This window comes from Mycobacterium sp. NGS67 (assembly GCF_059812185.1).
Genome location: NZ_JCALCF010000025.1, coordinates 1 through 81910, shown reverse-complemented (window position 1 = coordinate 81910; position 81910 = coordinate 1). Strand labels below are relative to the sequence as shown.

Genomic DNA, 81910 nt, shown 5'->3' with positions numbered 1-81910 from the left:
ATTCGGTAAGAATTGGGTGCTTTTGCGTCTGCTCGCGCAGGGTTAGGTGAGCACATCGGGGTCGGCTTTGATCGTCATGCGTGCTGCTCCCGCCCAGTAGACGACGGCGGCACGTTCGATCAGCGAGGCCTGCATGCCCTTCATGTCCGACCACTTCATCTCCGACGGCGATCTGCCGGTCAGCAGGACGTCGTAGGCCAGCTTGCACACCCGCTCGATCGACGCCGCGCGGTAGACGGCTTCGGGCAGGGTGCGTCCGGTGGCGATGACCCCGTGGTTGGCCAGGATCGTCAGATTCGCCCCGCCGATGTGTGCGGCGAGATCGGCTGCGCGAGAGGGGTTGTCGACTTCCCCGTCGTAATCCTCGACGAGGCACAGATCGTCCAGGAACAACGCACCGGTTTGATGGACGAGTTCGGGCAGCCGGCCCAGAGCCGCCAGCACGCACACGTAGTACGGGTGGTTGTGGATGACGACCCGAGCGTCGTCGCGTACCCGGTGCAGTTCGGTGTGGATGTGGATGGCCGGGGTGACGTCCCAGCGGCCGCGGATCACCCGCGCGTCGGCGTCGACCGTGCAGATGTCGGAGGCGGTGAGTTCCTGCCACCACAACCCCCAGGGGTTGACCAGCATCTCGCTCTGCTCGTCGGGTTGCCAGGTGATGTGACCGGCCATGTTCTCGGCGAACCCGATGGACGCGAGGTGGCGGAAGGCTATCGCCAGCGCCTGTTCGTCGGACAGGTCGACGCCGATCGGCGGCACCACCGAGGGCGCCCACACTTCCAGTCCGCCCCGGCGTGCGTCAGGAGCATTCATCGGCGGCCTCCATCCTGCTTCGGATATCCTCGCGGAGCTGGCCTTTGGCGACCTTACCCCCGGACGAGCGCGGAAGCTCGCCGACTACCACGAGCCGCTCCGGCAGCAATTCCTTCGAGACTCCCAGCGCCAGTAGATGTTCGACGAGGTCGCTCAGTTCGAGGCGACGGCGGCCGACGAGTTCGACGTAGAGACAGACCTTTTCGCCGAACAGCGGATCGGGCATGGCAACCGCCGACGCCCCCGCGAGTGCCGGATGGGTCATGGCGGCGTCTTCGACCTGGGCGGCGCTGATGTTCTTGCCGCCCCGCAGAATGAAGTCCGAGGTTCGTCCGGTGACTGTCAGGTAGCCGTCGGCGTCGATCTCGCAGATGTCGCCCATCCGCATCCAACCGTCGCGGGTGAACAATTCGTCGTGGTCGGTACCGCCTTCCAATCCGCCTTCCAAACCGCCTTCCAACCCGCTGAGGTACCCGAGGCTGGTCGCCGGGCCCCGGCAAGCGGGCTGGCCGCGGCCCGTGTGGGTGACGTCGAGGTCACCGTCGAAAAGACGTACCGACATTTCCGGGATGATCCGGCCGCCGGTTCGCAGGCGTTGTTGCTGCGGGTCGTGCAGCGTGGTCCCGCTGAGCACTCCGGTCTCGTTGGAGCCATAGAACTGCAGGATTTGGGCGCCGCTGAGGTCTTCGAACTCCGCAGCGGGCCGGTACGGCAGCGCCTCGCCGCCGGTGAAGACCACCCGCAGCGAGCTCATGTCGTGCCCCCGGCGATCCGGGTCCGCCATCAGCATCGTCAATTGCGTACTGACACAACATAATACGGTGACACGGTATCGGGCTATCGCTTCGTACACCGCAGCGGTGGTGAACCGCTCCAGGATCACCGTGGTCGCACCCAGGTGAATCGGGGTGGTGTGGCTGGTCCATATTCCGAATCCGAACGGCATCGGGATCACCGGCAGGATTACGTCGTCGGGGGTCAGCAGCCCGTGGGCGACGGCCTTCCGATGAAAGTAATGCCAACGGTTCTGGGTGTGCACCACGCACTTGGGTAGTCCGGTGGTCCCGGAGGTCGAGTTGATCAGAAAGACGTCGTCGGGTCCCAACTGAGCGGCAGCCTCGACGGCACCGGGGCGCACGTCCGGGTCCAGACGCAGGTCGGGGCGCAGGATCAGCACCGGCAGTCCCACCATGGTGGCCGCATCAGTCGCTGCCGCCCCGCGCGGCGGATCGCTGATCAGCAACGTGGGCTGCGTGGCACGCAACAGATGTGCGCCTTCCCGCACGCCGGCGCGCGCGCCGATGCCGACCACGACGGCGCCGCAGCGTTCGACGGCGACGAACAACACGTGGATGGCCGCCGAATCACCGTGCCACACCGCGACCCGGTCGCCGGGCCGGACCCCGCAGGCGACCAGCCGTCCAGCCAAAGCGGTTGCCGCGGCGTCGAATTCGTGCCACGTCAGCGCCGCTGCCGCACGGTCCTGCCGCGAGTCGAGGTACGCCGTGCGCTCCGGCGAGTGCTGTGCGTGACCGCGCACCGCTTCGGACAGCGTCGTATCCGACCACCAGCCCGCCGCGCGGTAGCGGGCCGCGTCTGCAGCCGCGTACGCGGGCGATCGCGCCATCGTCAACGCGCTGGCGTGCATAGCCATGATGATAGGAAACGACGTCCGGGGCTGGTGGTCCCGGAGGCGCATCCAGGTTCAACTTTCTGACCGGTGAATTTATCGGGCTCCAAGGATTTATAGAGAATCCTTTAAGACCGTTGCCGAAGTCTGATGTGGCCCGCCACCAACCGGGAGCGGGCTGACCTCATACAGGAGTTCAGGCACCGTCATGGCCATTGTCGACTCGCCGGCACACCATCACGCCCATTTCCCCGGATCGCACCATGCGCCGCCCGGACCAGCATCGGGCCCAGTCGGCTACCGCGATCAGCCGGTTCGCCACCCGTGGGAGATCGGTCTGCTGGTCCTGGTCATCTTGACCAGCGTGGTTCTCTACCTGATCGCGATTGCCGTAGTGGTATCCGGCAAGACCAGTCTGCTGTGGCTTTCGGTGCTTGCCACGCCGCTGGCGCTGTTCCTGGGCCGAGGATTGAACTACGGCCGGCAACGCACCAACGGCGTCAAAATGTCGCCCACCCAGTTTCCGGAAGGCTACTGGCTGGTCGTCGAAGCGGCACAGCGGTTCGGTCTGACCGAAGTCCCGGACGCCTACGTCGTCTTGGGCAACGGACAGATCAACGCGTTCGCCAGCGGCCACGGCTTCCGCCGGTATGTGGTGGTGTACAGCGACCTGTTCGAGGTCGGCGGCCAGGCTCGCGACCCCGAGGCGCTGGCTTTCGTGATCGGTCACGAGGTCGGACACATCGCGGCTGGGCACGCCTCCTACTGGCGACAGCTCAGCCAGTTGGCCATGAAGGTTCCGTTCCTCGGTCAGGCGCTGTCCCGGTCGATGGAATACACCGCCGACAACTACGGCTACGCGTTCCGCCCGGAGGGCGCCCGCCGCGCCATCGGGGTGCTCAGCGCCGGTAAGTACCTGCTGCGCTGGGTGGACTTCGACGGGATGGCCGACCGGGCCAGCACGGAGACGGGGTTTTTCGTGTGGCTCTCCAACATGATGGCCTCCCACCCGGTCAACACCTGGCGGGCATCGGCCCTGCGCAATCGCTCCGCCGCCGGCTCGCTGTTCCTCCGCCCCAAGCAAGCCGCCCTTCAGCCGACCCACTGGACGGCACCGCAGCACGGCAATTGGGCGCGCTAGCCCGATAACACCAGACCGGGTCGGGTCCGGGCTGCCGAGCGGCGCCACGCGACGGCGTCGCTCGGTAGTCGTCGGGACGCACCGGTCAGCGGAGCGCACCAACGGGTAGACATATCAGCATGACTTCGGACAAGCATGACCTGGCCGTGCGCATGGCCAAGTTGGCGCAGACCATAGCCACGCCGCGCACCATCGAGCAGATTCTGAGCGACGTCACCGCGGCTGCTGTGGAGCTGATACCCGGCGCCGACACGGCCGGAGTGCTGCTGGTCCACCGCGGCGGCACCTTCGAATCGCTCGGCGATGTCACCGAGCTGCCCGAAAAACTCGACGAACTGCAACACCGCTTCCAAGAGGGCCCCTGCTATCAGGCCGCGCTACACGACACGATCGTGCGGACCGACGATTTCCGGACCGAAGAACGCTGGCCGCAGTACTCGCCGGCTGCCCTCGAACTCGGCGTGCTCAGTGGGTTGTCCTTCAAGCTCTACACCGCCGAACGCACCGCGGGCGCGCTGAACCTCTTCGGGTTCGAAGCCGGCGTCTGGGACGCCGAAGCGGAAACCATCGGCACCGTGCTCGCGGCGCATGCCGCCGCGGCGATCCTGGCCGGACGCCAGGACGAGAACATGCAGGCGGCGCTGTCCACCCGAGACCGCATCGGGCAGGCCAAAGGCATCATCATGGAGCGCTACAACGTCGACGAGGTACGTGCGTTCGAGATGCTGCGCGCCCTGTCCCAGGAGAGCAACTCCAAGCTCGTCGACATCGCGCAACGGGTCATCGACACCCGCGGTGGCGGCACCGCCGAGTGATCAGCCGCTCTTCAGCCGGATCTTCCAGCGCACGAAGCCCAGGTAGAAGATGCTCAGCACCACAAGCATCGCCATGTCGAAGATCCAGGCGCCCGCGGTGTGTTTCCAGTGCGAGTCCTTCGGCACCTGCGGCACTGGACACAACGTGGTCAGGTCGATGGTGGAGGCCGACGCCGCGAAGCCCCATCGCGCCGGGGTGACCCACGACATCTGGTCCAGGCCCATCCGGTTGGTCACCGGGATCATGCCGCCGGAGAACACCAGCTGCGACATGACTGCCACCACGAGCAGCGGCATGATCTGCTCGTTGGACTTGGCGACGGCCGACAACACCAATCCGAGCATGGCCGACGCGACCGTGGTTGCCGCGATGTCGACATAGAGCTCCAGCGCGGCACTGCCCAGCACCGAGGCGTCCACCTTGGGTCCGGGCTTGCCGAGGAGCGCGATGATGGTCACGATCGCCGACTGGACCAGCGCCATGACGGTGTACACGCAGACCTTGGCCAGCAGGTAGGCGGTGGTGGACAGGCCCACCGCCTGTTCTCGGAGGAAGATCGCCCGCTCGCCGATCAGGTCGCGGATGGTCAGCGCCGTGCCCATGAACACCGCACCGACATTGAGCAGCACCAAGATCTGAGCCGGCTCGGTGGGAGCGTCACTCGGATTGGGTGGGGCCATGTTCGGGGCATTGAAACCGACGTCACCGGGCACCGACATGGACAGCGCACCCATGATGAACGGCAATATCGCCAGGAAGATGAAATAGCCGCGGTCGGAGATGATCAGCCGCAGCTGACGTCGGGCGATCGTGGAGAACTGCCGGAGCAGGCTGGTATGCGCCGCCTCACCCAACTCGGCGGGTTGCTCGGTGGGCGGCACTGGCGGTGGCGGACCGGTGCGTTCCAGGTACCGGGCCTTGGCCCCGTCCGGGTCGTCGGCGACGGTGCTGAAGATGTCAGCCCAGTTGGTCGTGCCCATCGACGGGCCGATCTGGCTCGGCGGCCCGCAGAACGCGGTCTTGCCGCCCGGCGCCAGCAACAGCACCTGGTCGCAGACGTCGAGGTAGGTCAGCGAGTGGGTGACGACCAGGACCACACGCCCGGCGTCGGCCAGTTGCCGAAGCATCGTCATGACCTGCCGGTCCAAGGCCGGGTCCAGACCCGAGGTCGGCTCGTCGAGGATCAGCAGCGACGGACCGGTGAGCAATTCCAGCGCCACCGAGGCGCGTTTGCGCTGACCGCCGGACAGCTTGTCGACGCGGGTCTCGAGGTGCTTGGTCATCTCGAGTTCCTCGAGCACCCGGGCGACCACCTGTTCGCGGTCTTCCTTGGTGGTGTCCGGGGGCAGGCGCAGCTCGGCGGCGTACATCAGAGCCTGACGCACAGTCAGCTGACCGTGCACCACGTCGTCCTGCGGCACCATCCCGATCCTGCTGCGCAGCGAGGCGTATTCGGCGTGCACGTTGTGGCCCTCGAAGGCCACCGTGCCGCTGGTCGGGTGGGTGTAGCCGGCGACCAGCTTGGCGAAGGTCGACTTGCCCGCACCGGAAGGACCGATGACCGCGGTGAGCATCCCGGGGCGTGCGGTGATCGAAATGTTGTCCAGCAGCGTCTTGTTGCCCTCGATCGTCCACGTCACCCCGCGCACGTCCAGTCCGCCGGTACGGGTTTCGAGCAGGCTCTCTTCGCGACGGGACAGGACACCGTTCTCGAAGACGAGGTCGATGTTGCCGATCGTGACGACGTCGCCGTCGCGCAGCACGGCGGACTCGACCCGGGTGCCGTTGACGAAGGTGCCGTTGATGCTGCGGTTGTCGCGTATCTCGATGCCGTTGGGCGACGGGATCAGGGTCGCGTGGTGGCGGGAGGCCAGCACCTCGGGGATGACGATGTCGTTGTCGTCGGCGCGACCGATCTTGATGGCGTTCGGCGGCAGGTCGCCTCCGGCCTTGCCCGGCCGCAGGATCTTCATCATCGAAGTCCTGCCGCCCACGTCGGCCGTGCGGCCGATCACCGGCGGCGGCTGCGCTCCGGCGGCGGGACGGTAGATGTGCGGCGACGAACCCGGTCCGCCTTGCTGCGGGTGCATCGGTTGCGGGCCGGACGGGTAGCGCGGCTGCGGTCCCGACGGCGGCGCCGCGGGCATCCGTGCTGTCGACGGGGGCGCCGGCGGCTGTCCCCAATTCTGGCCGCTCTGTTGGGAAATCGGACCGCTGGGCCGCGCCGGTATCGCCATTGCCGTCGTCGGCGGCGGGCGCCCCACCGTTCCCTGGCTCCGGCGGCCCACCTCGAAGTCCAGTGCCGGGCCGTCCGGGTTGCCGATGTTGACGCGCTGCCCGTCCTGTATGTCGACAACCGGCACACGTCGGTTGTTGACGTACAGCCCGTTGAGGCTGCCGTTGTCGATGGCGACCCATCGGCCCTGGTCAAACCGCAACAACAGGTGCACGCGGGAGATGAGGGGGTGTGCGACGCGGACGTCCGCGCGCAAGTCACGCCCAATGACTACGTCGTGGCCTGCTGCGAAGGTGCGTTCGGCTCCGTCATACCGCACGGTCAACACAGGCGGGGCAGCTGTCTGGGTCATCGCAGACAACTGTATCGGCAGGTTGGTCGTTTGCAGAAGGAAGACGTCAAATATGTGTTACCGATGCTGCGGCGGCCGATCAGCGGCGCGGCGCGTTGCCTCGGCGGATCTCCTCCAGACACTGCAGCCGCGTCTGCCCGGTCTGCTGCACGCAGACCTGAACCGGGGTCTCTTGCTCACTGGGCAGCGGCGTCTCGTTGGGTCCCGGAGCCGAGGTGACGGTGGGACTCGCGACGGGCCCCTCGGTCAGCGACCAGATGCCCTTGTCCGGGTCCTGCACGCCCTGCAGCGGCGAGCAGAAAGCGTCGGCCTTGGCCCGTGTCTTTCCGACGCTGCCAAGCGGGTAACACTCCGCACCGATCGCGACCACCGGTATCGGTTCGACGTTTCCCGGGGTCGGTGTGCCGGCGGCTGCGGAGGTGGTAGCGGGCGCCGACGGTGCCGCGCTCGCCGTGGGTGTCGCGGTCCGCGAAGCGGTCGCGGCCCGCTCGTCTTCGTCGGCACGCAGGAACTCCCGCAGCCCGAAAACAATGGCGATCACCAGCAAGATCGCCAGAACCCCGGGGACCAGGACGGCGGGCCGCAGCAGCGATCGACTCGATGGCGGCGACGCGACCGCGGGCAGGGACAGGTTGGTCTCGTCGGCGTCACCGGTGTCGCCCAGGTGATGGCCGAGCGCACGCGCGAAGTCGACGCACCGCAGGTAGCGGTCTTTGGGATCTTTGGACAGCGCCTTGCTGAACACCGGATCGAGATCGGCCAGGGAGGGACGCCGTTCGCCGATCGGAGGGGGTGTCGCGGTGAGATGCTGACTGATCACCACCGCCGGGTTCGTGTGCTGGAACGGGGGCGACCCGGTGAGCAGCTGGTAGGCCGACGCCGCGAGTGCATACTGGTCCGCCCGGCCGTCCAGGTCGTTGCCCATCAGTTGTTCGGGGGCCGCGTAGGCGACCGTGCCGACCGTCATGTTCGTGGCGGTCAAGCCGGTCGATTCGCCCACCAGGCCGGCAATCCCGAAGTCGGCCAACAGGATTCGTCGAGCCGGTGAATCGGGCTGGGCAATGAGCATATTGGCGGGCTTGACGTCGCGGTGCATCATCTTGTGTTCGTGCGCGTAATCCAGCGCCTCGGCCACCGCGGTGATGATCTCGACGACCTCGGGTCCCGGCATCCCGTTCGGATAGCGTTCTTCCAGCAGAGCGCCCGCGTCGGTGCCGTCGACGTAGTCCATGTCGATCCACAGCTGCCCGTCGGTTTCGCCACGGTCGTGCACCGCCACGATGTGCGGGTGCCATAGGGCCGCGGCGGTCTCGGCCTCGCGATAAAAACGCTCGCGGTATTCGCTGTCCGCGGATACGTCGGCCTTGACGACCTTCAGCGCATCCTGGCGCGGCAGTCTCGGGTGCTGAGCCAGATAGACCTCACCCATTCCGCCGGATCCGAGCCGCCGGACAATGGTGTATCCGGCGAACGTGGAGCCTTCGTCGAGCGGCATGGCGGCATAGTAGCCTGCGGCCACGTTGCGCAAACCCAGTCTCGGCTGCGGCGCCGGCATCCGCGTTCTGGTGGGCCCGCGCCCGGAAGCGACCAGCCAACTGGCCGGGTTGAGCGGGGCACCGCGCGGACGAGAACGCAACAAAGGTTTGGTTGTGGGTTTGACCTGCACAGAAGTCGGGGAATCTGCACAGGGCAGCCCAGCCGCGAGCGCGAGGCTGGGCACGCAATACACCGACCTACACGCAGTGAACGTGTGGTACCCGCGTGTCGATTGCAGGATCTCTCATAATCATTGCTATGCAACATATTTCGGATCTTTGTTTTATCTGAGTGAACAACTGTGTACTGTTGGACCCATGGCGGAACGCGGCGCTCAGCCTCAGGTATCCCGTGGCCGTAGGTTGTTCCTGAAAGCTGTCCGGAACTTATTCAAGCCCCTACAGCCCGACGACTACATCGAGATGATCAACCCGTTATGGACAACGAAGGAGTTGCGCGGGAAAGTCGAGCGGGTCGAGTCCCAGGGCTCGGAAGCCTCGAGCGTTCTGATTCGCCCGGGTTACGAGTGGCCCGGCCATAAACCGGGCCAGTATGTGCGGCTGGGTCTCGTCATCGACGGGGTCTACCACTGGCGCGCGTACTCGCTGACATCTGATCCGGAACCCGTCGACGGTCTGATCAGCGTGACGCCCAAGAAGGTGGACAGCGGTGTGGTGTCGCCGTATCTGGTCGAGAAAATCCGGCCCGGGGAACTGGTGCGACTCGGCGAGATCGAAGGCGTGTTCACACTGCCCGAGCCCTTACCCGACAAGATGCTGTTCATCAGCGCCGGCAGTGGCATCACGCCGATCATGAGCATGCTGCGCAGCCTCGATCACCGCGATGAACTGGGCGACGTGGTGCACATTCACTCCGCTCGCACCCGCGAGCAAGTGATGTTCTTGTCCGTCCTCGAAGATCTCGACGGCCGTCACGAGAAAATGCGACTGGACATTCGCCTGACCGGAGATCGCGGCCGACTCGAACCCGAGGACCTGGATGAGGAGTGCCCGGACTGGCGCGAGCGTGAAGCGTTCTGCTCGGGACCGGAAGAGATGCTCGATGCGCTGATCGAGCATTGGGAGAAAAACGGCGATCCGGATCGCCTGCACTTCGAGCGATTCCAGCCGAAGATCGGCGGTGACGCCGGCGACGGCGAAGGCGGCGAAGTCAACTTCCTCAAGAGTGACAAGACGGTCGAATGCGACGGCGGCACATCCATTTTGGAAGCAGGCGAGAACGCCGGCCTGGAACTCGCGTTCGGATGTCGCATCGGGATCTGCCACACCTGCGTGGGCACCCTCAAATCGGGAAAGCTGCGTGATCTGCGCTCCGGTGACATCAGTGAACCCACCGAGCAGGAAGTTCGGATCTGCATCAATGCCGCCGAAGGCGACGTCGAACTAGAACTGTGATCGAAAGGAACCGCAGTGACTTCTACGGTGCAACGTACCGAAAGCCCGTTCGCCCATTTGGGTGAACAAGAGCGAGAGAAGCTGGGTAAAGAACTCGACGCGATTCACGACGACGTGTTCGCCGATCTCGGTGACCGCGACCGCCGGTACATCAAGTCGGTCATCACCGCCCAGCGCCAAATTGTGGTGGTGGGCCGGGTCCTGCTACTGGCCTCTCGATCTAGAACCGCGTGGGTCGTCGGCACGGCGTGCCTGGGGCTGGCGAAGATCTTGGAGAACATGGAGATCGGGCACAACGTGATGCACGGTCAATGGGATTGGATGAACGATCCCGATATTCATTCTTCGAAATGGGACTGGGACACCGCCTCAACTGCGGAGTCATGGCGGCACTCGCACAACTACATCCATCACACGTACACAAACATCCGGGGCAAGGACAAGGATCTCGGCTACGAGATCATGCGTATCGACCCCAACCAGCGTTGGCGTCCGTACTACCTGGGGCAACCGCTCTATAACTTGCTGCTCACCATCTTGTTCGAGTGGGGTGTCGCCGTACACGACATGGATATCGAGGCGATCCGGGCCAGGGAGAAGCCGTGGTCGGAGGTGCGCAAGGACCTGAAAGGCATCAGCGTCAAGGCGCGCTCGCAGATCATCAAGGACTACATCGGATGGCCGGTAATCAGTGCGGGCGCATACGCCTTGGTACAACTGGCCTTCGGTGGACAACTCGAACCGCCGGCGGCATCGCGACTCGGCCGGCGTCTTCGCAAGGTTTCGGGCACGGGACGGGTGGGCGCGGCAGCCACATTCTTCGACAAGGTGTTACCCGGGGTGGAGAGCACCTACCTGCGCACCTTGGCCGCCGACGTACTGGCCAATGTCATCCGTAATGTGTGGGCACACGCCATCATTTTCTGCGGCCATTTTCCCGACCAGACCTACACGTTCAGCGAAGAAGAAGTCGAGGACGAGACGCGCCCGGAGTGGTATTTGCGCCAGTTGGTCGGCGCGGCCAACATCGACGGCAGCCCGCTGTTCCACGTGATCAGCGGCAACCTCGGCTACCAGGTGGAGCATCACCTGTATCCGGATATGCCGGCCAGTCGGTACTCCGAGATCGCGCCGAAGATCAAGGACATCTGCGAGCGCTATGAGCTGCCCTACAACACCGGGCGGTTCTCCAAGCAGTGGTTCATGGTGCACCGCACCATCTTCCGACTGGCGTTCCCGGGCGGGAAGCCACGGCCGAAGCCCGGACCGTACCGCAGCGGGGAGCGGTCCACCCCTCGCCACGAATACAGTGAGGCAAATCGTTCCCGCGAGCGGGTCCCTGCCGAGCACCCGGACTCCGGCCCCGAGCACGAGTCGAGCGGCGTGGAGGTGCAACCGCCGCCGCGCGGCAAGGAGTGACTCGCTACCCCAGCGTGGTGTGCATCAGCATCACGTCGTATGCCGACCACAGCGAGAGGTTGAAGTACACGTCCTTGCCCGTCGACCAGGGATGCATCATCGGCGCGTAGACCCCGCCGGGCATCTGGAAGTTCGAAACCAGCAGATGCTCCGGGCTGTACGGTCCTTGTGGCGCCGGCGCGGTCCTTGCCACGACGTCGTTGGCGCCGTTGGTGTACATCACCAGGTACTGCTTGAGGTAGGTGTTGTACTGGGCCGACATCTCAGCGACCGGACCCGGGATCACCGGTGTGGCCGCCGACGGCTTGTTCGGCACCCAGGAATTCGAATCCCCGTTCCAGTACTCATATTTGGTGAGGTCGGGGATGAAGCGCGGCTGCACCCGCGACAAGTGCGCCGCCCCACCGCGACCATTCGGAGTTCCGAACGAGTACAGGTAACCGTCACCGCCCTTGACGTAGGCGCCCATCTGGAAGTTCTCGTTGCCCTCGACGTACGGCACCCGCGCGGCATCGGGTCCGTTTGCGCGGATGGTGCCCGGGTAGACAGCCCAGTTCTGGCCGTTGTCGGTGGACATCGCGATCCCGGAGTAGTTGGTCCACCACTCGCCGTCGCGACCCCAGTCCTTGATGGACATGAAGTTGATGTACTGCGTCTTTCCGACGGAGATGGCAGCGGTCGGGATGATTCCCGTCTCTTCCTTCGCGTATTTGATGCTGTTGATGACCTGTCGGGAAAAGCCCGGCTGTTGTGTCGGGGACCCGGCGTATCGGTTGGACGGGTCGCCGGCGGACACGTGCAGGCCGTGGGACAGATCCTGGTCGGTGCTGCGGAACAGCACGTTGTAGCGCCACTGGTCGCCCTTGACGGCGCAGTAGCCGAAGGTGTCGCCGAAGGCCATCAGCACCTGGCGGTTGGCGGGATCACCGTTGTCCCAGAGGATCCCGAGATCGGTACCGGAGATGCCGAAGCGCTCGAGGGTCTTGTTCGGGCCTTCCGGACCGGTCACCCACTCGACCAGCGCGGTGTTCGAGCCTCCGAGAGCAGCACCGGAATCCGGTGCGCCCTCGGGTACGGCCGGTGCCGGCGCCGGGTTGGGCGGGACGGCTGCCTCGGGGGCCAACTGTCCGGCGGGGGGCTGCTGGCCGGCCGCGGGAGGCGCCGGGGCCGGCGGCGCGGGGTTGGCGCCGGGGACCAGCGCTTGCTGTTGCAGCGGCGCGGAATACCGCTGACCCGGTTGTTGGACGCGCTGCAGCGGACCCACCCGCGGCAGCGGGGCGCGATCATTCGCACCGCGGGGCCGCTTGTTCATCGGGCCGAGCACCTTGCCGCCCGGGTTGGTCACCACCGCGTTGGCCGGCGGCGGGACATTGGCTTCGGGCGCGCTGCACGGCAGCGCATGCGCGTTGGGTGTCAGCCCCGGGACAAGGACGGTCGGGAGCAGCAGCCCGATCGTGGCCGTCGCTGCCAGCGATACCGAAACGTAGCGAGGAATCGCCGACATGTCGCACCTTTCCAGGGTCGGACGCCCGAATTGACGTCCGCAGTGGGTTGATGTGACGATAGTGACCGTTGTGACCGTTGTGACCGTTGAGCTGACAATAGGTACCCGTCCGTGACCGTGTCGCAATCCATTCGTCGGTCGTCATCCAGGGAGACGACGAGCTGTGCGGGAGCCCGAAACCGCCGTCGGCGCAGGCGAATTCACGCAGCACGCACCACCTTGACGGCGACGCCGCCGCGCCGGCGGTAATGCGTGCGGCATTGAGAGACATCTCATGCTTAGGTCGCCCTTGCAGCGGATATACAGGCGGGGGTCGCGGTCCGGATCGGACACCCACATCTAGGAGGCACGGTGGTCACGATTGGCAGTTCGCAGGGCACCGCCGGCGACAGGACCGGTCCGGAAGAGCGCCCCGAAGTCTGGCCCGGCAAGGCCTACCCGCTGGGCGCGACCTACGACGGATCCGGGACGAATTTCGCGGTGTTCAGCGAGGTCGCCGAACGGGTCGAGCTGTGCTTGTTCGACGACGAGGGCAACGAGACCAGGATTGCGCTGCCCGAGGTCGACGGATTCGTCTGGCACGCCTTTCTGCCCAGCGTCGAGCCGGGCCAACGGTACGGATTCCGGGTGCACGGCCCCTACGATCCCGGCAACGGTCAGCGCTGCAACCCCAACAAGCTGTTGGTCGACCCCTACTCCAAGGCGATCGACGGCAGCTTCCAGTGGGACCAGTCGCTGTTCAGCTACAACTTCGGCGATCCCGACAGCCGCAACGACGAGGACTCGGCCGCCAACATGCCCAAGTCGGTGGTGATCAACCCGTACTTCGACTGGGGGGTGGACCGGCCGCCCGGTCACGAATACGCCGACACCGTCATCTACGAGGCGCACGTCAAGGGCCTCACCCAGACCCACCCGGCGATCCCCGAGCGAATCCGCGGCACCTACTCGGCGATCGCGCACCCGGCGATCATCGAACACCTGACCAACCTGGGCGTCAATGCAATCGAGCTGATGCCGGTGCACCATTTCGCCAACGACTCGACGCTGATCGACAAGGGGCTGTCAAACTACTGGGGCTACAACACCATCGGATTCTTCGCCCCGGACTTCAAGTACACCGCCAGCAACAATCCGGGCGGGCAGGTGCAGGAATTCAAAGCCATGGTGCGCACCCTGCACGAAGCCAACATCGAGGTGATCCTCGACGTGGTGTACAACCACACCGCCGAAGGCAACCACATGGGGCCCACGCTGTCGATGCGCGGGATCGACAACGCCGCCTACTACCGGCTGGTCGAGGACGACAAGCGGTACTACATGGACTACACCGGCACCGGCAACAGCCTCAACGTCGGGCATCCGCACACCCTGCAGCTGATCATGGACTCGCTGCGCTACTGGGTGACCGAGATGCACGTCGACGGCTTCCGGTTCGATCTGGCCTCCACACTGGCCCGCGAGTTCTACGACGTCGATCGCCTTTCCACGTTTTTCGAACTGGTGCAACAGGATCCGGTCGTCAGCCAGGTCAAGCTGATCGCCGAACCGTGGGATGTCGGCCCCGGCGGCTACCAGGTGGGCAACTTCCCCCCGCAGTGGACGGAATGGAACGGCAAGTTCCGGGACAGCATCCGCGACTTCTGGCGCGGTGAGGACGCCATCCTCAGCGAGTTCGCGTCCCGGCTCAGCGGTTCGGCCGACCTCTACGAGCACACCGCGCGACGGCCGGTGGCCTCCATCAACTTCGTCACCGCGCACGACGGTTTCACGCTGCGAGACCTGGTGTCCTACAACGAGAAACACAACGAAGCCAACGGCGAAGACAACAACGACGGCGAGTCGCACAACCGGTCGTGGAACTGCGGCGCCGAAGGCCCTACCGACGATCCCGAGATCAACGCGCTGCGCGCCCGCCAACAACGCAACTTCTTGGCGACAACCATTCTGTCGCAGGGTGTTCCGATGATCTGTCACGGAGACGAACTCGGCCGCACCCAGAACGGCAACAACAACGGCTTCTGCCAGGACTCCGAACTGACCTGGATCGATTGGGAGAACGCCGACACCGAGCTCATCGAGTTCACCCGTGCGGTGACCACCCTACGGGCCGAGCATCCGGTGTTTCGCAGGCGGCGCTTCTTCACCGGCGCCCCGGTGCGCCACCGCGGTTCGGCGGGCATACCGGACATTTCGTGGTTCCGCCCCGACGGCTCGGAAATGAGCGACGAGGACTGGGACTCCGGCTTCGGCAAGTCGGTGGCGGTGTATCTGAACGGGCTGGGCATTCCGGGCACCGATACGCGCGGTCAGCGCATCACCGACGATTCCTTCGTGCTCTGCTTCAACGCCCATCACGAGCCGATCGAATTCGTCCTTCCCCCTGACGAATTCGGGCCGAACTGGATTCCCGTGCTCGATACCGCGACCGGCGACGGACAAGTCGAGCAGAACGATCCGCTGCCGCCGCAGGGCAAGATCACCGTCGAGGGTCGCGCCGTGGTCGTGTTGCGGCTCGAGCGCACCGATTAACCACGAGTTCACGCCGCCGATGCCGATGCCCGACCGACGTTCGGTGCCGATTCGACGGCGTCGTCGCCGGGTATCTGATTAAGCAACCGTCCGGAAACGAAGGATTGTCATGAGCGCGAAGTCGAAAACCTTGTACATGCCGCTGTCGATCGTCACCAGCGTGACCGGTGGGCTGCTGGCCGGCGCCGTTTTCAGCCAGGTATGGAAGCGATTCAGCAACGACGAACCCGCGCCGCCCGATCCCAAGGATCTCAGCAACTCCATGCGCTCCGCGCTGATCGGCGCCGGCCTGCAAGGACTGATCTTCGGCGTGGTCAAGGCTGCGGTGGACCGGGCCGGTGCCCGCGGCTATCAGGCCGTGACCAACGAGTCCCCCGTGCCCTGACGTCACCGGTCGCTGTACTAGAACGTGTTACAGTCTGCCCGACCGGGGCCTCCCGGGCAGCATGGGCAAGGAGACCCGATGGCTTCTCAGCGCCGACGAGATTCTCGAAAAGCACAGTCGCAGCAATGAACCGGTGATGAGCAAGACGCGTTCGCTGGCGCTGGTGACCGTCGCATACGTGGTCGCGGTCGGCGTCGCCGCCGTCTGGCTGGCATGGGGACCGACCACCGGACGCCTCTGGCTGGACACGTTCGTCGCCGACGTGCTGGCGACCCTGGTAGTGTTCGCGTTCAGCCGCGGGTATCGCAATTCCAGTTTCTACGACGCTTATTGGAGCGTCATTCCGCCGCTGCTGACCTTTTACTGGTGGAGCCAGTCCGGCGTGGACCAGCTGCGGTGTTGGCTGGTCGCGGTACTGGTCACGGTGTGGGCGGTGCGGTTGACCGCCAACTGGGGGTACGGGTTTCCCGGACTGCATCACGAGGACTGGCGCTACGGAATGTTCCGGGAGCGCGCCGGGCGCTGGGAGTTCGTTGTCGACCTGGTCGCGATCCACCTCATCCCGACGGTTCAGGTCTTCGCCGCGATGCTGCCCGTGTATGTCTGCGTGACCCGTCCCGGCAGTGACATGCGGTGGCTGACGGTGACGGCCTTCGTCGTCGGGCTGGCCGCGGTGACCCTCGAATTGGTCGCCGACGTTCAGTTGCACCGGTTCGTGGCGAACCGGCGCCCCGGCCAGGTGATGGACCAGGGACTGTGGAGCTGGTCGCGGCACCCGAATTACTTCGGGGAGTTCACCTTCTGGCTCTCCCTGGCATTGTTCGGAGTCGCCGTCGCACCGTCGGACGCGTGGTGGCAGATCCTGGGGGCGCTGGCGATGCTGGGGATGTTCCTCGGTGCCAGCATCCCGATGATGGAGACGCGCAGTCTCGAGCGCCGGCCCGAATATCGACACGTCATGGACCGGGTGCCCCGCTTCGTGCCGCGACCACCGCGGCACGTCCCGGCATGAGTCGCAAGCGCGTCGTCATCGCCGGCTTGGGCGACGTGGGTTTGTTGACCGCGATCCGGCTGGCTCCGCATGCCGACGTCGTCGGAATCTCGGCGAAACCCGGGCTGGTCAGCGGGCAGGAGCTCGGCGTGAGGCTGGCCCGTCCCGATGACTGGGCGCGTGACTACTGGATACCGTTCGACCGCTTCCGGGGACTGGACCGGGTGCGCACCGTCCAAGCGACGCTGACAGGGCTGGACTTGACAGGCCGCACCGTCGCGGCCCGACGCGCCGACGGCACGGTCGTCACCGAATGTTTTGACGCGCTGGTCATTTCGACCGGGGTCAGTAACGGGTTCTGGCGTCAGCCCACGCTGCAGTCGCCTGCGGATGTGGGTGTGCAGCTTTACGCCGCCCACGAGCGGCTGATGACCGCGAAGTCGGTGGCCGTCATCGGCGGCGGAGCGGCCGCGGTCAGCAGTGCCGTCAACCTGGCCACCACGTGGCCCGACAAGCAGATCGACCTGTACTTTCCCGGGGACCGCCCGCTGCGCGAGTACCACCCGCGTATCTGGAACCGCGTCCATGCCCGATTGACCGGACTCGAGGTGGGCCTGCATCCTGGGCACCGCGCCGTGATCACCGACAGTTTCACCGGCAACGAGATCACCAGTGACCCCGTTCGCTGGAGCACCGGACAGACCCCGGCCGTCGCCGACGCCGTGCTCTGGGCGATCGGCCGGGTGCGCCCCAACACCGAATGGTTGCCGCCCGAACTGCTCGACGAATGCGGATTCGTCCGGGTGACACCGGAACTGTGGGCTCCCGGGCATCGGGACGTGTTCGCCGTCGGCGACGTCGCCGCCACCGATCCGCTGCGCAGCTCGGCCCGAAACCGCGGAGATGCGTTGGTGGCCAGCAACATTCGTGCCGCGTTCGCCGGGCGCCCGTTGCGGCCTTTCCGTGCCCCCCATCGGCGGTGGGGTTCGTTGGTGGGTATCCAGCCCGATGGGTTAGAGGTCTTCTTCCCCACCGGTCATGCGTTCCGCTTTCCCGCTTGGGCGGTCGAGCGGGTGGTGATGCCGGGGATCGTCCGCTCGGGTTTGTACCGCGGTGTGCGCGAGAACCGTCCCTTCGGGTGAGAGGAGCAAGACGTGGAACTCTGGGAATTGGTTGCCCGCGAACAGATCAGAGATACCCTCGCGCGGTACAACTGGTCGGGTGACGCCGGGCGGGTGACAGCCCTGGCCGAAACGTTCTGCGCGGACGGTGTTCTCGAGGTTCGTGGCATGGAACCGCTGCGCGGCCGGTCCGGCATCGCGGCGTTTCTCGGCAACGTTGCGGGTGGCGTCGCCACCACCGGTTCGGACGTCAAACCCGTCGTCCGGCACATCCTGACCAACGTGTGGTTCACCGACCTGGCTCCGCAACGTGCCGAGGTCTCGTCGTACTTCACGGTCGCAACTCACGTCGGGCTCGACCACTTCGGTCGTTATCGCGACATTCTGGTACCGGACGGCCACACATGGCTGATCCAGCACCGAAAGGTATCGACCGACTGGGCAGCACCCGACTCGGTGATGGCGCGGCCTAGCTGATCGCCGGTACCCGTCGGCCGACGCTGAGCCGTGCGGCCGCCGCGGCCGTCAGGAAACCGCCGAGTGCCGTCCACCCGTCGACCCCGGCCAAGCCGTTCTTCGCCAGCAGCACCAGCGCAATGCCGGCTGCGCAGACCAGCGCCCCGGCCACCCCCGACCATCTGCCGGGTTCGACTGGCGCGTCCCACCATGGCAGCCGCCGATGTTCGAGCGGCGACAGCAGGCGAAAGGTCACAGCCATGACGGCGGCGAACACCAAGGCGCGCAACGCCAACAGCCCCCAGAACCCCGGTGCGTGCACGTCATAGGCATCCAGGCCGACGGCATGCAGGGCGAAGGTGGCCACCGCGATCGCCGGGATGTGCCACAGGTAAAGAGTCATCGCGCCGCCGTTGCCGACCATGACCGCGCGCCAGACCTTGGGTCGCTCGGCCCAACGGCGGACCGGACCCGCGACAGCGACGAACATGCACGACATCCAGGTGCAGTGCAGCGCCAGTAACAGCGTCGGCGGGGACACGTTCGAGATCCGCTCGGTACCGGTCACCACCAACGACACCTCGAATGTTCCGGTGACGGCCAGCACAACCTGCGCGGCGAGCGCCGACAGCGCCGCGACGATCGCTGCGCGCACACCGATCAACTGCCGCGCGTAGGCGACACCGATCGCTACCGGGATCAGCCACACGATCACGAAGTTCGCGACACCGGATTCGGCGGTGCCGACCGCGAACCGGATCCCGTCGACCGCGGCAGCGGCCACCAGCAGGCCGACCACCACCAGCGCGACCACGCGCCCGGAGCGCATCCGAGTCATCATCGGCACGAAGGCCAGCACCACCAGGTAGACGCCGAGGAACCAGAGCAGCGCCACGCACTCGCGACCGAGTCCCGCCGCGGATTCCGCTCCGAGGGTCGCCTGCACCACTACCAGGGCAGCGGCCCACGTCGCGAGGTACCAGAACACCGGCCGGCACAACCGCTGGGCGCGGGTGAACAACCACACGCCCCACTTCGTGCCCGAGTGCCAGCCGTAGGCGCCGGCCGCACCGCCGGCCAGGAAGAACAGCGGCATCACCTGGACCACCCAGGTGACCGGGGCTATTGTCGGCAGCGCGCCGAGCAGATTCCCGATCTGTACCCCGTCGGAGTCGATGGTGGCCAGCAACAGCGCGCAATGCCCGAACATGACGACGACCAGAGCGGTCAGGCGCGCGACGTCGACCGCGCGGTCGCGTCCGCGCACCGCCGCCTCGGAAACCGCAGCCGGAAGGGGCAGGAATGTGGCGAAGGGCATTCGACCAGGATGCCCGGTTCGCGGCGGACTGCGAATGAGTAGTCCTACGCGTTCGGCGAGACCCGGGTTGACCTGCGAGGACGCCGTCTCGGAGCTTACGTCGTGCCGCTACGGCGGGGATAACCGCGGCGCACGGTTCGGTCCAGGATGCCCAGCGTCGCCCGCAGCGCGCCTTCGGAGATGACGGGGAAGATCCCCGCGTCGCGCCACTTCTGGTCGATGTCAGACCAGTCGTAGAACGAGGTGACCACGGTGCCGTCGGAGCCGGCCGGTTCCAGCCGGTACCCGTAGACGTGGCCGATCTGGGGCCGGATCTGACCCAGGATCGTCCACGCGATCAGCCGGTCCGGTTCGAATTCGCTGATCTCGACCGTGACGTCGTAATTGCCGAGTTGCGGAAAATCATTCAGCGACTCGCGATCCATATGGACCACGAAACTGTCGCCGACCGCTTGGACCGGTCCGCCATCGGCGTCCTGCAGCATGCCCGACGAGTCGATCGCCACGTGGCCCTGGGGATCGCACAGCACCGCGAAGATGTCCGCCGCCGGAGCCGCGATGGTGCGCTGGATTTCGATTCGGTCAGTCATTGGTCCTCGCAGTCAGGAGTTACGGGTCGAGACATCAGCCGGTCAGCTTCGTCAGCCAGTTCGGGTTCTGCAGGTCCACGCCCCCGCTGCCGTCCCAGACGAACGGGGTGCCGCTGGCATGGAAGCCGGCCAGGCTGGTGCTGGCGTTCGCGGCCTTGACCTGGGCGGTGCCAGGTCGCTGCGTGACCGGATGCAGTTTGTGGTGGTGGTGTTCGCTCCGACGGTTTGGGCCAGGTTCGCCAGTTCGATGTCGGTGCGGTCGGACAACGCGCCTTCCTGCGGCTGGAAGTCGCTGCCGAAAATGGCGTCGTAGAAACCGGTGTAGACCTTCGGATCATTCTGCGCTGCAACGCAATACGAGGCGGCGATGGCGCGCGTCGAGTAGTTCTTGGTATGCGACTGTTCGTCGAGGAAGTTGAGCAGGTGGTAGCGCACGGCGAGCTTCTTGCCGGCGACGGCGTTGTCGATGTCACCTGCGTAGGACCTGATGAAGGCCCCACACGGTGGGCAGATGGGTTCGTTGAAGATGTCGATCGTCGCGACCGCCGTCGAACTGCCGATGAAGACGCCGTCGTTGAGGACTTTGAGCTGGACCGCATCAGGCTCGACGGTGGGCGTGGCCGACGACTGGTAGGTCGGCTGCGGCGCTGATCGATTGGTGCCGGAGAAGCCGATGATCAGACCACCCGCGATGGCCACGACGACGGCGACCGCCAGCCCCGCCCATAGCCAGGGTTTGCGCAGCAATCCTGTTGGCCTGGAAGGAGGTTGACCCCACGCCGGCACGCCGGCGGTACCCGGCGGCCAGCCCTGGGTACCGCCCCACTGCGCCGGCACGGGCGCTATCGGACCTGACCCGGGCCCGGGCGGCGGTGTCCACCCCGGGCCCGGTGTCATCGACGGGTGTGGCTGCGGGGTGAAGCCGGGGGGCGGCGGCCCGCCGTACGCGGGCGGCAGCGAGGCCACCTGGCTGCGCTCCAAGATGTCGCTGGCGCGGTCCTGGTCAGGCGTGGCGAGCGCCGCATAGGCGGCCGCCGACAAATCGCCGCAGGTGGGATAGCGGTCGGCGGGGTCCTTGGCCATTCCGCGGGCGATCACCTGGTCGAAGGCGCTCGGCACGCCGGGCCGGGCGACGCTGGGCCGCGGAATCGGCTGGTTGATGTGTGCGCCCATCACGCTGAGCTGGTCGCCGCGGTAGGGCGGGGAGCCGACCAGGCACTCGTGCAACACGCACGCCAATGCGTAGATGTCGGCCCGGTAGGTCACTTCGGCCTCGCTGAATCGCTCCGGAGCCATGTAGTAGAGAGTGCCCACGGTGCTGCCCAGCTGCGTCAACCGCTCGTCGGAGGTCGCGCTGGCGATCCCGAAATCGACGAGGTACGCGAAGTCGTCCTTGCTGATCAGGATGTTCTCCGGCTTGACGTCGCGGTGCGTCACCCCGGCCGCATGCGCGGCGTCGAGCGCCGATCCGATCTGGCGCACCACGGCCACCGCACGCGGTGGGGTGAGTGGTCCGTAACGCTTGAGAATGGCGGCGAGATCCTTGCCGTCGATCAGGCGCATGTCGACGTAGAGTTGCCCGTCGATTTCGCCGTAGTCGTGGATCGGCACCACGTGGGGTTCCTGCAGCCGTCCCGCGGTGCGGGCTTCGCGCTGCATGCGCTGACGGAACACCGGGTCCATCGACAGCGACTGCGACATCAGCTTCAGCGCGACGATCCGTTCTTTGACGGTGTCCTCGGCTTCGTAGACGTCGCCCATGCCGCCGCGACCCACCAGGCGTCGCAGTAGATACGGCCCGAACCGCGTTCCCTCCCGGGAACCCTCGGTACTGTCATCCATCGCCGACTCCTCACCCGCCTTCCGGGCAGCTGATCAACAGCGCCTTGGCCGATTGCCACTGTGGGGAAACGAACACACGGCGACAAGCCAGGCATAAGGCTAATGGTTTGGGTGATTGTAGGGTGCGGTTCGCAGTCGCATCCGGAAGCGCATCTTCGCGGGGCCACCCTATCGCGGTGAGGTCACCGGATCAGAGCGAACGATCAGCATGCGAACAGTGGGTCTGCCCGGCGGTCGGGTCGGGGTTGTGCAATACTCGCGTGCAATAAGGTAAGGATAGCCATACTTAAGGAGATCGGGACGCCTGCGTTGCTTCCTGGACGGACACCGATGACGCACGATATATCTGCTATCAGCCAACCCAATTCGGACCGGCCGCAATGATCGCTCCTGTCTGGATAGCCGCGCCACCCGAAGTGCACTCGGCCCTGCTGAGCAGCGGCCCGGGACCCGGATCTTTGTTGGCCGCCGCCGCGGCGTTGAACAGTCTCAGTGCCGAATACGCGGCGGTTGCGGCGGAGTTGTCCGCCCTGCTGGGCGGGGTGCAGGGAGGTTCCTGGGAAGGACCGACCGCCGCGCGGTACGCCGCCGCACATGTGCCGTATCTGACTTGGTTGACCCAGATGAGCGCCAAAACCGCCAGCGCTGCCGCGCAACACGAGGTGGCCGCCGGGGCCTATTCGGCTGCGCTGGCGGCGATGCCGACGCTGGCCGAACTGGCCGCCAACCACGTGGTGCACGGCGTCCTGGTGGCGACGAATTTCTTCGGGATCAACACGATCCCGATCGCGCTGAACGAGGCGGACTATGTCCGGATGTGGATTCAGGCCGCCACCACAATGACTGTGTACGAAGCGATTTCGTCATCCGCGCTGGCGGCGGTGACACCCACCGAGCAGTCGCCACACATTCTGTCCGCCGAGGCGGCACCCGCGGAACCCGCGACCACAGCGCCCGCCGACCCCATCGAAGAATTGTTGTCCGGGTCCGAACACTTCACCAGCATGTACCGGGCGCTCAAAGGTCTGATCTCCGACCCGCTCGGCACCGTGGTGCAGTTGATCACCGACTTCGCCGCCAACCCCGCCGAAGCGGCGGTGACCTGGCTGCCGCTGTTCTACGTCTTTGCCTACGCGGCGGTTTTCGGGGTGATGGGGACACCGATGTACGCCGCCGCCGCGGGTCCGTTCGGCGTGATTCCGCTCGCGCTGGCGCTCTCGACCATCTCCGTGGTCGCCGAGGTTCCCGCCGAGCTGATCGCCGAGGTTCCCGCTGTCGCCGCCGACCAGCGGGTGATGCCGGTAGTCAGCGTCACGCCGACGGTGACCACCGCCGGTGCGGTGCCGGCGCCAAGCAGCCTCCCGGCACAGGCTCCCGCGACGGCTACTGCGACCGCTCCCCCAGCTTCGGGCTTCCAAGGTTTCGCCTATCTGGTGGGCGGACCCGGCGCCGGCCCCACCCTCGGTCCGGCACTGCATAACAAGGTGACCGCGAGTGCACCGGCATCGGGGATCTCCGCGGCAAGCGCCGCATCGGCGGCCGCTGCTGCGCAGGCGAAGGCCCGTCGTCGTCGTCGTGGCGACGTCAAGAACCGCGGCTACCGCGACGAGTACCTCACCCTCGACAACACTGCGGACTGGACGCCGGAGGAACCTCCGGCCGACGAGTTGACGGTGTCCACCAGCGGTGCCGGACCACTTGGATTCACCGGCACCGCAACGAAATCCAGAGTCCGCGACGCGGCCGGATTGACCACCCTGGCCGCCGACTCCTTCAACAGCGCACCGACCGTACCGATGATGCCGAGCACCTGGGCCACCGAGTTGCCCGACGGGCAACCGCACGCCGACTGAGCCGCCTGGCCGCGCCTGCGTCGCCGGCCGGGGTCGCCGGGCGGGGGATCGCGAATCACCAGGTCCGCTGTTGCGGGCGACCCCCACACCCGACGACGGTCACAGGATGTAGAGCATCTCCTGATAGGTCGGCAACGGCCACAGGTCGTCGGCCACAACGCCTTCCAAGGCGTCCGCCGCGGACCGTACCGCCTCCATCGCCGGCAGCAACTCCTGCTGGGCGTGCGTTGCCTCTTCTAGCGCCGATGTCGCCGCGTGGTCCGACAACGCCGACTTCAGCGTCGCCAACGCGGTGGTGAGATCGGCAAGGGGCGTCGAAACCGCTTCCAGCGCAGCGGTACTCGGTTCCAGACCGGCGGCTTTCAGCGTCGCGACATTCTGCGCGAGCTCGGTCTGGTAACGCACCGCTGCCGGCAGAATGACCGTCGTCCCCATCTCCAGCGCCAACTTCGCCTCGACCGCAATGGTCAGTGCGTACTGCTCCAGCCGGACCTCGTAGCGACTGCGCAGCTCACGTTCGTTGAAAACGCCGTATTTCTCGAAGACTTCGATTGCTTCCGGTTTGATCAATTCCGGGATGGCGTCCAAGGTGGTCTTGAGGTTGGGGAGTCCGCGCTCGGCCGCCTCGATCTGCCAGTTCTCCGAGTACCCGTCGCCGTTGAACACCACGGCACCGTGTTCGGTGATGACGTCGGTCAGCAACGTCTGCACCGCGGCGTCGAAGTCCACCCCGTCGGCGACGGCCTGCTCCAGGATGGTGGCCAGGTAGTCGAACGAGTCGGCCATGATCGTGTTCAGGATGATCATCGGCACCGCGACGGTCTGCCCGGAGCCGGGTGCCCGGAACTCGAATCGGTTGCCGGTGAAAGCGAATGGGCTGGTACGGTTGCGGTCGCCGGCGTCGGTGGGCAGGTGCGGCAGGGTGTCCACACCGATGATCATGGTGCCCTTGCCTTTTGACGACGTCGCAGCGCCCTTGGCGATCTGCTCGAAAACGTCGGCGAGTTGCTCGCCGAGGAAGATCGAAATGATCGCCGGTGGTGCCTCATTGGCGCCCAGCCGGTGGTCGTTGGTCGCCGAGGCGACCGAAAGTCGTAGCAGCCCGGCGAATTTGTGCACGGCCCGGATCACCGCCGCGCAGAACACCAGGAACTGGGCGTTCTCATGCGGTGTATCGCCGGGGACCAGTAGCGAGCCCAATTCGGAGTTGCCCACCGAGAAGTTGACGTGCTTGCCGGATCCGTTGACGCCGGCAAAAGGCTTCTCGTGGAACAGACATTCCATGCCGTGCTTTTTGGCGATGGTCTTGAAGATCGTCATCAGCAGTTGCTGGTGGTCGGAGGCGATGTTGGCCCGCTCGAACATCGGCGCCACCTCGAACTGTCCGGGCGCAACCTCGTTGTGGCGGGTCTTGGCCGGAATGCCGAGTTTGAACAACTCCCGCTCGGTGTCCATCATGAAGCCCAGCACACGTTCGGGCACCGCCCCGAAGTAGTGGTCGTCGAACTCCTGGCCCTTGGGCGGCTTGGCACCGAAAACCGTCCGTCCGGCATTGATCAGGTCCGGACGGGCCAGGAAGAAGTGCCGATCGATCAGGAAGTACTCCTGCTCCGGGCCACAGAACGAGACCACCTTGTTCAGGTCGGTGTGACCGAACAGCGCCAGGATCCGTTCAGCGTGCACGCCCATGGCCTGCTGACTGCGCAGCAACGGTGTCTTGTAGTCCAGCGCTTCGCCGGTCATCGACACGAAAACGGTTGGGATGCAGAGTGTATTGCCGTTCGGGTTCTCCAGGATGTAGGCCGGACTGGTGACGTCCCAGCCGGTGTAACCGCGCGCCTCGAACGTACTGCGCAGTCCGCCCGACGGGAAGCTGGACGCGTCCGGCTCGCCCTGGATGAGAGTCTTGCCGGCGAATTCGGCCAGCGTCTGTCCGTCGGAGACGGGTTCCAGGAAGCTGTCGTGCTTTTCGGCGGTGAACCCCGTCATCGGGTAGAACACGTGCGCGTAGTGGGTGGCGCCGTGTTCCAGTGCCCAGTCCTTCATTGCTACCGCGACGGTGTCGGCGACGGCCGGGTCGAGTTTGGCGCCCTTCTCGATGGTCGCCATGATGGACTTGTACACCGACTTGGGCAGCCGTGCCTGCATCTCTGCCTTGGTGAAGACGTTCGAGCCGAAGATTTCACCCGGGGTCTCGCCGGCCACGAAACTGACTGCCGGAGGGATGTATGCCTCGACGTTGTTGATCGCCTGCAGGCGGACCGCGTTTCCGCTCATTGAGTTCCTATCGATGCTCGATCGGGCCCGTGGCTCAAGGCACCAGGGGCGCTAGACCGCCCCACCGTAGGAGGATTCGATGGCGATCCTGTTACACCCACGTCAACGCTGCGAGGCGTTGATTGCGTCCGTAGCGTTGGCGACGTGACGAGCGGTGACCTGCCCGGCCGCGGCGCGGGTGATGCGTTGCGGCGCAGCCTGGGTGTCGGCGATGCGGTGGTGATCGGACTGGGTTCGATGCTCGGCGCGGGAATCTTTGCCGCACTGCCGCCCGCGGCGCACGCCGCCGGCGCGGGGCTGATGGTCGGGCTGGCGGTGGCCGCGGTGGTGGCCTATTGCAACGCGACATCGTCGTCCCGCCTGGCGGCCCTGTACCCCGCTTCGGGTGGCACCTACGTCTACGGTGGCCGGCGCCTGGGCGAGTTCTGGGGATACCTTGCCGGATGGGGTTTCGTGGCCGGCAAGACCGCATCGTGTGCGGCGATGGCGTTGACCGTCGGATGGTATGTGTGGCCAGAGCACGCCCATGCGGTCGCGGTCTGTGCTGTGGCCGGTTTGGTCGTGGTCGACTGTCTAGGTGCGCAGAAATCGATGTGGCTGACCCGGGGCATCGTCGGCGCGGTGCTGCTGGTGCTCGCTGGGGTGGTGCTGTCGGTGCTGCTCAGCGGGACCGGCGAGGTCGCGAATCTTGCTGTAGCTGAGAGTTTTTCATCCGGCGGGGTGCTGCAGTCGGCGGGTCTGCTGTTCTTCGCATTCGCCGGCTACGCCCGTATCGCGACGTTGGGTGAGGAGGTGCGCAACCCGGCTCGCGCCATCCCGCGAGCGATTGCGATCGCATTGGCGATCACCTTGGCGGTCTATGCCGCCGTAGCTGTCGCCGTGTTGACGGCGCTGGGGCCGAAACGGCTGGCTGCGGCATCGGCTCCGTTGGCGGAGGCGGTGCGGGTGACCGGCGCCTCGTGGTGGGTGCCTGTGGTCGGAGTCGGCGCGGCGCTGGCCGCCCTCGGTTCATTGCTGACGCTGCTGATGGGTGTCTCGCGCACGACATTGGCGATGGCTCGCGATCGACATCTGCCGCATCAGCTTGCCGTCGTGCACCCGCGATTCGGAGTGCCGGCGCGCGCGATGGTCACTGTCGGCGTGGTCGCTGCGATCCTCGCGGCCACCCTCGATCTGCGCGGCGCCATTGGATTTTCGTCGTTTGCGGTCCTGGTCTACTACGCGATCACCAACGCGTCAGCACTCACGCTGCGGGTGGACGAAGGGCGTCCGCCGCGGGTCATACCGGTGGTGGGATTCATCGGTTGCGGAGTGCTCGCGTTCGCCTTGCCGGCTGCCTCGGCGGTCACCGGCATCGCGGTACTTGCGCTGGGCGTCATTGTGTTCTGGGTGCGCCGTGCCTCGACACGGAAGACCGGAGACACGACGAGCCCATGACGTCGCAACCTGCCGGTTGACCGACACCTTTCGTCCCGTCGGAAAAGGACTTTCGCCAGGTGTGCGGGAGCGGTGTCGTCCCATAGCCTGACGCCATGACGCATCGAATCCACGACGACAGCGGTGGCGCCATCCTTTCGGCGAAAGAATGCTGGGATCTGCTGGCGGGTGCGACGCTGGGGCGACTGGTCACGGCCGCGGACGGCCGGCCCGAGATCTTCCCGGTCAACTACGCCGTCCAACGCAAGACCATCCTGTTTCGCACCGCCGGCGGCACCAAGCTGGTGAGCACCGCCATCAACAACCACGTGGTCTTCGAGGTCGACGACCACAATGTTGCAGAGGGTTGGAGTGTGATCGTCCGGGGCACCGCGCGTTCGGTCCGCAGCGACGAGGAATTTGCCGAGGCTGAACGTGCTCAGGTGCTGCCGTGGACGGGGTCTGTCAAATCGCACTATGTGCGAGTGATTCCGGAGATCGTCACCGGCCGCCGGTTCCAGTTCAGTCCGGCCGCACAGCAGCAGATTCTCGCCAACGGGTAGGCCGAGTGCGGTGTCTCGGGCAATGGCGTCGGCGTCGGGTTGCTGGGGAGGCTGAGTGCACGAGAGTCCGCAAAATGCCGGAAAACCCGTGCCATGCCGTACATTTGCGGACCCTCGCGGGTCGCGGCAGCGACCCTAATCGCCGGTGCGGGTGAACTTCACGTCGACATCGGTGCTGGGGCACGCGGTGCCCGTCACCTCCATCCTTCCGTGACCGGTCAGCAGCGTGACCGGATCCTGTATGGGTTGCGGCATCGCGAACGGCACCGTGACTTTCACGTGCGCCGTGCCACCCTTCCAGCACTTGGCATCGAATTCACGCTCGTAGCCCCAGGTTCCGTCGGTGTACAGCAGCACCAGAACCGTCGCCGGCGCGGTGTGCAACAGGCTGACACAGCGCTCACCGGTGCGCAGGCAGTCCGTGCGGGCGACGTAGTCCTTCTGCTCGGTGAAACCGTTTGGCTGCGTTGATGTCTGGTGGTATCGGCCGCGCAGATTGGCCGCGGGTGAGACCACCCGGGGCGGTAGCGTGGCCGGATCGGGCACTGTGTCGAGTCCGACGTCTCCGGTGCGGGTGAACGTGACGGTGCGTTTGTTGGAGCAGCCTTTGCTCATGCTCTCGACAGCCTCCCCGGCGAAGGTTCCGTCTGCAAGTGGTTGCAGCGTGAACATGTCCCAGACCTCGCCCTCGACGTCCCCGCAAGTGCTCGAGCCGACACTCACCGCGACCCAACTGCCGCCGACCTCGTCGAGCACCATCGTCGGCACCTGCATGGTCCTGCCGTCCAGACGGGACGCCGTCGCGACGCACCCGTCAACCCGGCACACCGAACGCACCGCCCACAGTTCGGTGGTCGGGGTGACGTGCTTTTCCGCGGGTTGGCCGTCGATGCCGGTCACCACGCCGAAGGCGACCTGGTAGACGCCGGTGAACGGACCGGTGTTGGGCGGCGACGTGCTGGTCGGCGCGGCAGCCTTGGACGGGGCTGTGGCACCTGACCCGTCGCCGGAGGTGAGTTGCACGGTGGTGAAAACGCCGCCGATCAGCAACAGCGCGATGCCCACCAGTGCGCCGACCAGCACAGCGCCCCGCCTGCGCCGGGGTGTCGCGGCGACCGGCGCCGCGCGGGTCAGTCCCGGTGACGTCACGGCGTATGCGCTCTGCGGGTATCGGGCATGAGTGACGGACGGCACCTCGCTCGCGTAGGCGCGCCCCGGGCCCAACTGCCAGGCCAACTGCTCGGCGAACTCGGTGCAGCTGCCGAACCGTCGGGACGGATCCTTGGCCATCGCGACAGCGAACACCCAATCCAGGCCCGCCAGGTCCGGCCGCAGCACTCCGATCGAGGGCGGCGGGGCGTTGACGTGGTGAGTGATCACCACGGCGGGATTGGAGTCGGCGTAGGGCGGTGTCCCGGTCAGCAGATGGAACGCCGTGCAGGCCAACGCATATTGGTCGGCGCGCCCGTCGATCGGCTCGCCCCTCAACTGCTCGGGAGCAGAGTAGTTCACCGTGCCCACGGTCATGTTGGTTGCGGTCAGCCCGCTGGCGTCGTCGATGCGCCGCGCGATGCCGAAATCGGCCAGGTAAATGCGCCGCGGCTGACCGTCGCTCTCTGCCAGCAAGATGTTGGCCGGTTTGACGTCGCGGTGCAGCAGACCCGCGTGATGCGCGTAGTCCAGAGCCGAGCCGACCGCGGCGACGATCTCCAGGACATCGTGCAACGGCATCCCGCCCGCAAACTCCTCGCGCAGCAGCTGCGCCGCGTCGGTACCGGCCACGTAATCCATCGACAGCCAAAACCGGCCCTCGTACTCGCCACGGTCGTGGATCCGCACAATGTGCGGATGTGACAGGCCGGCCGCCACCTCGGCCTCCCGTTCGAACCGCGCCCGGTAGACCGGGTCGTCGCTCAAGTGCACCGGCAGCACCTTCAGCGCGTTCTCACGCGGCAACCGCGGATGTGTCGCCAGGTACACGACGCCCATCCCGCCCTCCCCCAGCACCCGGTTGATCCTGAATCCGGCGAACTCGTGACCGGTTGTCCACTCGAGCGGAGGGGTGGTGTCCACGGTGTGCCTCTTTCGGCCGGCGACGTCTTCCCCGGGCGGGGGGTCAGCCGAATCGGCCGACAGCACATACGTTGCCGTTCAAGGCTTGCCGCATCGTGTCAGATTTCTTGCGAAATTCTTGCTCCCTCGGACAAGCCGAACCGATCGTGCAGGCGCACCAACGACTTCGGTGCCCACCAGTTGAGTCGGCCGAGCACATGCATGAATGCCGGCACCAACAGCATCCGGACCAGCGTGGCGTCTGCAAGCACCGCCACGGTCAGCCCGAAACCGAACAGCCGCATCACCGAAACCTGGGCAGCCATCAGAGCCGCGAACGAAATCGTCATGATCAGGGCGGCCGCGGTGATGACCCGGCCGGTGTGCGCAACACCCAGCGCGACACTTTCGTCATTGGCATCCGGTCCGCGGTCGGAAGCCAACCAGTATTCCCGTATCCGGGATATCAGGAAAACCTCGTAGTCCATGGAAAGCCCGAATGCTATGCAGAACAACAACACTGGCAGCTGCACGCCCAGAGTGCCGGTGGCGGCGGTGCCCAGCCCGCCCAGGTGTCCCTCCTGGAACACCCACACCAGCGCACCGAACGCCGCGGTCAACGACAGGGTGTTCATCAGCACCGCTTTGAACGGCAACACCACACTGCCCGTCAGCAGGAACAGCAGGATCAGGGTGATGGCGACGATGATGGTGAGCACCCACGGTAGGCGCGACGCGATCGCGTGCACGCTGTCGCGGTTGCTGGCCGCTACGCCGGTCAACAGCGCTGCTCTGCCCTTCGGCGGCGTCACGGCGTGCAGGCGGTCCAGCTGTGCGGTCGAGGCTGCCGTGTACAGCGGGGTGGTGGTGCCCACGGTCAGAAACGCGCTGCCGTCGCGAAGTCCGTAGGGCGCCGACGGCGGACCGAACCGCGCGCCGCCGACGAAGGTGCCGCTGAGCCAGGACACCCATGACACGTCGGGCACCCGGGACAGCGCGGCGGCGTACCCGTCCAGCTCGGCGGGACTCAAGCCGGTCGCGTCCGGAAGCACCACGGTGACGTTGGGAACACCACCGTCCCTGAAGTCTCTGCGCAGCTGCTCGCCGACCTGACGTGCGGAAGCCGAGGGGGGCAGAATGCGGTCGTCGGCGAAGCCCCAGCGCGCATTGTGAAACGGCGCACCGAGCAGCAGCAATATCACCGTGATGGTGATGCCGACCGGAATAGCATGGCGGATAACGACTTTCGTCCACCGGTACCAGGACCAGGAGTCGAAGAACCCCGGCGGACCAGTTGTCCCCCACAGGATACGGCGCATGCGCGGACGCATTCGCGACGAGTCGAGTCGCCGGTGCAGCAGCACGATGGCCGCGGGTGTGACGACGATCGCCGCGGCGGCGGCGAACGCGACCACCGCAACCCCGGCATACCCGAAAGACTTCAGGAAGTACTGCGGAAACAGCACCATGGTGGCCATCGACAGCGCGACCGTCAGCGCCGAGAACAGCACGGTGCGACCCGCGGTGACCATTGTCCGGGTCAGCGCCGCGTCACGGGATCGCCCTTCTGCCAGTTCGTCTCGGTATCGACTCAGAATCAGCAGGGTGTAGTCGACGGCCAAGGCCAGCCCCATCGCAACCGACAGGTTCAGCGCGAAGATCGACACATTGGTGAACAGCGCGATACAGCGCAGCGCCGCCATGGAACCGATGATCGCGAAGATGCCCACGCCCGCTGGTATCGCGGCCGCGACCAGACCGCCGAACACCCAGACCAGCACCAAGAAACTCAGCGGCAGCGCCACCGATTCCATCGCCAACAGGTCGTGCTGGGTCTGCTCGTTCACCTGCCAGTAGACGGTGGCGTCACCTCCGGCGCGCACCACGACGCCGTCGCGGCCGTTGACGATCTTGTCGATTTCGTCCGCCAACTGCCGTGCGGTTTTCTGGGCATTCGTGTCGCCGCCGGTGAGTGCGGCCATGATCAGACCCGTCCGGCCGTCCTTGCTGATCAACAACGACGCGGCCTCGGGCGGCGCGGTCCACACCGAGCGCACCTCTCGAACACCCGGCCAATTCTTCAGCCGCCCAACGAGATCGGATCCCACCGCCCGGCCGCGCGGTCCTAGTGCGCCGTCGTCGGAGGTCAGCGTGAACACGATGGCCATATCGCCCTGGTCGAATTTGCCGGTCAGCAACGCGGTCGCGCGCGCGGATTCAGCGGCCGAATCCAGTCCTTCACCGGACGAAAGTGTCCTGGTCACCGGGAGTCCGAAGATCGCGGCGGCGATCATGACCAGCACGGCCGCGACGATCACCCGGCGCGGCGCGGTGATAGCGAGTCGAGCGATTCGGTGCAGCAAGACTTTTCCTTCCGAGTTGCCGATGCGCCTCGCTAACGGGGGGCGAGTTCATGCTCGATCAGTTCGCGGTAGACCGGCACCTCGAGGAGTTCGGTGTGCGTGCCCGTTGCCTGGATCCGGCCGTGTCGCAGGACCAGAATCTGGTCTGCGTTGGTGACCGTCGAGAGTCGATGCGCCACGACGAGCAGGCTGCGTTCACCGCGGGCCTGCCGCACGTTGGCCATCACGTCGTACTCGTTGGCACGGTCGAGATGGGCGGTGGGTTCGTCCATCAGGATGAGCTCCGACCGCGACAGGAAGGCTCGCGCCAGGGCCAGCCGTTGGCGTTGACCGCCCGACAGGCTGCGCCCGCGCTCGAGTATCGGCGTGTCGAGTTGTGCTGGCAACGCGGCGATTTCGTCGGCGATGTTGGCTTGCTGCAGCACCACCCATAGGTCGTCGTCGGCGGCGCCGGGATCGGCGATGAGCAAGTTGTCGCGGATGGTGCCGTGCAGCACGGGAGCGTCCTGCTCGAGCAGGCCGAGACGACCGCGTAGTTCGCGCAGCGCGATGCTGCGGAAGTCTCGGCCGTCCCAGCGCAACGACCCAGACGTCGGGTCGTGGAAGCGGCACAACAGCGCGAGGATGGTCGACTTCCCCGCACCGGATGGGCCGATCAGCGCGGTGATCTGGTTGCGGGCCAGGGTGAACGACACGTCGTGCAGGACGGTGTCGGATCCGTAGCTGAACGACACCCGGTCGAACTCGACGAGCGTGCCGTCGGGTGGTGTTCTCGCGTCGGGCCCGGTGACGGCCAGTGCCGGGGGGTCACCCTCGGGAAGCTCCCGCAGGATGGTGTCGAGGTGCTGATATGCCCCGGCCGCGGAACGCAGCACGGTGAGCGCGATGAACGCGGCGTTGATCGGAAAGATCGCGTACATGGCGAAGGCGAACAGACTGACGAACTGCCCGACAGTCAAAGCACCGCCGGCGACCCGGCTGCCGTCGACGATCATGATCGCCAAGAACGACCCGGTGATACCCAATCGTACGATGCCGATGTTGGTCGCGGTGGCAGCCGCGACGCGAACACCCGCATCGTAGGCGGCATCCGCGCTGAGGCTGATGGACTCGGCTTCGCGGTTCTCGGCGCCGAACAGCTTGATCGTGCGGGCCGCACCCAGCGCCCGGTCGAGTCCGGAGGTGTAGTCGCCCAGCGCATCCTGGCGACATAACGATGCCCGCTGAATACGGGACAGGAACGGATTGCCCGCGGTGAAAGCCACCGCCAGCGCGGCCACCACCACGGCCACCGTGACCGCGTCGATGGCCAGCATGAACATGCTGGCTCCGAGCAGGGTCACGGTGCCGAACACGACGTCGGCGACCGCGCGGGGCATGTCGCGCAGCAGGCCAGCATCGCTGGTGCCCCGGGCCAGCAGTTCACCCGTCCGGGCGCGGTCCAGCAGTCCGATCGGCAGGCGGACAACATGATTGGTGAAGTCGTTGCGCAGTGTCAGCACGATTTTCTCGCCGATCCGGTCCAACCCGAAATGTCCCAGTGACTCCAGCAGCAGCTGAACCACCAGCATCGTCACCAACGCGACGACGAAGCCCCGGATCGGGACTTCTGCGGAGGCGCGGTCCACCAGCCGGCCGGCCAGCAGTGGCTGCAGCAACGTCAGCGCGGTGGCCGCGGCGAGCAGCACCAGAGCCACCGTCATCGAAAGCCGATGGGCGCGAAGCAAAGTGAGCATGAGCGGCCTAGACCAGTCCGAGGCGCTGCAGGACGGCCGCGTAATGGCGGATGACCGGCGCCGAGATGTGCGGAATGTCGTTGTCGGAGCCGATCTTCGCCTCCCGCACCGCGGCCCGGAACCGGTCCGTCGAGGCGTAGGCGCCGCGGGTCGGCGACAACGGGCGCAGTTGGGCGGCATCGCGCAACAACAACGTCTGCAGCACCGAGTGCTGACGCTGTCGGGTCGGGAGGGCACGCAGTCCGGCTTCGAACAACCGCACCCATTCGTCGAAGTCACCCACCCGCCGGATCGGATATCCGGCCTCGCTCAGCCAGTCGACATACTCGTCCAGTCCGATACCGTCGTCGTGCGGATTCATCACGTGGAACGTCTGGAATCCGTCCACCGCTCGCCCACCCAGCACAGCGATCGCCTCGGCGACGAAATCCACGGGCAGCCCGTCGAAGTGCGCGCGTTGCCGGCCTCCGTTCGCGTCGAGCCGATAGAACGATGCGGGTGCGATGCCGGTAGCCAGCACGCTCAGCACCATCCGGGTCACGGTGTCCGACAGGTTCAGCGGGCCGGTGGCGGTGCCGTCGGCGAGGACCATGTCGCAGCGGAACACGGCCACCGGCAGGCCGCACAGCTCGTTGGCCTCCCGCAGCAGTACTTCACTGGCCCATTTGCTGGTGGCGTAGCCGTCGGCCAAGCCGCCGTTGATCACCCGGGTGGGACTGACGACGCGGATGTCGGCGTTCTCGGTGAAGGCCGACGGCTCGATCTGGTTGCCGACGTCGGCGGTGGACACATAGGCGAACGTCTTACGCTTGGCCGTCAGCGCGAGGCGGATCAACTCGGCCGTGCCGACGACGTTGGGTCCGAACAACTCGCTGTAGGACAGGACCGCGTTGACCACGGCCGCGGAATCCACGATCAGGTCGACGGTCTCGGACAGCCGCTGCCAGGATTGCCGGTCCAGACCCAGATCGGTTGCTGCTTTGTCACCGGCGAAGACCCTCAGATGATCGGCAGCCAGATCGCGGAACACCGAAAGCGTTTCCGGGTCGCCGCCCTCGAAGACCTGTTCCAGGCGCCGCCGGCCGTCCTCGTCCGTGTCCGCCCGGACCAAGCAGACCAGCGTGCCGTCGACCGACTCCACCTGCTTGAGCAACTCCAAGACCAGGTATCGACCGACGAAACCGGTGGCGCCGGTGAGCAGAACGGCCCGGACTTCGGCACTCGGGCCCGGCAGGCCGGGGGCGCCGGTGAGCGTCGCGTCGTCGACGAATTCGTCCAATGTGAGGTCCGCGGCGCGTACCTCGACGCCGTCGCGTCCGTGCACGGCCAGATAACGCGCGTGCACGGCCGGGCTGGCGGTGCCCAACCGCTGGCTGAGGCTTCGGACCGATGGGGCGTCGAGCAGGGTGCGAACCCCGAGATCGCTGCCCAGCGCGGCGTTAATCGCGGTGATCGCCCGCATCGCCAAGATGCTGTCCCCGCCGAGTTCGAAGAACGAGTCGTCGACGCCGACACGCTCGAGTCCGAGCACCCGGGCATAGATCCCGGCGAGGGTGTCCTGGACCGCGTTGATCGGCGCCCGGTACAGCTCGCCGTCCTGGTACTGCGGCGCCGGGAGGCCGCGGGTGTCGAGTTTGCCGTTGACCGTGAGCGGCAGCGCATCCAGGACCACCACCGCGGCGGGCACCAGGTAGGAGGGCAGCCGATCGGCCAGCGCCGCCCGCACGTCGGTTCGATCGACGGCCCCGGTCACGTAAGCCACCAGCCGCCTGTCCCCGGGCCGGTCTTCGCGGGCGATCACCACCGCCTGATCGACCTCGGCCAACTCGGTGAGCGCCGCCCGAACCTCTCCCGGTTCGATGCGGAATCCGCGGATCTGGACCTGTTCGTCCGCCCGACCCACATAGCGCAGTTGCCCGTCGACGTCCCAGCTCACCAGATCACCGGTGCGGTACATGCGCGCGCCGGGAACGCCGAACGGGCACGCCACGAATCTCGATGCGGTGAGCCCTGATCGACGCCAATAACCCACACCCACACCGTCACCGGCGACGTACAACTCGCCCACCACGCCGGTCGGCACCGGCCGGAGCCAACCGTCCAGCACGAACAGCGCCACCCCGGGCACTGGCGAACCGATCGGCGGCGCCCCGCACCCGGGCAGCAGCGCGGCGCTTCTGGCCGCATCCACGGTGGTCTCGGTCGGTCCGTAAGCGTTGACCAGTAGACGCCCGCCAGCCCACCGGTCGACGACCTCGGCCGGGCATGCCTCGCCGCCGGTCACCAACGCGAGCGATTCGAGACCATCCGGAGACAACGCGCCCAGCGCGGTCGGGCTCAAATCGAGGACGGTCACCCGTTCGGCGACCAACAGCGCGTGAAATTCGTTGGGCGACTGCATGGTTGCCTCCGGGACGATCACCAGCCGTCCGCCGCGCAGCAGCGCACCCCAGGTCTCCCACACCGAGACGTCGAAGGCGTAGGAATGGCACTGCGCCCACACTCCCCCGCGCGGCAGCGATGCGTCCAGCGACGCCACCATGTGGGTGACGTTGCGTTGAGTGATGGCCACGCCCTTGGGCAGGCCGGTGGTGCCCGACGTGTAGATCAGGTAGGCGATCTCATCGGGCGCGGGCACCGGAACGGTGGTGCCGGGATGGTCGCCGCTGCCGCGCCCATCGATGATCAGCGGATCGTGTCCGTTCAGCCGCGCGGCCAGTTCCGCCGTGGTCAGCACGATGGTCGGGACGGTATCGGCGAGCATGACCTCGATCCGGGCGGCGGGCAGGGCCGGGTCCAGCGGCAGATAGGCCGCCCCGGTTTTGAGGACCGCCGTGATGGCGACGATAGCCTCGATCGAGCGTGTAAACATCAGCGCCACAACGGCTCCCGGGCCGGCACCGAGACCGATCAGCCGGCGCGCCAGCCGGTTCGACGCCTCGTCAAACTCCCGGTAGGTCATCGTCGAGCCGATGCAACTCAGCGCGACCGCATCGGGGGTGCGGGCGACCTGAACGGCCAACGCCGCCGGAATCGATTGTGCCGTCGCCGGACCCCGGGCCAACACCACGCGGTTGGCCCATCGATCCAGTTGCGCCCCCTCCGCGGGATCCAGCAGATCCAGTGACGACAACGAAAGCCTCGGGTCGTGGGCCATCGTGACGAGGATCCGCCGCAACCGGTCCGCCAGGCCGTCGATGGCCGCCGCGTCGAAGAGGTCGCTGCGGTAGTCGACGTCCAGGCGCAGTTCGTCGCCGGGTGCGGCTTGCATCACCAGCGGGTAATGCGTGTGTTCGCGGGTGGTGACGCCGGTGACGGCGATTCCAGGCGTGTCCAGCAGGACGCCGGTGTCGAGCGGGTAGTTCTCGTAGACGACGAGGGTGTCGAAGAGGACCTGGTGGCCAGTGATGCGGTGCAGATCGCGCAACCCCAGGTGTTGGTGCTCGAGTGTGCGGTGGTGATGAGTGTGCAACTGGCGCAACAAGTCTGCGGTCGTGGTTGCCGCGGTGACGCGCGCCCGCACCGGGACGGTGTTGATGCACAGCCCCACCATCGATTCCGCGCCGGCCAACTCGGTCGGCCGGCCCGACACCGGGACACCGAAAACGACATCGTGGCAACCGGTCTGGATGACGAGCAAGTGGGCCCAGGCGGCCTGCAGGACGGTGCTGATGGTGGTGCGGAATGCGCGCGCCAGTTCGCCGAGCAACCGAGTGTCATCGGCGGACAGCCGGACCCCGACGGAGTTGCGCGGACCCTGCCCGATCCGGTCGGCGGGGGCCACCAGTGTCGGGGTGTCGAAGCCGGCCAGGACCTCGCCCCAGGCGGCGTGGGCGGCGGCAACGTCCCGGTCGGCCAGCCAGGCCACCAAGCGGCGGTACGGCGGGGCCGCGGGTAGCCGCTGCCGGTGATAGCCGGCGAAGATCTCCCGCAGCAGGATCGGCATCGACCATCCGTCGGCTACGACGTGGTGATTGGTCAGCACGAACCGGTACTGATGCTCGGCAGTGCGGATCAGCAATGCCCGAAATCCTTGTGCGTCAACGAGGTTGCATACCGCCGCGCGCTCGTCGGCGCACAGTTGCCGGATCTGGTCTTCGTCGTCGAGCTCGGCATAGCGCCACCGGGCGGCGGGGTCACCGGCGAGAACCTGCACGGGCTCGTCGAATTGGGTGCTGAAGCGTGCAACCAGGTGCGGGTGCCGCTCGACGACCGTTTGCACCGCGTCGCGCAGCCGGCCGGGTTCGACGGCTCCGGTGACCGTGATGTCCAGCTGGACCGTGTACACCTCACCGGACTCCGCGGTGCTGGTGTGGAAGAGCAGCCCCTGTTGCATGGGGGTCAGGGGTAGCACGTCCGCGACCCGGTGTTGCCGCTGCAGCTCGTCGATCTGCTGTTGAGTGAGTCGGGCGGGCGCGATGTCGGACGGGGTCAACCCGCCTCCGCCGGATCGCACGTGCGCGCAGATGCCGCGCAGCGCTTCGAACCACAATCCGCTGAGCCGGGCGACCCGGATGTCGTCCAGTGTCGACGGTGCCCACGTCCAGGTGGCATGCAGCTGTGGGCCGGTATCGGTGTCCAGGGTGGCGGCGTTGAGTTCGACGGTGTGCAGCAACGGCATGGGCAATGCGGTGCCCACGGTGTCGGTGAACAGGGAACCCCAGTGGCAGATGCGCCAGCCGTCCTTGCGGGCGGCAGCGCCCAGTCGTCCCAGGTAGTTGAATCCGATCGTGGGATCGGTTGCGGGCAGGGTTATTTCGTCGTTGAGATAGCGCAGCATGCCGTAGGTCAGGCCGTCGGGCACGGCCCGGAGCTGCTCCTTGACGTTCTTGACCACGTCACCGAGTGCCGGCTGGCCGGCCACCACCTGCGGCCAGGTCAGCCCGCCCGCCGTCAGCGCCACCGGGTACTTCGCGGTGAACCAGCCCACGGTCTGCGACAGGTCGATTCCGGGTGCCCGTTCGTCGTCGCGTCCGTGGCTCTCGACGTCGACGCCGATCGGTGTGTCCATTGCGTCGAGGAATTCAGCGCACGCCAAGACGAAAGCGATCAACAAGATGTCGTGCACGCCGGCGTGAAACGCTGCCGGCACCTCGCCCAGCAGCTCCCGCGTGGTCTCGGTGTCCAACGTCACCGCCAGGTTCCCGGCGGTGGCGAACGTGTCGAGCGCGGCGTTCACCGGCGGCAACGCCGGGGGCGTCACGGCTACTCGGCGCCATATGTCCGCGGTCGCGACAGCTTGCGGTGAACGCGCTTGCTCACGTAGCAGTGCCGCCCAGCGCCGATACGACGTCCCGGCCGCCGGCAGTTCGACCGGCTGACCTGTGCGGCGGTGCACCCACCCGGCATTGATGTCCTGCAACAGGATTCGCCAGGACACCCCGTCGACTGCCAGGTGGTGCACGATCAGCACCAGCTGGCCGACCGAGGTCACCCACAAGGCACTCAACATCATGCCCGCAGCCGGATTCAACCGGGACCGCGCCGCGAGCAACGCGTGGTCGGACAGCACCTCGACCGATTGCAGGCAATCGGTGGCGTCCAGCGCATCCGGGTCGGGCACGTGCATCGCCCAACCCCCGGTGCCGTCGTCGTCGACCCGCAAGCGCAGCATGGCATGTCGCTTCAACAAAAAACGCAGCAGCGCAACGACATCCGCTTCGGTGACGCCCGCCGGAGCCTGCAGCAACACCATCTGGTTGAACTGTGCCACCGGCGCGTCCAGAGCGTGTAGCCAGCGCATCATCGGTGTCAGCGCTACCTCGCCCACGACGTCGTCGTCGTCCGCGTGGGTTTCGTCGGCGATCGCGGCGACCTGGGCTACCCCGGCGACGGTCTGTTCGACGAAGATGTCGCGTGGCCGGCAGAGCACCCCGGCCGCGCGCACCCTCGACACGACCTGCATCGCCAGGATGCTGTCACCCCCCAGCTCGAAGAACGACTCGTCGACACCGACGCGCTGCAGCCCGAGGACTTCGGCGTAGACGACCGCCAGCACTTCCTCCACCGGGCTACCCGGGGCGCGGTAGGTGTCGGCGTCCTGGTAATCCGGCGCCGGAAGTGCCCGCGTGTCCAGCTTGCCGTTGACGGTGAGCGGCCACGCGTCCAGGAGGACCACCGCGGCCGGCACCATGTACGACGGCAGCCGCTCGGCCAATGCCGCACGCGCACCGGCGAGATCGGGCACTCCGGTGACGTAGGCGACCAGTCGCTTGTCGCCGGGCCGGTCTTCGCGGGCGATCACCACCGCCCTATCCACTCCGTCGAGGCCGGCGACCGCGGCCTGAACCTCCCCGAGTTCGATGCGGTAGCCGCGGATCTTGACCTGTTCGTCGGCGCGGCCGAGGTACTCGAGTTGGCCCTCGGCTGGACCGTTGTGGCACCACCGCACCAAGTCCCCGGTGCGGTACATGCGCGCGCCCGCCGCACCGAACGGGCAGGCGACGAATCGAGACGCCGTCAACCCGCCCCGGCGCCAATACCCCAGGCCGACACCCCTTCCCGCGATGTAGAGCTCGCCAACCACACCGGGCGGCACCGGGCGCAACCAGTTGTCCAGCACGAACAACGACGCCCCCGACACCGGTGAGCCGATGGGAGGCGAACCCGGCAGCCCCGCTTTCAGGGGTGCGCTCATCGAGGCATAGATGGTGGCCTCGGTCGGGCCGTAGGCGTTGATCATGATCCGCCCGGGCGCCCACTGTGCCACCACGTCGGGCGGACATGCCTCACCGGCGACCACCAATGCCGTCGATTCCAGCCCCGCGGCGGGCAGGACCCTGACTGCCGACGGGGTTTGGCTGAGCACGTCGACCTTCTCCGCGGCCAGCAGATCGTGGAAGTCTGTCGGCGAGGCGGCCACTTCCTCCGGGACGATGACCAGTCGGCCACCGCGCAGCAAGGTGCCCCAGATCTCCCACACCGACACGTCGAATGAATACGAATGCCACTGCGCCGCAGCGAACGCGAACGGCTCCGGGGACGCCTCGAAGTAACCTGAGTTGCCGAGCAGCTGCGTCACGTTATGGTGCGTGATCGCAATGCCTTTGGGCACACCGGTGGTGCCCGACGTGTAGATGAGGTAGGCGATGTGGTTCGGCGCCGGCACTGGCAGGGGTGTGCACGGCAGTTGCTGGATCTCGGGGTCGGTGACGTCGATCACCGGCAGCTCGTGCCCGTCCAGCAGGTGTGCGCGGTCGCTGGCCGTGACCGCCGCGACCGGGGCGGTGTCGGCGAGCATGAATGCGATCCGCGCCGGCGGCAGCGCCGGGTCGATCGGCAGGTATGCCGCACCGGTTTTGAGCACCGCCGTCATTGCCACGATCGCCTCGGCGCAGCGACAGAACAACAGCGCCACGCCGGTGCCGGGGCCGACGCCATGCTGGGTGAGCCTGCGCGCCAACCGGTTCGATGCCTCGTCGATTTCCCGGTAGGTCCAGGACCGCGGCCCGCAGGTGAGCGCCGTCGCATCCGGGGTGCGCGCGACCCGAGCCGCCCACGCCGCCGGGATCGACACCGCAGGGGGTGCGGGCTGGGTCAGCACGGCGCGGTTGCCCCAGCGGTCCAGTCGGGTCTGTTCGTCGGCGACAAGCAGGTCCACCGCGGACAATCGGCGTTTCGGGTGCGCGGTGAGTTCGGTCAGCAGCCCCTCCAGCCGGTCGCACAGCGTCTCGATGGTGGCGACGTCGAACACATCGGTGCGGAACTCGCACGTTCCGCCAATGCCGGCCGGTGCGCCCGCGTCGGTGAGACGTTCACCGAGCGAGAACATCAGATCCATTCGCGCGGTGTGGGTATCGACCGCTACGGGGGTGACCTCGAGGTCACCCAGCGTGAGTTCGGGCGCGACGTTGTTCTGCCAGGCCAGCATGACCTGAACCAAGGGATGGTGGGTCAGCGACCGTTCGGTGTCAAGGCGTTCGACGAGCAGCTCGAATGGCACGTCTTGATGCTCGTAGGCGGCCAGGCTGCGGTGGCGCACCTGCACGAGCAGATCGGCGAACGTCGGACACTGGGCCAAATCGACCCGCAACACCAGCGTGTTCACGAAAAAGCCGACCACACCGTCCAATTCCGGGGCGCCACGACCGGCGACCGGGAATCCCACCGCCACCTCGGGGTTACCGCTGAGCTTCGACAGCAGCACCGCCAGCGCCGACTGCATCACCATGAAACTGGTCACGCCGTGCGCGTGGGCGACCTCGCGTACCCGCCTTTGCAGACTTGCCGGCCAGGTGACCACCACCTTGTCGCCCTGGTGATCGGCGACCGGGGGGTACGGCCGGTCGGTGGGCAGCTCCAGACGCGACTGCAGTCCGGCGAGCGCGTTTTCCCAGTACCTCAACTGCGTCGCCATCCGACTACGACCGTCGTCCAGATCTCCCAACGTCTCCCGCTGCCACAGCGTGTAATCGATGTATTGCACCGGCAATTGCGGCCACGCCGGCGCCAGCCCAGCACACCGGCTCGCATACGCCGCACCCAACTCGGCGGCCAGCACGCCGACCGACCACCCGTCGGCGGCGATGTGATGCAGCGTCAGCAACAGCAGGTGTTCCCGCTCGTTGCTGCTGAAAAGCATTGCCCGCAAAGGCGTCTCGTGCGTCAGGTCGAAGCTGCGGCGCGCGGCATCACACAGGGCCTGCTGCACGCGGACCGCCGGCCAAGTGCCGGTGTGGACGACCCGCCAACCCAGGTCGACCTGCTCGGCGGGGACGACCTGCTGGCGGGGGATGCCGTCGACCGACGGGAACATGGTGCGCAGGCTTTCGTGCCGGGCCACCAGATCGGCCAGCGCCGCACCCAACGCCCGGGTGTCGAGCTCGCCACGCAACCGCAACGCCACCGGCATGTTGTAAACCGCGGAGCGGCCGTGGAATTGGTCGATGATCCACAACCGGTTCTGCGCGAACGACAGTGGGACGATTGCCGGGCGCTCGACGGCAACCAGCGAACCCGACCGATGCCCGCCCACCATGATCCGCGCGGCCAACTGCGCTATGGCCGGCGAGTCGAACAGTGTGCGCACTGCCAGGTTGGTATCCAGGGCGGCGTTGACCGCCGCGACGACTCGCATGGCCATCAGCGAATCACCGCCGAGGTCGAAGAAGGAGTCGTCCACGCCGACTCGCTCCACACCGAGCACATGGGCGTAGATGCCCGTCAGGATCTCCTCGACCGGCGTTGTCGGGGCACGGTAATCACCACTGTCCGGATGGCGTGGCGCGGGCAGGGCGTCGACGTCGAGTTTGCCGTTCACGGTCAGCGGCAACGCCTCCACCGACAGCAACGCGGCAGGCACCAGGTAGGACGGCAGCCGCTGCGCCAACTCGGTGCGCAGCGCGGCCGGGTCGGCCGTCCCGGTCAGGTATCCGATCAACCGCCGGTCCCCCGGACGGTCCTCACGGACGACGACCGCCGCCTGCTGCACCCCGTCCAGCCCGGCCAGAACGCTTCGCACTTCGCCCAATTCGACGCGGTAGCCGCGGATCTTCACCTGGTCGTCCACGCGCCCGGCGTAGTGCAGTTGTCCGTCAGGACGCCACGACACCAGATCTCCGGTGCGGTACATACGTGTCGCGGACGTTCCGGGGCCGGCGAAGGGGCAGGCCACGAATCGCGATGCCGTCAAACCGGTGCGGCCCACATACCCGTAGGCGACGCTGTGGCCGGCTATGTACAACTCCCCCACCACACCGGGCGGCACCGGACGCAGCCACTCGTCGAGCACGAACAACGCAGCACCGGGCACCGGGGAGCCGATCGGTGGCGATTCGGGCCGCCCGGCGGTCAAGGGCGCGCTCGAGGTCGCATAAACGGTTGTTTCGGTAGGCCCGTAGGCGTTGATCATCACCCGGCCCGGCGCCCACCGATCCACCACGTCGGCCGGGCACGGTTCACCACCCAGCAGCAGCGCGGTGGATTCCAGGCCGGTGGTCGCCAACATGCCTGTCGCGGACGGGGTTTGGGTGAGGACGTTCACCCGTTGGGAGACCAGCAGGCCGTGAAAATCGGTCGGTGAGCCCGCCACCTCTTCGGGCACCACCACCAGTCGACCACCGTGCAGCAGGGCGCCCCAGATCTCCCACACCGAGAAATCGAAGGCGTACGAATGACATTGGGACCAGACCTGCTCCGATGGCAGGCCTGCGATCGGGGACCGGATGAGTTGGGTCAGGTGGTGATGACTGACGGCGACGCCCTTCGGGACACCGGTGGTGCCCGAGGTGTAGATGACGTAGGCGATGTCGTGCGGGTCCGGAACCGGGAGTTCGGTGCCGGTTTCGGGGTCGGCCCGAAGAGCTTCGTCGAGGTCGATCACCGGCAACCGGTGTCGGACCAACCGTTCAGCCAGATCGGCGGTGGTGACCGCGGCGATCGGTGCGGCGTCACCGATCATGAAACCCATTCGGCTACTGGGTGATTGGGGGTCCAGCGGCAGGTAGGACGCACCGGTCTTGAGGATGGCCAGCATCGCGATGACAGCCCGCGCCGACCGACGCAACAGCAACGCGACGCACGCCCCCGGTCCCGCTCCGCGCTGGGAGAGCAACCGGGCCAGGCGATCAGCGGCCCGGTCGACGTCGCAGTAGGACCACGAGGACGCCCCGTCGGTCAGCGCCACCGCAGACGGAGACTTCGCGACCTGCAGCTGCCAGGCCGCCGGAATCGATATCGCCGGGGGCGCCGCGCTGGTCAGCACCGCACGATTGCCCCATTTCGCCAGTTGCGCGTACTCATCGGTGCTCAGCACATCCAGCGCCGACAACCGCTGGCCGGGATGCGCTGTGACGGCTGCCAATACCGTCGCCAACCGCGCGATCAGTGTTGCGATCGTGGCGGCGTCGTACACGTCCGTGCGGAATTCGGCCCGCACGCCGATGCCGGCGGGTTCGCCGCTGTCCGTGGCACGCTCGACGAGGAACAACGCCAGATCCATGCGGGCGGTGTGGGTTTCGACCGGCACGCCGGTGATCTGCAGGTCACCGGCGGCCAGTCCGACGGTCGGATCGTTACTCTGCCAGGCCAGCATCACCTGGACCAGCGGATGGTGCGTCCGCGACCGAGGCGGATTGAGCCGATCGACCAGCGCCTCGAACGGCACATCCTGGTGCTCGTACGCGGCCAGGCTGCGCCGCCGCACCTGCGCGAGTAGCTCGGTGAAAGTCGGGTCACCGCTCAGGTCGACACGCAGCACCAGCGTATTGACGAAGAAACCCACCAACGCCTCGAGCGCCGGGTCACCGCGACCCGCGATCGGGAAGCCCACCGCCACATCGTGACTCGCGCTGAGCCGAGAAAGCAGTGCGGCCAACGCCGCCTGGACCACCATGAAGCTGGTCGCGTTGTGCGCGCGGCCGAGGTCTCGGACCCGGTGTTGCAGCGAGGCCGGCCATTCCACGACGACCTGGTCACCGTGATGATCGGCGACCGGCGGATACGGCCGATCGGTCGGCAGCTCCAGGCGTTGCGGCAGCCCGGCCAATTCCGTCGCCCAATAGTCCACCTGAGCGGCCAGCGGACTGTCCGGGTCGGTCAGATCGCCGAGGTTCTCCCGCTGCCACAGCGTGTAATCGATGTACTGCACGGGCAATTCGGCCCAGTCCGGGGCCCGGCCGGCGCATCGGCTCAGGTAAGCGGTGATGATGTCGCCGGCCAGCACGCCGATCGACCAACCGTCGCCGGCGATGTGGTGCACCACGACGACCAGCACGTGTTCCCGCTCAGAGAGCGCGAAAAGCGTTGCGCGAATCGGTATCACCGCTGCCAGATCAAAACTGTAACGCGCGGTCTCCCCGATTGCCTGTTCCAGTCGGTCCGGTGCCCACCCAGCGGCACAAACGATCTGCCAACCGAAGTCGGCGCGCGCTGCGGGCACGACCACCTGCCGGGGCACGCCATCGACCGCGGCGAACACCGTACGCAGCGCCTCGTGGCGCCGCACGGTGTCGATCAAGCCCGCGCCCAGCGCGTCGGTGTCGAGGTGGCCGAGCAGCCGCAACGCGACGGCCCGGTTGTAGACCGGCGAGGCCCCCTGCAACTGGTCGATGAACCACAACCGGCTCTGCGCATACGACAACGGCACGACCGCCGGCCGCGGGACGGCCCGCAACGGCTTGAGCACACCGGAGTCACCGACGATCCGTGACGCCAGCTGGGAGATGGTCGGCGCATCGAAGAGCGCACCGACCCGCAGATCGGCGTTGCAGGCCGCATTGGCCGCGACGATCACCCGCATCGCCGACAGCGAGTCCCCACCCAAGTCGAAGAACGATTCGTCGACACCGACCCGCTCGGCGCCGAGCACCTGGGTGAAGATGTCGATCAGCAACTGCACGATTTTCGCGGCTTGCTCGTCGGACCGCGCCGGTCCCCCGGTGTCGAGTCTGCCGTCAAGCGTTGTCATCTCGCCGCCAAGTTCCCGACGGCCCGCAACTCAGAAGCCCGTGCCCTGCGCCAACCTCTCGCGCAGGCTCTTGGGCCGGATGTCGGTCCAGTTCCGGTCGATGTAGTCCAGGCAAGCGCCTCGATCCGCTTCGCCGTACACCACTCGCCACCCGGCCGGAACGTCGGCGAACACCGGCCAAAGGCTGTGCTGCTCTTCGTCGTTGACCAACACGACAAAGCGACCACTGTCGTCGTCGAACGGATTGATACTCACTCGTTCTCCTAACCACCTAGCGATGGGTCAACGGCTAGACCAGCGAGCGCGGACCGTCTTGGTGTGCACGGACCAGCGTCGACAAGATAACACCGGCAACCTGTTCTTCGGGACTCCAAAACCCCGGTTGCCACATAGCTTGCGGCGCAGCGCTTGCCGTCGCTTCGCGGATTTCTTGCGGAATTCTTGCGCGTACCGGATCGGCGTTCGATGTCCAGAACCGGCCACTCGGGCGGATAATCGACACGCCGTCGACGATTGGAGCGCACCATGCCCGTCATGCCCAAGCCCTACCGATCTTTGCAACTGGCACTCGTAATCTTCGGCTCGGTAATGCTTCTCGTCTATCCCTTGGCCGTGGTCTGGCCGTCGGGTTGGGCCTGGCATTCCGGACCGCCCCACCACTCCGACTACTTCATGATGATCGTCGGGGTGTACGCGACGCTGGGCGTGTTCTTGATCAATGCGGCCCGCAGTCCGCAGCAGCACCTCAGCCTGATCTGGTTTGCGATCTGGTCCAGCGCTGTGCACGCGGCGATCATGGCGGTCGAGTCCTTCAGCGGCCACCATCGAATGGGACACCTGTGGGGCGATGTCACCGCGCTGCTTCTGGTGGCGGTCGTCTTGGCCGTGCTGGTACGGCGCTCCGACCTCAAACAGCCTGCCGCCGGCCCCGTCAGCCGGTAGGCGTCACGACGCCGGTGACTCCTCCGGAGTCCAGGCTGGTGGTTGGCCCGGCCGCCCGGGGAACAGGAAGTCGACGAAAGCCGCGGCGGTGGGCTGCGGTTCGTGGTTGGCCAGCCCCGGTCGCTCGTTGGCTTCGATGAACGCGTACTCGTCGCCGGCGACGTCGGGTACCAGCAAGTCGATGCCGGTCACCGGGATGCCGATCGCCTCGGCGGCCGACACGGCCACCCGACACAGTTCCGGGTTCACCTGCGCGGTGACGTCGTGGATCGTCCCGCCCTGATGCAGGTTGGCGGTGTGGCGAACCCGCAATCGGATCCCTTCGGGAAGCACGTCGTCGAGCGACCAACCCGATTCGGCGACGGTGGCCTCGGTGAGGTCGTCGAGGGGGATGCGGGATTCGCCGCCGGTAGACGCCGAGCGCCGTCGGCTCTCGGCACCGATCAGATCCCGGATGGTGTGGTCACCGGTGCCGATGACTTCCGGCGGCACCCGCAGCGCTGCGGCGACGACCCGGCCGTCGATCACCACCAACCGAAGGTCGTTGCCCGGCACCCGCTGTTCGATCAGCACCTCCCGGTACTGTTCCCGCGCCCGCGCGAGGGCGGCGGCAAGCTCACCGGGCCCGCGTTCGGCGGTGATGCCCACGGTGATGCCCTTGCCCTGCTCGCCGCGGGTGGGTTTGACGACGACCTCCCCGACCTCGGTCAAGAACGCGTAGTCCGCGTCGTCGAAGGTGGCCAGCCGGGCGCGCGGTACGGTGATGCCGACCTCGGAAACCAGCCGGCGGGTCAGCCGCTTGTCGTCGCACCGGCACATCGCGACAGCCGAAGTGAACTCCGACAGCGACTCCCTGGTGACGATACTGCGACCGCCGTGCGAGAGCCGGATCTCGCCGGTCTCGGCGTCCAGGACCTCCACCCAGATACCGCGGCGCAGAGCCTCGTCGGCGATGATCCTGGCATAGGGGTTGAGGTCGTCGACGGTCTCGGGCGACGGGGTGAACAGCGGTTCGTTGATCGCGTTCTTGCGCTTGATCGCCAGCACCGGGACCCGCCGAAAACCCAGCTTCTCGTACAGCGCGGTGGCAGCGGCGTTGTCGTGCGCGACGGACAGATCCATGTAGGCACGGCCCTTGGCCCGGAAGTGCTCGGCCAGCGCCCGGGTCAGGGCCGCGCCCAGTCCGGGCAGCGCGGCGGCGGGATCCACCGCCAGACTCCACAGACTCGATCCGTGTTCGGGATCGGAGAACAGCACTTCGTGGTCGACTCCGGTGACGGTGCCCACCACCGCACCGTCCTCGTTGCGTACCGCCAGCAGATAGGTCAACGCCTCGACCCCTAGATGGTTCTGCCAGATCGTCTCGACCGGCGCGGGGACCATTCCGCACCGGACGTAGACGCGGTTCATCGCGTCGGCGTCGCCCACATCGCTCAGGGTGCGCACCGTGACATACGGAGGTGGAGTGGGCGGCTCCTCGTCGCTCAGTTCGGCGAAGCGCAGCCGGTAGGTGTGGCTGGGGTCGATGAACAGTTCAGCGGGAGCCTTGGCCACAACCACATGGGACTCGCGCGCATAGATGCAGATGTCGCGACGGCCGGGGGCCTCCCGGCGCAGCGTTTCGGCCAATGTGTCGGCGTCGGCGAATGTCTGCCCGAAAATCAGTCGGCCCCAGCCTAATTCGAGTTCCACATCGTGCGACATCAGCTCTGCGAACTCGGGTGGTGCGGCATTGTGCAGCGCGAGGGTGATCGCCTCGGGGTTGTCCTCCGACGGGTCGAACTCGCTCATTCCGCGGTCCCGGTGACGCCGTGCTTCTGCAACCACATCTCCAGCAGGGCGATCTGCCAGAGTTCGTTGCCGCGCAACGGAGTCAACCTGCGGTTGGGATTGGCCAACAGAGCCTCGACGGCGTCGGCGCGAAACAGGCCGCGCTCCTTGGCAACCGGCGCGTAGAGCGCGTCACGGACCATGTCCAGATAGGGCCCCTCCAGATGGGTCAGGGCCGGAACCGGGAAGTATCCCTTGGGGCGGTCGATGACCTCGGCGGGAATGACCCGGCGCGCAGCCTGTTTGAGGACACCTTTGCCTTCGTGGGCGATCTTCAACTCCGGCGGACAGGTCGCGGCGAGTTCCACCAATTCGTGGTCGAGGAAGGGCACCCGTCCTTCCAGACCCCAGGCCATGGTCATGTTGTCCACCCGCTTCACCGGGTCGTCCACCAGCATCACCGTCGTATCGAGACGCAACGCCCGGTCGATACCGGTCTCGGCATTGGCGCGCGCGAAATGTTCGCTGACGAATCGCTCGCTGGGATCGCCGGGCGCGATGTGCTCCGGTGCCACCAAACCCGCGAGACCGGTCACGTCCCGGTCGAAGAAGGCGCTGCGGTACGCCGCGACCGAACCTTGCAGGCTGCCGGCTTCCGGCGCGCCCATCGGCGGATACCAGTGATAGCCCGCGAACACCTCGTCGGCGCCCTGGCCCGACTGCACGACCTTCACGTGCCGGGACACTTCCTGGCTGAGCAGATAGAAGGCGACACAGTCGTGGCTGACCATCGGCTCGCTCATCGCCCCGATCGCGTCGTCGAGCGCCGGCAGCATCCGGTTGGTCCCGATCCGGATCTGGTGATGATCGGTACCGAAGCGGTCCGCGATGATGTCGGAATACCGGAATTCGTCGCCCTCGACGCCGCCCACCGACTCGAAGCCGATGGAAAACGTCGCGAGCCCGTGCTGGCCCGCCTCGGCGAGCAGTCCGACGATCAGGCTGGAGTCCACACCACCGGAGAGCAGGCAGCCGACCGAGACGTCCGCGACGAGTCGGCGCTTGACCGCGGTACGTAGCGCGGCGAGGACGGCGTCTTCCCAGTCGTTCTCCGACCAGTCGGCGCGCTCGGCGTGGCGGGTGAAATCGGGCACCCAGTAGGTGGTGGCGACGCGCCGGCCGTCGGGTTCGATGGCCAGCAGCGAGCCCGGCGGGATCTTGCGCACCCCACGCAGGATCGTCAGCGGCGCCGGGACGACGGAGTGGAACGTCATGTAGTGGTGCAGCGCGACGTGGTCGATCCGGGTGTCCACGCCGCCCCCGGCCAGTAACGCCGGAAGGGTCGAGGCGAACCGGATCCGATGGCTGTCCTCGCTGAGGTACAGCGGTTTGATGCCGAGCCGATCGCGGCCCAGCAGCACCCGGCCGCTGTCCCGTTCGACGATGGCGAACGCGAACATGCCGTGCAGGTGGGAGACGAAGTCGTCACCCCAACGGTGGTACGCCTTGAGCAGCACCTCGGTGTCGCTGTGCGAGAAGAACCGGTAGCCCTGGCCTTCCAGCTCGCGGCGCAGGTCCTGGTAGTTGTAGATGCAGCCGTTCCAGACGATGGTCAGGCCCAGGTCGGCGTCGACCATGGGCTGGGCCCCGGCCTCGGTCAGGTCGATGATCTTGAGGCGACGATGACCCAGGGCCACCCGGCCTTGTGACCAGGCGCCCGCGGCGTCCGGACCGCGCGGTGACATCACGTCGGCCATCGCCGCGACCGCCGCCACGTCGGGCACCCGGCCGTCGAGTCGCACCTCCCCGGTGGCTCCACACACGTTTCGACCTTATCCGTCCAATTCGACGCGTGCAGAGCGGCCACGGCCGTTCAGCGGCGATGTACGGTTCGACGGTGCAGGTCGACGTGATGACCATTCCGCAGCCGTTGGCGCGGATCGGCGATGTGGCCCGACGCGCGCAGGCGGCCGGATTCAGCGGTCTGTTGTTCACCGAAACGGGCCGGACCGCCTACCTGAACGCCGCGGTGGCCGCGCAAACCGCGCCCGGCCTCGAACTGTCGACCGGGGTCGCGGTCGCGTTCCCCCGCAGCCCGTTCGTCACCGCCGCGACGGCATGGGAGCTGCAGGAGGCCACCGGCGGGAACTTCCGGCTCGGTCTGGGCACCCAGGTGCGCACCCACGTCGTGCGGCGCTACGGGATGCCGTTCGATCGTCCCGGTCCCCGACTGCGGGACTACGTGCTCGCCGTCAAGGCCTGTTTCACCGCGTTCCGGACCGGGACCCTCGATCATCACGGCGAGTTCTACGACCTGGACTTCATCACCCCGCAGTGGTCCGCGGGTCCTATCGAGGCACCCGATCCCAAAGTCGACGTGGCGGCGGTGAACCCGTGGATGCTGCGGATGGCGGGCGAGGTCGCCGACGGTGTGCATGTCCATCCGCTCGGCGAACCCGGGTATCTCGCGCGGCACGTGGTGCCCAATATCGCAGCCGGCGCGGCCAAGGCGCGGCGCACGCCGTCGGACGTGGCGGTGATCGTGCCGGTCATGACGATCGTCGGCGACACCGAAGAGGAACGCCGCAACGAGCGCGAACTGGTGCGCGCCAGTCTTGGCTTCTACGCGAGCACACCCAACTACGCCTTCATCCTGGACGAGGCCGGCTTCGAGGGCACCACCGCGCGGTTGCGGGCGAAGCAAAAAGCCGGCGACCTCGCCGGGATGGCCGAGTTGATCACCGACGAGCACATCGCTGTCTTCGCCACCGAGTCGACGTGGGATGGTTTGGTCGAGGCACTTCTTGGCAAGTACCAGGGAGTCGCCAGCCGGATCGTGCTGTACAACGCGCTGGGCGACCCCGAGCGTTTCGAACGTTACGGGGAGATCGCTCAGCGCATAGCGGCTACAAGTTGAGGAGATGATCCTCGAGCGCATTCGAGAGGTAGCGATAATGCCTGCACCGTCAGCCGAGGTCTTCGACCGCTTGCGTCAGCTCGTCGCGATCGACGGCTTCACCGAACGCCCGACCAGAACCATCGACGAGGTCTTCACCGGCAAGCCGCTCACCACGATCCCGATCGGGACCGCGGCCGACGTCGAGGCGGCATTCACCAAAGCCCGTGCTGCACAAGCGGATTGGGCAAAGCGTCCGGTTTCCGAACGGATCGAGGTGGTTCGCCGCTACCGCGACCTGGTGATCGAGAACCGCGAGTTCCTGATGGACCTGCTGCAGGCCGAGGCGGGCAAGGCCCGCTGGGCGGCGCAGGAGGAGATCGTCGACCTGATGGCCAACGCCAACTACTACGTCCGGGTCAGCGCCGACCTGCTCAAACCCCGCAGAGTGCAGGCGCTGCTGCCGGCGATCGGCAAGGCCACAGTGGGTTACCAGCCCAAGGGCGTGGTCGGGGTGATCTCGCCGTGGAATTACCCGATGACGCTCACCGCCTCGGACTCGGTGCCCGCGCTGCTCGCCGGCAACGCGGTGGTGCTCAAGCCCGACAGTCAGACGCCGTACTGCGCGCTGGCCTGCGCGGAGCTGCTGTACCGAGCCGGTCTGCCTCGGGCGCTGTACGCGATCGTGCCCGGGCCGGGGTCGGTCGTGGGCACCGCTATCACCGAGAACTGCGACTATCTGATGTTCACCGGCTCGTCGGAAACCGGCAGCCACCTCGCCGAGCAGGCCGGTCGTCGGCTGATCGGGTTCTCCGCCGAGCTCGGCGGCAAGAACGCGATGATCGTGACGCGGGGCGCCAATCTGAGAAAGGCGACCAAGGCCGCCATCCGGGCGTGCTTCTCGAACGCTGGACAGCTGTGCATCTCCATCGAGCGGATCTATGTCGAAAAGGACATCGCCGACGAGTTCACCCGCAAGTTCGGTGAGGCGGTGCGCAACATGAAGCTGGGCACCTCCTATGACTTCTCCGTCGATATGGGCAGTTTGATCTCCGAGGATCAGCTCAAGGCTGTGTCCGGTCACGTGGACGACGCAACGGCCAAGGGCGCCAAGGTGATTGCCGGCGCGAAGGCCCGCCCGGACATCGGGCCGCTGTTCTACGAACCGACCGTGCTCACCGATGTCACACCGGAAATGGATTGTGCGCGTGACGAGACGTTCGGTCCGCTGGTCTCGATCTACCCGGTGGCCGACGTGGACGAAGCCGTCGAGAAGGCCAACGACACCTCCTACGGTCTCAACGCCAGCGTGTGGGCCGCCTCGTCCGCAGAAGGCGAGGAGATCGCGGCCCGGTTGCGGTCCGGGACGGTGAACGTCAACGAGGGTTACGCGTTCGCGTGGGGCAGCCTCAGCGCCCCGATGGGTGGGATGGGCATTTCCGGCGTAGGCCGCCGGCACGCCGCCGAAGGACTGCTGAAATACACCGAGTCGCAGACGATCGCCACCGCGCGGGTGTTCAACCTCGATCCGCCGTTCGGGGTTCCCTCGACGTTGTGGCAGAAGGCGCTGCTGCCCATCGTGCGCACCGTGATGAAGCTGCCGGGCCGCACATAACAAGATCACCAAGATCTGCCACTTGCGCCCCACACGACACTAGAGTGCTCTAGGTGGGCAAGAGCACGTCAGGCAACGGCTACGGCCGCTGGCTGGCGATCGCGGTCTCGCTGGTCGTCGCCGGCGGGATGATCTACGCCCAGGACACCCAGCCGAAGACGCAGTGCTGCGCCGAGACACCGTCGGCTTCGGCTTCGGCAGCCGCACCCACCAGCCAACCCACCGCGCCACCGGCCGGGGCGCCGCACGTCGCCACCGCCGAGGAGGCTGCGATGCTGACCGGGAACGCACCCGTCGCCGCCCAGGACTTCCAGGTCGCGCTGCCGGCCGGGGTGGCGCCCGAGCAGGGGCTGCAGATCAAAACCATCTGGGCGGCGCGCGCCATCGGCGTGCTGTTCCCCGAGATCACCACGATCGGCGGATACCGACAAGATGCGCTGCGGTGGCACCCCAGCGGCCTGGCGATCGACGTGATGATCCCTGACCACGGCAGCGAGGCGGGCATCGCGCTGGGCAACCAGATCGCCGGGCTGGCCCTGGCCAATGCCAAACGCTGGGGCATCGATCACGTGATCTGGCGGCAGAAGATCTACATGGGCATCCGGACCGGCAGCTGGACAGCTGACCTGGGCAACGAGACCGCGAATCACTACGACCACGTTCACATCGCCACCAATGGCGGTGGTTACCCGACCGGGCGCGAGACCTACTTCATCGGGTCGATGACGCCGACACCGCCGGACTGAGGGCACCGGTCGCGAGACGCGGATCGGGTTGTCGGGGTTACTGGCGGCGTGGGTGCCGTCGGATCACGCGACGTCAGCCCTAGGGCGTTCGGAGTGAAGCCTGGGCGTTCGGAGTGCAGCCTGGGCGTTCGGAGTGAAGCCTGGGCGTTCGGAGTGAAGCCTGGGCGTTGGGAGTGAAGCCTGGGCGTTCGGAGTGAAGCCTGGGCGTCCGGAGTGAAGCCTGGGCGTTCGGAGTGAAGCCTGGGCGGGAAATCGTCGGAAATTCCGCCCTGGTTACCCCCTCAACGCCAGGATTTCACGCTCAACGCCAGGGTTTCACGCTCAACGCCAGGGTTTCACGACCGCCTGCGGAGCCCGGGCAGCATTTACTTGCCGGACCCCCGTGTTTTCGTCGTAGGCTCCTCGATGTCAGGGTTCACATCGCAGATCAGGAGTCCCCCATGAAGGTGGATGCCAAAGAGCAAGAGGAAGAAGCCCGCCGGGTCCGCACCGACGCCCGTCGGTTGCGCGAGTTCGCCGCGTTCGAAAAGTTCTCGGACAGCGAACTGGAACGTCTGGTCGGCACGGCCCACCACACGGCGCAGTCCTCGCCGTGGCCGCTGATTCGCGAGCAAACTCCGTCGGACGCGTGCTTCATCCTGCTCAGCGGCGAGGCCGGTGTCTACGTGGGCCAAGACCGGGTCGCGGTGGTCGGACCGGGTGAGGTGATCGGCGAATCGGCGTTGCGCCGCGGCAAACTGCGTTCCGCGACGGTCACCACCATCGGGCCCGCGGAGGTGCTGCGCATCGAGCGCGACGACCTCGACCGGTTGCTCCGGGAGATTCCCGCGCTGCGCGAAACCATGGACGCGACGGCCGCCAAGCATGTGCAGGCCGAGCAGCCGCCGAAGCCGAAGCCGGAGCGCTCCAAGGTGAGCGCCTCGATCCCGACCGACTTGGTCGAGCGATTCGAGCAGGCCGCCGACGCCGCCGGAGTGAGCCACTCGGCCGCGCTGGAGGATGCACTCAGCCAGTGGGTGGAACGCAACAGCAAGACGTAGCGAAACCCTGCCCCAGCTGCGGTTGGTTACCCTGGCTGGGGACATGACGCAGAAGAACCGCTGGGCGTGGGGCGCCGCGGTGTTGGTGTTCTCGGCGTTGGCCGCTTGCACGGCGCCGGCGCCGACCGTTCCCAAAGCCGCCCCCAAGGGCCCCAGGTACGTAGCGCTCGGCGACTCGGCGGCGGCCGCGCCGATGGTGCCCGATCCCGCCGGTCCGCCCGGGTGCTTCAAGTCGACCAACGACTACCCCGCGGTGTTGGCCCGCCAACTCGGCGCCAACACCTTCACCGACGTCACCTGCAGCGGCGCCACCACCGCCAACATCACCGAGCGGGCCCAACAGACCAGCGGCGGCGCCGTGCCCGCCCAGATCGACGCGGTAGCCCCCGACACCGAGTTGATCACGATCACGATCGGCGGCAACGACGTCGGTCTGGCAAGCAGCGCGTCGAAGTGCCGTCGCAGTTCGCTGTCCGAGCCACCGTGCTTCGACACCTTCGCTGCCGGGGGAACGGACCGGTTCAGTACGGCGATCCGCGAGCAGGTTCCATCGTGGGACGCCATGATCGACGCCGTGCGGGCACGCGCTCCGCGGGCCAGGATCGTGCTGGTCGGGTACGGAACCTACATCCGGCCCGGCGGCTGCTTCGCCGAGCAACCCATCAACCCCGTTGATGCCGACTACTTTCAAGCCAAAGTCGGCGAGATCGACGACCAGCAGCGGATTTTGGCCACCAGGAAGAACGTCGAGTTCTTCGATACGCGGCCGGTCTCGGTCGGCCACGACATGTGCGCCGCACCCGACGACAGATATTTCGAGGGCTTCGTGCTGGCTCACCTTGCCGCACCCCTGCATCCGAATGCGCTGGGCGCCGGCGCCGTGGGCGACGCGCTTGCCGACCGGATCGGGAAAGACCGCACCTGGTGACCAACGACGGGCCGACCCGGCAGCGACTGAAATCCACGATCCTCGCCCTGGCTGCGCACCGCGGTCCGCACAGCAGCATCTGTCCCTCCGATGCCGCCCGGGCCGTCGGCGACGACAACTGGCGCGAGCTGATGGACGACGCTCGCGATGTGGCTCGGGAACTCGCCAGGTCCGGCGACGTGCAGATCACGCAGCGCGGCACCGCGCTTGACCCGGATGCCACCTGGCGCGGCCCCATCCGCATCAGGATCGTCCCGCGCTGACGACGTAACCTGGCCCGCATGGCCATCGAATCGGCAATGCTCGCCCTCGGTACCCCCGCCCCGTCCTTCACGCTGCCCGACCCGGCGACCGGTGCGACGGTCAGCCTCGAGGACCTGGCCGGCCCCGCGTTGGTCGTCACCTTCATCTGCAACCACTGCCCCTACGTCCAGCACGTCGCGGCCGGGCTGGCCGCGCTGGGTCGGGACCTGGCCGGGCAGGGTGTCGCGATGGTCGGCATCTCCAGCAACGACGTCGTCACGTATCCGCAGGACGGACCCGAACAGATGGTCACCGAGGCCCGCAGGCACGGCTGGACTTTCCCGTACCTCTACGACGAAACCCAGGACGTCGCCCGCGCCTTCTCCGCGGCCTGCACGCCGGACACCTTCGTCTTCGACGGTGAGCGCCGACTCGTGTACCGCGGCCAGCTCGACGACTCCCGGCCCAAGGACGACCGGCCCGTGACGGGCGCCGACGTGCGGGCGGCCGTCGACGCCGTTCTCGCCGGACGACCGGCGGACCCGAACCAACGGCCGTCGATCGGATGCGGCATCAAGTGGCGGTCCAGCTGACGGTGGGTCCTGCCGACTGCGGGTCGAACCAGTCCCGCAGCATTTGACTCGCCAGCGGGGCACAATTCACCGTGGAACTGGTCGACATCGACACCGGGAGGGGCACATTGAGCAAGAAGAACGACGAGCGCGACGTCGAGCAGGACGAACCGAAGGGCGGTCGACCCGGCCCGGCCGATCACGGTCGCGAGGGCGGCATGGCCACCCGCGAACAGGCCCCCGAACTCACCGAGCCCAGCGACGGGGACTGACATGACGCGTGTCGAGCCGTCGGATGCGTTCGCTGAGGTGTCGAGAATCGAACTGGGACAAGGGGATCGCATCAACCTCGGGGTGGCGGCCATCATGATGCGCCTGCCGGAGGTGTCAGTGGCCTTCGGCGGAGTGACGGCCAAGCTCAAGGAGACCGGCACGTTGCCGCCGCGTCTGGTCGAACTGGTCCGGCTGCGCATCGCATTCCACAACCAATGCCGCAGCTGCATGTCGGTGCGCTACCAGACCGCCGTCGATGACGGCTTGACCGAAGACCTGGTGTGCTCGCTGGAACGCCCCACTGAGGCGCCGGACCTGACGGACGCCGAGCGCAGTGCGCTGCGCTTCGCCGACCTGTTCGCCACCAACCATCTGGCCATCGACGAGGCGGTGTACGAGGACTTGCGCGGGCACTTCAGCGAAGACGAACTGGTCGAGCTGGGTTTGCACTGTGCGATCGCCGTCGGCTTCGGACGTCTGGCCGCGACCTGGGACGTGGCGGACAACCTGCCCGCGGAGTTCCAGGCCCGGGGTGAGACGCCCGTTGGACCGTGAGCCGGCGGCGGGGTGGTCGCGTCGGGGTGACAACTCAGCCGTACACCCGGGCGTAGATCTCCTCGATTTGTTGGCCGGTGGGGACGACCGGATTGTTGGCCGGCGAACCGGACGCCAGCGCTTGCTGAGCCATCAACGGAGTCAACGACTCCCACGCCTGACGGTCGATGCCGTAGGAGCGCGGTGTGGGAACTTCCAGTTCGGCACACAACTCGGCCAGCGCCTGCACCAGAGCTTGAGCGGCCACCGCATCGGCGACGTGAGCGTCTGCTGCTCCAAAGGCACGGGCGCAGTCGGCATACCGCGACTCGGCGCCGGTGACGGAGAACTCGGTGACCGCCGGAAACAGCATGGCGTTCGACAAGCCGTGGGCTACCTGGAAATGCGCGCCGATCGGGCGGCTCATGCCGTGCACCAGCGCGACGCTGGAGTTGGAGAAGGCCAGCCCGGCTTGCGTGGCGGCCAGCATCATGGCCTCACGCGCCTGCGAGTCGGAGCCGGCGCGGTAAACCCGGTTGAGGTTGCCGGAGATGAGCCGGATGGCCGACAGCGCAAGGCCGTCGCTGACGGGATTGGCTTTGCGGCTCACGTACGCCTCGACCGCGTGGGTCAGCGCGTCGACACCGGTGTCGGCGGTCAGCCTCGGCGGCATCGACAGAGTCAGTTCGAAGTCGACGATCGCCGCGACCGGCAGGAACGACACACCGGGGCACAGCATCTTCTCGTGGGTGTCGCTGTCGCTGATCACAGTGAATTGCGTTGCCTCCGAACCGCTTCCCGCGGTAGTCGGAATCGCGATGACGGGCAGCGCCGGGCCTGCGTAGCTGTTGGGCGCCTTGAAATTGCGCATAGGTCCGCCCTGATGTGCCAGCACTGCAAGGGCTTTCGCGGAGTCCATCGGGCTGCCGCCGCCGAAGCCGATGACACAGTCGGCGTTGTGGTCGCGCACTGCCCGTACCCCGTCCTCCAGGGAGGCGGTGGTGGGATCCGGGACGGTGCGGTCGAAGAGCGCGGCCGCTATGCCCGCCACACGCAGCAGGTCGAGCACTCGTTGCGCGGCACCGGTGTGGGTCAGGAACGAATCCGTCACCAGCAGAGGGCGTTTCAGCTCCAGGCCGGTGAGCACGTCGGCGATCTCGTTGATCGACCCGGCGCCGATCCGTAGCTGCCGGGGAAACGCGATCAGTGCGGACAAGGTATAACCTCTCGATGCATTAGCGGTACCGCTCGGCCAGCGTCTCGGCCTGGCGGTCGGCCAGCGCCATCGCGGTGAGCATCGGGTTGGCCATCGGGCTGGACGGGAACAGACCGGTGTCGCACACGTAGATGTCGTCGAGTCCGTACACCGCGCCCCAGGAGTCCGTGACGTACCGTCGCGGGTCCGCACCCATCGGGGTGGTCCCGAACACGTGGTTGGCCACCAGGCGAAAGTCGTTGGGCGACAGGCGCGCCGACCGGATCGCGGCTGCGGCTTCGGCTGCGCCGTAGCGGGGTTCGAGGCCGTGGATGCCGGGTACGACGGTGCGCGCACCCGCGGTTTGGAACATCTCGGCCAGTCGCGCCGCGCCTTCCTGAATGCGGCGCACGTCACCGGCACCGACGTCATAGCGCAGGCTGGTCGCGCCGCCCGGCCGGGCCCGCACCCGTCCGACCGAGTCCTGGCCGCTCACCCACACCGTCCAGGTGGCGACGTGTTCGTAGTCGGCCAGTGAGCGCACGAACTCCTCGCCGGTTCCCGGGTGCAGCATGCCCAGCACCGACGGAGTGGCCCAGATCGACTCGAGTTTGATGCCCTCCTCGAGGAATCCGGTGACGTGGTAACCCTGGGTCGCGCCGGTCCACGGTGCGACCTCCTCGTCGAACGCGCCCATCACAATCACACCGGGATGCATCCGCACGTTGCGCCCCACCAGGTCCGCGTCGTGACCGCTGCGCTGCAGGATCTGCGGGGACGCCAACGCACCGGCGGCCAGCACCGTGCATCGGGCGTTCACGCGCACCCGATGGGTGCGCCGGCCGGTGATCGGGTCGACGACCGCACCGCGCAGACCATGCACTCGATTGCCCTGCCGCAGCAGACGATCCACCTGTACGCAGGTGTAGACGCGACCACCGGCCCGCAGCAGTTCGGGTATCCCGCGCCGGTCCATCGACTGCTTGGCCCCTGACGGGCATCCGGTGATGCACTGCCCCGAGCCGCGACAATCGTGCTCGTTGCGCCGCAACGGTTCGACCTGATAGCCGAGCGCTTCGGCGCCGGCACGGAACAGATCGTTGCGCCGGCCCTGCACCTGCGGTTGCACCGGACGCACTCCGAGGAACCCCTCCACGGCGTCGTAGTGACGCGCCATTTCTTCCGGTGTGATCCCGTCGACGCCGTGCTCGCCCGCCCACCTCTGAAACACGAAGTCCGGGGCCCTCATACAGATCCCAGAATTGATCACCGACCCGCCACCCAGACACCGAGCCTGCAGGGTGGGTATCACCACGTTGCCCCGCGTAGTGCGCATCCCGCCGTCCCAGAACCAGCGGGCGAAGGTCTCCCCGGCCTCGACGCCCCGGTCGCGCTGACGCATGGCCGCGCCGGCCTCCAGCACGACGACGTCGAGTCCTTCGTCGGCGAGTCGGTGCGCGAGCACAGTGCCCGCCGGCCCGGAACCTACCACGCAGACATCGCAGTCGAGCGCCAGCGCACGGTTGTAGTCTGAATATTCCTGCACGCGTGCGCGTTTGGCTGTGTCCGGGACGGGACGGCGTGCCTCGAGCTTCGTCTTCGCTTCGTTGAGCACATGCCGAGCTACACCGCCGGCCATTCCGACCACCGGGCCAGATATGGGCCGGCGGTACGCGGAGAGCACTTCCTCGAACGCGCTCAGGAACCAGGCCACGTCGTCGTCTTCGAGGGTGACCGGCGGCAGCAGTTTGATCATGTTGAGGTTGAATCCCGGTATCTGGACCAGGATTCCGCGCCGGTGCAGGTCGATGTGCACCGCGGCAGCGAATGCGCCCGGATCGCCGATGCCCATCAGGGTCTGCTGCATGCGCAGTGCGAGGTTGGCCGATGTCTTGAACACCACGCCGATGATCAGACCCTGCCCGGTGACGCGGTCGATCACGTCGTACCGGGCGGCCAGATCCTGTAGGCCCCTGTGGAATTTGTCCGACAGGGCCTGGGCGCGGGTCGGCGCGTCGAGTTCTTCGAGCACGTCGAGGGTGGCCAGGCCGGCGGCCATCGCCAGGTTGTTCTCGGCGAACGTCGACAGGTAGATCGGGCCGGATTTGAAGGCGGCGTAGACGCGGTCGTAGATGTCCTGGGTCAGCAGCACCGCACTGACCGGCGCCTGGCCACCAGAGAGCGCTTTGCTGACGGTCAGCATGTCCGGTTGAACCCCTGCGCCGTGGCAGCCGAACCAGGTACCGAGCCGTCCGAGTCCGGTTTGCACCTCGTCGATGACCAACGCCGTACCGTGCTGCGCGCAAAGCCGTTGCGCCTCTTGCAGATATTCGGCCGACACCACTTCGCACGTCATCCCCTGAACAGGCTCGACGACGAACGCCGCGACATCCCCGTAGGACAGTTCGCGGCGCAAGGCGTCGATGTCGTTGCGCGGCACCGGCGTACAGGTCGGCATCAGCGGGTCGGCGGTGACCTTCATCTCGTCGAAGCCGCACATCGATATCGCGGCGTAGGTGCGTCCGTGAATGCCCCGTCCAGGTACAGATAACGACGACGCCCGGTGGCCTGCCGGGTGAACCGGACGCAGATCTCGGTGGCCTCGGTGCCGGAGTTGGCGAACACCACCTTCTGGAATTGTGGGCCGGCCAGCGCGATCAGCCGCTCGGCCAGCAGGCCGCCGAGCACCGAGGCGTTGGCCACCGACAGGTTGGGCAAGTTCATGTCCAGGACGTCGCGCAACGCCGAACGGACCTTGGGGTGGTTGCGGCCGATGAAGTGCACTCCCCCACCGCTGAGCAGGTCGAGGTATCGGCGGTTGTCCTCGGTCCACAGATAGGCACCTTCGGCACGCGTGAAAACCGCATCCATTCCAGCCAATTCGAACATGTACAGCAGCTTGGGGTGGACATGACGCCGGGACAGGTGCGTGCTGGAGTGCAGGTGCTCTTCGACGAACTCGTGGAACGTCATGACCGATGATCCAGCGAGTAGCCGTACTCGTCGAAGACGAACTTCCAGTGCTCGCGCACCAGGTCGGCAAGTTCGTCGTCGACACTGAGCCGATTGGTGCGGTATCCCTTGAGTCCGTTCAGATAGCCGCCGATCGTGGCGTCGTAACGATCACCCTGCGGGATGTCGAGGTGCCGGTAGATGCCGTCGAGCACCTCGCGCGGACGCGCGCACAGGTCGGGGTAGGCCACCTCGATGTAGTTCTCGGGTGGGATCAGCGCGCGATCTTCGAAGAAGCGCTCGAACAACAGTTGCCCGACGACGATCACCTGCGTCGGCAGGTTCTCCACGAAGGACACCTCGGGCACCTGCAGGAAATTCTCCCAATCGGTCTGCTTGCGCATGTGGATGGTAGAAGCGGCGACGGTGAACGGATTACGGTGTATGTGAACGAATTTCGCGTCCGGGAAGACGTCGAGCAGCATCCGGACCCGGGCCATGTGGGCGCAGCTTTTGATGACCGGGCGCCGCCCACCGGAGTGCAGCCGGATCTTGCCGACGAACCAGCGCAGCGCCGCCTTCCACTCGTCGCGCTCGCTTTCGCGGGCCTGCAGGAAGTCGAAATACCGTTCGTAGCGGGGCAGCAGGTCGGGCAGCATGAACGCCAGGTAGGGCGACAGCCCGGTCAGTTTGGCCAGCGCGATCTCGTCCTCGGCGGCTTCGTTCCAGCCTTGCGCGACATTGTCGTAACCGCGGGTTTCGGCGAGCATTCCGGCGGTCAGCGGCGGGATCGTGCTGCCCGTGGTGATGAACGCGGTCGGGAACACCACCTGATAGACGGTGGGATAAGTGTTCTCGGGGTCGCGGCCCAGCAGGTTGTGCAGGTGCGTGGTGCCGCTGCGCCAGTGCCCGAGGATGAAGATCGGGGGCGGGTCGATCGGTGTCGAAGCGATGCGCCGGTCGTAGCGGCGGCGCTCGACCGTACCGACTGCGGTGGCTACCCCGCTCCATCCGGTGATCCAGGCGACCCGGTGCAGATAGCGCGCGCTAACCCGAAACCGCGCACCGGCCAACATCTCGAACCATTCAGGGATCTCGATGCCGGTGATGAGCTGATCGGTGTTGAAGAGACGCTCGAGTCGCTTGACCCGCGGGCCGCTACGCAACCGGGTAGGCCGGCCGGGCCGCCGCACTGGGACCGGTGGACGAGTCGCGGACGGCGGTAGGCCGATCCGTTGCTGCACCGCCGGGTCGGCCAGGTATGCGAGCGTGAAAAGCCAACGCAGCGCGGAGAATAACGCGCGCCGCGGGTAACGGCGTGCGCCTTCCCAGCCCTGTAGTCGCGCGATGCGCTCGTCCAGCGGCGCGGCGGAGAACACGGTTCCGCGGGCCGTGACGGCGGTGCCGACTTCGAATACCAGCAGCAATGCACGCAACTGGGCGCGTTTGGGTAATGGGAGCCGGGCCAACATCGTGTCGACGTAGGTGACCGCGCCCGCCGCGCCACCGCTCACCCCGATGGGTCCGCGCGCCGGGAAGAACGCCTCGGCGATCGAGTCGACGACGACGCATTCTCTGCTGGTCAGCACCTGCAAAGGGCACCCCTTTTCGGCTGCATACGCCACTGTATCGCCGATCAACCAGCACGACGGTTCGAATGGAACCGCTACCGTTCGGAGCGTCTAGTGGCTCTCTGGTGTGCACCCGCCGCCGGTGACGCGGGCCGGCAGCACCGGGCGTCCGCCGGGCTGAGCGCTCTCCCACCGGGACCAGATGCCCTCCGAGTAAGGTTCGGGAACGCCGTTTCGCTCGTAAATTCCCTGGGGGTCATAGATATTCGTACTCGGCCACGGCCATGGGCACACCACTGACGTCGCCGCTCCCGACCAACGGGTGACCGCGGTGTAGACCAGTCCGTAGGTCATGAACGCAAGATTGACCCCGACGAGCATCACCACGAAGGAACCCAGCGCGGGCCGGGACGGGAAGACCTTGGCGCGCTGCGCCAGCTTTTCGGCGACGCTGCGTCCGGTGTCGTCGCGATAGATCATCAGCGCAGCCGGGATCATCAAGATATTGATCAGCGACGACTGCCAGAGCAGCGGGAACTGCCAGCGGGTGCCGAGGAAGATCGATCCGAACGGTATGACCTGGCTGAACGTGTATAGCCCAATGCGGACGCACAGCAGTTCCATCGCGAAGTCGTAGACGAACCCGAAGGCGAACACCAATCCCGACAGACTGAGCAGCGGATGCCGCGAGACGAAGGAATCCTGCGGACCGCGCGCCTGCAGTCGTCGCAACGCCCAGATCGCCGGGAAAAACGGTGGCACCACGAACATTGCGATGGCCGAGATGAAGAGCGGTTCGACGGTCGGAGACAGCGAGACCAGCGGCCAGTCCTCGGGCCAGTGCCACAGGTCGGGGTTGTAGACGGCAAAGGTTACCCAGTTCATCGGCGCGTCCTGCCACGCCAAGGTGGTGACTGCAATCGTCATCAACAGGTAAGGGTGTTTCGGGTGCCGGCGCCACAGGACGGCGACGAGAGCCACAATGGTGACCAACGCCAGGTAACTGAAGATCTCGATGGTCACGATCCAGTGGTTGTAACCGAACAACGGATCCGACAGCGGGTGCGGACCGCCCGTGTCCTGGGGATTGCGGATCCGCGGGGAGACGGCGCCATACCGGGCGTTGTGGATGATCAGCCCTAGGAGCACAACCCCGATCGCTCCCACCGCCCACAGCGGACGTTTGGTGGTCGCGGGGTCCGGTGTGCCTGGCTGATCGGTTTCGGTCTTATGACCTAACATTTGGTCAAACTAGCGCCGCCGTGCTCGCGGATCAATGCAGGCGGCACGCTGAGCTATGCCGGCGCGTTGAATTCGTGATTCGGGAATTCGTTTTCGGCTAATGGATCCGGGCCGAATCGGTTAGGCCCGTCCGTGCCCTTGGTGGCGCCCCAGATGACGAGTATGACGAAGCCGACCAGCGGCACGAAGCTGATCAGCACCCACCAGCCGGAGTTGTCGATATCGTGTAGGCGCCGAACGGTCACGGCCAGGCTGGGTATGAACGTGACGAGTTGGATCAGCAAGTTGACGAACTGGGTCTCGAGCTGCGCGTCGATGACCAGGCTGAGCAGGCCGAGAATGACGGTGAAAAGCGTCCAATACCAGAATTCGGAGCGGCGGGCTCGATCACTGAAATCGAAATATTTGGCGAACCCGGTCGAAATCGCTTGCCCGAAGCCCATTTCATCTCCCCACTTGGGAAACCCGCTTGTGGAAGCGAAAGAATATCAAGTTGGGTCAAAGCGGTCGACTATGTCCGTCAACCGACCTACGCTGAGCGGGTGCTCAGCATCACGGAGTCCACGACGACATCGCCAGGTATCTGCCGCATCTGCTCGGCTCATTGCGGAGTGTTGGTCACCGTCACCGACGGCAAACTGTCCAAGGTCACCGGGGATCCCGACAACCCGATGTTCAAGGGCTACACCTGCGCCAAGGGCCGGGCGCTGCCGGAGATCCACAACAATCCCGCGCGCCTGTTGCACAGCCAGAAACGACGGTCCGACGGGACCTATGCCGCTATCGACAGCGAGCACGCGATGGACGAGATCGCCGCGCGCCTGCAGCAGCTCATCGACGAACATGGACCGCGCTCGGTGGCCATGTATCTCGGAACCAACGGCTTGCCCTACCCGGCGAGTCCGTTGATGGCGAACGCCTTCATGCGCGGCATCGAGTCGCCGATGTTCTTCACCGCCAACACAATCGACCAACCGGGCAAACAGATCGCGCTGTCCGCGCACGGTCACTGGCTCGGCGGTGACGTCAACTTCAACGAAGCCGACAGCTGGATGCTGGTCGGGACCAATCCGGTCGTGTCCAAGTCGATCGGCATCCCGGGCCAGAATCCGGCCCAGCGGATCAAGGAAGCCGTCGGCCGCGGTATGAAGCTGATCGTCATCGACCCGCGCCGCTCGCAGACCGCTGCCCGCGCGGCGATCCACATCCAGCCGCGACCCGGTGAGGATGTCCCCATCCTGGCCGCCATCATCAATCGAATCATCGCCGAAAACCTCTGTGACACAGAGTTCTTGGCTGAACATGTCGACGGCTTCGACAAGTTGGCCGCGGCCGTCGCGGGGTTTACTCCCGAATACGTGGCCGAGCGCGCCGACGTCCCCGCCCAGCAACTGATCGACGCCGCGCACCTGTTCGCCAGCTACGGATCCCGCCGCGGCATGGTGAACTGCGGTACCGGTGCCAACTTCGGACTGCACGGCAACCTGCTCGAATATCTCGCGCTGTGCCTCACCACCATCTGCGGACGATGGCAACGCGCCGGCCAACCCGTGACGCGCCCAAACACGTTGATGCCCGCCTACACCGCCAAGGCGCAGGCGCTGCCGCCGTACCAGGGTTGGGGCTACGGCGAGCAACTGCGGGTGCGCGGACTGACCGACGCGGTGTGCGGCATGCCCACGGCGGCTCTGGCCGACGAGATCCTGATGCCCGGCGATGGGCAGGTGAGAGCTTTGATCTGCGTCGGCGGCAACCCGATGGCGGCGTGGCCCGACCAGCGCAAAACCCAGCGCGCGATGGAGAGTCTGGAGTTGCTGATCACGCTGGACACCGAGATGTCGCTCACCTCGCGGCTGGCGCACTACGTCATCGCACCCAAGATGCAGATGGAAACCCCGGCCATGACGCAGGGCAGCGAGCTGATCAAGTACTTCGCGAGTGGCACCGGGATTCCCGCCGCCTACGCGCAGTATGCGCCGCGGCTGGTCGATCCTCCGGCAGGATCGGATCTGGTCGAGGAATGGCAATTCTTTCTGGGGCTCGCCAAGCGTATGGACCTCACGCTGTTCTTCGTCAACTTCTTCGGCGGGGGCGGCGGCCGCTACATGGAGTCACCGCCGATCGTGCTGACGATGGACGGCAACACCGGGTTGACCACCGAGGAATTGTTCGCCGAGATGTGCGCGACGGCACGCGTCCCGCTCGACGAGGTGAAGAGCCACCCGCACGGCAAGATCTTCGACGTGGACGCGGTGGTCGCCGAACGGGATCCCGACTGCCTGGCGCGTCTGGACGTCGGCAACGACTACATGCTCGGCGAGTTGGCTGCGACGCTGGCCGAGGACTTCCGGTCGGCTCGCAGCGACGCGGCATTCCCGTTTCGGCTGATTCCGCGCCGGCACGGCAACTTCATGAACTCCTCCGGCACCAACCTGTCCACACTGAACCGCGGCAAGCCCTACAACCCGGCCTACATGCATCCCGAAAGCATCGCCGCCCTGGGCCTGCAAGCGGGCGCCGCGGTGACGATCACGTCGCCGCACGACCACATCCCAGCTGTGCTCGAAGCCGACCAGACCTTACGACCGGACGTCATCGCCATGCATCACGCTTTTGGCGGACTCACCGACGAGGACGCCGAGTTCCGTTGTCGCGGAAGCAATGTCGGGCGCCTGGTGCCGACTGACGTCGAGTACGACCCGATCACCGGATTGCCCCGGCAAGGCAATATCCCGGTGAACGTGAGCCCGCTCTAACCCGTTGGCACCTGGAAGACGTCGATCGATCGCACCGTCTTCAGCATGACCAGCGGGATGTGCCGGCTCGTCGATCGCTGATAGGACACGTACGGCGGGTAGAGGTGGCACATGTAGTCCCACACGTCGTGACGTTCGATCGCCTCGGGCTCGCGCCACGTCGCCTCGAACGCCTGGGTCGCGATCTGCACACCGATGGTTTCGCTGGCGACGACGTTGAGGTACCACTCCGGGTGTTTGTCCGCCCCACCCTTGGACCCGACAACCACGATCTCACCGCCGACGTTGCCGTAGATCAGCGGCTTGACGAAGGTCCTGCCCGACTTGCGGCCGGTGTACCTGATCAAGCAGTTGGTCGTCATCTCACGGCCGCCGAGGGCACTGAGATCGAGGATATGGCCTTGTGCGCCACCGGAATCGAGGTATGTCGCGAGGTGATGCTGCATCCAGTCAGTGCGCTCTGCGCGGATCGCAGCGGCGTCGGCATCGGCCATGATCACTTCCCTTCGCCGGTCGCTTGGCCTACGGGTTCGTCCGGTCGAGGATTTGACTAGATCGACGTCAGTCAAACACCGACCAAGAGGGTTCACCCTGGATGACCCGCACCAGGAATTCCAGAGCCTCCTCGGACTGTCTGTCGGAATCGTCCCCGTGGGCGAGGCGGCAGGATTGCGGGTCGATGGACACGATCCACACCCCCTCCAGGCCTGGCTCACGCTGGGAGATGGTCGGAGAGATCACATCGGCCGCGTACGCGAACGCTCCGGCTTCGGTCAGGCCGTCGCTGTAATCCAGGTAACTCTGGTCACGCAGCGTGACGACGTGGTAGTGCGGCATGGTGGCCAACTGATCGGAAAGCGTTTGCGGCCGGTTGTTTTCCGCACTCACAGCCTTGATCTAACACCGTTGGGCGCTCGGCTGCATCATGGGAAGCGCGCCCGAGCAATGGCGCGCAACCGTATTGCGTTCGGACTCAGATCGGTTCAGGGTTGATACAGTCCGCGCCGAAAGGGTTTCTGATGATGATGCGAATTCTCGGGGTTCCTGCCGTGTCGTTCGCCGTCGCCGCCCTGGTTTCGGTCAGCGCTCCGCCCGCGGCCGTAGCGGACACCTACTGTGGCAAGTCGAGCCGCGGGGCTTCGGTTTTCGCCGGCAACTCGGACACCTCGTGCGAATTCGCCATGAACACCGCCGAGACGTATCACGCGCATGGCAACGGCTCGAATCCGTTCGACGTGTACAGCCCGATCACCGGCCGCTCGTACTCGATGACGTGTACCGCCGCCGGGACGGTATGCCAGGGTGGCAACAACGCGCTGGTCTATCTGCGTTAGCACGACCCGTCCGGGTGACAGACGCGGATGGGCGAAGCTACCGCAGTCGTCCCCACCGCGCGAACCGCACCAGATACGGCACCAGCCGGGAAACCGGCACGCACCTCGGCCAGTCACCCGCGCGGAAATAGGCATCAGATCCGCCGTCGACGAAAATCACACTCCCACACAGGAAATCGGCCGCATCCGACAGCATGAAACATGCCCATTCGGCGAGTTGGGCGGGATCACCGAACCCGCCCACCGGGACGGGGAACGCTTGTACCGCTTTGGCCTGTTGCGGCGCCGCGAGCTGCTCTTGCAATAGCGGGGTCAGGATGGCCCCGGGTGCCAGCACGTTGAGCCTGATGCCGGCTCCGGCCCATTCCGGTCGCACCGCCTGCTGTCGAACCCATTGGGTGAGCGCCGTCTTCGACGCGGCGTAAACCATCGTCGGAGCACCCTTGCCGAGCCACCGCACCGAACGCACGGCCTTCTCAGTGTCGCGGGCCAATATTGACCGCACGGTTCGGCGCGGCACCGCTGGCGTGGTGGTGGTCGAATTGCTGCCGATCACAACCACTTTGGCGGGTGAGCCGCTGGCCAGCGCCGCTCGCCACTCGGTGAGCAGGTCCACGACGCCACAGAAGTTCACTTCGGCAATCTCGCGCAGCCTGCCGGGCGTCGGGCCGAGGCCGGCGGCCAGCACCGCGCCGTCGAGGGTGCCGTTGGCTGCGGTCAACACCGCCCGGGCGGCGTCTCTGCGGCCCTCGGACGTCGAAAGGTCGGCTACGACATCGGCGTTTCGGATATCGATGCCGATGACCGTGTGACCGCGCTCGCGCAGCAGTTGTGCGGCCGCATGGCCCATCCCTGATGCGGAGCCCGAGACCGCATAAGTTCCCATCTCGCGGACCTCAGGCGAGTACGGTCTCGGTCTCGCGCACCACGCAACGGGTGCCCGTATAAACCGTCGGCATGCATTTCATGCAGTGCACACAGGATCCCTGGACGGCCCGACCGCTCTGCAGACTGTTGATCAGACCCGGGTCGCGCAGCAGCGCCCGCCCCATCGCGACGAACTCGAAGCCCTCGTCGAGGGCGGATTCGACAGTGGCCAGCGCGTTGATGCCGCCGAGCAGGATCAACGGAATGTCCAGCGCTCGGCGGAATTGACGTGCCAGCGGCAGGAAGTAGGCCTCTTCGAAGGGATACTTGCGGAACAATCGGCGGCCGATGACGCGCAGGCCCAACCCGACCGCGGCGGGCTGTACGGCGATGAAATCCGCCATGGGCACGTCGCCGCGAAAGTAGTACATCGGGTTGAGCAGGGAGCTTCCCCCGGTCAGCTGCAGCGCGTCGAGATGCCCGTCAGCCTGCAGCAGCGCGGCGGTAGGCAGACTGTCGGTCAACCAGAACCCGTGCGGCACACCGTCGTCCATGTTGAACTTCGCTGTCACGGCTACCGAATCGCCGGTCACCGCGCGTACCCGCTCGGCGACCCGGCGCGCCAACTCGGCGCGCCGGTGCACGTCGCCGCCGAACTCGTCAGTGCGCTTGTTGAGGTTCGGGCTGAAGAACGACGACAACAGATAGCCGTGGCCCATATGGATCTCGACCGCGTCGAAACCGGCGTCGACGGCGTTGCGCGCCGCGGTACCGAACTCGTCGACGACAGCGGCGAGTTGCTGTCTGGTGGCGCCCTTCACCACTCCCATCGCAGGCGCGCTCAGGCGGGTGGTCGGCGCCAGGGAAGGGGTGCGATTGGAGCGCATGTTGGCAACCAAGCCCGCGTGGCCGATCTGTGCGCAGACCAGCGCACCCTCGGCGTGCACCGCGTCGGTGAGCCGCCGCAACTGCGGCACTGTTTCCTGGTTCAGCACGATGGTGTCGCGGTGTACCCGGCCGCCGGGTGAGATCGCACAGTAGGCGACAGTGGTCATCGCCGCTCCCCCGCGAGCGACCTCGGCATGGAACTCGATGAGCTCGTCGCTGACTTGACCGCGCGGCATGACACCCTCGAACGTGGCGGCCTTGATGAATCGGTTCTTCAACGTCAGCGGGCCCAGCCTGGCTGGGGTGAAGGGCGCGCCATGCGCTATTTTCGATGCCGTTGGCATCAAAATAGCATGCACGGCGGGTACCAGGAGGTCAACATGCATGTCGCGGTGACGGGCGGAACCGGTTACCTGGGCGCCCATACCGTACGGGCGTTGCTGCAAGCCGGCCACACCGTTCGGCTTCTGGTGACCATCGCCGAAGCCGGCGCCCCGGTGATCGGGCATTTGCGGGCGTTGGGAGAGCTGACGGTCATACCCGGGGACATCCGCGAACGCATCACGGTAGACCAGCTGCTCGACGGCGTGGAGGCGGTGATCCACGCGGCCGGGGTCGTCGGTACCGACAAGCGGCGCGAGGAGTTGATGTGGGCCGTCAACGCCTACGCCAGCGAAACCATCCTGAATCGGGCCGTCGCCCTCGAGCTCGACCCCGTGGTCCTGGTCAGCAGCTACAGCGCCCTGTTCCCGCCGCCGCCGGGACAGGTAATCGGTCCCGACACGCCGACCGCGCCCGGGCGCAGCCCCTATGCCCGCACGAAAGCCCACGCCGAGCGCGCCGCGCGGCAGTTGCAGAGCGACGGCGCACCGGTCGTCGTCACCTACCCCTCCAGCGTGGTGGGACCGGCGTTCTTCACCGCCGCCGGGGTCACCGAACGCGGCTGGGAACCGATCATTCGCGCCGGGGTGGCACCGCGCCTGCGCGGCGGCATGCAGATGGTCGACGTGCGTGACATCGCCGAGGTGCACGCCCGGCTGATGCGTCCCGGCCGCGGGCCCCACCGTTACATCTGCGGGGGCGAGCTGCTGACGTTCGACGAAATCATCGACGCGTTGGAGGAGGCCCGCGGATCCCGCATCCGGCGAGTTCCGGTCTCGCCGCGAGCCTTTCGGGGGGCCGGCCGGTTCGCGGACCTGATCGGAGGTGTGATTCCGCTCGGGGACGGCCTCAGTTACGAGGCCGCGCTGCTGCTGACCGCGGCCACACCGACCGACGACTCGAAAACGCTCGCCGATCTCGGCCTCAGCTGGCGCTCGCCGCGTGAGTCAATCATCGAGGCGTTCCGGCGGCGCGGCTTCGACACCGGCGATCAGTAGCTGCGCAATCCGGCGGCGCAGCGCGGCCGAATCGTCGCCGGCCGCCACCGTGGTCACGAAAAGCGCCGCACCCGCCGCCATCGTCAGCACAGCGCGGGCGTCGAGTTCCGCACGTTCCCGTTCGGCGGGTTCGGCGGCGTGCACATCCTCGACGAACAGCTCAACCGCCGGACCGCTGAAGTTCGCCCACAGCGCGCGTCGCAGCTCTTCGTCGTCGCGCAGCGCCAGCAGCAACCACGGCACCGCCGCGGCGACGTCGGAGCGACTGAACAAATCATGGCTACCCCGCACCACGTAGTCGATCCAGCCGCCGACATCGGTGCCCTCGAACGGCGCAAGGTCGGGTGTGACGCCCAGGATCGCGTCCAACACCAACGCCACCTTCGACGGCCACCTCCGGCTCAGACTGGCCCGACCGACACCGGCTCGCAGCGCCACCAGCCGCAGCGAGATGCCCTGCCAGCCGCTTTCGACCAACATCTCGCGGACAACGGCCAGGACCCGGTCGTCGATCGAGGCGTCACGAGGGCGGCCCGATCGAGGAGCACTGTCCTGGCTCATTGCACCATTCCAGCATCCGCATGCCGGCAGCGGTCATCGCGCCTCAACCGCCATGGCCCCGAAGAGACGAGACCCAACACTGAGGTATCGTTCACTCTCGTCTGTCGACGTGCCGAGGCAGGCTAGCGGGCTGTGGCGCAGTTTGGTAGCGCACTTGACTGGGGGTCAAGTGGTCGCAGGTTCAAATCCTGTCAGCCCGACCAGAGTCGAGGTTGCGCAGCAGCGTTGTTGAGTGCGGCGATGTCCTGGATGAGCAGGTCGTGATTGATCACCTGGCAGTAGAGCCGTCAGTGCGACCCTTGCAGGAAGTCAGACCGTGCCCGTCGGGCCCGACGCCGGTCGCTATCTAGCTTCATGAATGCGCTTTGCAGTGTTGCCACAGACCCCGCCCGGCCGGCGATATCAGAGGCTCAGCAAGACGCGAGACCCGTCTGGGCGCTTCACCGCAACTTCTAGCTCACCGCCGGTCGCCTCAACGTACTTGCGGAGTGTGTCGACCCGGCTGGTGCCCAGATTGCCGTGCTCCATTTGAGAAACGCGGTTCTGTCCGACACCGATTGCTGCCGCCAGGGAGGTCTGGGTGTAGCCGGCGTCTTCGCGCAGCTCGCGCAGACAGTACTGGGCAACCTCGCGATCCATCTCATCCTTGATTGCGTCGATGCGGGCACGGTTTCCCGGACGGCGACGTCGAAGATCATCAAGCGAGGTCATCGTTTCTTCCCCTTTCTTGTCTTCGGCTTGGCGGCTTTGGCCGCTTCAGCCTCCTTTATCAACTTCTGTTGGTGTTCGGTGAACAGTCGATCGGCGGTGGGGATGTTCGTCGCGTACCACTTCGTCCAATTTCCTGCCTTGTCTCCGGCGACCAGCATGATCGCCCGAGATTGGATGTCGAAGGCGAAGAGCACTCGTATCCTCCCATTTCCGCACCATGGCACATTATCAGCTTTAACTGATATCAGCTAGAGATGATTCCCTTAGGCAGCGGGGGTCGCGCTGGGACCACCCAGGGACCACACGTCATGCGCGACGATGATGACGGCGATGCGGAATCGCAAGGTCAGAGACTGCTGAGGTCGCCAATGATGGACTGCGCCGCAGAAATCAGCACCAGAGCTTCGAATCCGGCCGCGATCGAGAACAACCCCACGTCAGCAGCGATCGGGTTGCCGATCGCGTTGATCAGGCCGACGGGATCGCCGGTCAGGGCTTGCGTGATCCCGTCGGCGAATAAACCGACGTTATATGCCGGTAAGGAGAGCAGCGCCGCCGTCGCGAAGTCGGCCGTGGGCAGCAGCACCGAATACCCGGTGGAAATGGCGCTGGCGACGGTGTTGACGGCATCGGCCGGTGCGGCCAGAATTCGCTCCACCACACCGAGCGACGGCTGCGGAAGCGCTTCCAGCGTGGCGACGAAATTGGCCGGTGTCAGGCTCGACGCGGTGACGCCGACCTCCCGCGCGAAGTCGCTGACTCCCTGCTGGGCGCCGGCCACCAGGGCGCCGGTTACCTCGACCGGATCAAGCGGCGGGAACAGCCCGAACGGGGTGTGCACGTTCGGAGGTCCCGTCGACCAACCCTGATGCGGACTGCCGTAGCCCAGGTTGACCAGCACCCGGACGTCCGGCTCGATCAAGCTCGTCAGCGCAGGACCCACGACCGGCACTGCGCGCAGCGGCTCCAGCAGGGGCAGCCGCGGATTGGGGATCATGTAGTAGTCGGTCGTGGTAGGCCCGACGGTGTCGGTCAACGGGATCGCCGTCGCGATCTGCGCGGGTGTGAGATCGGCGTAGGTGCCGTGCACGTAGTAGATGCCGGCTAGCGCGTTGAGGTCGGCAAGCAGGTTGATCGGATACTGCGGGAAGTCGGCGAATCCGTCGTATTCGATCGTGTAGATGTTCGTAGTGAAGCTGTTGGACGGTGTCGCCCCGTAAAACGTGAAACCCAAACTGGGCATGGACAGGCCAGGAAAACGGGCCAGCAGACCACCATTGGGATTCATCGGATTGCCCAGCAGCGTGAATACGATCGGCAGCGGACTCGGCGTGCCGCTGGGATTGAGCGCCATCATCTCCAGCGACGAGATAATCGAGCTCTGCGAAAACCCCAGCACCGCAACACTATTGCCCGCAGCAAGCTGCTGTTGGATCGCTCCGTCCAGGATTCTTACGCCTTCTGCCACCGACACGTTGGGGATCAGATCCCTGACGCCGGTGAGCGGATAGAACGCCTCGGGAGTGAACAACACCTGCGCGTTGGGCACGGTAAAGGCCGGAAAGTGCGGCGTGATGTATTTGGTCACAACGTCATTCAGGTAGCTGAACGACGGTATCGGGTTGCCGCTGCCGCCCATCACCAGCGTGACGTCGGTGGCCGCCGCGGCCGCGTTGCCCAGTTCGGCCTCTACATAGGCCCTCCCCGCCGCTGACAACGCCCGGGCGAATTCCTCCTGGAAGACGGCCGCCTGCCGCAGGACGGCCTGACCTTGCTGGCCATGTACGCCGAAGAACGCGGCGATGGCTTCCGACACTTCGTCGAGTGCGGCCGCCACCAGACCCGTGGTACGACCCGCGGCGCGTTCGACCACCGGCCCGATCTCCGCCAGGTCGGTGGCGGCGGCCGCCAACGTCTGCGGCACGGTGGTCACGTAGCTAATCGGGCATCCTCACACAAGTCGGTAGACCGCAGCCTAATTCGCCGCCGACGACCTGTCTCAGCTTTACCGGCGCTTCCCGCCGCGCTTCTCGCGCACCCGCACATTGATCCGGATCGGGCTGCCCTCGAACCCGAACGTCTCACGCAGCCGGCGCTCCAGGAACCGCCGGTAGCCGGCCTCCAGGAAGCCCGACGTGAAAAGTACGAACGTGGGTGGCCGTGCGGTGGCTTGGGTGGCGAACAGTATGCGCGGTTGCTTGCCGCCGCGCACCGGCGGCGGCGTGGCCGCAACGACTTCTTTGATCCAGCTGTTCAGCGGGCCGGTAGCAATTCTGGTGTCCCAGGACGCGAGCGCGGTCTCCATGGCCGGCACCAGCTTTTGCACCGCGCGGCCGGTCTTGGCGGAAATATTGACCCGCTGCGCCCAGCGCACCTGCACCAGCTCGCGGTCGATTTCGCGGTCAAGTAGATCCCGCCGGTCCTCGTCGACCAGGTCCCACTTGTTGTAGGCGAGCACCAGCGCCCGGCCGGCCTCGATCACCATCGACAACACCCGCAGATCCTGTTCGGTCAGCGGCTGCGACGCGTCGATCAGCACGATCACGACTTCGGCGGCGTCGATGGCCCCGTGGGTGCGCACCGAGGCGTAGAACTCGTGTCCGCTGGCCTGTCCGACCTTGCGGCGCAATCCGGCGGTGTCGACGAATTTCCAGATTTTGCCGCCGAGTTCGATCAGCGAGTCCACTGGGTCGACGGTGGTGCCCGCGACGTCGTGCACCACCGAGCGTTGATCACCGGCCAGCTTGTTGAGCAGGGAACTCTTGCCGACATTCGGTTTGCCCACCAGCGCGACCCGTCGCGGACCGCCGGTGCCCGCTTCCACTTCGGACACCTCGGGCAGCGCGGCTAGTACAGCGTCGAGCAGGTCGGCCACCCCGCGGCCATGCATCGCGCTGATCGCATGGGGTTCACCGAGCCCCAGCGACCACAGCTCGGCAGCGTCTGATTCGCCTCGATCGCTGTCAACCTTGTTGGCCGCCAGGAAGATTGGTTTGCCCGAGCGAACCAGGATGCGGGCGGCGGCTTCGTCGGCGGAGGTGGCGCCGACCGTGGCGTCGACCACCAGGATCACTGCGTCGGCGGTACGCATCGCCACCGACGCCTGTTCGGCGACCAGCTGCTGCAGGCCTTTGGCGTCGGGTTCCCATCCCCCGGTGTCCTGCACCACGAACCGCCGTCCGGTCCACAACGCGTCGTAGGACACCCGGTCCCGGGTGACGCCGGGCACGTCCTGAACGACCGCTTCGCGCCGGCCGATGATCCGGTTGACCAGTGTCGACTTGCCGACGTTGGGACGACCCACTACCGCCACGACGGGTGCCGGCCCGGCCTCGTCCAACTCGGACAGACCGAAATCGTCGACTTCCCAGTCACTTTCGTCCGCCCAGGTACCGTCCTCGGTCACCGCCGTGCCCCACTTCGCTGGATGACCAGTTCCCGCAGGTGGTCGATCACCTGCGCTTCGGTCATGTCACTGGTGTCGACGACGATCGCATCCGAAGCCGCGCGCAGCGGCGAGACCGCCCGCGTGGAGTCCAGATGGTCCCGGCGCTGCACGTCGGCCAGCACGGCCGGAAAGTCGTCGGCCAGACCCGCCTTGACGTTCTGGGCGTTGCGGCGCTCGGCGCGTGTCTCGGCAGAAGCGGTCAGAAAGATCTTGACCGCCGCATCGGGAAACACCACCGTGCCGATGTCGCGTCCCTCCACCACGATGGTCTCCGGACCTTCCGACATCTGCCGTTGCAACTCGACCAACCGGGTCCGCACAGCAGGCACCGCCGACACCGCGGACACCGCGCGGGTGACGTCGTCACCGCGAATCTGCACCGAAACATCCTCTCCGGCAAGCTCAAAACTGTTGGCGGACGGGTCGTATCCCACCGACAACTGCACCCCCGCGGCACATTCGGCGACTGCCTCAGCGTCGGAAGGATCGATACTCGCACGCAATACGGCCAAGGTCACTATCCGGTACATCGCACCGGTGTCGAGGAAGCGCGCATCCAGTTCGCGCGCCAATCCCCTTGCCACCGAAGACTTTCCCGTCCCCGCCGGCCCGTCGATCGCCACGACCCCGCTCACAAGCCGACCGCCTTGTACAGATTCCCGATCTCGTCGTGCCGCAACGCCCGCACCGAACCCGGACGCTGCTTACCCAGCGTCACCGCGCCGATGTCGGTGCGCACCAACGCCTCCACCGGAAACCCGACCGAGGCCAGCAGTCGGCGCACGATCCGGTTGCGGCCTTCGTGCAGCGTCACTCGTACCAACGTCTTGCCGGGTATCGAGTCGACGACCGCGAAATCGTCGACGCGCACCGGCCCGTCGTCCAGCTCGACGCCGGCGCGCAGCTGTTTGCCCAGGCCGCGGGGCACCGCGCCCGTCACCGTCGCGAGGTAGGTCTTGGGCACCTCGTGCGAGGGGTGCATCAACCGGTGCGCCAGTTCGCCGTCGTTGGTCAGCAGGATCAGTCCTTCGGTGTCCGCGTCCAGACGCCCCACGTGGAACAAGTTCTTGTTGCCCCGGACTTTCCGTTCGATCAGGTCGCCGATGCAGGGACGGCCGCGGTCGTCGGACATCGTCGAGTGCATTCCGCGCGGCTTGTTCAGCGCCAGATACACCAACGTTTCGTCGAGCACCACCCGCGCCCCGTCGACGCGGATCACCGATGCGTCCGGGTCGACCCGCGTGCCCAGTTCGGTCACCACCTGCCCGTCCACCTCGACGCGGCCGTCGAGAATCATCTTTTCCGCTGTCCGCCGTGACGCAATTCCGGCCTGGGACAACACTTTCTGCAAGCGGGTCCCCTGTGGTTCGTCGAATTCGACCATCAGTCGTGGTCCACGTCGAAGGTCAACGCCGGATCGGGCGCCTGGCTGCCACCGAGTTTGATGAAACGTGGCTCGCTGTCCAGGGATTCGGTGAGGTCGTCGATGGTGTCGACGTCGGGCAGCAGCGGCGCGATGTCCGGCAACTCTGTCAGGGACGTCAAACCCAAACGCTCCAGGAACAATTCGGTGGTGGCGAATGTGACCGCGCCGCTGTCCTCGTCGTTGCCGACCTCGGTGATCAACCCGCGGGCCAGCAACGTGCGCATCACGGCGTCCACATTGACACCACGCACCGCGCTGACCCGTGCGCGGGTCACCGGCTGGCGGTAGGCCACCACCGCCAGCGTCTCCAGCGCGGCCCGGGTCAGTTTGGTCCGCGCACCGTCGAGCAACAACTTCTCGACGTAGGGCGCGAACCGTGCCCGGGTGTAGAGTCGCCATCCCTCGCTGGTATTCCGCAGGTCAATGCCGCTGTCACGGGCGGCCAGCTCGTCGGCCATCTGCCCCAATTTCGTGGCGACCCGGTAAACCGGTTGCTCGGTAGCCGAAGCCAGCGCCTCGGCGGTAGCCGGAGTGTCCACCACCAGCAGCAGCGCCTCCAGCACCCGACCGAGTTCGTCGGGATCCAGCTCCGCGGCCTGCGCGATATCGGGGATGCCAGCGTCCAGATCGGGCGGCTGGTCAGTCATGGTCTCGCACTTCTAATAAGGATTCGCTGCTCGGTCGCTCCCCGGTCCACGAAACCTGGAGCACGCCAAGGGGCTCGGACTGGTCGAATGCTACCGCCCGGGACCGATACAGTTCGAGCAGCGCCAGGAAGCGCCCGACGATCTCGACCGGCACCGTGCAATCGGCGACCAGTTCGGAGAACGACGCCCACTGCCCGCTGCCCCGCCCTTCCAGCAGCGCCAGGATGTGGCGGGCCTGTTCGGGCACCGACACCGTCTGCACATGCAAGTGCCCGGTGGCCACCGTCGGAACCGGCCGGGGGGTGAACGCGATCGCCGCGATCTCGGCAAACCGGGCGGCGTCCACGCCCAGCATCACCTCCGGCAGCAGACCCTCGAAGCGCTCCTCCAGCGACACCGACCGCGGATAGCTGCGCAGCGCGGTAGCTTCCAGCTCGGCGAACATCTCGGCGACGTGCTTGAACGCGCGGTACTGCAGCAGCCGCGCGAACAGCAGGTCGCGCACTTCCAACAAAGCCAGGTCTTCCTCGTCGTCGACCTGTCCGGTGGGCAGCAGCCGGGCGGCCTTCAAATCCAGCAAAGTCGCGGCCACCACCAGGAACGCGGTGGTCTCCTCGAGGTCGAGCCGGGATCCGATCGCCTTGGTGTAGGCGATGAAATCGTCGGTGACCTGGTGCAGAGCCACCTCGGTGACGTCGAGCCGGTGCGCGAAGATGAGCTGCAACAGCAGGTCGAACGGCCCCTCGAAATTGGTCAGCCGGACCTGAAAACCGCTCTCGGGTGCGGCGTTCACACGCCGAATCGGTCGATGAACTCGCGCGCCAACGCCCGATACGCGACGGCGCCGCCGGACCGCGGAGCCCACGTGGTGATGGGTTCGCCGGCGACACTGGTCTCCGGGAAGCGCACGGTGCGGGTGATCACGGTGTCGAACACTAGATCACCGAACCGCTCCACGACGCGGGCCATCACCTCGCGGGAGTTCACGGTTCGCGGGTCGTATCGGGTGATCAGGATCCCGCTGATGTCCAGCTTCGGGTTGAGCCTGTCGCGCACCTTGTCCACGGTGTCGGTGAGCAGCGCCAACCCGCGCAGCGAGAAGAACTCGCACTCGGTCGGGATCACCACGCCCTCCGAGCACGCCAGCCCGTTGACCGTCAGCAGCCCCAGCGACGGCTGGCAGTCGATCAGCACGTAGTCGTATCGGTCCAGGACGGGGTACAACGCCCGCGCCAGCGTCTGCTCGCGCCCCACCTCGTTGACCAGCTGAATCTCCGCCGCGGACAGGTCGATGTTGCTGGGCACCAGATCGAGGTTCTTGACCCGGGTATTGATCAGCACGTTGTCGATCGACGTCCGCGGCTCGACCAGCAGGTTGTAGACGGTCTTGTCCAGCTCCCAGTGCGGCACACCCAGACCGGCGGACAGCGCGCCCTGCGGGTCCATGTCCACCAGCAGCACCCGTCGCCCGTACTCGGCCAACGCGGCACCCAGGTTGATCGTCGAGGTGGTCTTGCCGACGCCGCCCTTCTGGTTGCACATGGCGACGACCTTCGCCGGGCCGTGCGAGGAAAGCGGCTGAGGTTCGGGAATCGCCCGCGGCGGCCGGCCGGTGAGGCCGAGCTCCTGGCCGCTGGCGGGGTGGTCGGTCATGCCCGTGCGTGACTGGTGGTGACGGGCGTCTGCTTGGACATCGCAGGAAGTCTAACTGCTACTTCGGCCATGATCGGAGATCCCGGTCCGCGGGTTTCACGTCGTCGCGTCGGGTGCCTGCCTGTGCGTTCACCCAGCAAGACCGGGATTCCTCGGCTTAGGGTGTCGCTATGGATCTCAAGCGGCGAATTCCCCTACTGCGCTGGTCGGTCTGGCGGATGGCCACCGGGGTGCGCAATATCACCAAGACCGGTCAGATCGGCGACGGGCGGGAGGCGGCGGCAGTCGACTACGCGCTGAACAACTCCCGCGCGGGTGACTTCGACGACGTGCTGGCCGCCATCGACAAGTTCGCCTACGAGAAGTCGATGTTGATGAACGTCGGGGACGAGAAAGGGGCGTTGCTGGACGCGGCGGTGCGGCGCGCGAATCCGGCGGTGGCCCTGGAGTTGGGCACCTATGTGGGTTACGGCGCGCTGCGCATCGCGCGGGCTGCTCCCGAGGCAAGGGTGTATTCGGTCGAGCTCGCCGACGCCAATGCCGCGAACGCCCGCCGGGTCTGGGCGCACGCCGGTGTGGCCGATCGGGTGACGTGTGTGGTCGGCACGATCGGTGACGGTGGGCGCACTCTTGATGTGCTGGCTGCAGATCATGGATTCGCTTCTGGCGTATTGGATTTCCTGTTCCTCGATCACGACAAAGAGGCTTATCTGGCTGACCTGCACAGCATCCTGGATCGGGGTTGGCTGCATCCGGGCTCGATCGCTGTGGCCGACAACGTGCGGATACCGGGGGCGCCGAAGTACCGCGCGTACATGCGGGAACAGCAGGGCAAGACGTGGAACACCACCGAACATCAGACGCATTTGGAGTATCAGTCGATGATGGCCGACCTGGTGCTGGAGTCGGAGTACCTGGGCTGAGTTCCCCTCGCAGACTGGGGTGCGTTCCCCTC

The 81910-nt window shown here is 66.5% G+C and carries 60 protein-coding genes, 1 tRNA gene and 3 pseudogenes; 27 read left to right on the top strand and 37 right to left on the bottom strand.

Translation table 11 applies throughout. The annotated features are described in order from the left end of the window. Positions 1–42: 42 nt before the first annotated feature. Together AC5Y4D_RS20885 and AC5Y4D_RS20880 are read right to left on the bottom strand one after the other, a co-directional pair. A complete protein-coding gene (locus AC5Y4D_RS20885) occupies positions 43–816 on the bottom strand; it encodes a class II aldolase/adducin family protein (protein WP_500038115.1) in 774 nt (257 codons plus the stop codon). Then, entirely contained in the window at positions 803–2464 is a 1662-nt protein-coding gene (locus tag AC5Y4D_RS20880; protein ID WP_500038121.1) for a class I adenylate-forming enzyme family protein, read from the bottom strand. The genes AC5Y4D_RS20885 and AC5Y4D_RS20880 overlap by 14 nt, the downstream gene beginning before the upstream one ends. A gap of 190 nt (positions 2465–2654) precedes the next feature. On the opposite strand from AC5Y4D_RS20880, the gene AC5Y4D_RS20875 reads away from it, so the two are divergent. Beyond that, positions 2655–3587, top strand: a complete 933-nt coding sequence (locus AC5Y4D_RS20875; protein WP_499942619.1) for a M48 family metallopeptidase — start codon at positions 2655–2657, stop codon at positions 3585–3587. 119 nt (positions 3588–3706) lie between these two features. Beyond that, the gene (locus tag AC5Y4D_RS20870; protein WP_499942623.1) at positions 3707–4402 is read left to right on the top strand and encodes a GAF and ANTAR domain-containing protein; all 696 of its coding nucleotides are present in this window, start codon (positions 3707–3709) and stop codon (positions 4400–4402) included. On the opposite strand, the gene AC5Y4D_RS20865 is transcribed toward AC5Y4D_RS20870, so the two are convergent. Together AC5Y4D_RS20865 and AC5Y4D_RS20860 are read right to left on the bottom strand one after the other, a co-directional pair. Then, positions 4403–6991, bottom strand: coding sequence for an FHA domain-containing protein (locus AC5Y4D_RS20865; protein WP_499942626.1), 2589 nt, complete (start codon positions 6989–6991; stop codon positions 4403–4405). It abuts the gene before it with no gap. Between the two features lie 79 nt (positions 6992–7070). Further along, positions 7071–8486, bottom strand: a complete 1416-nt coding sequence (locus tag AC5Y4D_RS20860; protein WP_499942631.1) for a serine/threonine-protein kinase — start codon at positions 8484–8486, stop codon at positions 7071–7073. A 358-nt stretch (positions 8487–8844) separates the two neighbouring features. Here AC5Y4D_RS20860 and AC5Y4D_RS20855 point away from each other — a divergent pair, with 358 nt between their 5' ends. Beyond that, positions 8845–9942, top strand: coding sequence for a ferredoxin reductase (locus AC5Y4D_RS20855; protein ID WP_499942874.1), 1098 nt, complete (start codon positions 8845–8847; stop codon positions 9940–9942). A gap of 15 nt (positions 9943–9957) precedes the next feature. Further along, a complete protein-coding gene (locus AC5Y4D_RS20850; protein ID WP_499942634.1) occupies positions 9958–11361 on the top strand; it encodes a fatty acid desaturase family protein in 1404 nt (467 codons plus the stop codon). 4 nt (positions 11362–11365) lie between these two features. On the opposite strand, the gene AC5Y4D_RS20845 is transcribed toward AC5Y4D_RS20850, so the two are convergent. After that, positions 11366–12865, bottom strand: a complete 1500-nt coding sequence (locus AC5Y4D_RS20845) for a glycoside hydrolase family 183 protein (RefSeq protein ID WP_499942637.1) — start codon at positions 12863–12865, stop codon at positions 11366–11368. 360 nt (positions 12866–13225) lie between these two features. Between AC5Y4D_RS20845 and glgX the strand changes: the two genes are divergently transcribed. The 5 genes from glgX (at position 13226) to AC5Y4D_RS20820 (ending at position 18371) form a co-directional block, all read left to right on the top strand. Continuing rightward, positions 13226–15397 (top strand): glycogen debranching protein GlgX, encoded by a 2172-nt coding sequence (gene glgX / locus AC5Y4D_RS20840; RefSeq protein WP_500038120.1) that lies wholly within the window; start codon positions 13226–13228, stop codon positions 15395–15397. Between the two features lie 109 nt (positions 15398–15506). Beyond that, complete coding sequence (locus AC5Y4D_RS20835; RefSeq protein ID WP_499942640.1) at positions 15507–15782, top strand: DUF4235 domain-containing protein; 276 nt, start codon at positions 15507–15509, stop codon at positions 15780–15782. A gap of 136 nt (positions 15783–15918) precedes the next feature. Then, the gene (locus AC5Y4D_RS20830; RefSeq protein WP_499942642.1) at positions 15919–16794 is read left to right on the top strand and encodes a DUF1295 domain-containing protein; all 876 of its coding nucleotides are present in this window, start codon (positions 15919–15921) and stop codon (positions 16792–16794) included. Continuing rightward, entirely contained in the window at positions 16791–17915 is a 1125-nt protein-coding gene (locus AC5Y4D_RS20825; protein WP_499942645.1) for an FAD-dependent oxidoreductase, read from the top strand. The genes AC5Y4D_RS20830 and AC5Y4D_RS20825 overlap by 4 nt, the downstream gene beginning before the upstream one ends. A 12-nt stretch (positions 17916–17927) precedes the next feature. Beyond that, positions 17928–18371: a nuclear transport factor 2 family protein gene (locus AC5Y4D_RS20820; protein ID WP_499942647.1), complete on the top strand. Its 444-nt coding sequence runs from the start codon at positions 17928–17930 to the stop codon at positions 18369–18371. On the opposite strand, the gene AC5Y4D_RS20815 is transcribed toward AC5Y4D_RS20820, so the two are convergent. From AC5Y4D_RS20815 to AC5Y4D_RS20805, 3 genes and pseudogenes are all read right to left on the bottom strand, one after another. Beyond that, a complete protein-coding gene (locus AC5Y4D_RS20815; protein WP_500038114.1) occupies positions 18364–19668 on the bottom strand; it encodes an acyltransferase family protein in 1305 nt (434 codons plus the stop codon). The two genes, AC5Y4D_RS20820 and AC5Y4D_RS20815, sit on opposite strands and share 8 nt — an antisense overlap. A 95-nt stretch (positions 19669–19763) precedes the next feature. After that, on the bottom strand, positions 19764–20258 hold the full coding sequence (locus AC5Y4D_RS20810) for an SRPBCC family protein (protein WP_499942652.1): 495 nt from the start codon (positions 20256–20258) through the stop codon (positions 19764–19766). A gap of 34 nt (positions 20259–20292) precedes the next feature. Beyond that, positions 20293–22100 (bottom strand): annotated as a pseudogene (locus AC5Y4D_RS20805) (serine/threonine protein kinase PknE). Between the two features lie 380 nt (positions 22101–22480). Between AC5Y4D_RS20805 and AC5Y4D_RS20800 the strand changes: the two are divergent. Then, on the top strand, positions 22481–23953 hold the full coding sequence (locus AC5Y4D_RS20800; protein ID WP_500038113.1) for a PPE family protein: 1473 nt from the start codon (positions 22481–22483) through the stop codon (positions 23951–23953). Between the two features lie 99 nt (positions 23954–24052). On the opposite strand, the gene AC5Y4D_RS20795 is transcribed toward AC5Y4D_RS20800, so the two are convergent. Further along, positions 24053–26230 carry a glutamine synthetase III family protein gene (locus tag AC5Y4D_RS20795; protein ID WP_500038112.1) on the bottom strand — a complete coding sequence of 726 codons (2178 nt, stop codon included), beginning with the start codon at positions 26228–26230 and terminating at the stop codon, positions 24053–24055. Between the two features lie 237 nt (positions 26231–26467). Between AC5Y4D_RS20795 and AC5Y4D_RS20790 the strand changes: the two genes are divergently transcribed. Together AC5Y4D_RS20790 and AC5Y4D_RS20785 are read left to right on the top strand one after the other, a co-directional pair. Next, on the top strand, positions 26468–27667 hold the full coding sequence (locus tag AC5Y4D_RS20790) for an APC family permease (protein ID WP_500038119.1): 1200 nt from the start codon (positions 26468–26470) through the stop codon (positions 27665–27667). A 95-nt stretch (positions 27668–27762) separates the two neighbouring features. Then, entirely contained in the window at positions 27763–28209 is a 447-nt protein-coding gene (locus AC5Y4D_RS20785) for a pyridoxamine 5'-phosphate oxidase family protein (RefSeq protein WP_500038111.1), read from the top strand. A gap of 135 nt (positions 28210–28344) precedes the next feature. On the opposite strand, the gene AC5Y4D_RS20780 is transcribed toward AC5Y4D_RS20785, so the two are convergent. From AC5Y4D_RS20780 to AC5Y4D_RS20755, 6 genes and pseudogenes are all read right to left on the bottom strand, one after another. Beyond that, positions 28345–30282 carry a serine/threonine-protein kinase gene (locus AC5Y4D_RS20780; RefSeq protein WP_500038110.1) on the bottom strand — a complete coding sequence of 646 codons (1938 nt, stop codon included), beginning with the start codon at positions 30280–30282 and terminating at the stop codon, positions 28345–28347. A 98-nt stretch (positions 30283–30380) separates the two neighbouring features. Then, positions 30381–32624 carry an MMPL family transporter gene (locus AC5Y4D_RS20775; RefSeq protein WP_500038109.1) on the bottom strand — a complete coding sequence of 748 codons (2244 nt, stop codon included), beginning with the start codon at positions 32622–32624 and terminating at the stop codon, positions 30381–30383. A gap of 32 nt (positions 32625–32656) precedes the next feature. After that, positions 32657–34327, bottom strand: coding sequence for an ABC transporter ATP-binding protein (locus tag AC5Y4D_RS20770; RefSeq protein WP_499942662.1), 1671 nt, complete (start codon positions 34325–34327; stop codon positions 32657–32659). Between the two features lie 40 nt (positions 34328–34367). Continuing rightward, complete coding sequence (locus AC5Y4D_RS20765) at positions 34368–43337, bottom strand: amino acid adenylation domain-containing protein (RefSeq protein ID WP_500038118.1); 8970 nt, start codon at positions 43335–43337, stop codon at positions 34368–34370. Positions 43338–43349: 12 nt separating this feature from the next. Further along, positions 43350–46766 (bottom strand): annotated as a pseudogene (locus AC5Y4D_RS20760) (non-ribosomal peptide synthetase); the annotation flags it as partial. A gap of 30 nt (positions 46767–46796) precedes the next feature. Next, positions 46797–47021, bottom strand: coding sequence for an MbtH family protein (locus AC5Y4D_RS20755; protein ID WP_500038108.1), 225 nt, complete (start codon positions 47019–47021; stop codon positions 46797–46799). Positions 47022–47300: 279 nt separating this feature from the next. Between AC5Y4D_RS20755 and AC5Y4D_RS20750 the strand changes: the two genes are divergently transcribed. Next, complete coding sequence (locus AC5Y4D_RS20750) at positions 47301–47708, top strand: DUF6632 domain-containing protein (RefSeq protein ID WP_500038107.1); 408 nt, start codon at positions 47301–47303, stop codon at positions 47706–47708. 3 nt (positions 47709–47711) lie between these two features. Here AC5Y4D_RS20750 and ngg read toward each other — a convergent pair whose 3' ends face one another. Beyond that, positions 47712–49499: an N-acetylglutaminylglutamine synthetase gene (gene ngg / locus AC5Y4D_RS20745; RefSeq protein WP_499942670.1), complete on the bottom strand. Its 1788-nt coding sequence runs from the start codon at positions 49497–49499 to the stop codon at positions 47712–47714. Beyond that, positions 49496–51301, bottom strand: coding sequence for an N-acetylglutaminylglutamine amidotransferase (locus AC5Y4D_RS20740; RefSeq protein WP_500038106.1), 1806 nt, complete (start codon positions 51299–51301; stop codon positions 49496–49498). The genes ngg and AC5Y4D_RS20740 overlap by 4 nt, the downstream gene beginning before the upstream one ends. A gap of 74 nt (positions 51302–51375) precedes the next feature. On the opposite strand from AC5Y4D_RS20740, the gene AC5Y4D_RS20735 reads away from it, so the two are divergent. From AC5Y4D_RS20735 to AC5Y4D_RS20695, 9 genes are all read left to right on the top strand, one after another. Next, positions 51376–52395 (top strand): TIGR03617 family F420-dependent LLM class oxidoreductase, encoded by a 1020-nt coding sequence (locus tag AC5Y4D_RS20735; RefSeq protein WP_500038117.1) that lies wholly within the window; start codon positions 51376–51378, stop codon positions 52393–52395. Between the two features lie 37 nt (positions 52396–52432). Then, entirely contained in the window at positions 52433–53989 is a 1557-nt protein-coding gene (locus tag AC5Y4D_RS20730; RefSeq protein WP_500038105.1) for a succinic semialdehyde dehydrogenase, read from the top strand. A 53-nt stretch (positions 53990–54042) separates the two neighbouring features. Next, positions 54043–54735: a VldE C-terminal domain-containing protein gene (locus tag AC5Y4D_RS20725; protein ID WP_500038104.1), complete on the top strand. Its 693-nt coding sequence runs from the start codon at positions 54043–54045 to the stop codon at positions 54733–54735. Positions 54736–55175: 440 nt separating this feature from the next. Beyond that, positions 55176–55775, top strand: a complete 600-nt coding sequence (locus tag AC5Y4D_RS20720; RefSeq protein WP_499942681.1) for a cyclic nucleotide-binding domain-containing protein — start codon at positions 55176–55178, stop codon at positions 55773–55775. 43 nt (positions 55776–55818) lie between these two features. After that, positions 55819–56703 carry an SGNH/GDSL hydrolase family protein gene (locus AC5Y4D_RS20715; RefSeq protein WP_500038103.1) on the top strand — a complete coding sequence of 295 codons (885 nt, stop codon included), beginning with the start codon at positions 55819–55821 and terminating at the stop codon, positions 56701–56703. Next, positions 56700–56966, top strand: a complete 267-nt coding sequence (locus AC5Y4D_RS20710; RefSeq protein ID WP_499942686.1) for a DUF3253 domain-containing protein — start codon at positions 56700–56702, stop codon at positions 56964–56966. Before AC5Y4D_RS20715 ends, AC5Y4D_RS20710 begins: the two co-directional genes overlap by 4 nt. Positions 56967–56984: 18 nt before the next feature. Beyond that, the gene (locus AC5Y4D_RS20705; RefSeq protein ID WP_499942689.1) at positions 56985–57539 is read left to right on the top strand and encodes a thioredoxin family protein; all 555 of its coding nucleotides are present in this window, start codon (positions 56985–56987) and stop codon (positions 57537–57539) included. A gap of 71 nt (positions 57540–57610) precedes the next feature. After that, entirely contained in the window at positions 57611–57790 is a 180-nt protein-coding gene (locus tag AC5Y4D_RS20700) for a hypothetical protein (protein ID WP_499942892.1), read from the top strand. Between the two features lies 1 nt (position 57791). Beyond that, positions 57792–58346 (top strand): carboxymuconolactone decarboxylase family protein, encoded by a 555-nt coding sequence (locus tag AC5Y4D_RS20695; protein ID WP_499942692.1) that lies wholly within the window; start codon positions 57792–57794, stop codon positions 58344–58346. A gap of 34 nt (positions 58347–58380) precedes the next feature. Here the strand turns inward: AC5Y4D_RS20695 and AC5Y4D_RS20690 are convergent, their stop codons facing one another. From AC5Y4D_RS20690 to AC5Y4D_RS20665, 6 genes and pseudogenes are all read right to left on the bottom strand, one after another. Then, a complete protein-coding gene (locus AC5Y4D_RS20690; protein WP_499942696.1) occupies positions 58381–59541 on the bottom strand; it encodes an iron-containing alcohol dehydrogenase in 1161 nt (386 codons plus the stop codon). Positions 59542–59560: 19 nt separating this feature from the next. Next, the gene (locus AC5Y4D_RS20685; RefSeq protein WP_500038116.1) at positions 59561–60856 is read right to left on the bottom strand and encodes a GMC family oxidoreductase N-terminal domain-containing protein; all 1296 of its coding nucleotides are present in this window, start codon (positions 60854–60856) and stop codon (positions 59561–59563) included. A 57-nt stretch (positions 60857–60913) separates the two neighbouring features. Next, positions 60914–62391, bottom strand: a pseudogene (locus AC5Y4D_RS20680) (aspartate aminotransferase family protein); the annotation flags it as partial. A 98-nt stretch (positions 62392–62489) separates the two neighbouring features. Next, entirely contained in the window at positions 62490–64061 is a 1572-nt protein-coding gene (locus tag AC5Y4D_RS20675) for a sulfotransferase (RefSeq protein WP_499942703.1), read from the bottom strand. 93 nt (positions 64062–64154) lie between these two features. Next, positions 64155–65285, bottom strand: a complete 1131-nt coding sequence (locus AC5Y4D_RS20670) for a spirocyclase AveC family protein (RefSeq protein WP_499942705.1) — start codon at positions 65283–65285, stop codon at positions 64155–64157. A 53-nt stretch (positions 65286–65338) separates the two neighbouring features. Continuing rightward, a complete protein-coding gene (locus AC5Y4D_RS20665) occupies positions 65339–65728 on the bottom strand; it encodes a DUF805 domain-containing protein (protein ID WP_499942710.1) in 390 nt (129 codons plus the stop codon). A gap of 99 nt (positions 65729–65827) precedes the next feature. Between AC5Y4D_RS20665 and AC5Y4D_RS20660 the strand changes: the two genes are divergently transcribed. Beyond that, a complete protein-coding gene (locus AC5Y4D_RS20660) occupies positions 65828–68041 on the top strand; it encodes a molybdopterin-containing oxidoreductase family protein (RefSeq protein ID WP_499942714.1) in 2214 nt (737 codons plus the stop codon). Here AC5Y4D_RS20660 and AC5Y4D_RS20655 read toward each other — a convergent pair. Further along, entirely contained in the window at positions 68038–68535 is a 498-nt protein-coding gene (locus AC5Y4D_RS20655; protein ID WP_499942717.1) for a nitroreductase/quinone reductase family protein, read from the bottom strand. The genes AC5Y4D_RS20660 and AC5Y4D_RS20655 overlap by 4 nt on opposite strands. Before the next feature lie 67 nt (positions 68536–68602). Then, positions 68603–68929: a hypothetical protein gene (locus AC5Y4D_RS20650; RefSeq protein ID WP_499942721.1), complete on the bottom strand. Its 327-nt coding sequence runs from the start codon at positions 68927–68929 to the stop codon at positions 68603–68605. A 161-nt stretch (positions 68930–69090) separates the two neighbouring features. Between AC5Y4D_RS20650 and AC5Y4D_RS20645 the strand changes: the two genes are divergently transcribed. Further along, positions 69091–69375 carry a hypothetical protein gene (locus AC5Y4D_RS20645; protein WP_500038102.1) on the top strand — a complete coding sequence of 95 codons (285 nt, stop codon included), beginning with the start codon at positions 69091–69093 and terminating at the stop codon, positions 69373–69375. A gap of 37 nt (positions 69376–69412) precedes the next feature. Here AC5Y4D_RS20645 and AC5Y4D_RS20640 read toward each other — a convergent pair whose 3' ends face one another. Together AC5Y4D_RS20640 and AC5Y4D_RS20635 are read right to left on the bottom strand one after the other, a co-directional pair. Next, positions 69413–70261 (bottom strand): SDR family oxidoreductase, encoded by an 849-nt coding sequence (locus AC5Y4D_RS20640; RefSeq protein ID WP_499942724.1) that lies wholly within the window; start codon positions 70259–70261, stop codon positions 69413–69415. Positions 70262–70271: 10 nt separating this feature from the next. After that, positions 70272–71474, bottom strand: coding sequence for an NADH:flavin oxidoreductase (locus tag AC5Y4D_RS20635; protein WP_499942727.1), 1203 nt, complete (start codon positions 71472–71474; stop codon positions 70272–70274). A gap of 36 nt (positions 71475–71510) precedes the next feature. Between AC5Y4D_RS20635 and AC5Y4D_RS20630 the strand changes: the two genes are divergently transcribed. After that, positions 71511–72509, top strand: a complete 999-nt coding sequence (locus AC5Y4D_RS20630; protein WP_499942885.1) for an NAD-dependent epimerase/dehydratase family protein — start codon at positions 71511–71513, stop codon at positions 72507–72509. Here the strand turns inward: AC5Y4D_RS20630 and AC5Y4D_RS20625 are convergent. Beyond that, positions 72459–73070 (bottom strand): TetR/AcrR family transcriptional regulator, encoded by a 612-nt coding sequence (locus AC5Y4D_RS20625; RefSeq protein WP_499942730.1) that lies wholly within the window; start codon positions 73068–73070, stop codon positions 72459–72461. The two genes, AC5Y4D_RS20630 and AC5Y4D_RS20625, sit on opposite strands and share 51 nt — an antisense overlap. 126 nt (positions 73071–73196) lie before the next feature. On the opposite strand from AC5Y4D_RS20625, the gene AC5Y4D_RS20620 reads away from it, so the two are divergent. Next, a tRNA-Pro gene (locus AC5Y4D_RS20620) sits at positions 73197–73273 on the top strand. Positions 73274–73472: 199 nt separating this feature from the next. On the opposite strand, the gene AC5Y4D_RS20615 is transcribed toward AC5Y4D_RS20620, so the two are convergent. The 9 genes from AC5Y4D_RS20615 to AC5Y4D_RS20575 all read right to left on the bottom strand — a co-directional run bounded on the left by AC5Y4D_RS20615 (position 73473) and on the right by AC5Y4D_RS20575 (position 80955). Further along, a complete protein-coding gene (locus AC5Y4D_RS20615) occupies positions 73473–73781 on the bottom strand; it encodes a helix-turn-helix domain-containing protein (RefSeq protein ID WP_499942733.1) in 309 nt (102 codons plus the stop codon). Then, positions 73778–74005: a type II toxin-antitoxin system RelE/ParE family toxin gene (locus tag AC5Y4D_RS20610; RefSeq protein WP_500038101.1), complete on the bottom strand. Its 228-nt coding sequence runs from the start codon at positions 74003–74005 to the stop codon at positions 73778–73780. Before AC5Y4D_RS20610 ends, AC5Y4D_RS20615 begins: the two co-directional genes overlap by 4 nt. A gap of 122 nt (positions 74006–74127) precedes the next feature. After that, positions 74128–75723, bottom strand: coding sequence for a PE family protein (locus tag AC5Y4D_RS20605; protein ID WP_499942888.1), 1596 nt, complete (start codon positions 75721–75723; stop codon positions 74128–74130). 63 nt (positions 75724–75786) lie between these two features. Next, positions 75787–77187, bottom strand: a complete 1401-nt coding sequence (gene der / locus AC5Y4D_RS20600; RefSeq protein ID WP_499942737.1) for a ribosome biogenesis GTPase Der — start codon at positions 77185–77187, stop codon at positions 75787–75789. Further along, on the bottom strand, positions 77184–77864 hold the full coding sequence (gene cmk / locus AC5Y4D_RS20595) for a (d)CMP kinase (RefSeq protein ID WP_499942739.1): 681 nt from the start codon (positions 77862–77864) through the stop codon (positions 77184–77186). The genes der and cmk overlap by 4 nt, the downstream gene beginning before the upstream one ends. Beyond that, positions 77861–78613 carry a pseudouridine synthase gene (locus AC5Y4D_RS20590; RefSeq protein WP_499942742.1) on the bottom strand — a complete coding sequence of 251 codons (753 nt, stop codon included), beginning with the start codon at positions 78611–78613 and terminating at the stop codon, positions 77861–77863. Before AC5Y4D_RS20590 ends, cmk begins: the two co-directional genes overlap by 4 nt. After that, on the bottom strand, positions 78613–79302 hold the full coding sequence (gene scpB / locus AC5Y4D_RS20585; RefSeq protein WP_499942746.1) for an SMC-Scp complex subunit ScpB: 690 nt from the start codon (positions 79300–79302) through the stop codon (positions 78613–78615). Before scpB ends, AC5Y4D_RS20590 begins: the two co-directional genes overlap by 1 nt. Continuing rightward, a complete protein-coding gene (locus AC5Y4D_RS20580; protein WP_499942751.1) occupies positions 79295–80095 on the bottom strand; it encodes a segregation/condensation protein A in 801 nt (266 codons plus the stop codon). The genes scpB and AC5Y4D_RS20580 overlap by 8 nt, the downstream gene beginning before the upstream one ends. Continuing rightward, positions 80092–80955, bottom strand: a complete 864-nt coding sequence (locus AC5Y4D_RS20575) for a ParA family protein (protein WP_499942754.1) — start codon at positions 80953–80955, stop codon at positions 80092–80094. The genes AC5Y4D_RS20580 and AC5Y4D_RS20575 overlap by 4 nt, the downstream gene beginning before the upstream one ends. A 170-nt stretch (positions 80956–81125) precedes the next feature. Here AC5Y4D_RS20575 and AC5Y4D_RS20570 point away from each other — a divergent pair, with 170 nt between their 5' ends. Then, a complete protein-coding gene (locus AC5Y4D_RS20570; protein WP_500038100.1) occupies positions 81126–81878 on the top strand; it encodes an O-methyltransferase in 753 nt (250 codons plus the stop codon). Positions 81879–81910 lie beyond the last annotated feature (32 nt).

What these genes read in the sequence shown, in the direction of transcription:
- AC5Y4D_RS20880 (WP_500038121.1), bottom strand. Translation starts at nt 2,464, where the DNA reads ATGCACGCCAGCGCGTTGACGATGGCGCGATCGCCCGCGTACGCGGCT.
- AC5Y4D_RS20875 (WP_499942619.1), top strand. Translation starts at nt 2,655, where the DNA reads ATGGCCATTGTCGACTCGCCGGCACACCATCACGCCCATTTCCCCGGA.
- AC5Y4D_RS20855 (WP_499942874.1), top strand. Translation starts at nt 8,845, where the DNA reads ATGGCGGAACGCGGCGCTCAGCCTCAGGTATCCCGTGGCCGTAGGTTG.
- AC5Y4D_RS20685 (WP_500038116.1), bottom strand. Translation starts at nt 60,856, where the DNA reads ATGCGCACTACGCGGGGCAACGTGGTGATACCCACCCTGCAGGCTCGG.
- AC5Y4D_RS20800 (WP_500038113.1), top strand. Translation starts at nt 22,481, where the DNA reads ATGATCGCTCCTGTCTGGATAGCCGCGCCACCCGAAGTGCACTCGGCC.
- AC5Y4D_RS20625 (WP_499942730.1), bottom strand. Translation starts at nt 73,070, where the DNA reads ATGAGCCAGGACAGTGCTCCTCGATCGGGCCGCCCTCGTGACGCCTCG.
- ngg (WP_499942670.1), bottom strand. Translation starts at nt 49,499, where the DNA reads ATGAGCGAGTTCGACCCGTCGGAGGACAACCCCGAGGCGATCACCCTC.
- scpB (WP_499942746.1), bottom strand. Translation starts at nt 79,302, where the DNA reads ATGACTGACCAGCCGCCCGATCTGGACGCTGGCATCCCCGATATCGCG.
- AC5Y4D_RS20575 (WP_499942754.1), bottom strand. Translation starts at nt 80,955, where the DNA reads ATGACCGACCACCCCGCCAGCGGCCAGGAGCTCGGCCTCACCGGCCGG.
- AC5Y4D_RS20670 (WP_499942705.1), bottom strand. Translation starts at nt 65,285, where the DNA reads ATGTTAGGTCATAAGACCGAAACCGATCAGCCAGGCACACCGGACCCC.
- AC5Y4D_RS20630 (WP_499942885.1), top strand. Translation starts at nt 71,511, where the DNA reads ATGCATGTCGCGGTGACGGGCGGAACCGGTTACCTGGGCGCCCATACC.
- AC5Y4D_RS20665 (WP_499942710.1), bottom strand. Translation starts at nt 65,728, where the DNA reads ATGGGCTTCGGGCAAGCGATTTCGACCGGGTTCGCCAAATATTTCGAT.
- AC5Y4D_RS20750 (WP_500038107.1), top strand. Translation starts at nt 47,301, where the DNA reads ATGCCCAAGCCCTACCGATCTTTGCAACTGGCACTCGTAATCTTCGGC.
- AC5Y4D_RS20845 (WP_499942637.1), bottom strand. Translation starts at nt 12,865, where the DNA reads ATGTCGGCGATTCCTCGCTACGTTTCGGTATCGCTGGCAGCGACGGCC.
- AC5Y4D_RS20705 (WP_499942689.1), top strand. Translation starts at nt 56,985, where the DNA reads ATGGCCATCGAATCGGCAATGCTCGCCCTCGGTACCCCCGCCCCGTCC.
- AC5Y4D_RS20640 (WP_499942724.1), bottom strand. Translation starts at nt 70,261, where the DNA reads ATGGGAACTTATGCGGTCTCGGGCTCCGCATCAGGGATGGGCCATGCG.
- AC5Y4D_RS20785 (WP_500038111.1), top strand. Translation starts at nt 27,763, where the DNA reads ATGACGCATCGAATCCACGACGACAGCGGTGGCGCCATCCTTTCGGCG.
- AC5Y4D_RS20865 (WP_499942626.1), bottom strand. Translation starts at nt 6,991, where the DNA reads ATGACCCAGACAGCTGCCCCGCCTGTGTTGACCGTGCGGTATGACGGA.
- AC5Y4D_RS20765 (WP_500038118.1), bottom strand. Translation starts at nt 43,337, where the DNA reads ATGGTGGGCGGGCATCGGTCGGGTTCGCTGGTTGCCGTCGAGCGCCCG.
- AC5Y4D_RS20830 (WP_499942642.1), top strand. Translation starts at nt 15,919, where the DNA reads ATGAGCAAGACGCGTTCGCTGGCGCTGGTGACCGTCGCATACGTGGTC.
- AC5Y4D_RS20885 (WP_500038115.1), bottom strand. Translation starts at nt 816, where the DNA reads ATGAATGCTCCTGACGCACGCCGGGGCGGACTGGAAGTGTGGGCGCCC.
- AC5Y4D_RS20720 (WP_499942681.1), top strand. Translation starts at nt 55,176, where the DNA reads ATGAAGGTGGATGCCAAAGAGCAAGAGGAAGAAGCCCGCCGGGTCCGC.
- AC5Y4D_RS20825 (WP_499942645.1), top strand. Translation starts at nt 16,791, where the DNA reads ATGAGTCGCAAGCGCGTCGTCATCGCCGGCTTGGGCGACGTGGGTTTG.
- AC5Y4D_RS20835 (WP_499942640.1), top strand. Translation starts at nt 15,507, where the DNA reads ATGAGCGCGAAGTCGAAAACCTTGTACATGCCGCTGTCGATCGTCACC.
- AC5Y4D_RS20695 (WP_499942692.1), top strand. Translation starts at nt 57,792, where the DNA reads ATGACGCGTGTCGAGCCGTCGGATGCGTTCGCTGAGGTGTCGAGAATC.
- AC5Y4D_RS20795 (WP_500038112.1), bottom strand. Translation starts at nt 26,230, where the DNA reads ATGAGCGGAAACGCGGTCCGCCTGCAGGCGATCAACAACGTCGAGGCA.
- AC5Y4D_RS20715 (WP_500038103.1), top strand. Translation starts at nt 55,819, where the DNA reads ATGACGCAGAAGAACCGCTGGGCGTGGGGCGCCGCGGTGTTGGTGTTC.
- AC5Y4D_RS20655 (WP_499942717.1), bottom strand. Translation starts at nt 68,535, where the DNA reads ATGGCCGATGCCGACGCCGCTGCGATCCGCGCAGAGCGCACTGACTGG.
- AC5Y4D_RS20590 (WP_499942742.1), bottom strand. Translation starts at nt 78,613, where the DNA reads ATGGTCGAATTCGACGAACCACAGGGGACCCGCTTGCAGAAAGTGTTG.
- AC5Y4D_RS20810 (WP_499942652.1), bottom strand. Translation starts at nt 20,258, where the DNA reads ATGACTGACCGAATCGAAATCCAGCGCACCATCGCGGCTCCGGCGGCG.
- AC5Y4D_RS20570 (WP_500038100.1), top strand. Translation starts at nt 81,126, where the DNA reads ATGGATCTCAAGCGGCGAATTCCCCTACTGCGCTGGTCGGTCTGGCGG.
- AC5Y4D_RS20635 (WP_499942727.1), bottom strand. Translation starts at nt 71,474, where the DNA reads ATGCCAACGGCATCGAAAATAGCGCATGGCGCGCCCTTCACCCCAGCC.
- AC5Y4D_RS20790 (WP_500038119.1), top strand. Translation starts at nt 26,468, where the DNA reads ATGCTCGGCGCGGGAATCTTTGCCGCACTGCCGCCCGCGGCGCACGCC.
- AC5Y4D_RS20815 (WP_500038114.1), bottom strand. Translation starts at nt 19,668, where the DNA reads ATGCCCTTCGCCACATTCCTGCCCCTTCCGGCTGCGGTTTCCGAGGCG.
- AC5Y4D_RS20730 (WP_500038105.1), top strand. Translation starts at nt 52,433, where the DNA reads ATGCCTGCACCGTCAGCCGAGGTCTTCGACCGCTTGCGTCAGCTCGTC.
- AC5Y4D_RS20770 (WP_499942662.1), bottom strand. Translation starts at nt 34,327, where the DNA reads ATGACGGTGGCTCTGGTGCTGCTCGCCGCGGCCACCGCGCTGACGTTG.
- AC5Y4D_RS20860 (WP_499942631.1), bottom strand. Translation starts at nt 8,486, where the DNA reads ATGCCGCTCGACGAAGGCTCCACGTTCGCCGGATACACCATTGTCCGG.
- AC5Y4D_RS20615 (WP_499942733.1), bottom strand. Translation starts at nt 73,781, where the DNA reads ATGACCTCGCTTGATGATCTTCGACGTCGCCGTCCGGGAAACCGTGCC.
- AC5Y4D_RS20870 (WP_499942623.1), top strand. Translation starts at nt 3,707, where the DNA reads ATGACTTCGGACAAGCATGACCTGGCCGTGCGCATGGCCAAGTTGGCG.